Below are 115,343 nucleotides of genomic sequence, written 5' to 3' on the forward strand. Positions count from 1 at the left end.
CCGAAACGGACGACATGCGCGAAGCCCCGGCGCTGGTGCTGATCGACAAATTGGTCGCAGCCGGCTGCGCGGTGAAAGTCTACGACCCGATTTCGATGCCGGAGTGCAAACGCCGTATCGGAAACAAGGTAATTTACTGCAACGATATGTACGATGCCGCGGTCGATGCCAATACGCTGCTGCTGGTCACCGAATGGAAGGAATTCCGGATGCCGAGTTTCTCGGTGCTGAAGAAGGCCATGGCAGACAAGATCATTATTGACGGGCGCAACATCTACGACAAAGAAGAGGTTCTTGCTGAAGGATTCATCTATTCAGCAATCGGAAAATAATTTTAAATATTATCCGAATTGTTTAAGTATGATATTTATCATATGAAAGCATGTTTTATGAGCTTGGGATATATTGATTTCCACTGTTATTATCGCGGCTAATACTAAACGCGCTTTTCGATATCCAACTCGGACTACTTTCTCCAATCATCAATACAGGGCGTGATAAGGCGCGTTAAAACAAAGGGCGCAAGAATTACAAGAATTATATGTGACCGACACTTGAGAACGCAGCTGTTTTCTTCGGCAGCGAAATCATAAACGACAAAAAATATTTATGACACAAGCGGATGCCATCATAGCCAACCGCTACAACACATCGTTGAGCGATGCTGCTGAGAAAATTTACATTCGTGAGATTTCCCAAAGGGATTAAGCTATGAAAGTTATAGTTACCGGTGCTGCCGGATTTATCGGAGCAAACCTTGTGTTGCGCATCTTGAAGGACGAGCCCAAGGTAGAGATTCTTGGAATAGATAGCGTAAACGACTACTACAACGTGAGCATCAAAGAGTTCCGTTTGGCAGAGATAGAGAAGTCGACTGCCGAACATCCCGAATGCACATGGAAGTTTGTCAGAGGCAACATCGCCGACAAGGAGTTGATTGATACTCTCTTTACAGAATTTCAGCCCGATGTGGTTGTAAACCTTGCGGCGCAAGCCGGTGTCCGTTACTCGATAACCAATCCTGGAGCATATATCGAATCGAATCTTATTGGATTCTACAATATCTTGGAAGCATGCCGCCATTCCTATGACAATGGAGCTAACGGTGTTCAGCATTTGGTCTATGCATCAAGTTCATCTGTATACGGCTCAAATGAAAAAGTACCTTATAGTACAGATGACAAGGTGGACAACCCCGTGTCGCTCTATGCCGCAACCAAGAAGTCGAACGAGTTGATGGCGCATGCCTATTCGAAACTCTACAATATTCCATCCACTGGATTAAGATTTTTCACTGTCTATGGTCCGGCTGGACGTCCCGACATGGCATACTTCGGATTCACGAACAAACTCATTAAAGGCGAGATAATTGAGATTTTCAACTATGGCAACTGTAAGCGCGATTTTACGTACGTTGATGATATTGTTGAAGGCGTTCTTCGTGTGATGCGCAAAGTACCTGAAAAATCTATCGGTGAGGATGGGTTGCCCATACCGCCATACAAGATTTACAACATCGGCAACGGTAATCCTGAAAACTTACTTGACTTTATACAGGTTCTTCAAGAAGAGCTTATTAGAGCAGATGTGCTTCCTGCCGATTATGACTTTGAGGCGCATAAAAAACTCATACCAATGCAGGCGGGAGATGTACCTGTTACATTTGCAGATACTTCAGCATTAAAAAAGGATATGGGTTTTCAACCTTCAACTCCATTAAGGGATGGATTGAGGAAGTTTGCTGAGTGGTATAAAAAATTTTATCTATAAAATCATTCTTAGAATCTAACATTAATGAGAATAAACCCACTTATCCATCATCTAAGTTTGGTTATGTAGTACCAGTTGTTGAAGAAAAGCCTAAAGATTTATGAAGTATCTCGTTTTATTGAAGTACAATCTGGAGATCACCTCGTCGAAGAGGATATAGAGTTTGGATGGATGTGGCAAATGGTTACTTCCAAGTTGGGAATAAGAATATTACCATCAATTTATAGTGATTAAACCTTAGGAAATGCCCAGTGAATTTAATTTAAGGATCGCTCGCAATACTATTATTTTGTATGTAAGATTGTTTTTTACTTTAATTCTTTCTTTATATACATCTCGAATACTCTTGAATGCAATAGGTATTGAAGACTATGGCATTTACAATATTGTTGGTGGAGTTGTTGTATTATTTACATTCTTAAATAATTCAATGACAACCTCAACTCAACGATACCTCAACTATCACCTTGGGCTTAATGATAAAAAAGAAACGTTGCATATATTTTGCATTAGTTTGCAAGCTCATTATACTATAGCTCTGATAGTTTTATTATTTGTGGAGACTATAGGGTTATGGATTGTATATACGCAATTAAATATTCCTTTAGAAAAAATGCCTGCAGCAAAATGGGTATATCATATTTCAGCAGTAACATTATTTATTGATATAGTTAGAGTTCCATATAATGCTAGTGTAATTGCATATGAAAATATGTCATTTTATGCTTTATTTTCCATAATAGAATCAACTTTAAAATTAGGTATAGCTTATTTGTTATTGTTTTGTACAAATGATAAATTAATCATCTACTCTTTATTGCTCTTGCTTTTATCTATAACTTCATGGATTACTTATAGAACATATTGTCGCAGAAAATATGCAACCTGCAGATATCATCAAATAGTAGACAAGGCAAAATTTAAAGAGTTGATGTCATTTAGTGGATGGTATATGTTCGGAGGACTCGCAATGATGGGTTCCAAGCAAGGTATAAATATTGTGTTGAACATCTTCTTTAATGTTGCAGTAAATGCCGCTGTAGGTATTGCTAATCAAGTTAGAGGAGCAATTATGCAATTCGTGAATAGTTTGCAAACGGCGTTCAATCCACAGATAGTAAAATTATATGCGACACAAGATACAAACAACCTATTGCTGTTAATTAATAGGGCTACTAAATATTCGTTCTTGTTGATGTATATGTTAGCTCTTCCAATTGTGGTTTGTTGTAACGAAATATTAAATCTATGGTTGGTAAATGTTCCAGAATACGCAGTTGTATTTACTCAACTAATAATTATATCAGCTTTCTTTGAAGCAATATCTGCACCTCTTTGGACCGCAATTGGTGCTACTGGTTTTGTTCGTCGGTATCAAATTATAGTTAGTACGATTATTCTGCTTGATATCCCTGTATCTCTAGTAGTCCTTCGGTTAACAGCATTACCTAGCATTGTCTTTCTTATTGGTCTACTGATATCATTTGTCGCATATCTATTTAGGTTATTCTACATTAAAAAATGTATTGAGTTTAGAACAACGACTTATCTCAAAGAGGCAATATTACCTTGTCTGTATTCAATCGTACTTTCTGCGCCGATTACTTATTGGGTACATTCGATTTTAGATAGTTGGAATGGATTCATAATTACCATTATTGTGGCTTTACTTTCATCAGCTCTTTCAATTTATGCAATAAGTCTGTCTAAATCAGAACGTAGTTTCCTACTCTCCAGCATAAAGTCAAAAGTATCTAAATTTATATAATCATGGCTGCTTTTTTATCGAAATGGAAATCATCCCTTGGTTGGTTCTTCGTAAATTCGATTTTATCACATACCCCCTCCCGTCACATACGTCACTGGGGGTTAAAACTTATAGGCTGCGATTTGCCCGAAGATTACGCCTTGTTTAGTGGTTTTCATATTCGTAACCCTCATGGACTACATGTGGGGGGGGGCAGTTCTATCGGGCCAAAGGTCTTGCTGGATGCTCGCAATGGAATTAATATAGGTAAAAGCGTTACGATTGCATATGAAGCTATAATTTGGACAATGCACCATGATTATAATGATATCAATTTTAAAACGGTGGGAGGTCCAGTCGTAATCGAAGATTTTGCATGGATATGTAGTCGCAGTATAATACTGCCTGGTGTCATTGTAGGTAAGGGATCCGTTGTAGCATCAGGTGCTGTCGTTACAAAATCTGTCCCTCCATACACTATTGTAGGTGGAATTCCAGCTAAAGTTATAGGAACGCGTGAAGAAAAGAACTACTCATACGCTTCAAGCCTGTCATCAAATCACCTGATATAATAAATCAATGAAGCTTTTCAAAATATCAATAGTACACACATTAATACCATCCATATTTTTTAATCTATGGTACTTCCCGCTTAAAATAGCAATAAAACTGCCCATTTTATTATATAAGCCACATTTCAATTGCTTAAGGGGTAAGATAACTATTCAGAGTAATAAAATATACCCAGGTATGATAAGATTAGGTTTCCTTCAAGGGAATTGTTATCCTAATAGCGGAATTACTTGGTATAACAAAGGGCATATCATATTCAAAGGTCCATGTGCTATTGGGAACAATTCTCATATAGTAGTTATGCCTACAGGGTATGTTGAATTTGGTAATCATTTCCATGCGACAACTACATTTAAATTGCACTCATCTTATGCTATTATTTTTAATGAGTCGGTAAGTTTTGGATGGGACAACACGATCATGGATTCTAATCTTCATCCAATATGTGATAAAGAGAAAAAGGAATATGCTAAATCATATGGTAAAATTGAATTTGGAGCATATAATTGGATAACGACTCAATGTTTAATTCTACATAATGTATCCACCCCTTCCCATTGCATTTTTGCAGCTAAGAGTGTAATTACTCAAAAGAATTTTGAGCCTTATACATTATGGGGGGGGGTCCCGCTAAGAATTATACGCCAAGAAGTTATGCGCGACTTTGAAAATGACGTGATTAATTACGCCTCCTTTAACAAGTAAATACATGAATCAAATCATCCATAAATCCAATAGTGTGTTGACAATATTATCTGTTATTTTGATAGTGTTGATGACAAGATATATGTCTTATGCGATGTATAATATGTGGATGTTTTACGATGATAATCTTAGCGCGCAAATGTCTTCAAGAACCTTATCCATATGTTTAATTTTTCTAATGCTTGGCATTTGTATTTATGGAAGGAAATATTTGGGTTTGACACCAGTAGGTAGATCTGTATTGAGCTTTTTTATATATATATCCATTATAGCTTTTTTCTATTTATTGTTTTATAATTCATCCATTACAACTATAACAACGAGGGTTGGATTATTGATGCTACCCATTTTTTCATTTTTTTCATTTTATATTTTGTCTAAAAGTAAGGTAGATAAAAGAATTTTGAATATTCTGTTTGCATTCTTTTTCATCTCCGTGGTAGTAGATTACTTTAATCAATTATATTCGAATATTTTACTTTTAGATAGAAACATCAATGTTGTATATTACATTGTTATAGCATTCCCAATTATACTATTTTTGAATAAGAAACCCATTAGCATTGTTTCTTTTCTCATAGTTTCATATGCTGTTTTATTAAGTGGGAAACGTGGAGGCGTCGTAGCGCTGGCTTTGGGGCTTATTGCGTATATATTGTTTGCCCAAAAGAAAACTAAGTATTTATTTTATATCGCAGCAACAACGCTTATGGTTGTGTTCGCATTTAATAATATACAAATAAGCAATAGGACTCTTAATAGATTTGATACTGCAGATATAACTTCTGGCCGATCTAACATTTACAAAGATGTTCTTGAAAATTATATTGAGTCCAATGTTTTAGCTTTGATTGTTGGAAATGGATATGATGCTGTAGCCAAAACAACATCAGAGGGAATGACTGCCCATAATGATTTTTTAGAAATTTTATATGACTATGGATTAATCGGACTTATCTTGTTTATATCCCTCCATGTTGCGTTTATAAAGAAAATTCTTAGAATGCATAGGGCCGGCAACGATTATCTATCCGTGGCCATCTTCTTATACTCCATATTTGCGGTTTTTTCTATGGTAAGTCATGTTGTGATTTATCCGTATTGTTTCGTCTTGACAGCAATTCTAGGATATTTAGATGGTATTAACTCACAGCAGAACAGTACAGTTTTCATAAAGTAACGAGATATAGACTTAATTAATATAAATTAAGAATTAGAATGAAAATAGGCATTATTACTCACCATTTTGCATCAAATTTTGGTGCTAATATTCAAACGATGTCTACTATTGAATATATAAAGAAGGCTGGGCATACGCCGATTATTGTCAATTGGACAAATAACACGTTAGTTGCTGACTATAAGAAATCCATACCGAACAGTCAATATATAGAGCATAAAGTTTTTGCAGATAATTACTATCCTCTTTCAGAAATATGTGTCTCAAAAGAAGATATGGCACGTGTGATAGAAAAGGAAGGCATAGAAGCGATAATAATAGGAAGTGACGCCGTAGTTCAACATCATCCATTCATTACACGAATAGCTTTCCCGACAAGACGAGTGATATCGTTCCATAAATTTACAGAAGATCGGCTCTTTCCTAATTTCTTTTGGGGAGACTTTTTGCCTTACTTAAAGAAGAAAATACCTATGGCATACATGTCAGTTTCTTGTCAAAATTCGCCTTATCATTATATAGTAGGCAAGACAAGGAGATTAATGAGAGATGCATGCTCTAAATTCAATTTTATATCTGTTAGAGATTCGTGGACAAAAAAAATGTTTGTTCACCTAAATCCTGTATATGAATCTATACGTATTACACCTGACCCTGTTTTTGCATTGAATAATAATGCAGGCAAACTTCTTCATGATAGGGAGACTATCTTAAAAAAATTTAATCTCCCTGAGAAATATTTCTTAATATCCTTTTTCAAAGGAGATAAAGAATATACAAAATGGGTTCGAGATTTTGCTACACTTGTAAAGCAAGATGGCACAGAACCGTATATGTTTCCATTCCCCAACGGGACCTTTGATATGCCTGGTATTAAAAAGATAGATATCCCTTTATCTCCAATCGATTGGTATTGTCTTATAAAATATTCTTCAGGTTTTGTAGGCAGAAACATGCATCCTATCGTTGTTTGTCTTCACAATCAGGTTCCATTTTTCAGTTTTGATCAATATGGAACTAAAATATTAAATTCTATTTGTGTTCAATCCAGCAGTAAAATATATGACATTTTGTCTCGCGCTAATCTGTTAGAATACCGCGCCACATCTACTGGTCTGTTTCAACAACGTCCGACTCCCAATGAGGTGTATAAGAAAATTGGAACTTTTGATGTAGAACAATGTAAAGTATTCACAGAACGACAATACAACGCATATTTGGAAATGATGAAAGCTATTCTCGCATCATTCAGATAGGGTGTGTATGAAAAAAGTGTTATATATAGATATATTATCCCCATCTGGCCATAAGAACTACAATGAAGGTATTCTAAGAATACTATCTCGTTCTTATCAAGTGGATGTGTGCATGAGAAAAGATTTGCGCCAAAGAATCAATAACAATTATTATAATAACTGTTATGACCTGAATGAACGTCTGTTTCGCGATATAATTGCGTCTAAGATTTCTTCAAGGTTTTTTATTGGTGTTTTGTGGAGAATCAACTTATTCAAATGGATCTTATCTACATATCGTAAAATCATAAAATCATATGATATCATTTTCTTCAGTTCTGCTGAGCCATTGAGCATTTCTATAGCTTCCTTGATAACAACATCGCCGTTCTCATTTGTCGACCATGGAATATGCAAGGTAACCACATCTCGCTCTATAAGGTTTTATTACAAGTATCTATTGTCTTGTAGAGCAAATGTGTGCGTTATGGAACCTTTCATCAAAGAAAAACTATCAAGATATGGGATAAGCAATGTTTCTGTAGTTTATCATCCTTTACCAATTATAACTGTAGAGCAAAAAAAACAACGTGATATCCTTACAATTTTTGCTCCCTCTGGGGGAAATTGCCCAAACTTTATTAGTCAACTGATAACTGAATACCAAAAGATTCCAAATGGAGTTAAAATAGTGATTCGAAGTTCCTCTGTATCGTTTAACAACGACAGACTGGAGGTTTACAATAAGACGTTAGACGGTTCCTCTTATAAAAAAATCTTTAGTACATCGGATGTGATTTTATTACCTTATGGACCTATCTATAATTATAGGACCAGTGCACTTTTATTCGAGGCTCTATGCTATAAAAAGTTGGTTTTTATACTTGGCAATAATACACTGACTCATTATGCGTTTAAATACCCTTCGGTCGTTAAGAGTTTTAAAGCAATAGATGACTTAATGCTCTTAGCCTCTAATATAGAATATGTTGCAGATGATGAGTTTTCAAAAATTAAATCCGATTATTCAGACGATGTAATATTGCAACAACTTAATTGTATCTCGTCTTATGGGAAATAAAAAAGTAATCATAATTCATCCAGATAGGCAACACTCTTTACAAACGGCAAAGGCATTACAAGATGCAGGATATTTACATAAGTACATAACCGCTGTATATTTAAAGGAGCATTCGCTTTCGTCTTTATTCTCTTCTATTGCTCCATCTGGTATAAAAAGAAAATTTCTTAAACATAAGGTTGAAGGTCTTGATGATGATAAGGTAATTTTGGTCTGTGAACTCAGAATGCTCATTTTGTCAATTATCTCATTATTTTTGCCAACTTCTGTTACCTTCTTCATAAGAAAAAAATTGTTACATACTTTTAATAAAAAGTGTGCTAAAATATGCCACGAACAAGACTTTGACATATTATTTAGTTTCGATACTTTGAGTGGAGATTATTATAAAACCTTAAAAGAGAGAGGGGTCAAGCTTGTTTTAGATATGTCTGCACCTTGTTATAAAGCTATGTATGATTCGTACTTAAAGGATGTAAACAAACATCTAGAGCAGTCATTCGTTTTAAAACATTTCCTTCAAGGGCCAAAAGCGAAGATGTGTCTTGAAAATTGTGAGAAAGAATTGAGAACATATGATTATTTTGTAGTAGCCTCTACCTATACAAAGGACACACTGCTTATAAATGGTATTAATGAAGGCCAAATAATCATTGTTCCTTATGGTGTTATGCAACCAAAGAGTTTAGAAAAACGACCTAATGGCAATTTTACCTGCACATATGTAGGTAATGTTTCTCAACAAAAAGGATGTCATTATATCTTTAGAATCGCCAAAGAATATTCTAATATAACTTTTAACCTTATCGGTAATTTCGACAATAGTTACATAGAAATCCCATCTAACTGTATATTGCACGGATATTTAGGGTTTGATAATATCGGAAAAATATTAACCTCTTCAGATTTGTTCCTTTTCCTGTCTTTATCAGATGGTTTTGGTTTCGCAGCTGCTGAAGCTATGGCTTATGGTGTCCCTGTTGTTTGCTCACAAAATTCAGGTATTAGAGATGTTGTTAAAGATTGTGGATGGATTATTCCGCCTGATGATACGGATGCTTTAAGAAACATATTATGTTGGAGTTTAGAGCATCGAAATGAATTGACGAAAAAAGGGAAGGAATCACAACAAAGTTTGACAAACCTTACTTGGGGAAATTATAGAAATACGTTGATCTCTTTCTTTGACACGTTGTAATAAAAAATATGTTATGAAAGCAGTGCGCGAACTGGCTGAAATGAAGAATGATGACAGTATGATGCCGATAACTCCTCATATCAAAAAAATAATCGTAAACACCATATCAACAAAAAAATATGCTGGTGGTACATTTCAGATAGCGTATAATTTCATGTTGAAGACATTGGAAAATCCGGATGTGGAGTGGTATTACTTCGTTTCGAAGGATTTGGATGATATACTTGGAGATAAGTTTAAAGATCTACTTGGACAACATTACTTCTCGTTCCCAACGCAGCCTGATTTCAAGCATTCTTATATGATGGTAAAAAAGAAATTACGCGAACTTGAGAAAAAAATACAGGCAGACCTAGTATACTCTATATCAGCTCCATCATATTTCAAATTCAAAGCAATCGAGGTGATGCGTTTTACGAATCCGTGGGTAACACATCCAAACAAATACTCATGGAGCACGTTGTCACTAAAGAATAAAATATGCTATTACCTCTACGGACTAAACCAAAGAAGAATGATGAAGGCTGTTCATCACTTCATTACTCAAACTGAAACATGCAAAGCTGGAATAATGAGAGTAACTGGTGTGCCTGAAAAGAATGTAAAGGTGGTGAATAATGTGCTACCTGCGATATTCAAAACTATAGACAAAACACCCTATCCTGTTGATAGTAATTGGATAGATGTGGCATGTATTGGCAATGCAACTCCCCACAAAAATTTTGACATTATACCAGAAGTGCTTAAAGAACTGAAGAATTTGGGTATGGACAATGTGAGATTTCATACTACAATTCCTGTTAGCACCTTGTTATTTACGATAAAAAAAAAGATTGAGAAAGAGGAACTGGCGGCCAACTGGGTGAACCATGGTCGTGTCTCTCAGAAAGAACTAGCGGAGGTGTATAAGCATTGCCAATTTTGCTTCTTACCAACACTGCTTGAGGTGTTCTCAGCAAGTACGGTAGAAGCCATGTTCTTCAATCTACCTATCGTTGCAACACATTTCGAGTTTAACACCGAAGTTCTTGCAAATAGCTGTCTCTATTATGAACCCAAAAAGGCAAAGGATGCAGCCATGCAAATCGCAAAATTGGTAGGCAACAAGACTTTACAAGAAGATTTAAAATCAAAGATGCAGAAACGCCTTGAGGTGTATAGTAATTATGACACTCACTTCAAAACTATAAAGCAATTTCTAATTCAGGTAATAGATAACAATTTCAGATCTGATAATTGACAACATTATCGTCCCGAGAAAATTCACCATAGCAGTGCACTGCGATATAAACCAATCTGAGAACTTCTTGAACGCAAATGGAGCAATCCACTTAAGACTCTCTTGTCAGAAATAAGCCCGGCAGAGCTATCAACCTCTCTCGTTTCAATATCTTCATAGACCATATCCTCCGCTCTTGTTACAAAGAAGTCATTGTTAAGATTAAAGTAACTCTATGGCACTGCTGTCAAAAGCATAGACATTTCGTCGAGGCCAAGTATAAGTTTCTGTCCCTTATACAGTTACTTAGCCTTAAATATCAAGATCTACATAATATTTCCCCTTTGTTCATAGCTCGCTTGATAGACCCTATATGCCTAATTGCATAACTATGAGTTCTAATCGGAAACTCCATTACACTTACAATTAATTGCAAATCAAGCAGTTTAAACCCAATCAAAAAAAAAAGAATATTTATCCAGACAGCAATGAATTGATAATTAAATAATAAAAATACTATGTCAGTTTTTAAAGACAAAGTCCTGTTGATAACAGGTGGTACTGGCTCGTTTGGAAACGCAGTGCTTCGTCGCTTCCTTGACAGCGACATCAAAGAGATTCGTATTTTTTCGCGTGATGAGAAGAAGCAAGACGATATGCGTCATGCGTTGCAGAATCCAAAAGTAAAGTTCTACATCGGTAACGTGCGTAAGAAAACATCCGTAGATGTCGCGATGCGTGGTGTAGACTATGTTTTCGCAGCAGCAGCATTGAAGCAAGTGCCTTCATGTGAGTTCTTCCCAATGGAGGCAACAATGACCAACGTAATAGGTACTAGCAATGTTTTGACATCAGCAATTGAGCACGGGGTAAAGAACATAGTGGTACTCTCCACCGACAAAGCCGCATATCCTATCAACGCCATGGGGATCTCCAAGGCATTGATGGAAAAGGTGGCCATTGCCAAAGGACGTGAACTCAGCGAAGACTCACAAACCACTATTTGCTGCACTCGTTATGGCAACGTTATGGCATCGCGCGGTTCCGTAATTCCTCTCTGGGTGGAGCAAATGATGGAAGGCAGGCCCATCACTATCACAGACCCCAACATGACGCGCTTTATGATGACTTTGGACGATGCAGTAGACCTTGTAATCTATGCATTCACGCACGGACACAACGGAGACCTCTTTGTACAGAAAGCTCCGGCTGCAACACTTTCCACTCTCGCAGAGGCTTTGAAACAGATCTATTCGAAGATAGACCCCAAGTATGGGGACACCGAGGTAAAAGTTATCGGCACACGTCACGGCGAAAAGCTTTATGAAACGCTCGTAACACGCGAAGAGATGGCAAAAGCTATCGATATGGGTAACTATTATCGAATCCCCTGCGATAACCGTGATCTGAATTACGACAAGTTTTTTATTGAAGGAAATGAGGATGTATCTCGAATTGAGGACTACCATTCGCACAATACACACCGCCTTGATGTTGAGGGTATGAAGGAACAACTTTTACGCTTGCGCTTTGTACGCGAAGACCTCGGACTAGAACCACGTGCAAAGTCTAAAGAGATACGAAGCGAATAGACCATTCTTTTATTCATGCATAGAGTCTTATGCTCTGCTGAAACATCTTCTTTATTTCTGCAAAATATTAGAAAATAAACATAATGAAAATACTTGTAACCGGAGCCAAAGGTTTTGTCGGTCGTAATCTTGTTGCGCAGTTGTGTAACATAAAAGATGGCAAGGCAAAATTTTATGGCGATGTAACAGTATTCGAGGTATTTGAATACGACATCGATTCGACAACAGATGAATTGGATCGCTATTGTCGCGAAGCCGATTTTGTTTTCAACCTTGCAGGCGTAAATCGTCCTCAGAATCCGGAAGAGTTTATGCAAGGCAACTTTGGATTTGCTTCAACACTGCTTGCCTTTTTGAAGAAGCACGGCAACACTTGCCCCGTGATGATTTCTTCCTCTATTCAAGCAACGCTTGTCGGCAGATATGCCGAGAGCGATTACGGTAAGAGCAAGAAAGCTGGCGAGGAACTTTTCTTCGACTATGGAAAAGAGAGCGGAGCAAAAGTACTTGTCTATCGTTTCCCTAACCTTTTCGGCAAATGGTGCAGACCAAACTACAATTCGGCAGTTGCAACATTCTGCAACAATATAGCCAATGATTTACCCATACAAGTTAATGACCGCTCTACACAACTTGAACTTCTCTATATTGATGACCTTGTAGATGAGATGATAGCCGCACTTACCGGCAATGAGCATCACTGCGAATTTGACGGAGTGGATACCATACTGACAGCGGACGGACGCTACTGTGCCGTGCCGATTACTCATAAGGTTACACTGGGCGAAATCATTGACCTATTGGACGATTTTATAAGCCAGCCACAGACATTGCTTATTCCGAGCATTCCTGCAAACTCATTTGCAAAGAAACTCTATTCAACCTATTTATCATATCTCCCCAAAGAGAAGGTAATTTTCCCATTGAAGATGCATGTGGATGATCGAGGCTGTTTTGCTGAACTTGTGAAAACCTTAGACAAGGGACAGGTAAGCATTAATATCTCAAAGCCCGGAATTACGAAAGGACAACATTGGCACAACACAAAATGGGAGTTCTTCATAGTGGTTGCAGGCAAGGGTTTGATACAGCAACGCAAGGTGGGTACAAATGAGGTTCTCAACTTTGAGGTCAGCGGCGAGAGGATAGAGGCCGTACACACGCTTCCTGGATATACTCACAATATCATCAACCTCAGCGAAACCGAAAACCTCGTAACAGTGATGTACTGCAACGAATGCTTTAACCCTAATCATCCTGATACATTCTTTGAACCGGTAAAATAAAACTGAGATAAAAATGGATACAAAAATAAAAACCAATCACTCGGATGTAAAGTTTGCCGATAACGGTAAATTGAAACTTCTTATAATCGTTGGCACACGTCCTGAGATTATACGCCTTGCGGCAGTGATAACCAAATGTCGCAAGTATTTCGATACTATTCTCGCGCACACAGGTCAGAACTACGACTACAACCTAAACGGAGTGTTCTTCAAAGATCTCAAACTTGGCACCCCCGAAGTGTATATGGATGCTATGGGCGATGATTTGGGCGCAACTGTAGGTAATATCATAAATTGCTCATATAAGTTGATGACCCAGATTAAGCCCGATGCACTGCTTATTTTAGGCGATACCAACTCTTGTCTGAGCGCCATTGCGGCAAAGCGTCTCCATATTCCAATTTTCCATATGGAAGCTGGCAATCGTTGCAAGGACGAGTGTCTACCAGAGGAAACAAACCGTCGTATCGTGGACATCATATCAGATGTAAACCTTGCTTATAGTGAGCATGCCCGCCGCTATCTGGAAGAATGCGGACTGCCCAAAGAACGCACCTATGTTACAGGTTCACCGATGGCAGAAGTATTACACGCCAACCTTGCAGAGATTGAGGCAAGCGACATCCATGACCGTCTTGGATTGAAAAAAGGCAAGTATATTCTTCTTTCAGCACACCGCGAAGAGAACATAGACTGCGAAAAGAACTTTCTTTCGCTGTTTAACGCCATCAATGCCATGGCAGGGAAATACGACATGCCTATTCTTTATAGCTGCCACCCGAGAAGCCGCAAACGTTTGGCATCAAGCGGTTTTCAACTTGACAGACGAGTTATCCAACACGAACCTCTTGGTTTTCACGACTACAACTGTTTGCAAATGAATGCATATACTGTAATCTCAGACAGCGGTACATTGCCTGAGGAGAGTTCGTTCTTCATCAGTGTCGGTCATCCTTTCCCTGCCGTCTGTATTCGCACCTCAACCGAACGCCCCGAGGCTCTCGACAAAGCCTGCTTTGTACTCGCAGGCATTGACGAAAAATCCCTCTTGCAGGCAGTAGACACAGCTGTAGACCTCAACAATGACAACGCCCATGGCATCCCCGTCCCTAACTATACCGATGAGAATGTCAGCACTAAGGTTGTGAAACTCATTCAGAGTTATACCGGAGTAGTTAATAAAATGGTCTGGAGGAAGGAACTTTAATGTTGCTTTAAATGAATATCCTTTTTTTGACATTGTCTTGTTTACATGATTTGAATCAGCGGGGCATATATTCCGACTTAATGAGAAAGTTTATTAAGGACGGACATAACGTATATATCGTGGTTCCTTTTGAACGTCGCATGAAGCGTAAAACGGAACTCTTTGAGTCGGTCGGTGCTCATATTCTTGGCGTTAAAACTCTTAATATTCAAAAAACGAATGTTGTCGAGAAAGGAATAGGTACAATATTGTTGGAACAACAATATATGACAGCTATTCGGCGTCATTTGAAGGATATTCATTTTGATTTGGTCCTTTATTCTACTCCTCCAATCACCTTTAATAAAATAATCGGATGGGCTAAGAATAAGTATAATGCCATGACTTATCTGCTTTTAAAGGACATCTTTCCGCAGAATGCAGTGGACTTAGGAATGTTTTCAAAATCAAGCTTAATATATAAGTTATTCAGAGCAAAGGAACGTAAACTCTATGCGTTGTCTGACTATATCGGATGTATGTCTCCGGCCAATGTGGAATATGTCTTAAAACATAACCCTTCAGTTAATCCTGCATATGTTGAGGTTTGTCCAAATAGCGTGGAGCTATCTAATAAAACTGCATCTGTGGATGCAACGGAAATCAAAAATAAGTACGGAATACCGACTGACAAGAACATTTGTATTTACGGCGGAAATCTTGGCAAACCGCAGGGAATTGATTTCTTAATTGATACTATCAATAGTAATGAGAAAAGAAGCAATGCTTTCTTTTTGATTGCAGGTAATGGAACAGAATTTAATCGTTTAAAAAATTGGTTTACGCAGAATAAACCTTGTAATGCCAAATTAATCAAAACATTACCAAAACCGGAATATGATTGCTTAATGCGTTCCGCTGATGTGGGATTAATTTTCCTTGATAGACGTTTTACTATTCCCAACTATCCTTCCCGACTGCTTTCCTATTTAGAAAACAAGATTCCAATAATGATGGCTACGGATGCAAATACGGATATAGGCACAATAGCCGAAACTAACGGATATGGTCTTTGGACTGAGAGTGGTAATATTGAGGAATTTGATAAGAAACTGGATTCAATCCTTGCTAATCAAGCAATTCGAGTTGAAATGGGCAATCGTGGTTATAAATTCCTAACAGAGAATTATACCATAGATTATACATCAAATACCATAATGTCTCATTTTGAAAAATAGCATTCATTATGTACAAATATTTCGTCAAACGCCTACTCGATTTTATAATAGCATTTTGCACACTTGCTTTTATTTGGCCAATTCTACTAATTATTACAATCTGGCTTCATTTCGCCAATAAAAAATCTGGCGCATTTTTCTTCCAAGAACGTCCCGGCAAAGATGGTAAAATATTTAAGGTCATCAAGTTCAAGAGCATGACGGATGAATGTGATGCAGAAGGAAATTTGCTGCCGGATAGTGAAAGAATTACCACAGTAGGGAAGTTTGTACGCGCCACAAGCATTGACGAACTCCCTCAGCTCATCAATGTCTTGAAAGGCGATATGGCATTAATCGGGCCGAGACCATTGTTGGTAAAATATTTTCCCTATTACACGCAGAGGGAACAATTACGACATACCGTAAGACCCGGAATAACTGGTTGGGCGCAAGTGAACGGAAGGAACAATTTACGTTGGGATGATAGATTGGAGTGCGATGCATGGTATGTGGAACATTGCTCCTTTATGCTTGACCTAAAGATTGTCTATAAGACCATTATGAATGTAGTTACCCAGAAGGATATTGCTCTAGTGGTAACTACTCCCGATTTAGATGATATTCGTCGGAAAGAGGTAATGATCTATAATTTAAAAAATAGCAACGCTCCAATAATCATACAAAACATCATTATAGAAGATTTGCCTATCAAACTTGTTCGCGATGACCTTTTCCCGTCTGTCGGCGGCGGCAATAAAGGACGCAAGGCCGTGGAATACGAAAAGGAACTGAAGGAACTCGACTATAACGCCATTGTGACCACAGGTGGCATTCAGAGCAATCACAACCGTGCAATGGCTCTGCTTGCAGCGAAGAACGGTTGGAAGTGTCATTTGGTTTATCACGGCACGGAGGAACGCTTCAATGCAGAGAACGGCAATGCGCTGTTAGTGCGCTGCACCAAAGCCACGAAGGAATTTGTGGAAGCAAGTTGCATCTCGGAAGCGATGAACAATGCAATGGCAGCTTACAAAAAAGAAGGGCTGAAGCCATATTATGTTACAGGCGGTGGTCATGATATGTCGGGTGGCAGAGCCTACATGAAAGCCATTCAGCAAATGTATGCTTATGGAAAACTATATAACTACAAGCCCGACTACATTTTTCACGCTTCAGGCACAGGTTCTACACAAGCCGGCATTTTAGTGGGCTTGGAATCGGTTGGCTGGGGCGATGTTAAAGTGATCGGCATCTCTGTGGCGCGTCAGCAGGAAAGAGGCAAACAGGTGGTGACGGAATTTGCCAACAAATTGGCAGAGCACCAAGGAATCAATGCGGACTTTACAGACAGGGTTCACTTTGTGACAGACTACCTTTTCGGAGGCTATGAACAGTTCTCTCCCGAGATGAAGGATTTCTTGGATTATGCGATGCAGGAGACGGGCATTATCTTCGATACAACTTATTCGGGCAAGGCTTTCTACGGCATGTACGACTACGTGAAACGCAACGGTATTAAAGATAATATCTTGTTCTGGCATACTGGAGGATTAATGAATATCCAAAAATAACACAACAATAAAACAGACTCATATGAACATCCTTTTTACGTGCGCCGGACGTCGCACTTACCTATTGAAGTATTTCAAGGAGAATCTGTCTGCTGGAGATAAAATTTTAGCAACTGATATGCAACTGTCTGCGCCGGCATTGCAGGTGGCTGACATCAAGGTGCAGGTTCCCGCAGTCTACGCTCCCGACTATGTGAGTCGAACACTGAACATCTGCCGGGAATACAACGTGGATGTTCTGATTTCTCTAAATGACCTTGAACTGCCCATCTTGGCTGAGCGAAAAGCGGAATTTGAAGAACTCGGCGTGAAGGTAATTGTTTCAAGCCCGGAAGTGATTGACATCTGCTTTGACAAATACAAGACAGCTCAGTGGATTGAGGCCCTTGGATTATCATCTCCAAAAACATATGTTTGCCTTGCAGATGCAAAAGAAGCTCTCGCTAAAGGCGAAATATCATTCCCTATCTTCATGAAACCTCGTTGGGGCTCTGGTTCTATAGGATTGGAGACCATCGCTGATATAGACGAGTTAGATATTTATTACAATCTCTTAATGAAGAAGATTAAAAAGACAATTCTTGCTACGGCGTCAGTGGGTAATGAGTATATTATGATTCAGGAAAAACTTATAGGTTCAGAATTCGGTCTCGATGTAATGAATGATCTTGAGGGTAATAATGTAGCTGTATCTGTGAAACAAAAACTTGCAATGCGTGCAGGTGAAACCGATAAGGCAATGACCGTAAATCTTTCAGAAGTTAGAGAAATTGGTAAGAAAGTGGGTGAAAACCTTAAGCATATCGGTAATCTCGATGTAGATATAATGCAACGAGCTAATGGTGATTATTGTGTGCTGGAATTAAACCCTCGTTTTGGAGGTGGTTTTCCATTCTCCTATGAGGCTGGCGTGAATATGCCAAAGGCAATAATAGAGTGGGTTAAGGGTAATAATGTTGATCCTGCAATTCTGCAACCTATATATGGGAAAATGTTTTCAAAGAATGACTATTTAATGGAGATCAGTCTCTAAATATATGAGTAGAAATCGTATTTACCTCTGCCTGGCTCATATGTCGGGCAAGGAGCAACAATTTATCAAGGAGGCATTCGATACAAACTGGGTAGTTCCCTTGGGTCCGAATGTCAATGCTTTCGAGGAGGAATTGAAACAATTCGTTAGCGGCAACAAAGAGGTTGTCGCACTCGCATCCGGCACTGCCGCCGTGCATTTGGCTTTGCTGGCTTGCGGAGTAGGATCTGGCGATGAGGTAATCGTACAGAGCTTTACGTTCTGCGCTTCATCGCACCCTATTACTTATCTTAGAGCGACGCCCGTATTCATTGATTCTGAAAAGGATACTTGGAATATGGATCCACAACTGCTTGAAAAGGCTATCAAGGAACGTATTGTCAAGACCGGCAAGAAGCCTAAAGCTATCGTTCCCGTAGCACTTTACGGCATGCCTTACAAAATTGACGAGATAATGGAGATAGCCAATCGTTATGACATTCCCGTAATCGAAGATGCTGCCGAGGGCTTCGGTTCGAAATATGATGGCAAAGTACTTGGTACATTTGGCAAGTATGGAGTTTTGTCCTTCAATGGCAATAAGATGATTACTACCTCCGGTGGCGGAGCCCTCATTTGCTCAAATCCGGATGATAAGAACACTATCATGTGGTACGCTACCCAAGCGCGTGAAGCTTATCCATATTATCAACATGAGGTTATCGGTTACAATTATCGTATATCAAATATCTGTGCAGGTATTGGTCGTGGTCAAATGACTGTCGTCCAACAGCACATTGATCACCACAAGCATGTACAAGCGCTTTATGAGGATTTGTTGGCTGATGTTCCCGGCATAACTGTCAATAAAGCCCCGTCCGGAAAATTCGATAGCAACTATTGGCTCTGCACGATAACCATTGACGAAAACCTAAAGGTAAAAGGACAAGAGAAGGCATACGCAGTTGCTATTACCAATGCTGTCGGCGGCACCGCCGGAGTTATTCATACAGGTGGTGGTGTTCATACCGATTGCGAACCTAATGCCAATATTGAGGCTATGCGGATAGCACTTGATACTGCAGGTATCGAAGCTCGTCCCGTATGGAAACCTATGCATAAGCAACCTGTGTACAAGAATGCACCAGCTTATGTGAATGGCGTATCAGAGTCTATTTTCAAAGTCGGCATGTGTCTGCCGGCAGGTCCTTATGTAACAGATGATGATGTCAAGTATATTGTTGAGCAAATCAAAGCAAATATCATATAATATATTCCGTGCAGTTTGGGTATTTTCTATCATTCATCTTTGTGCCACAATGGTGTGTAAAGAATAATCACGAAACGAAGATAATATAGAAATTTATGTATGCATATACTTTACATTTTCTCCAATAACTTCTTTAAGTTTATGGATAATAAAGCCGATGGGAATAATCCTATCGGCTTTAACTTTTAGAATAATGGTACTATCAAAAACGCTTCCTTTGGGTGACAACAAATGCAAGTCGTTTTCAGCAGGGATCGTTCCTCATCCGTTCTAAAACGGGCAACTATTCGCGGTTTGCGACGCAAAAATACGCGTCGCTTCGACTATGGCAACTCTGTAAAGTAAAACTTACCTCACCAGTCGGCCAGCGTTTGTAAGCAAACCGTTCCGTTTTTTAACGTTCGTATTTCGAACTGCTCTCGTGCCACCTCTGGTGACACTTGGCTAAAGAATCCGATTTTCAACCAAATTCTTGATTATCACAAAGCATATTTTGCTTCAAAAAAGCCCGGCCCGGACGGACATAGCAATCTATCTCACGTTCGGACCGGGCAAAGTAAGGTGAAAGGAGTCTGCGAGAATCGAAAATCAGTGTTTGAAATGGCGTTCGCCCGTGAATACCATGGCGATACCTTTTTCATCGGCCTTTTTGATCGAGTCTTCGTCACGAACCGATCCACCGGGCTGCACGATTGCCGTCACGCCGTATTCAGCGGCCAGCGTCACGCAGTCGTCGAAGGGGAAGAACCCGTCCGACGCCAGAACGAGACCCTCGGTGACGCCAGCGGCATGGGCCTGCTTCAAAGCGATCTCGGCCGAACCGATGCGGTTCATCTGCCCGGCGCCGACGCCCAGCGTCCGGCCGTCCTTCACCGCCACGATGGCGTTCGACTTCACGTGTTTGACGATGTGCCAGCCGAAATTGAGATCCTCCATCTGCTCGGGAGCGGGCTTGGCCTTCGTGACGCACAGGTCGGCCGTAACGGGCTTCGTAGCCACGTCGAGGTCCTGCACCAAGAGGCCGCCGTTGACGCTCACATACTGTTTGGGGTCGACAGCGCCCTTGTCCATGCAGACTTCGAGCAGGCGCAGGTTCTTTTTCGTGCAGAGCACTTCCAATGCGCCTTCGTCGAATTTCGGAGCCATGATGATTTCGAGGAAGATCGGCTTCATCAGCTCGGCGGCCTCGCGTGTCACCGTGCAGTTCGTAGCCACGATACCGCCGAAGATCGAGACCTTATCGGCCTCGTAGGCCTTGGTCCACGCCTCGACAACGTCCTTGCCCACGGCGGCGCCGCAGGGATTCATGTGTTTGAGGCCCACGCAGAACGGTTTGTCGAACTCGCGCACGATGCACAGCGCAGCATTGGCATCCTGGATATTATTATACGACAACTCTTTGCCGTTCAACTGCTTGGCGAAAGCCAGCGAATAGGGGACCTCTTTTTCCTCGCGGTAGAACTTGGCCCCCTGGTGGGGATTCTCGCCGTAGCGCAGCGACTGCACGAGGTCGAATTCAAGGAACAGTTTTTCGTTCAGCCCGGCCTGTGCGCGCATGTAAGTCGCGATCATCGAATCGTATTCGGCGGTATGCGTATAAGCCTTGGCCGAAAGCCGGAGACGCGTAGCTTTTTCGGTATTGCCGCCGGCTTTGATCTCGCCGAGGATCTGCGCATAATCCGCGGGATCGCACACGACCGTCACGTCCGCCCAGTTCTTGGCGGCCGAACGCAGCATCGAAGGTCCGCCGATGTCGATGTTCTCGATAGCATCCTCCATCTTCACATCGGGCTTTGCGATCGTCTGGCGGAACGGATAGAGGTTCACACAGACCATGTCGATAAATTCGATCTTGTTCTCTTTCAGAGCCTTCAGGTGTTCGGGGTCGTCGCGGCGGGCCAGCAGGCCCCCGTGCACATTGGGATGCAGGGTCTTCACACGGCCGTCACAGATTTCGGGGAATCCCGTAACGTCGCTGATATTGATCACCTCGACACCGCTGTCCGAAAGCAGTTTCATCGTACCGCCCGTGGCGATCACCTCCCAGCCCAAGGCGCGCAGCCCTTTGGCGAACTCCACGACACCGGTTTTGTCACTTACACTAATTAAAGCGCGCATATGCTAATACCTATTTCTGTTTTAATAATTTGTCAATCGTTTCAATATAAAGCGGATACTCCACCGCATGAATCATCGGCTCCAGTTCTTCGATGTCATTGCCCTCGTAGGGAAAAGCCCGCTGGGAGATGATACGCCCGCCGTCCAGTTCGGCATCCACATAGTGGATCGTCACGCCGAAAACCTTGACGCCGTATTCCAGCGCCTGCTCGATGGCGTGCGCCCCGCGGAAAGCCGGCAGCAACGAGGGATGGATGTTGATGATCCGCCCTCCGTAAGCCCCCAGCAGTACGTCGCCCGCGATACGCATATATCCCGCCAGGCAGACCAGTTCCACGCCCGCGGCATCGAGCCGCGCGACGATCTCCCGTTCGTAATCGGCTTTCGAAGCATACTGCTTCGGAGCGAAAACAAACGCCTCGACCCCGTGCCCGGCAGCCCTTTCGACCACCTTCGCGCCGGGTTTGTCACAGACCATCAGCACGACCTCGGCATTGAGCACGCCCTGCTCGCAGGCCGTGACGATAGCTTCGAAATTCGTACCGCTGCCGCTGGCGAAGACTGCTAACCGATGCATCGGTCAGCGGATTACAACACCCTCGGTGTCCGTTACACGTCCGATGACCGTAGCCTTCTCGCCCTGTGCCGTGAGGATGTCGATGGCCTTCTGCGCCTCCTTTTCATCGAGGGCGATGACCATACCGATACCCATGTTGAAGATGTTGAACATCTCGCGGTGGGCCACCTTGCCGTACTTTTCCAGGAAGTGGAACACGGGCAGTATCTCCCACGAACCCTCCTCGATTTCGAGGCCCTGGCCGTCGTGCAGGATGCGGGGGATGTTTTCGTCGAAACCGCCGCCTGTGATGTGGCTGATGCCGTGTACGTCGCAGTTGCGAACCACTTCCAGCACCTGCTTCACGTAGATTTTGGTCGGCGCCAACAACACTTCGCCCAACAGTTTGTTCGACAATTCGGGATAGGACTCGCGCAGATTCAGGCAGTTGTCCGCAACGATCTTGCGCACGAGGCTGAAACCGTTGGAATGCACACCGCTCGACGCGATACCCACCAGTACGTCGCCCGCCTTGACCTTCGATCCGTCGATCAACTGCGATTTCTCCACGACGCCGACCGTAAATCCGGCGATGTCGTATTCGCCTTCGGCATACATGCCCGGCATCTCGGCGGTCTCGCCGCCCACCAGTGCACAGCCGGCCTGGCGGCAGCCGTCGGCGACACCCGCAACGATGGCTTCGATCTTCTGGGGTTCGTTGCGCCCCACAGCCACATAGTCGAGGAACACCAGCGGTTCTGCGCCCTGCGCCAGCACGTCGTTGACGCACATGGCCACGGCGTCGATACCGATTGTGTCGTGCTTGTCCATCTCGAAGGCCAGCTTGAGTTTGGTTCCCACGCCGTCGGTTCCGCTCACGAGGATCGGTTCCTTCACCCGAAGGGCCGAGAGGTCGAACATTCCGCCGAAAGCGCCGATGTTGCCCATTACGCCCAGACGCGAGGTCGACGCAACGTGTTTTTTGATGCGCCGCACCACTTCGTATCCGGCTTCGAGGTTCACGCCGGCTTTTTCATAACTTTGAGCCATAGTAATTTATGGTTTAAGGTTTTCTAACATTTAACGTCTTTGTTGGCCTCGTCGGGCGACTGGTACAGCATCGTGGGATAAACTCCCGTGAAGCAGGCCATGCAAAGCTCCTTGCGGTTGCCCGCCTCGAGCAGCGACTCCGGCGAAAGGAACACCAGCGAATCGGCGCCGATCTCCTCGCACACGCCCCTGAGGTCCTTGCGCGCCGAAATCAGTTCTTCCCGCGTCGAGGTATCCACTCCGTAAAAGCAGGGATTGGTCATCGGAGGGCTGGCGATGCGCACATGCACCTCGGTAGCTCCCGCCTCCTTGAGCATCGTGACGATACGCCGCGAAGTCGTGCCGCGCACGATCGAGTCGTCGACCAGCACCACGCGCTTGCCCCGAACGATCGAACGTACGGCCGAGAGTTTCATCCGCACACCCTTTTCGCGCAGTTCCTGCGAGGGCTGGATGAAGGTGCGACCGATGTATTTGTTCTTGATCAGTCCCATTTCATAAGGCAGTCCGCTCGCCTCGGCGTAACCCATCGCGGCGCTGAGGCTCGAATCGGGAACACCGACCACGATGTCCGCTTCGGCGGGCGCCTCCTTGTAGAGCAGGCGTCCCGACTCCTTGCGGTAGGCATGGACGTTGCAGCCGTCGATGTCGCTGTCCGGGCGTGCGAAATAGATGTACTCCATCGAGCACATCTGGCAGCGCTTGTACATCGAGTAGTCGCGGCTGCGGATGCCCTGTTTGTCGATCGTGACGATCTCGCCCGGCTCGACATCGCGCACGAACTCCGCACCCAGCACATCGAATGCACAGGTCTCGCTCGAAACGACATAACCGTCGCCCAGCTTTCCGATCGACAACGGACGCAGTCCGTATTTGTCGCGGCAGGCATAGATGCGGTTGGCCGTCATGATCAGGAAGGCAAAAGCGCCTTCGAGCATGTTCAGCGCGTCGATGATCGCGAAGATGCGCGGCCGGTCATGGTAGCGCGTCTCCTTTTTGATCAGGTGGGCCAGGATCTCGCTGTCGGAGGTCGACTGGAACAGGCTGCCCTTGTTTTCGAGGTGGCGGCGCAGCAAGGCCGAATTGACGATGTTGCCGTTATGCGCCAGCGCAAAATCGCCTGTATTGTGACGGAAAAGGAAAGGCTGCACATTCTCGATGCCGCCGCCCCCGGCCGTGGTATAACGCACATGCCCGATGGCCATGGAACCCTTCAGCGTGGCGAGTTTCGCCTCGTCGAAAACTTCAGTCACCAGTCCGCCGCCCTTGATGCGGCGGAACGTGCCGTCGTCGTCCACCGAGACGATACCGGCCCCCTCCTGTCCGCGGTGCTGCAACGCATGCAGCCCGTAGTAGGTCAGCGACGCGGCGCCCGGCACTCCATAGATGCCGAACACCCCGCACTCCTCGTGCAACTCGCGGTCGCTAATCACTTCCATCATATTATTCGACGATTTTCTTCAGGCGTGCCAGAATCTCCTCGTAAGCCTCGCGGACCTTGCCCAGATCGCGGCGGAAACGGTCCTTGTCGAGTTTTTCGTTGGTCGTAGCGTCCCACAGGCGGCAGGTGTCGGGCGACACCTCGTCGGCCAGCACGATTTCGCCGTCCGAGGTTCTGCCGAACTCGATCTTGAAATCCACGAGCTTGATGTTCATCTTCAGGAACATCTCCTTGAGCACCTCGTTGATTTTGGCCGTCATGGCGTACATCTCGTTGAGCTCCTCGTAAGTCGCGGCGCCGAGCGCCACGGCGTGGTGGTCGTTGATCAGCGGATCGCCCAGTTCGTCCTTCTTGTAGCAGATGTCGAAGATGACGTTCGAAGGCTGCGTACCCTCCTCGATGCCGAGGCGCTGGGCCATCGAACCGGCGATTACGTTGCGTACGATAACCTCCAGCGGAATGATCTCGACACGGCGGCAGATCTGGTCGCGGTCGTTGATGGTCTCGATATAGTGGGTCTTCACGCCGGCCTTCTGCAGCTCTTTGAAGATCAAGGTCGAAATAGCGTTGTTCAGCACTCCCTTGTTCTCGATCGTAGCCTTCTTGATGTTGTTGAAAGCCGTAGCCGCATCCTTATAGTGAATGATGATCTTATCGGGATCGTCCGTGCGGAAAACCTGTTTTGCCTTGCCCTCATAGAGCATTTCGAGCTGTTTCATGTTGTTTGGGTGTTTTTAATTATTTGATTTATTGCCTTATTTCAGATTGAAGTCGACGACGATCGGACGGTGGTCCGAAGGATGCCAGAAGTTCGAAAGATTGCCCGGATCGCGGACCGGAGTCGTATAGCCGTCCGTCACGACATCGGCATGCGTCACCAGTTCATAGAGCGCAGGCGTGCAGTAGACGAAGTCGATGCGCGATTTCCCGCCGGTCGTCGTCTTGAACTCGCCCGGGTATTTCTCGGCGATCACATCGACGTAGGGCGTGTTTTGAAGGATATAGTCGTGGACCAGAAAACGCGTGTCGTCCGCCGGGTACTTGTAGAACCAGTTGTCGCGCGACGAACGCGAATTGAAGTCGCCCATCATCATCCAAAGCTGCTCCTTAGCATCGGGAACCGTGCCGATCGTATGGTTGCAGATGTATTCCAACTCCATACGGCGGTATTTGTCGCCGCCGTGCTCCGCTTTGCTCGCGTCGCGGTCCTTTGCCTCGAAAGCATAAGCCTGGGGCCACGTGTGAAGCGTCACGATATTGATCGTCTTGCCGTTTTTCGCGATACGGGCCCAGCCGCAGCCGTGCGAAACAACGCTGTCGGGCCGGGAACCGATAATGCGGGCCACGTTTTCGATCGGGTATTTCGATGTGATGACCTGCGGGAAATTATCCCGGTGACCGCCTTTATACCAGTACTTGTGTCCGTAGCGGGCGGCCAGTTCTCCCCAGTTATCCGTCAAATAGCGATCTTCGGGCGCCATTTTCTCAGCCGAACCCGTTTTATAGTTCGATTGCGCTTCGCACCACACGCAAACATCCGGAGCCTGGGACGCAACCCATTCCACGAATTTATCGTAGTTATCGCCCTGGCCCGACCACATCCCGTTCTGGATGTTCCAGTACAAAAGACGAAGGTTGTCATCGGTCTGGGCGCTGCTGCGCCCCGGAAGTAAGATCGCGGTGAAGAGCAATGCTGCCCACAAGGTAAATAAGGAGGTTTTCATCAGCGTAGTAGTTTGGTTTATTACTTTTTGCGGAAATAGGCCACGGCGTTCACAAACAGCGATTGCTGCTTGTTGCCGGCGATATTTTTGAAAAGGTTCTCCTCGTAGCGCTCCGTGTGGCCCATCTTACCCAGAATCTGACCGTTCTGCGAGATGATGCCCTCGATGGCATACAACGAGCCGTTGGGGTTATACGGAGCCTCGGCGGCAGGCTTTCCTTCAGCATCGGCATACTGGAAAGCGACCTGTCCGTTGGCAAAGAGTTCCCTGGCGAGCGTTTCGCTCACGACGAACTTGCCTTCGCCGTGGCTGACGGCGATCGAATGCAACTCGCCGAGTTCAAAGCCCGCGAGCCACGGGGAAGCGGTCGTCGCTACGCGCGTCGTGACGATCTGCGAAATGTGGCGGTTGATGTCGTTGCGGAACAGCGTCGGCGAATCCTTGGTGACCATGCCCAGCCGGCCGTAGGGCAAAAGGCCCGATTTGACCAGCGCCTGGAAACCGTTGCAGATGCCCAGAATCAGACCGCCGCGGTCGATCAACGCATGTATTTCTTCGCGAATATCTTTGTTGTTCAATACGTTGACAATAAACTTCGCACTTCCGTCGGGTTCGTCGCCTGCGGAGAAACCGCCGCTCAGCACGAAGATATGCGCCTGGCGGATATGCTCCTTCATCTCGGCGATCGAACGCAGGATGTCGTCGCCTGCGATGTTGCACAACACGCTCATCCGCACCTCGGCTCCCGCCTTGCGGAATGCCTTGGCCGTATCGTAATCGCAGTTCGTGCCGGGGAACACCGGAATATAGACCACCGGGGTTTCGACTGCCGCACCGGGATAGGTGAAACTCTTCGGCGCCGGCTGCGAGGTCATTACCTCCGTCAACCGCAGGTCTTTGTCCGGGTAAACAGCCGCAAACTTCTCGGTATTGGCCTTATAGAGCTCGTCGAGCGGCATCCGGACACCATTGACCGTCAGCGCCTCCTCGGCCACCGTAAAGCCCAACTGCTCGGCATGGGGATATTCGAGCGTACCCTCGCACTCGACGAGAATCGAGCCGTAGGCATATTCGTAGAGTTTCTTTTCATCGAAGGTCACCTCCGCACCGATGCCGTTGCCGAAAGCCATCTTCGCAAGGCCCTCGGCGATGCCGCCGAAGCCCACGGACCAGGCCGAAAGGATTTTCCCGGACTCGATCTGTTCGCTGACGAACGAAAAGTTCTGTTTGAGCTGCGCCGTGTCGGGCATGTAGTTCTCGTGCGGGGTATGCCGTACGAGGTAGATGCGGTGTCCGGCCCCTTTCAGGTCGGTCGAAATGACCGTCGGAGCGGCGACCGTCGTGATGCCGAAAGCCATCAGCATCGGCGGAACGTTGATGTCCTGGAACGTTCCGGACATCGAGTCCTTGCCGCCGATCGAAGGCAGGCCCAGTTCGACCTGCATCTTCAGCGCGCCGAGCAGCGCACTGAGGGGCTTGCCCCACGACTCGGGGTTCTTGGTCATGCGTTCGAAATACTCCTGGTAGGAGTAGCGCATCCTGTCGTAACGGGCGCCCGCCGCCACGACCTTGGCCGCGGCTTCCACGACGGCATAGGCCGCACCGTGGTAGGGGCTCCACGAAGCTACATAGGGGTTGTAGCCGAAAGCCATGACGCTGGCCGTCTCGGTATAACCGTCGGTCGGGAGTTTCTGCACCGAGACCTGCGTCTCGCTGCGCTGCCTGCGGCCGCCGAAGGGCATCAGCACCGTGGAACGGCCGATCGTCGAGTCGAACATTTCGATCAGCCCCCGCTGCGAGACGACGTTGTTGTCTTTCAGGTTATTCGCAAAGCGCTCGGCAAGCGTCTCCCCCGCTACTTCGCGGACAAAAGGATTGCGGTTCTCCACCTCGCCGATCTTGGCTTCGGCATAGTGTTTGGCGCCGGCGCTGTCGATAAACTCGCGGCTCAGGTCCACGACCTTCCGCTCGCCGTTGAACATCCGCATGCGCGCCGTATCCGTCACATCGGCCACGTGCACCGCCTCGATATTCTCCTCGCGGCAGTAGTTCATAAACTCCTCGGCATCCTTCGCTTCGACGACCACCGACATGCGCTCCTGCGACTCGCTGATGGCGAGTTCCGTGGAGTTCAGGCCGCTGTATTTGGTCTTCACGCGGTCGAGGTAGATGTCCAGTCCGTCGGCCAGCTCGCCGATGGCGACGCTGACGCCGCCGGCCCCGAAGTCGTTGGACTTCTTAACCAGGCGCGTTACCTCGGGACGGCGGAACAGCCGTTCGAGTTTGCGCTCCTCGGGGGCGTTGCCCTTCTGAACCTCGCTGCCGCAGGTTTCGAGCGACTTCACGTCGTGCTCCTTCGACGAACCCGTAGCTCCGCCGATGCCGTCGCGGCCCGTACGACCGCCGAACATGATGATCTTGTCGCCGGGAGCAGGCCGCTCGCGGCGAACGTTTTCGGCCTTCACGGCTCCGACCACCGCGCCGACTTCGAGGCGTTTGGCCACATAGTCGTCGTGGTAAATCTCGCGCACGTGGGTCGTGGCCAGTCCGATCTGGTTGCCGTAGCTCGAATAACCCGCCGCGGCTTTTTTCGAAATGACACTCTGCGGCAGTTTTCCCGAGAGCGTATCACTGACTTTCTGGTAAATATTGCCGGCTCCCGTAACGCGCATCGCCTGGTAGACATAGCTGCGGCCCGACAGCGGGTCGCGGATGGCACCGCCCAGGCAGGTCGAAGCTCCGCCGAAGGGTTCGATCTCGGTCGGGTGGTTGTGGGTTTCGTTCTTGAATTGCAGCAGCCACTTTTCGGTCTTTCCGTCGACATCGATGTCGATATAGACCGAGCAGGCATTGTTCTCCTCGGAGACCTCCAAATCGTCCAACAGGCCCTTCTTGCGCAGGTAACGGGCTCCGATCGTCGCCATATCCATCAGGCAGAGGCTCTTGTGCTCGCGCCCCAGTTCGCGGCGGATGCGCAGGTACAGCGCCAGCGAGTCCTCGATCTCATCCTTGGCGAACGACTCCTCGACGGTGATGCCTTCGAGTTCGGTCGTAAAGGTCGTATGGCGGCAATGGTCGCTCCAATAGGTATCGAGGATGCGCAGTTCCGTTTCGTAGGGATCGCGACCCTCGGCGCGGAAATACTTCACCACCTCGCGCAGGTCGTCGGCGTTCATCGCCAGCCCCTGAGCCTTGCAGTAGGATTCGAATTCCGAATCGGCCATCTCCCGGAAACCCTCGAGCACCTCGACGGGTTTCACCTCGGCCTGCTCCAGGTCGGTCAGCACCGAAAGGTTCTTCTCGCGCGACTCAACGGCATTGATGTAGTAATGTTTGATTTTGTCCAGATCCCCGTCGGTCACCTTGTCGTCGAAAACGAGCAGTTTCGAGGAACGGATGTTGACCTGAGCTTCGGGGTCGATCAGCCGCACGCAGTCCGCTGCCGAAGCGGCGCGCTGGTCGAACTGGCCGGGCAGGTATTCCACGGCGATATACTTGCGGCCCGTGAGGTCGCAGGCGTCGGTCACGGAGTCGGTCACCACCTCGCCGAAGACCGTATAACGGCTCTTCTCCAACAGTTCCGCACTGAAGCCGAACAGGTCGTAAACACAGAGCAGGCGCACCTCGCCCAGTTCGAGATTCAGGTTTGCATTCAGCTCGCGGCGCAGGCTCTCGGCCTCGACACGGAAGCGGGGCAGTTTTTCTACAAAAATACGATAGTTGGTCGTGTTCATTTTATTTTGTTTGCACTTATTTTACAAATCTTTCGGCCCATTCCTCAGCGTAATTCCCGGCATCCATACCGACAAAAGTAATATGCCCCATCTTGCGCTTGAGACGACTTTCAGTCTTGCCGTAGAGATGGACATATACACCCGGCAGGTTCTCCGCAGCCACCTTTTTGGCTGCTTCGAGGTCTTGGCCCAGGATGTTTTTCATCACCGTGGGAGCCACCAGCCGCGGCTCCTGCAAGGGCTCCCCGGCAAGGTAGCGGACCAGTTCGCGAAACTGGTTCGTGGTCGCGCCCTCGATGGTGTAGTGGCCCGAATTATGCGGACGCGGAGCCATCTCGTTGAAATAAATCGCATCGCCCCGGATGAAATACTCGATGGCCAGGATGCCCTCATAACCGCAGTCGCGCATGAAACGTTCGCTTTCGGCCTTCATCCGCGCCAGCACCTGCGGATCGGCCCCGGAGGGAACGATACAGAGGTCGAGGATTCCGTCGCGGTGGATGTTGCGCCCCACGGGGAAACTCACGACTTTCCGACCGTCGGAAACCATCACGATGCTGGCTTCGGAATCGAACGGCACGAACTCCTCCAGGATGCAGGGAACCGCAAGCAGGGGCAGCGCCCGGGCAATGTCGGCTTCGGTCTTCAAGACCATCTGTCCGTGCCCGTCGTAACCCAGCGTACGGGTTTTCAGCACAGCGGGAAGCCCAAGCCGCTTCACGGCTTCGCGCAGCGACGCTTCGTCGCCGACAGCCTCGAAACCGGGCGTGCGCAGCCCGTGGTCGCGGGCGTTCGACTTTTCGCGCAGGCGGTCCTGCGAATCGTAAAGGGGTTTATACCCCTGCGGGATATTGTATTTCTCGCACAACGGAATCAGAATATCCCCCGGTACATTTTCGAATTCATAGGTCACGGCGTCGCTGCGACGGCAAAGTTCTTCGAGCGCCGCGGCATCGTCGTAGGCCGCAACGATATGTTCGTCGCAGACGTTGAATGCCGGAGCATCGGCCGCAGGATCGAGGCACACGGTGCGCACACCCAGTTCCCGGGCCTGTTCGGCGATCATCAGGCCCAACTGGCCGCCGCCTATGATACCGATGGTCTTCATTGATTCAGAGCTATGTTGTTCATTCTTCATCTTCTTTTTGCTTTTGACCGCTGTCATTCGCGGCGTGCCGCCGCGTTTACAAGTCCGCCCCACCCCAACCCCCTCCCTCGGGAGGGGCTTATCGCATGCGGTCGGAACTACCCAGCTATATTTCAGCCTTCAGCACATCCGCGGTTTGTTTCGAGCGGAAGGCGTCGAGTTTCGCAGCCAGTTCCGCATCCTGCAAAGCGAGGATCGACACGGCGATCAGCGCGGCGTTCTTCGCGCCGTTGATAGCCGTCGTAGCCACGGGAACGCCCGCGGGCATCTGCACGATCGAGAGCAGCGAGTCCAGCCCGTTCAGGGCACGCGACTTCACGGGAACACCCACGACGGGCAGCGGGGTCATCGAAGCCACCATGCCCGGCAGGTGCGCCGCGCCGCCGGCCACGGCGATGATCACGCCGATACCGCGGCCTTTGGCCGTCTTGGCATATTCGCACAGCAGATCGGGCGTGCGATGGGCGCTGACTACCCGTTTTTCGAAATCCACACCGAACGTTTCGAGCATGGCGACAGCCTCAGCCATCACCTCGTAATCGCTCACAGAGCCCATAATCACGCCGACCTTCATCGTTTATATATTGGTTTTAAGTTAATAATCTAAAAAAGCAAACCGCCACGACATCGCATGTCATGGCGGTCTGGTATCTATCCGAGCAGCCCACGAGCAGGTATCTGCTGCTCCCGGGACTGTGCACGTCGCATCTGTTGCCGACACATCCACGAATAGAAGGCAGCGGCCTGGCCCTGCTGTTTCTTTCGTTCGCGTTGGTCGATATTGCAGCCTGAAATCATCGGAATTAACCTAACAGTTGTAAAAACAACGTTACAAAAGTAGTGCTTTTCGGCATACTTTCAAAATTCCGGGACACATTCTATCGACAATTTATCGACAATCGTTCCGGCTCATCGAATACGGGGCGTCGCCGGGATTCACTCCGCGTCCTCGATTCGGTTCGGACTGCATGTCGAACCGGATACGAGCCCCCTTCACGAGGCCGGAATAATTCAGGAACGTCTTGTCATACGGCTTTCCGTCGATGGTCATTTTACCGACATAACGGTTCTCGGAGCTATTCTCCGGGGCGTCGATCTCGATCGTATTGCCGTTTTCGAGGTGGATGACGGCCTTGCGGAACAGCGGCGAGCCGACTGCGTATTCATCCGAACCGGGGCACACGGGATAGAACCCCAGCGCCGAGAAGACATACCACGCCGAAGTCTGTCCGTTGTCCTCGTCGCCGCAGTAGCCGTCGGGCTTGGCCGAGTAGAGGCGGTCCATCACCTCGCGCGTCCACCACTGCGCCTTCCACGGCTGGCCGACGTAGTCATACAGGTAAATCATGTGCTGTGCGGGCTGGTTGCCGTGGGCGTAGTTGCCCATGTTAGCCACCTGCATTTCAGTGATTTCGTGGATACGCACCCCGTAGTAACTGTCGTCGTAGATCGGCGGCACGACGAATACTGAATCGAGCATCTGCACGAAGCCCTCCTTGCCGCCCATCAACTCCGCAAGCCCTTCGACATCGTGGAACACCGACCAGGTGTAGTGCCACGAGTTGCCTTCGGTGAAAGCGTCGCCCCACTTGTAGGGGCTGAAAGGCGACTGGAACGTCCCGTCGGCATTGCGTCCCCGCATCAGGCGGGTCTCGGGATCGAACAGGTTTTTATAGTTCTGCGAAGCCTTTTCCAGCATCGCAGCGTCGTCGGTTTTTCCCAGTTTTTTCGCCACCTGCGCGATACACCAGTCGTCGTAGGCGTATTCGAGCGTGCGGGCCGCATTTTCGTTGATGCCGACATTATAGGGTACATACCCCAACGTGTTGTAATACGCGTGCCCGAGGCGGCCCGTGGAACTTACCGTGGGATGCACCGCCGTACGCCCGTGCAGCATCGCCTCGTAGAGCGTCGCAACGTCCCCCTCGGGAGTGATGCCTTTGAGAATGGCATCCGCCGCTACGGACGCCGAGTTGTTGCCCACCATGCAGCCGCGGTGTCCGGGCGAAGCCCATTCGGGCAGGAAGCCGCTCTCACGGTAGGTATTGGCCAGGCCCGCCTGGATTTCGGCGTTGACCGAAGGGTAAACGAGGTTCAACAGCGGGAACAGGCTCCGAAACGTATCCCAGAAACCCGTGTCGGTATACATGTAACCCGGCAGCACCTCGCCGTTGTAGGGGCTGTAATGGATTGGATTGCCCGCAGCGTCGATTTCGTAAAACTTGCGCGGGAAGAGCGTCGAACGGTAGAGGCACGAATAGAACGTGCGGTATTGTTCTTCGGAACCGCCCGAGACCTCGATCGCTCCCAGCACCTCGTCCCAGCGCGCCTGGGCCTTCTCCTTCACCGCGTCGAACGAATCGTCGCCCAGTTCTCCCAGGTTACGCACGGCCTGCTCTTCGGAGATAAACGACGAAGCCACACGGGCCGTGACCCGCTCGCCGCGGCGCGTGGTGAAATAGACGGCTGCCAGCGCATGACCGCCTTCGACCGACGAGCCGGCGATTTCCCGCTCCCCGTCGAACAGCTTGCTGCTCTCGATCGGTTTGTCGAAGCGGATGACGAAGTAATTGCGGAAATTGTCGGGGACGCCGCCGCTGTTGCGGGTCGTATAGCCCGCAACGGTCCGCTCGTCGAGCACCTTCACACAGGAACCGCGGTCGAAGGCGTCGATCACAACGCCGCTCTCGGCGCTTTCGGGAAAGGTGAAACGCAGGATCGCCGCACGCTCCGTCGGAGCCATTTCGGCCACAACGTCGTGGTCGGCGAGGTATACGCTGTAATAATACGGCCGGGCTGTTTCCGACTGATGCGAAAACCAGCTCTGGCGGGCGTTCTCGTCGATCTTGTCCTTCCCGCGTACGGGCATCAGCGAAAATTGTCCGTAGTCGTTGATCCACGGCGAGGGCTGGTGCGTCTGCTTCAGGCCCCGGATCGTGTGGGCCCCGTAGGTATAAGCCCAGCCGTTGCCCATCTTACCCGTCTGCGGGGTCCAGAAGTTCATACCCCACGGCAGGGCCACCGCCGGATAGGTGTTGCCCGTCGAAAGCGTATAGTCCGACTGCGTGCCGACAAGCGTCGAGACGTATTCCGAAGGCCGCAGAAGTTGCTCCTGCGGCGTGGTTTTGCAACAGGCGGAGGCAAGGACTGCGAGAGTCAGGATTGCGAGGTTTTTCATCGTATTGCGTTTAGTTTATGGAGTTCAGCAGGTCTGTTTTCCCTTCGTTCACGAGTTTGAGTATCAACTCCCCGAACAGCGTATTTTGCCACGCGAACCATGCACGGGTGAAGTTCGCGGCATCGTGGCGCGAGAAGGATTCGTGCATGAAGCCCGTCCCGGCATCGGTCGTCATCAGGGCCACGATACAATCGCGGATTTCAGCGTCGTCGTCCGACGTGAAGGCCCGCATCATGATGCTCATGGGCCAGATCATTTCGACCCCGATATGCGGACCGCCGATACCCTCGCCTGCCGCGCCGCGCCAAAAATAAGGATTATCTCCGCTCCAAACAAATTTTCGGGTATTTTCGTAAACCGGATCGCCGCGATCGACATCGCCCAGGTAGGGCATTGCCAACAGCGACGGCACGTTGGCGTCGTCCATCAACTGACGCGAACCGAAACCGTCGACCTCGAAGGCGTAGATTTTACCGTATTCGGGGTGCTCCACGACCGCATGTTTCTGCAACGCCTCTTCCACCTCGCCGGCCAGCGCCGTGCACTCCGCGGCAAGTTCCCGCTCGCCGTTCACCGCCGTCAGTATTTCGGCAGCCTTGCGCAGCGACGTGACGGCCATGAAGTTCGACGGCACGAGGAATCCGAAGGTCGTGGCGTCGTCCGAGGGACGGAACGCCGAGACGATCAGCCCCACGGGTTTCACCGGGTTGCCGCGCCCCACGTGACAGCGGGTATCCAACTGGCGGTCGGTCGTACGCAGAAAGATGTAATCGCCCGGCCCTTCCTTCATCTGCTGCTCTTTCAAAGTTTTCACGATGTTGCGCATCGCCTCGACCCATTCGGCATCGAAGACCGACGCGTCGCCCGTGGTTTTCCAGTAATGGTGCGCAAGGCGCAGAGGATAACAGTGCGAGTCGATCTCCCATTTGCGCTCGAAAACCCAGGGACTTTGATCGTTGCCCGGATAGCCGACATCCTCGCCGTCACCCGTAGGGCCGACGTTGAAGGCATTAGCGTAAGGGTCGATATTGATCAGTTTCAACTGGCGGCGGATTACGCCCGCGATCATCTTCTGTAAGGCCGGGTCCTCATTGCACAACTGCACATAGGGCCACACCTGCGCCCCCGAGTCGCGCAGCCACATGGCCGGAATGTCGCCTGTATAGACGTAGGTGTCGGGATTGCCCGCTTCGTCCTCGCCGTAATGCACCGTCGTGTCGAGCGTATTGGGAAAGCAGTTGGCGAACATCCACCGGAGGCGCTCGTTGGTCAGAAGACCGCATACGCGGGCGATCTCCCCTTCCACTGCTTCCGACTTAAAAAGCCGTTTTTCCTCCGCAGGACGCTGGTCGGCGTACGCCTCCGGTTCGTCGGGGCAGTACCATACCTTCTCTTCGGCCCCCATCTCGAAGCGCAACTCCCCGCCCTTCATCACGTCGGCATGACCGATCCAGGGCTTCGTGTAGGGTTGTCCGTTGAGCCAAACACGCTGGATATACTTGTTAACGGCGGAGTTGTTCCCGGCCGTGATCGTGAACACGCCGCCCGGAACGCGGATTTCGGCCCGGTCGAACAAGGGCGAGCCGAACCAGTAGCGCCCTCCCGCAGGTTCGACTTCGTACATGCCCAGCGACGAGAGCACATACCAGGCCGACATCTGCCCCACGTCCTCGTTGCCCGACAAACCGTCCGGCCGGTCGTGGTACAAGGTCGTGAGCACCTCGCGGACCTTGTCGGCCGTTTTCCACGGCTGGCCCAGCATCGTGTAGAGGTAGAGGATATGGTGGCTCGGTTCGTTGCCGTGGGCGTACTGGCCGATCAGGCCCGAGATGTCGGGCGAAGTCTCGCCGCCCTCGACGACCGAACTGACCGTAAAGAGCGAGTCCAGTTTTTCGAGCATTTTCTCCCGGCTTCCGAACAACCCTTCGAGCCCTCGGACATCGTGCGGCGCCAGCCATGTATACTGCCAGGCATTGCCTTCGCAGTAATCGTCGGCGCGGTGTGTCGAAGCGAACGCATTGAACGGCGTGCGCCAGCCTTTTTTCGAATCCCTGCCCCGCATAAATCCCGTCTGCGGGTCGAAATAGTTGCGGTAGGAATGGCTGCGGGTTGTGAAGAGCTTCGCATCGGCCTCTTTGCCCAGCGCTTCGGCGGCACGCGCCGCCGCACCGTCGGCCAGCGCATACTCCATATCATAGGCGACGGCCTCGTTGAACATCTCGCAAGGGATGTAACCGTACTCCATCCGCAGGCCGTTGCCGCGGTCGGGGTTCATGGCCGTCTTACGGATCGCCTCGAAAGCCTTTTCCCGGTCAAAACCCCCGATGCCCTTTACGATGGCGTCGGCAACGGCCACAATACCCGGGTTGCCTACCATGCAGTCGGTCTCGTTGCCCCACAAGTGCCACACCGGAAGGCGGCCCTGCTCGTCGGCGATATGCAGCATCGTCTGCACGATGTCGGGCATCTTTTCAGGATGCAGTACCGTCATCAGCGGCATTGCGGCCCGGTAGGTGTCCCACAGCGAGAAGGTCGTATAATTCGTGAACCCGGCGTTGCGGTGGATTTCATGGTCCGAGCCGTAGTAGTCGCCGTTCACGTCGCAGAAAACCGACGGGGCGATCATCGTATGGTAAAGGGCCGTGTAGAAAATGCGCCGGGCGGCATCGTCCGTGGTCGTGATCTTCACTTTCGACAACTCGGCGTTCCATTTCGCATCGGCAGCGGCGGCCGTAGCGTCGAAATTCCACCCGGGAAGCTCCGCGGCGAGGTTCGCTTTCGCGCCTTCGATACTCACGGGCGAAAGGGCCACCTTCAGCAGGATCGGCTCATTATCCGCCGTCTCGAGCTCCACACGCAGGTAGCGAGCCTTGACCGTAACGTCGTCGTCCTCCGGCCGGGCCTCTTCGGCATCGGGATAGGTGCAGTTTTTCACCGGCTTCGAGAACTCCGCCACGAAATAGACCCGCTGGTCTTTGGCCCAGCCCGTCGAATAACGGTAACCGCATATCTGCTGCGGATTGTCCCCGATGACAAAAGCCGTCTCGGTAGCTTTGTCCCAGCAGCCGCCGTTCTCCAGGTCGAAGACCACGGCGGCCTTTTCAGACGCGGGGAAGGTGTAGCGGTGAAATCCCACACGCTCCGTCGCAGTCATCTCGGCCGTAATTCCGTAGCGCGTCAGCGGAACCGAGTAATAACCGGGTTTCGTGATCTCCCGTGTACGGTCGGCGTAGGACCACAGGCCCGAGGCCGGGTCATTCTCCTCGCCGCGGGCATAGGTCACGTCCCCCGTAACGGGCATAACGGTAATGTCGAACAGGTCGCCGATACCCGTACCGGAGAGGTGTGTGTGCGAGAAGCCGATCACCGTCGAATCCGACACGTGGTAGCCCGAGCACCAGTCCCACGTCTGAGGAATGCTCGTCGGCCCCACCTGCACCAGGCCGAACGGCACGTTGGCCCCCACGAAGACGTGGCCGTGGCCGCCCGTACCGATCTTCGGGTCCACGAAGCGTGTTAAATCATTGTCCTCCGCAGACTGCGAGCAGGCTCCCAGCAGCAACGCAGCGGCGGTCAGTAGTTTTGTATGTTTCATCTATCTCTTGTTTTTAAGTTCGAAGGTCAGTTTGCCGCCGCGGAGCAGTTCGTCGTGGCTCAGGCGGTATTTTGTCAGGGGTTTTCCCCCGAGGGTCATTTTGTCGATATATCCCTCGCCGCTTTTTTCGATCACGAGCGTTCCCCGTTCCGTGTCGATCTCGGCCCGGTCGAACGTCGGGGCTGTCAGCGTATAGAACGGTTCGCCAGGGCAGTCGGGGTAGAGGCCCAGCATCGTGAACACCGCCCAAGCCGACATCGTCCCCGTGTCGTCGTTGCCCGGGATGCCGTCGGGCCGGATTGTGAAGTATTTCTCCAGCAAACGCCGCGTTTCCCGCTGCGTGCGCCACTCCTCGCCCCGGAAGCGGCTGAACAAATAGGCATAAGCGATGTCGGGTTCGTTCGCCGGGTCGTACAACCCCTCGTCGAAGACCATTTGAAGCTTCTCGACGAATTTGCGTCGCCCGCCCATCAGCCGCACGAGTCCCTCCACGTCGTGCGGGACGTAGAACGTATAGTTCCATGCCGAGCCTTCGTGGAAGCCCGGAGCGGCCGTAAAGTTCTCGCCCGCCTTCGGGTCGAAGGGCGCAAGGAACGTCCCGTCGGGATTGATCGGCCGCAGTGTCCCGCTCTCGGCGGAATAATAGTGTTTGTAACCCCTGGAACGATCGCGGAACAGCGCCGCGTCGTCCTTGTGTCCGAGCGAATCGGCCAGCAGCGACAGGGCTGCGTCGGCGACGTAGTATTCCAGCGCGTGCGAAACAGAGGTGTCGCCCGCAAGGTCCTTGGCATAGAATCCCAGCGGGATATAGCCCCGTTCGGCGTAGGGGTCGATGTCCGGACGCAGGCGGTTCTCCGCCCCGGGCGTCGTGGCCGACTTGCGCATCGCCTCGTAGGCCTTTGCCATGTCGAAATCCCGAAGGCCCTTCATCCAGCTGTCGACGATCACCGGGATCGACGGGTCGCCCTCCATCGTGAAGGTCTCGCGCCCGTAAAGCTCCCATTTCGGAAGCCATCCCCACTCTTCGTACATGCCTACCATCGAGCGCAACATCTCCGCCTGCCGTTCGGGATAAACCAGCGTCAGCAACTGATGCAGGTTGCGGTAGGTATCCCACAGCGAGAAGACCGTATAGCGGTCGCCGTCCGTGACGCCGACCTCGCCGCTCCGCTCCATCAGCGGGTATTCGCCGTTCACATCGCTCACAAGGTTCGGGTGGATCAGCGCGTGGTACAGCGCCGTATAGAACACTGTCTGCTGCTCCGCTGTGCCGCCTTCGACACGAATACGTCCCAGCACATCGTTCCAGCCCTTGCGCGTCTGTTCCCGGATCGCGTCGAACGTCGTGCCCGCGGGCTGTTCCGCATCGAGGTTCTTACGGGCGTTCTCCGTCGAGATATACGAAATGCCGATCCGCACCTCTACCTGCCCGCCCTCCCCGAGGTCGCCGAATGTGAACCAGTAACCCACGTCGTCGCCCGACAGTTCGCGGCCGTATTCCGTATAGAGTTTATAGCGGCCGTTGTCGGGGGTCCACTCCGCCTCCACGCCCGTCATCGCACGCTGTTTCTTCCAGTAGCCCGAAGCCGTCGGCGTCTTCGAAACGCGCAGCACGAAATAGACCGGGAACACCGCCTGCGGGTTGTAGCAGAACGTACCCAGCAGTTTCGTGCCCTCGATCTCCGTGGCGCTCACGCGGCGCACCATCGCGCCGCTTTCGTTCGTAAGGCCCTCGCCCAGATTCAGCAGGATATGCCCTTCTCCCCCGGGGAATGTGTAGCGTTCCAGCGAGGTCCGCGCCGTGGCCGTGGCTTCGGCAAGGATGCCGTACTTCGTCAGCGTCGCGGAATAGTAGCCCGGCGAAGCCTTTTCGTCCTTATACGCCGTGCCGTACTTCCGGTAATCCACCTCCAGCGGTCCGGTCGTGGCCATAGTCAGCAGAGAACCCATCTCGGGGCATCCCACACCGCTCAGCGCACCGTGCGCAAAGCCCGTGAAGAACCGGTTGTGGTATTCGTAGGGCGTGGACCACCAGCGCGCATCCTTGTCGTAGACGTTCGTATCGGACCCCATCACGTTGAACGGAACCACCGACATCATCCCGTGCGGCGTGACGGCCCCGGGATTCGTCGTCCCGAAGTTCGTCGTCCCGATAAACGGATCGACCCGATCGGCAGGTGTTTGGGCCCCGCACGGAGATGCGAACCCGGTTACGGCGAGCGCAGCAACCAGGAGCGTTCGTCGCAAGGCCATCACAGGATGTTGTTTTTCTTCGTGAACTCGATAATTTCAGGGATATAGCCGAACGCAAGGCCCGTAACCGTATCCGCGCAGCCGTAGTAGACCGCAACGCGCCCCGTCGCGGGGTCGTGCAGCGCGGCGCACGGGAACGTAACGTTCGGAACGTCCCCCGTCAGTTCGTAAATCTCCCGCGGAGAGATCAGGTAGGGACCGCTCCGTGCCAGGACCTTCCAAGGCTCGTCGAGGTCGAGCAACGCCGAGCCGAAAGCATAGACGTAACCGTTACACGAGCGAAGCACCCCGTGGTAGAACAGCAGCCAGCCCTCCGAGGTCTCGATAGGAACCGGACCCGCGCCGACCTTCATGCACTGCCACGCCGACACCTCGAAAGCCGCCGGAGACATCACATGCCGGTGGCGGCCCCAGAACTCCATATCCGGGCTCTCCGAGTAGAAGATGTCCCCGAAAGCCGTATGGCCGTTGTCGCTCGGGCGCGAAAGCATCGCGAACTTACCGCCGATCTTACGCGGGAACAACACCCCGTTGCGGTTGAACGGAATAAAGGCGTTCTCGAGCTGGTGGAAGGTCTCGAAATCATCCGTCCATGCGATGCCTATCGTCGGGCCGTGGTAGCCGTTGCACCACGTGACGTAATACTTGTCCTCGATCTTCGCAACGCGCGGATCGTAACCATAGACCCATTCCCCGATCTCGGCGTCTGCGCCCGTCAGGCGGAAATCAGCCTCCTCGATGTCCCACGCGATGCCGTCCACCGAGAAGCCCACATGGATACGCATGCGGCGATTGGTGTCGTCGCAGCGGAAAACTCCCGCATAGTTGTATTTCCCCTTCCGAAACGGCACGACCGCCGAGTTGAAAACCGAGTTCGAGGTCGCAAGTGCGTCCCGACCGATGATCGGGTTCGCAGAATAGCGCCACAGCACCTCTTTGGAGCCTGCGGGACGCTCTTCCCAAGGCATATCGGGCAGATTCGCGCCCGTAATTTTCAGATTGTTCATAGTTTTATTTTTTAATTGATTCTGATTTCATCGGTAAAAAGCCAGCCGCCCGGCCGGCCGTTCGAAACGGCATGGTAACGGATATAACGCGCCTTATCCGCGCCCTGCCAACCAAAAGTGCGGTATTCGGGACGCTGCGCCTCCGCCGGGTAGTCGTTTTCAACGGCGCACAACGGCCGGAAAACCGCACCGTCGTCCGACACCGCGATTTCGACCCGTACGGGCAGACATATCCATGCGGAATACCACTGGATAAAATCGGCAGCCACCTCCCGAATCGGCTTCACTGCGCCCAGATCGACCGTCACGACCACATCGCTGTCCAGGAAACCCTGCCAGCGGGAGCCGTAGCTCCACGGGCCGCGCAGGCCGTCGGTCAGCGTTGCGGCGCCTTCGGCGGGATAACGGTCGCTCCACGGCGTGGCATAGGAAACCGGACACCCGACAGCCAGGTGGCCGCCAGGTTCCGCGGCCTCACGCCGCTCCCCATATTCGGCCACCAGGTCGAAAACTGCGTATCCCTGCGCCAAGACCGCCGCATTGCGCAACAGCGCCCGGCGGTGGAAATCGGCATAGTCCTTGACTTCAGAGGGACTCCATGCCACTTCCGAGAGTGCAAACAGCCGCGGATAGAGCATATACTCCGCCTGTCGGGGCGTAGGAATCTGTTCGGTCCAGAGGTTCGCCTGCACACCCAGCACCCGCTCGCACCCCGGCATCCCGGCAGGAGCGGGGTCGTAGGCGTAAACCTTAGCCAACGGCAGGTAACCCGACATGGCCTGCGGCTCGGTGGTCGGATTGTCCTGATAGCTGTCAAAATAGCACCACGCATTCGGCGTCATCACCACATCGTGTCCCGCAGCGGCGGCCCTGCGGCCGCCCTCTTCGCCGCGCCACGACATGACAACGGCTCCGGGGGCCAGTCCGCCGTCGAGAATTTCATCCCAGCCGATCAGTTTGCGGCCACGGGCGCCGAGGAAGCGTTCGATGCGGTGCACGGCGTAGCTTTGCAGTTCGTCGAGCGACTGCAAATTCTCCCGTTTCATGCGGGCGCGGCATTTCGGACACCCGGCCCACGCCGCCTTCGACGCCTCGTCGCCCCCGATATGGATATACTCCGAGGGGAAAAGTTCCATTACCTCGGCCAGCACGTTTTCCAGGAACCCGAACGTCGCGTCGTTGCCGATGCAGAAATCGCCGTCCGTATAGGGTTTGCCCGAACAGGAAAGTTCGGGATAAACCGCCAGCACCTCGTCCGAATGGCCGGGCAGTTCGATCTCGGGAATCACCGTGATATGGAGCGAGTCGGCGAAGGCCACGACCTCGCGGATGTCGGCCTTCGTATAATAGCCGCCCGAGGCCCCGGGTTCGTCGAAGCGGCAGTAACGCCGTCCTCCGGCCTGCCACTCCTGCCACGTCGCACCCCGGCGCCAGGCCGCAACGGAGGTCAGCAGCGGGTAGCGGTCGATTTCGATGCGCCATCCCGCGCCGTCGGTCAGATGCCAGTGCAGGCGGTTGAGTTTCAGCGACGCCATCATGCGCAACTGTTTTTTAACGAACTCCTTGTCGAAAAAGTGGCGTGACACGTCCAGGTGCAGCCCCCGGTACGCAAACCGCGGGGCGTCGGCAATTTCCCGGGCTGGAATCCGGGTCCCGTACTGCGCATGCAGTTGCAGGAAGGTCTGCAACCCGTAAAACAACCCCGCTGTACCGCGCGAACGGACGGTAACACCCTCCGGACGCACCGACAGGCAATAACCCTCGCCGGAGGCAGGCAGCGCGGCAGCATCCGAGAGTTCTAAATGCAGGTAATTCACGGCGGCCTCCGGCCGGTCCGTACGGCAGGGAACCTGCGCCGCACGCAGGCAGGCCGCGAGCTTCCCCGCAACCTCCTGCGGCGCATCGAACGCCAGCGGGCCGCGTATCTTGAAACTGCCGGAGCCCTGTCGCACCGACACGGGCCGCGGAATCACGGCATCGCGTTCGGGGCCGGCGACGCAGGCGCAACAGCATAGGAATACCGTCAGCAAAAGCGTATATCGTTTCAGGTTCATAGCGGCCGTCGTTTTTTTTATTTGAATAACTTGTCGAGCAGAGCCGCCCGCGAACCGGTCAGCGTACGGATACGTTCGATCTCCAGCGGATAGGTCTTGGCCGGCATCTTGGCTTCGCCGCTGTATTGGTAGTAAAAAGGCCACACCTCGAAATTCGCTGCGATGGCCTTCGCCATCCGGACAGGCATCTCGTCGAGTTCCTTCGTCACCGTAGCGAGAAGCTGCGCTTTTTTGCGGGCCCAGCGGGCAGCGACGAACGTCCGGAAGGTTTCATCCGCCCAGAAGCGGTGGAACCAGTCGGGATCGACGGAATCGGGCATGTAGAAACCGGCATAGATCATCAGGTTGGTCAGGGGATCCGAATGCGGGAGGCGTTTTTCGTTGTCCCAGCCTTTATCCACATCCCAAACGGGGCCGAAGAAGAGTTTGTCGACTCCCCGGCGCTTGTAGAAATAGGTGCTCGTATAGCCGTCCATGTCGCCGCAAAGTTCCTTGACGATGATAAAATCGGCAAGCGTCTTCTCGTCGAAATACCGACGCCAGCCGTTGACGGGGTCCTTGAAATTGCTTCCATAGAGCACCGCTTCGGCTTCGTTGATGAATTTTTCGATGTAGGCATACTGCGCCGGCGTACAGTCGTCGTCCTTGGGATATTTGTGGCTCATCTTCACGCCGCGACCCGAATAAAACGTGCCCTCGTGAATGTCGGTCTCCATGATATGCCCGCCGGAAATCGTCGCCGGGTCGTCGCCGTCAGCCTCCTCCAGTTTATCGACCGCAATGCGGCCCTTGGCGCGTTCCATCTGGTCGCTCATCTGGTACAGGCCGAGATAATCATCGTTCTTGTAAACGTTGACATACTGCGAGCAGGGCGTGAACAAGACAGCAGAAGCATCGTGGTAACCGTCCGATTTATTGAAAAGGTCGCGCGAGATGGCGAAACCCAGGTGGTCGCGGAGCAGCGATTTGTCCATGTCGTTGGCCAACAGCACCCAACTTTTCTCCATAGCATGATTCAACCCGACCGGGCTGAATTTCGAAGGGAATTTCATGCGGTAAGGCTTTTTCGGAAGGCCCCAGGTCGAATTGCCGCGGCCGCGCATCTGGATTTTGCCGTCGGCAGCACTGTCCCACCACCCCTCGGCCGTATGCGGGCTGTAAAGTTTGATCGCAGTATCCACATAGTCATCCTTGCTGGTGATCTCGCGGTCGGGCTGCATGCGCAGCACCGGCAGTTCGGTGTTGATCTGCGGGCAGTTGAGCGAAACCGTATAGGTCCGTGTATCGCCGTTTTCGGCCACGACCACAAGGGATACATCCCCGGCGAAGGAGATTTTAGTTTCGCCCGACACTACCGAAACGTCGTTCACCAGCACCTGTGCGCCGTTGGTCGTGAACGTCGGGACAAGCATCGCAGGCTCTGCGTTGTCGATCCATTTCAGGTACATCGCCGAGAGAGTCCGTTTTTCCTTGTCGAAATCGAATACGATGTCGTTCGCCAGGTTGTTTTTCGAGCGGCCGATGCCGAAGGTCAGCAGGTCGCACCGGCCCTGGAATCTCCCCTGGGCCACGCTAATTTCGATATCGTTGCAGCCGGATGCGGACAAAAGGACGACCGCCGTGCGCTCCGCGCCGTCGTTGGGCTCAACAACGAGTTTCAGGTTGTGCTCTCCTTCAGCGGACAGCAGCTCCGCCCCGCACCACGACGCCTTCGGGTGCAGGGTGATCTCCCTGTTGGAAGACACCGTTGCGAAAAATTCGCCGCCGTCGGCTCCGGGCGTGAATTCCCTCCCGTCGACAGTCAGGTAAGGTTCCGTATCGTCGGCCTCGTCGCCTCCGGAACAGGAGACAACCAAAAGTCCGGAAAGCAGGCAGAGCCACGCGGATAAATAACGAATGTTTTTCATTTTCATGGCGGCGGGTTATTTCTCCGCAGCGCTGCCGCCGTCGGAATAGGTGAAAGGCACGAACCTCGTCACGAGGAACGCCGGGATCGTAGCCAGCATAACTACGATAAAGAACACGCCATAGCCCAGTGCGTCGCTCAGGTAGCCCGAAACAGCCCCGGTGAGCATCACCGAAAGGTTCATGATTCCCGAGGCGAAGGCGTAGTGCGCCATCTGGTGTCGGCCGGGGGCCACCTGCTGCATCATAAAAAGCGTCAGCCCCACGAAACCGAATCCGTAGCCGAAGTACTCCATGACGATGCCTCCGCCCACGAGCCACATCGACTGCGGCTGAAACCACGCCAAGAGGGCGTAGACGGCGAACGGGAGGTTGAAAATACAGCAAAGGGTAAAAAGCGTACGTTTCAGGCCCCGATGTGCGATATAGTAGCCCGCCAACAGCGAACCTAGAAGGAATGCCCCGGCGCCGCACGTACCATAATAAAGACCGATCTTCTGGTTCGTAAGGCCCAGGCCGCCCGAAACAACGTCGGCTTTGAGGAACAGCGGCACGATTTTCATCACGAAACCTTCGCCCAAGCGATAGAGGATGATGAACGCGATGTAATACCAGATGTGTTTCTTCGCGAAGAACGTCACGACAACCTCTTTCAGACTCCGGAGTCCCTCTCGCAGCGAATGTTCGTCGGCTGCACTACCGCCTGCGGGAAGCACACGGCCGTGATAGATGCCCAGCAGGACGAGAAAGCAGCATAAGATTATCAGCACGACTGTCCACGACCGGACATAAGCGTCGAAAGTCGCGGCGCCCGAGGCGCTGAAGCCCTCGTAGAGGCAGCCTGCGAGCCAGACCAGACCGCCCGAAGCTACCAACTTCGCCAGGTTATAGAACGCTCCCTGCCAGCCGATGTATTTCGCCTGGTCTTCTGTGGAGAGTTCCGACATGTAGACGCCGTCAGCAGCGATATCATGCGTCGCGCCGCTGAAAGCGACGACCGCAAAGACCGCAATCGTAACTGCAAAAAACGACGGCAGGTGCAGCGCCAGCGCCGCAAGGCCGAACAGCACGCCGCTCAGGAGCTGCGTCGCAACGACGAAGAATTTTTTGGTCCGGAAAATTTCCAGGAAAGGGCTCCACAGGAACTTGATCGTCCAGGGCCACATGATCAGCGAGGTCCAGAACGCGATCTGTGCGTCCGAGATGCCAAGATCCTTGAACATCACGGCCGAAACCATGTTCAGTACCACAAACGGCAGGCCCATCGCAAAATAGAGCGAGGGAACCCAGTTGAGCGGCCCGGAGAAGTGGGAATTCATTCGGTTCATTCGGATTAGCGATTACAAAAATAACAATTTTCCGTCTGACGGGATAAAAAACCGCGCGGTCTGAAAGGATTATACCTCCGAAACCGCGCGGCCGTCAATTCATTCGAATGCCGTTTACGGCAGGTTGCACCTTATTTTTTGCCGTAGAACCGCATGATCGAAATATCGTGGTAGTACCCGCTCGTCTCCAACGACGTAATTTTCACATGACGGGCTTCGATCGGTTTCACGAATTTGAAGAAATGAGCGATAGTCATCGGCAAACCCTCTTTCGTACCTTGTTCCATCCAGGTTATGCCGTCGCTCGAGGTCTCAATACGAATTGTCTTCGACGCATAGGAAGCCGAATAGTAGTAGACCTGAATGCCTGCCAGCATCTTCTGTTCTTTCATGTCAATGGCAATCCAGAGCTGTTTCCCGCTGCCATAATAGTCGTTGTACCTGCTGTCATCGAGGACGTTCGAAGGGCTGCCGCTGCCGCCTTCACCGGTGGCCGTAAAGCCCGTACGGCTGTATTCCTCCCAATCAGCCTGTACAGCGTCAACCATCTCAACAATATCGAAAACCTTGGAGATATTAAAAGTCAACACATTGGCATCTTTTACCGGTTTCACGGTGGGGTCAGCGCTCTCGAAGGCCGCCGTCAGGGTAACCGTAAAGTTACCGGGATCGGCATTGGTCAGCAGGAAATCGTCGGTCAGCGTCCAATGCACTTCGTCCGATTCGAGAGAACCGGCCGGAACAGTTACCTCCGCAGGCGTGAGTGTTACGTCGCCGGCAAATTCCGGAGCAAGTCCCTCCGAGGAGAAAGTCACTTTGACATCGGCGTCGGCCGGTCTGTCGAGTTTGATCTTGAACGTATACTCCATCTTGTCCTCGTTGAGGATCGCGCCATCGAGGTAAGCGCGGCGGAAACTTACCGTATTGCCGTTTGTGCCGACAACCGAGCAACCGACCACATAGGCCTCCTTTTCAACGACAACCTTCGCCGTACCTTCGCCGACCAGCGCCACGTTATAACCGTCGGCGTCGGCAACCTTCACACCCAGTTCATAGGTGCAGGCCGCTTTTTCGGGTTCCGCAAAACTGAAATCAGGATCGAGATAAGTGACCGTAACAGGCTCGGCAGATTTCGAACCGGCAGGAATGCGGAGTTCGCGTTTGTCGATCTCCACCTTGTCTTCGGGGATATTGACGATCAGCGGATCGACATGCAGGATGAGGTCCTCGGGACTCGGCGTCGCGAGTTGGAAGGTATAGGTACGTGTCAACTCCCCGTTGACGGAGAGTTTGCCCGCACCGTCGTAAACCGCTTTCAGGGGAACGGAAACCACTCCGCTCTCCGCTCCTTCGATCCCGAGGCTGACGTTAGTATCGGGATAACCCGCCAGGTCGAGCTTCTCATCCTCCCGGCAGGAAGTCAGTGCGGCTGCTCCCAGCACGGCAAGAAGAGCTATTTTTCGAATATTTTTCATAGTTCTGTTTTTTTTCGGTTAGTATCGCCCGCAGGGGCCGGGCAAAAGTTTCAAATCAGCCGTTCTATTTCGTATCGGGAAGATCTTCGGGATAACGGTACAACGTGAGATCGTCTTTCTTGTAGAAAACCGTCGGGTCCTTAAGCTGCGAACCGTAAAGCGTCTCGGCTCCCTTCAGGCGGTTGAAGATTCCCTGCCAATGGCTCTTATTGATCACATTCGAATTCGAATAGGTCTGCATCGGGTTGGGAGCAAATCCCATGAACCAGCCGTAACCTTCGCTGATGAGGCGCTGCGCCGAGGATGCGGTCAGGTCGCTGCCGCCGCCGTTGTACTCGGACGAAATGCCGGAGCACTTTTTCTTGGTCATATTCCCGATCGGGCCGGCGCTCGATCCATAGTTCGCCACAGCAACATCGATCCATTCGTCCGCATCCACGCCGTCCACAGATGCCGTACCATACATATTACCCCAGATGAACACAGTTACCAGTTTGTCAGGCATCGCTTTCTTCGTCTCGTAGCAGAGGCGCGCAGCAGCAGCAGAACTCGAATTCGTATAAGCCGGGTGGCTCAGGTCGGGATAGTCGGAATACTCGTCGTCGTAATTCACGCCGTCGAGGTTATACGCCTCGCAGTAATAGGCCACTTCCGCGGCAAAATCCTTCGCGCCCTTATCGGAGAGCTGCGCCAAACCGGCCTGGTCGTGGTTGCCCAGCAGGCCGAGCAGTACCTTGATACCGCGTTTGCGCAACGGCTGCAGGTATTTCTCGTTGTTGTCGAGCAGGAACTGCACATTGGGGTTGCACTGGATATAGGGGCGGTCTTCATCGACATTGTGATTGATGTTGGCGGCGAAAAGCACCACGACATCCCACAACAGGCGGCCGTCCTCCAGTTCGAAGGTCAGTGCGTTAAGCGGATTCACATCGTTCACCTCGAAAAAGAGGAAGCCTTTGGGCAGGTCCTCCCCCTTATTGCAGGAAGGAAGTTCTTTTTCGGCTTTGACCAGGTAGATGCAATGACTGGCTTCATCCTTGACGGTCAGTCCGTCGGCCTTCACGGTAACGGCCACAGGAACCGCATAGACTTTACCTTCCACCAGATCGTCGGCGGCGGCGATAGTCATACCGACCGAAACATCGTGGGCACGAGCAGCCCCGAGCGTGATGGAACCTTCATTTTCGAAGGATACCAATTGTTCGGGATAAGGCAGGTAATCGGTTCCGTTCTTTTTGTTGTACTCGGTCAGGTAACCCGGGTCGATACCCAGTTTCACCTCGGCAGGAACCGAAAGCGTCTGCGTAAGGCTCAGCTTGACACTGGACTGAAAACTGCCTTCGAAGAATACAACATCGACAACCGATTTGCTGGTGTTGGCGTCCTTCAAGACGATGGTGTTTTCATGAACGCCCTGATAAGCGCCTTCATCGATCGATTTTCCAACGACGATATCGTCGGCGCAGGAGACCACCGATACGGCGCACAGCAGCGCAGCGGCTGCCGCGAGCACTCCGGATTTGAAATATCTTGTCTTCATGATTGGTTATCAGATTTAAATTCCACAATTAGTTGAGGGCAGGAATCTGCACGGGAACCCATGTCGGATCGTCGCTCTCGGTTTGGCCCGTATTACGTACGAAAGTAATATCCGAGCCGTAGGAGGTCTGGTCTTTGATCGTGCGGCCCGTACCCTCGTTGAACTTCCAGTAGGCGATCAGGCCCGGCGTAGCGGGATCGACGCGGTAGGGATTATCGGCGATCTGCTGCTGCGTACGAACGATGTTCCAGATACGCATCTCGGACATCTGGCCCGGGAACCAGCGTTCATTGTCCCAAGCGTAGCCGATCCAGCAGCCCGATGAGACATCCACGCTCGACGAAGAACCGTTGGTCGAAGAAGCGACCTCTTCGCCGTTGATATAGTAATGCAGTTCCCGGTTCACACCGTCGTATACCACGGCGAGGTGCACCCACTCTTCGACAGGCAGAGCCGGAGACTGCGCCTTAGAAGGCCAGCTACCCGCAGGCGACACCAACTGCAACTGGTTGGGATTACGATCCGCATCGCCGATACGGATGAGGAATTTGCCCTCGATACCGAAAACCGTACTCAACCCGTAGCCGTTACGACCACTCTGCCAGTCCTTCGTGCGAACCAGCACCTCGATGGTAACCTGTTTCATGTTGCTGACGATCGGTCGGGCTGTTGCGGACCAATTGATCGGAGCCTTCAATTTGGAGATATCGGCGACCATATTGATCAGGGCGGCGCCGCGGACAATGAAGTAGACCGTGCGGCGGCTATCGAGCAGAGTTGCGCCGTCCACCTCCGAAATCGTTACGGGAAGGACGTAGCGCGTCTTCACGTCGAGCGTGTTGATATCCTTGAAGTTGATGGGGATGTCGGCGGCGAAAACATTGCCGGCCTCAATCTCGGTCGTATTTTCGGGAATACTCCAGTAGTCTTCGGGCAGCGCGAATGCGTTGTCGAGATAAATCTGGTTGTACTGTGCGGCCAGGTCGGGACGCGCCTCCAGCCGCACCGTGACATTCTTATCGGCAGGCTGGGCCAGGCGGATGCTGACCGTACGCGAACTCTCCGTTACGGCGGGATCGATCAGCAAATCGTCGGTCATGATCGCCGAAGAGATGTAAAGTTTGTTGTCGAAGTGGTGCTTGTCGACATCCTCGTTCTTGCAACCCGTAAAAGCGGCCGCTGCGAGGACGAAAAGCGCCAGTAAACATTTATTGAGTTTCATAACCGGTTAGTTTTTAGGTGAGGGATTCATGATGGAAATAGCCTCGCGCAGGTGGGGATAGATCAGGGTACGGTTGTAGTAATCGTTTTCCGAGTCCTTGACCAGGATGCCGGCGCGCGTGAAGGTAGGCGACGGAAGCGTAGCCCAGACAGCCGTAGCATAAAGCGCACGCACCTTCTCACCGTTCTCGTCCTTGGTTCCGAAATACCCGAACACCTTGTCCTTATCGTCGGGACGAATCTCCAGGGCTGTAACGATAACTCGGTCAGCAGGAACTCCGGCGGCCTTGACCACAGTCAGTGCCTTGAGCGAAAGATCGTCCTCATTCTGCACGCCGTCAGTCGGGACGACGATGTAATTACATTCGCCGAGAACGGTGCGGTTCTCTTCCAGCAAGTTGTCGGCACGCCCCGAGAAGATGCAGACATGCTGCTTATGGGCGGCCTTCCATGCTGTAACGGGATTGAGGAAAGCCTGCTGCCGTGCATTGTAAGCCGGCAGTTCCTCGTCCCGGATGCTGACCAGCGCCCGGCCCGTATAGCCGAAAATCAGGCCGTCGTAGCCATACTTGTCACAGAGCGCAAGGTCCTTTTCGGCACATGCGGAGAAGTAGGCCAATGCCTCGTCCTCGGTGAGTTCGGGATTTTCCTTCACCATTTTGCCCCACGCCGCCTCATAGGTGTCGAAGCTCATCGAATAGAGCACGCGGGTCCCTTTCTTGCGGACCTCGGTCATCTCCTTGACCAGGTCGGGATGCAGGTTGTCGGGATTGTTGAGGACAATGAAATCCACGCTGTCGGGCAGCGTTGTCAGGTGCTGGGGACGAATCGCGGGAGCCGCATTCACGGGGTTGTCCATCGTAACGAAGACCACCTTGTGATCGCCCGCCTTGTATGCCCGTAGCGCTTCCATGTACTGCGCGTAAAGCGCCGGATTCTGCTCTTCGAGCGACGGATTCTTGATGTCGAGACTTTCAGGCTCTACCCAGTCGCCGCACGCCGCAAACAAAAGGGCTGCGACAACCGCGACCGGCAACAGAAGGTTCTTGATATTGCGTTTCATAATGATTTGTCGTTCAAGGTTGGTAATTAGTTGATCCGGGGATTGCAGTCCCACCACAACCGGGTGGACATCTTATCCGCACCGCCAAGGAATTCGTTCACGGCAGCCTGAATCGTTTCGCTGTTGGTCTCGTACTCTTTGAGCGGATAGGTCAGGCGACGGGCGCCCAGCGACGGTTTCACGTCGGCATTGCGGTTCACGACGACTTCGGCCAGGCGCGGATAGCCCGTACGGCGGTAATCAGCCCACGCCTCGGTTCCCAGCGGGAAGTTGGCGATCCATTTCTGGGTGATGATCCGCTCCAGGTTCTCCTCGAAAGCGCCGTCATTGGCGGGATTCCATGCGATCTGCACTGTCGACTGCGCCGGGAAAGCGTATCCCAGGCCGCCCAGGTCTTCATAAGAAGCCGGCTTAGCCGTGCTCTCAGCATAGGCGGATGCGTTCGAAATATTGAAACGTGCGAACGACAGTTCAATACCGTTCTTGTAGAAAGTCTCGGCAGTGCCGCCCATCGCCCAGCCGCGCAACGCGCCTTCGGCACGCAGGAAGGCTACCTCCGAAGCATTCATCCACATCAGCGAACTGGCGGCCGATACCAGGTACGAGGAATACTGGTCGACAGCTTCGCTCGTAGGAACCGTAATGCCGTTACGCAGACCCACATAGCCGTTGGTTACGCCCGAAGCCGTAAACTGCGACTGGGTGAAGTAAGCCTCGCGGCGGGGATCGTTGTAGCCGTTCATATAGGAGGTGATGTCGGCAGCCACTTTGTGGTCGCCCTTACCGCTCTTATACGAATAGAAGCAGATGTAGAAGGGGTTGCCGTCCTTGCCGAAACCGGTGTACATCGCATTGTCGGTGTTATCGGTCATGACGCCCACTTCCGAACCGACAGCTTCTTCGGCCATCTCCTGGGCCAGTCCCGCATTGGCATAGACCACGCGCATCGCAAGGCGCAGCTTGAGCGAATTGGCCAGTTTGCACCACTTCTCCAGGTTGCCGCCGTAGAGACGGTCGGCGTCCGAAACGATGGAGTTGGTCCGGTTGACCGTCAGCGTCGCAATGGCGTCGTTCAAGTCCTTGAACATAGCTTCGTAAACCTTTTCTTCCGAATCCAGGGCGACGGCTCCGGAACCGGAACCCAGCGCCGTGTAAGGAATCGGGCCGTAGGTGTCGACCACGCGGCTCAGACCCATCACCTTGACCACCTTGGCCACAGCGATGGCATTCTGATCGTTGGTGATATTCTCCAACTCGAAGTAGTTGGCGATGATTTTCTGGTAGACTGTTTCGTAGAACACCTCCGACCAGTTCGAAGCGGGTTGGTAAGTTGCGAACGAATTGGCATTGAAACCGGCGTTGGCATCGACGAAATAACCGCCGTAAACACCTCCCAGCAGGATATCGGTAAACTGACACTGGTTGACATCGGTCGGGATCACCCAGCTCTGCATCGTAGTGAGGTAGGAGCGCATGGCATAGCCGTCGCGGTCCATCTCACCCGGCGTTACCTCGTAAGGATTCTTGTTTATTTCTTCATAATTGGCCGTACAGGCAACCGAAAGCGTGAGCATCCCGAGGACGGCCTTCATGAATATATTGATTCTCATGACGTTTTTCATTTTAGAATTTGAGACGTACATTGAAGCCGACGCTTCGCATCGAAGGCATCATGAAGTTATCGATACCCTGGTAGTAGTTGCTCGTGGTAGCCACGGCTTCGGGATCGAACGGCGCTTTGTTGTAGATCATCCAGAGATTACGTCCCACCAGCGAAATGGTCATTTCGAGCAGGCCGCCCAGCTTCTTGCGCGGAATGGTGTAACCGATCGACGCCTCCTGCAGGCGCAGGTTCGTAGCCGAATAGGTGTAATACTGCGGAATCAGGTCGCCGCTGCCGATAGTGCGATACCACGTCTGGGCATTGATCTGGTCGTTGCCGTTGATCACGACACCGCCTGCATCGCGCGCATCGGCCGAGTCGCCGGAAACGCCGTAAAAGTCGAGCATGGCCTGCGTGCGCGAGAAGACCACGCCGCCCAGGCGGGCGGTAACCAGGAAGCCGAAGTTGAACTGCCCCCAGCGGAAATCGTTGCGCCAGGCAAGGTTTGCATCGGGCAATACCGATCCGAGCTTGATATAGCTGGCCGAACTGGTCTTATTGTCGATGCCCACGCCGCCGTCACGGTCGACGTAAATATCGCCGTTGGAGTCGCGAAGCAGGTCGGCGCGCGAGTAAAGATCGCCCAGCGAACCGCCCTCGCGGAGGACGAATTTCGCATTGTTCAGTCCGCCGACAACCAGGTCGCCGATAGCCCAGGGCTTACCTGTGTTGGGGTCGATGACATTGTCGGCCAGTTCCATGATCTTGTTGCTGTTGGAACTTGCAGTAAAGTTGGAGCTCCACGAGAACTTGCGCCACGTGTTCGAATAGCCCAGCGCGAGTTCGACACCGCGGTTGCGGACATCGCCCGACTGCACGTAAACCTTGCTGTATTTCGAACTGGCGGGAATACCCGTATTGAAGGTCTGGTTGATAGTACGCGTGCTGTAGTACGTAGCGTCGAAGTTGAAATGACGCAGGAAACGCATCGTCAGACCGATTTCGAACGACTTCGTGCGCTCGGGTTTCAGGTTGTAGAGCGGATTCTGCGACGAGAGGCTCCAACTGCTGGAGGAGTTGCTCCATTCACGGGTCGGATTGGCGTAGAAACGCGAGAAGGCCAGACCCACCGAAGCGTACGACGTACGCAGCTTGATGTAGGAGAGGTTTTCGGGCATGTTGGGGATGATCTCCGACAGCAACACCGAAAGGCCGACCGAAGGATAGAAGAACGACGAATTCTTCGAATTGGGACCCGCCAACTGCGACGGCCAGTCGTTACGGCCCGTAACAGTCAGGTAATAAGTGCCTTTGTAACCTACTTCGGCCGAAGCGAAGACCGACTGAGCCTGTTCGCGATAACCGATCTGCTCGCGTACGGTCCCCGAATTGGAAAGGTTGTAAACGTTGAATACGTTGGGAATGTTGTTCGGCTCCTTGATCTCGTTGCCGTCCTTGTCGTAACCGATCACCTTACCGTAGGCGATCGGACCGCGCACCTTCACCGCGTCGGACTGCATGTCCGAAATAGAGGCGCCGGCGTTGACCTGCAGCGTCCAGTTGTCGCCGAACGACTTGTTGATGTTGACCATCACGTCGCCGTAGGTCTGCTTGTCGTTCTGTTTGGTGATGCCGTACATACCGTTGGGCGAGTTTTCGGCCAGCAGCAGGTTGGTCGAAGCCGAATACTTCTCGGTGAACGTGCTGTTGGAATTGTCGATCTGGATGCGTCCCGACACCGAAAGCCAGTCGAGAATCTGGTAAGAGAGCGAGGCGTTGAGCTTATAGCGGTCCTTGCGCGTCTCGCGCAGGTTGCGGTAGCTGCTCCAGTAGGGGTTCTGCATCTGGAGTTCGTCCTGGCCCATCGTCGGCCAGTACTGCTCCGAGATCTGGCGTGCGGGATTCCAGCGCTCGTACATCTTGATGTCCGACCAGTCGTCGCCGCGCGGGAAGAGATAAGCCGCCACGACGGGATTGGCGTAGAGGCCCTGATTGATCATGTTCCGGTCCTTCTGGATGATGTAATTCGCACCTACGTCGAGCGTCAGTTTATCCTTGAGGAACGACGTGGTGTTGCGGAACGTAAAGTTGTAACGGTCGTAGCCGTTGTTGGGAACGACGCCGCGCGAATTGACGGCTCCGGCCGACAGGTAGGTCTGGTTCTTCTCCGTACCGGTCGAGAAGGTTACGGTCTCGGTTCCCACGACGCCCGTCTGGAAATAATCGTCCGCAGGGTCATAACCGCGGTAATTCGATTTGTTGAGTTTCTCACCCCACGAAAGGATGTTGTTGGCCTTGCCCGAGAGCACGTCGCCCGTGCCGTAGCGGGTTTGGAAAACGGGCATCACGAAGGGCGAGAGTACCTCGGTATTGCTCGATACGGTTACGGTAGTCTGTCCGACGCGGCCTTTTTTCGTGGTGATCAGGATGGCGCCGTTGGCGGCATCCGAACCGTAAAGGGCGGCGGCAGCAGCGCCCGAGAGGACGGTCATCGTCTCGATATCCTCGGGATTGAGGTCGGCGATAGCCTCAGAAGAGCCCTGCGAAGCGTTCTCCTCACTGCCGTCGCTGCGGAAGTTGCTCATCGGAATACCGTCGATGACATAGAGGGCGTTGGACGACTGTTCGATCGACTTGGCGCCTCGCATAATGACTTTCGATGCGCCGCCGACGCCCGACGACGAAGCGTTGATGTTCAGACCGGCGACCTTGCCGTTCAGCGCGTTGATGAAGTTGGCATCCTTGACCGTGGTAAGTTCTTCGGCCTTGACCTGCTGTGCGTTGTACGACAGCGCCTTCTCCGAACGCTTGATACCCAGGGCCGTTACCACGACCGCATCCACGCTCACGGCTGACTCGGTCAGCGTGATATCGATGTTAGTGCGCGTGCCTACGGGAACTTCGACGGGTTCATAACCCAGGTAATTTACGGTCAGTACAGCCGACGTTGCGGGGGGGGGAATTTGCAGTGAATAACTTCCGTCGAAACCGGTACTCGTTCCGATGGTCGTACCTTTTACCAGCACAGCAGCGCCGATAATCGGACCGTTCTTGTCGACGACCTTACCGGTTACCGTCACGGGTTTCTGCGGATCGGCAACAGCGGGTTTCTGCGAAAGGACGACGGAGGTGTTCTCGACGGCATAGTTGACGTTAGCCAACCGGGCAATCCGGTCGAGCACGCCTTTCAGCGATTCGTCTTTTACGTCGAGCGAGATCTTTCGTGCGACATCGACATTCTTGTCGTACACGAAAAGATAAGTGGTTTGTTTTTCGATTGCATTGAGCACCTGCTCCAGGGGAGCGTCCGAAACCTTCAGGGTTACCGGTACGGACTGTGCACGCGTTTGTCCGGCCGCGAGGCAGAACGCAAGCGTCAAAAGAGGCAAGAGCAGTTTTGCCCTTACGTGATCTTTCATTTTCATACGTTGGTAGTTAATTTAGGTTAGGCATCCCGTTTCGGGGACTTCCGGATAACCGCCATCCGGCAGGGGATTGAGATTTTCAGCTGGTCAAACATGAAAATCAGGTTTGAAGTCGGGCTAAAATTCTTCGCTCATATGAATTGGTTTTAGGTTAATGATAGCAGTGGTTTTCGGTCAGGAAATTATTGTATATAGATGGTATCTTTGGCTTCGTTCCGCGTATATTTGAAATCGGCGCTTTGCTGCAGAACCCAGAGAGCATGGTCTACACCCTCTGCGATACGGATCTTGCCCGTAAAGCGGTTGGGAACCATCAGACGCTGCACCTCGATTTTCACCCCGTAATATTTTTCGAACTCTTCGATCAGCTCCATAAAGGTCGCATCCCGGAAAGCGATCAGGCCTTCGCGCCACTGGAACTGCTCGTATTCGGGAATCCGGTCGACGACCAACCGTCCGTTGATATGGCTCACCTGTTCGTCGGGCCTGAGCAGCACCTGGTTTCGAGGGTCGTTTCGGTCGGTTACGCGGACTTTTCCGTCGACGAGAGCCGTAACGAACTCGTTTCGTTCGGAATCCGCCAGCACGTCGAACTTCGTACCGAGCACCTCCACATCACAGGCGTAGGTCTCGACGATAAACGGATGTTCTTCGTCGTGCGACACTTCGAAGAAGGCTTCGCCGCTCAACTGCACCTTACGGTATTTGCCGGCAAAAAAGCCCGGATATTTCAACTCGGAAAGCGCATTCATGCAAACCTTCGTGCCGTCGGGCAGCACCACGTCGACACGCTGGCCCGCGGGTACGGAAATCGTATTGCCGGCATAAAGCAGCCTGTCGTAAACGCGGTGTACATAGCCGCCGCCGACAATGGCGGCAACCAGAACCGCAGCGGCATATCCGACAGCCTGGCGCGCCCAACGGGGCAGCGTGAACGTTTTCCGCTTCACCTGCTGCTCCGGGCTTACGAGCATCAGCATCGCGTCGAACAGACGCCGCTCGGAAAGCATTTCCTCCCGGTGCGCCGGGCTCTCGTCGAGCCAGTCGAGAATAAGCCGTTCTTCCTCTTCTGTAGTACGGCCTTCAAAAAATCGAACCAATAATTCCTTTTCCATGACATATTAATAACACGCAACCCGGAGATATCCCTGAAAAAAAATCGTTTTTTTTCGAAGGATCTTCGGGCAACGCTGGTAAATAAAACAGAACTAATTGATATAAAACCAGAAAGCAAGTATGGCAAGATAATCTTTCAGAGCGATGCGTAGCATCTTCGTAGCCTTCGACACCTCGAATTCCACACTTTTGACCGTCGTATCCATTTCCGCGGCAATCTCTTTGTAACTCTGGTCGTGAAAACGGCTGCGCGTAAAGATTTCGCGCGTCCGGGCAGGCAACGATTCGAGGGCGCGCTCCACTAGGCGGCGCGCCTCCTCGCTGAAAAGCTCTTCGGGATCACAGGCCTGAAGCGTCGCGATGCGCGTATGGAGAACCCGCGTGTCATGCGTGTGGATGTTCTCCGCAGCACGGGTGCGCACTTCCTGCCCGCGCAGGTAGTTCAGGCATTTATTTTTGACGATGGTAAGCGTATAAGGCGGGAAAGAGGCTTCGGTAAGCATTTCACGGCGTTCCCACGCCGCCACAAAACTCTCCATGACGATGTCCTCGGCGGCTCCCAGGTTCAGGGTGTACCCCGCGGCAAAACGGATAAACCGCATCTGATACTCCTTGAACAGGCGGTTAAATGCAGTAAGATCCAGAACAGCACCTGATTGAGAGGTCTCCAATTTCATCATAGCTTTTCTTAGCCTAAACAAATTTAGCAAAAAAAACGGAACAGTCAAGGAATTACACGTAAAAAGCGCGCGCCCGGTACAGCATATGCGGTATCGGGCGCGCGCTGAAACGGTAAAAAAGCTACCTGGCTTTCGCTTCGCAGTAGGCGCAGCGGCAGGTTCCGTCCGCCTGGCGGTGAAAAAGCAGGTCCACATCCTCCGAAGCGGAGATGCAACGGCGGTTGGGGCATTCGTATTCGTTGACGACATACTGTTCGCCGAAGACCGGGGTATGCTCGAAGGGTTTGTTCTCGTCGGCCCAGCGCAGCAGCGTGTAGATCAGCGCCATCCGGACGAACTTACCGTTCTCGACCTGGCGGAAATAAGCGGCACGGGGGTCGTTGTCCACGGCGCGCGTGATTTCGTTGACGCGCGGCAGCGGATGGAGGATGATCATATCCTCTTTGGCAGTCGTCAGTTTCTCGGGATCGAGCACGAAGCTGTTTTTCACGCGGTCGAACTCCTCTTCGTCGAGGAAGCGCTCCTTCTGGACACGCGTCATGTAGAGAATATCCAGCTCGGGCATCACCTCCTCCATCGTCTCGACCTCGCGGAACTCCAGTTTCGAGTTCTCGGCCATCTCGGTGAGCATGTAGTCCGGCAGGCGCAGCTCCTGGGGAGCGATCAGGATCACCTTAATATTCGAATAACGCGACAGCGCCTTGATCAGCGAGTGGACCGTGCGGCCGAATTTCAGGTCGCCGCAGAACCCGATCGTCATGTTGTCGAAGCGGCCTTTTTCGCGCTTGATCGTCAGCAAGTCCGTAAGGGTCTGCGTCGGATGGGCATGGCTGCCGTCACCGGCGTTGATAACCGGAATGCCCGCATACTGCGAAGCTACGAGCGGCGCGCCCTCCTTGAAGTGGCGCATGGCGATGATGTCGGCGAAGCAACGGATCACACGTACCGTGTCGGCCACCGTCTCGCCCTTGGACACCGACGAAGAGTTGGCGTCGGAGAAGCCGATGACCTGTCCCCCGAGTTCGAGCATCGCCGAAGTAAAGCTCAGGCGCGTACGGGTCGAAGGTTCGTAAAAGAGCGTAGCCAGCTTCTTGCCCTTGCACGCCTCGCTGTATTTGGCGCGGTTGGCGATGATATCCTCCGCCAGGGCTACGATCTGCTCGGTTTCCTGTACCGTGAGGTCGGTGGGATCAATTAAGTGTCGCATAGGTTTTCATTCTAAAGTTTCGGGTTTTCACCTAATTCTGCTTTCAGAGCCTCGGTGTTTGTCGTCAGCGTGCGGCAGATTCCGCAGATCGAGAAGCGGGATGCGGACGGGATATACAAGGCGTATCTCCCGTTCGCGGCACGCAAAGGATCTACGGAAGATGCCGTGAGATCACGGCAAACGATTATCTCATCCAGCTTTCGTCCGACGGATTGTTTCGGAATGCAATCAACCGGGCCTTGTCCTCGGGCTTGATATACCCCTCCTCGGCGGCCACTTCCACAAGCGCGTCGAGGTTCGAAAGGCTGTAATTGATCACATTCGCCTCCTTCATGCGGTCGAGACCCTTTTTCATGCCGTAGGTGAAGATCGACGCCACACCGAGCACTTCGGCTCCGGCTTCGCGCAGGGCGTTGACCACCTCGATACACGAACCTCCTGTCGAAATGAGGTCCTCGATCACCACGACCTTCTGGCCCTTTTCGAGTTTACCCTCGATCTGGTTGCCGCGGCCGTGGTCCTTCGAACCCGAACGCACATAGCCCATCGGCATGTCGAGGATGGTGGCCGTGATGGCCGCATGGGCGATTCCGGCGGTCGAAGTTCCCATCAGCACCTCGGCTTCGGGGAATTTCGTGCGGACGATTTCGGCAAGGCCCGCCTCGACATGTTTACGTACCACAGGAGCCGTAAGTGTCAGGCGGTTGTCGCAGTAGATCGGACTTTTAATACCGCTCGCCCAGGTGAAAGGCTGTTCGGGACGCAGGAATACCGCACCGATCGACAGCAGGTCTTTTGCAATAGACTTCTCCATATTATTTTTTCAGTTTTTGGTTTTCAAATCTTCAGCCACCCAACGTACCCATTCGTCGACGTTGTCGGTCAGCGTTTCGGGCAGCGGCAGCATAATCCGCACGTCGGGAGCGATGCCCGCGGAGTCGATCCCGCGGCCTTCCGAAACCCGGCAGGAACGAGTCGTGGGGAGCATCATCCAGCGCGTCGTGTCCTGCGGGAAATAAAGAATCTCGCAGTTCGAGTAATCGAGGCATCCCAGCGTGTTGTCCTGCCCGTAAACAGTCGTCCGGCTGCTGCCGGCCCGGACTTCAAGCACCAACTGCTCACCTGACGAGCCGACCGAACCGTCGATCAGCAGCGCCGCCCGGCGGGGCCGCGGCGACACGGAATCGTAACGAATCCGGTAGGTCTTCGCCCCGCCCGTCAGAAACTCCCCGGCCGGAGTCCGCTCCATCCGTGCGATCTTCGCACGTCCCCGCTCCGTATCCCCGGCGAACTCCCTCACATGGGCGATGGCCAGATCCGAAACGCGGTATTCCATGGCATCCTCCACTCCTTCGTGGTCGTAGAGCAGTTTGAGCAACGGTTCATAGGCACTGTCGCTCCCGCCGCCGTTGCCGCGAATGTCGAGGACCAGATTCTCACAGCCCGAAGCCAGATAAGCCTCGACCGCCGCCTGCACACCGACTGTTTCAGCGTCGGTCAGATCGCACGACGGAAAACGGATCAGATACGTGTCGGCATCCACCCGGCAGTGGGTGAACTGCGGGGCATAGCACTTCATCTGCCCGGCGTAATCCGGATTGCGGCGGATCGATTTGGGGCGATAGGTCCGCACGCCGGCTGTTCCGAGGTGCGAATCGTCGAACCAGCCGAGATATTCGGCAATGGCGTCATACGTGTCGCGCCCCGAAGCGATCCCGCGTTGCAGCCGCTCTTTCAGCGCCCCGTATTCCGCCCTGCGGCCTGCGGTCTTGTCCGGATAGCCCGCATAGGCACGCTCCACGACATCGACGGCGTAGTCGAAATCCCCCGCAGCCGGAGTTTGCGCCCCGGCAGACAGCAGGCCGACGAGGGCCGCGACAAACGACAGAACACGCAGCAAGGGCTTCATCTACTCCAGTGCCGAGCGTAAAATCTTCTCCACCTCCTCGGGATAGATGCCGCCCTCGTGGACCTTCACGCCGTCCACATAGAACGTGGGCACATAATAGTAGTCGAACGTATCGGCCACGTCGGGCTGCTCCGACTCCTCGATCATCTCGATATTGACGGCTGCCAGTTCCGGATGGGCGGCTTTGGCCTCCTCGATGTAGCGCAGCGCCTTCTTGCAGAAGGGGCACGATTGCAGGTAGAAAAGTTTTACCGGTTTCATATCTTCCTTGTTTTAAAAGGTTTGTCCGTTATCCGACGAACTCGGCGACGCACCGGCGGTAGGCCGCCACAGGGTCCCCGGCAGCCGTGATCGGGCGGCCCACGACGATGAAGTCGGAACCGATCTCACGGGCGCGGGCGGGCGTCGTGACGCGCACCTGGTCCGCTACGTCCCCATCTGCAAAACGCACGCCGGGAGTGATCGTGAAGAACTCTTTTCCACACGCCTCGTGCACCATGCCGGCTTCGAGCGGCGAGCAGACTACGCCGTCCAGCCCTGCGGCCTTGGTGTTCTGCGCATATTTCACAATCGTGTCGTTGATCGAAGCGTCGATCAGCAGTTCGCTGCGCATGCGCTCCTCGCTCGTCGAGGTAAGCTGCGTCACGGCGATCAGCAGGGGCCGCGTGCCGTCCTCGCGCGTAAGGCCTTCGAGCGCGGCTTTCATCATCTCGATCGTTCCGGCAGCATGGACGTTGCACATGTCCACATCCAGCCGCGACAGCACGGACATCGCTTTCTTCACCGTGTTGGGAATGTCGTGGAGCTTCAGGTCGAGGAAAATTTTATGTCCCCGGCGCTTGATCTCGCGCACGATCGAAGGTCCTTCGGCGTAGAAGAGTTCCATGCCGATTTTCAGAAAAGGTTTACGCTCCTCGTCCTTGAAAAGATCGAGAAACCGGAAAGTATCTTCCGCCGACTTGAAGTCGCAGGCTATAATTACGTCGCGTTGCATGTTTATTCGATTATTCCGATTATGTCACTCAGTTTTTCGATGCCCAGTTTCCGCATTTCGCCGGGCAGGGCCTCGACGATCTCCTTCGAGGCATAGGGGTTTACCAGGTTTGCAGCCCCGACCTGCACGGCCGTAGCACCGGCCATCATCATTTCGATCACGTCGCGGGCTGTCGTCACGCCGCCGCACCCCATGACCGGAATCCGGCAGGCCTTGGCGACCTGATAGACCATTCGCAGGGCGACGGGGAAGACCGCAGTGCCCGAAAATCCGCCCATCGTGTTGGCGACGACCGGACGGCGGCGGGCAACGTCGATGCGCATGCCCAGCAGCGTATTGATCAGGCAGATGCCGTCGGCCCCGGCCTCTTCGCACGCCCGGGCGATCGACACGATGTCCGTAACGTTGGGCGAGAGTTTGATGAAGACGGGTTTGGTCGTCACCGCCTTGACAGCCCTCGTCACTTCGGCCGCGGCGTCGGGACAGGTCCCGAACGACATGCCGCCGTGCCGCACGTTAGGACACGAGACGTTGACTTCGATGATGCCCACCTGCTCCTGTTTGTCGATCCGCTCGCAGCAATAGGCATACTCTTCGACCGAGAAACCCGAAATATTGGCAATGACGGGTTTTCGGAAAAAAGTCTTCAGCCGCGGCAGCTCCTCGCGGATGACGGCGTCGATACCGGGATTTTGCAGACCCACGGCATTGATCATGCCCGCACCGCACTCGGCGATGCGCGGCGTAGGATTGCCGAAGCGCGCGTCGCGCGTCGTACCCTTGAACGAGAACGACCCGAGGACGTTGATGTCGTAAAATTCACGGAACTCGTTGCCGTAGCCGAAGGTTCCGCTGGCCGGCACGACCGGATTATCCAGTCTGAGGCCGCACAGTTCGACCGATGTGTCTACCATATGATCTCTCCTTTCTCCAGAACAGGCCCCTCCTTGCAGATGCGTTTGTAGCCGTATTTGGTTTTACACGAACAGCCCATGCAGGCGCCGAATCCGCACCCCATGCGCTCCTCGAACGACAATTGGCCGTCCTGCTCCGTCGCGTTGTAAAGCGCGTGGAGCATCGGCAGCGGCCCGCAGGCATAGAAATAGTCGAAGTCGAGTTCCTTTTCGGCAATGGCCGTGGTGACGAAACCTTCGACGCCCTGCGAACCATCGACCGTAGCGACGGTGACTTCACAGCCCAACGAGCGGAACTCCTCTTCGTAGAAGACCTCCGAGGCCGTATTGAACCCCAGCACCACCTGCACGGGTTTACCCGCGGCGAGCAACACCTTGGCCAGGTTGTAGAGCGGCGGCACGCCCACGCCGCCCCCGACCAACAGAGGCCGCCGGGCGTCGTTGCCGGTCGAAAATCCGTTGCCCAGGCCCGTCAGCAGGTCGAGCTGCATGCCCGGAGCCATGCGGCTCATCTGTTCGGTTCCACCGCCTACGACCTTGTAGATCAGCGTAATCGAGCTGTCATCGTAATCGCAGACTGAAATAGGACGGCGCAAGTACTTGCCTTCCAATGCAATATTGACGAACTGCCCCGGCGCAGCGATCCATTGAGTATCGCCCGCCAGGGTCATCCGCCAGACCGCGTCGGTCAGCGGCTCGTTCGTGAGAATTTTGTAAGTATCCTTTTTATACATAATTTTCATCGACACTTTTGATCCGGCAAAAGTGCCAAAACCATCCGCATGTCGGTCTCCGCGGGGTCGCCGTCGGAATTTTATTTTGAATCAATGGTCGAAACCCGCAGCGTAATCTCTTCGAGCACGTCGAGCAGCACCTTCACCGTTTCGAGCGCCGTGAACACCGTCACGTTGTTCTCGACGGCCGTGCGGCGGATTTCGTAACCGTCGAGGCGCGTGTTGTGCTGATTGATGTCGATCGTATTGATCACGTAGCTTACATGGCCCTGGCGCAGCGCTTCGATGATCTCGTTGCTGCCCTCGTTGAGCTTGCGGCGCGTACGGGTACGGATACCGTGTGCACGCAGGAACTCGGCGGTCCCGGTCGTCGCCTCGATGTTGAAGCCCAGGTCGTAGAACCGCTTCACCTGCGGCAGCGCCTGCTCCTTGTCGTGGTCGGCGATGGTCACGAAGATCGTTCCGTAGTTCGAAACGTGCATGCCCGTAGCCTGCAATGCCTTGTAGAGCGCACGCGTCAGTTTGTCGTCGTAGCCGATCGCCTCGCCCGTCGATTTCATCTCGGGCGAGAGGTAGGAGTCCATGCCGCGGATTTTGGCGAACGAGAAGGCCGGGGCTTTGACATACCAGCGCTCCTTCTCCTTGCCGTAGACCTCGGTGATGCCCTGCTCGCGCAGCGACTTGCCCAGAATCACCTGCGTGGCGATATGGGCCATCGGCACACCCGTCGACTTCGAGAGGAAGGGCACGGTGCGCGACGAACGCGGGTTGACCTCGATGACATAGACATCGTCCTCGCCGGCAACGATGAACTGGATGTTATACAGGCCGACGATGCCGATCCTCAGACCCAATTTCACCGTATAATCGAGAATCTTGTCCTTGGCTTTCTGGCTCACGCTGAAAGTCGGGTAAACGCTGATCGAGTCGCCCGAGTGGATACCCGTGTGCTCGACATGCTCCATGATGCCGGGGATGAAGACATCCTTTCCGTCGCAGATGGCGTCCACCTCCAACTCCTTGCCCATGATGTAGCGGTCGACCAGCACCGGCTGGTCCACGTCGATCTCCACGGCGGTCTGGAGGTAGTGGCGCAGGCGTTCCTCGTTCGATACGATCTGCATGGCGCGTCCGCCCAGCACGTAGCTCGGACGCACCAGCACCGGATAACCGATACGTGCAGCCGCCTTCACGCCCGACTCGATGTCGGTCACGGCCTCGGCCTCGGGCTGGGGAATGCCCAGTTCCTCCATAATCTTCTCGAAGCAGCCGCGGTCCTCGGCGTTCTTGATCGCCTGGGTGTCGGTTCCGATGATGGGCACACCCAGCGCGGAGAGCGGCTCGGCGAGGTTGATGGCCGTCTGTCCGCCGAGCGACACCACGATGGCCTTCGGTTTTTCGAGGTGAATGACATTCATCACGTCCTCCACCATCAGCGGCTCGAAGTAGAGTTTGTCGCTGGTGGTATAGTCGGTCGAGACGGTCTCGGGATTGTTGTTGATGATGATGGCCTCGTAGCCCGCGGCGCGGATCGACCAGATGGCATGCACGGTCGAGTAGTCGAATTCGACGCCCTGACCGATACGGATCGGACCCGAACCGAGCACGATGATCTTCTCCTTGTTGCTGACGATCGACTCGTTCTCCTCTTCGTAGGTCGAGTAGAAATAAGGCACGTAGGAGGCGAACTCGCTGGCGCAGGTGTCAATCATCTTGTAGACCGGGAAGATGTTGTTTTTCTCACGCAGGAGATACATGTCGCGCTGCGAAAGGCCCCACAACTGGCCGATAAACTTGTCGCTGAAGCCCATGCGCTTGGCGGCGCGGAGCGTCTCGACATCCATCGGATTCGCGCGGACGACGTTCTCGAACTCGACGATGTTCTTGAACTTCTCGAGGAAGAACATGTCGATTTTGGTGTTGTTGTAGATCAGTGCCAGGTCGACGCCGTTGCGGATCAACTGGGAAATGGCGTAAAGACGGTCGTCCGTGCCCTCCTTGATATAGGCCAGCAGGTCGTCGTTCGACCATTTGTCGAATTTCTTGTGGTAGATGTGGCAGACGCCCGTTTCGAGCGAACGCATGGCTTTCAGAAGCGACTCTTCCATCGTGCGGCCGATCGACATCACCTCGCCCGTGGCCTTCATCTGCGTGCCGAGTTTGTTCGACGCGTCGGAGAACTTGTCGAAGGGGAAGCGGGCGACCTTCGTTACGATGTAGTCCAGCGTGGGCTCGAACGAGGCCGGGGTGTTGGCGATCCGGATTTCGTCGAGCGTGAGGCCTACGGCGATCTTCGCGCTGACACGGGCGATGGGATAGCCCGAAGCCTTCGACGCCAGGGCCGAGGAGCGCGACACACGGGGGTTGACCTCGATCAGGTAGTATTTGAACGAGAGGGGGTCCAGCGCGAACTGCACGTTGCAGCCGCCTTCGATCTTCAGTTCGCGGATGATCTTCAGCGCCGAGTCGCGCAGCATCTGGAACTCCTTGTTGGTGAGCGTCTGGCTCGGGGCAACGACGATCGAATCGCCGGTGTGGATGCCTACCGGGTCGATGTTCTCCATGCAGCAGATCGAGATGGCCGTATCGTTGTGGTCGCGCATCACCTCGTACTCGATCTCCTTATAGCCTTTGATGCTCTTTTCGATGAGCACCTGATGTACGGGCGAGAGCGAAAGGGCGTTGCGCATCATCTCGCGCAGTTCGGCCTCGTCGTCGGCAAAACCGCCGCCCGTACCGCCGAGGGTATAGGCCGGACGCAGCACCACGGGATAGCCGATCTGCTCGGCGACCGAAACGGCCTCCTCGATCGACATGGCGATATGCGAAGGAAGCACCGGTTCGCCCAGCGATTCGCACAGCTCCTTGAACAGTTCACGGTCCTCAGCGCGCTCGATCGACTCGAACGAAGTGCCCAGGATTTCGACCTGACACTCTTTCAGGATGCCTTTCTTGGCAAGTTGAACCGCCAGGTTCAGACCCGTTTGGCCGCCCAGTCCCGGGACAATGGCGTCGGGACGTTCGAAACGGATGATCTTAGCAACGTATTCCAGCGTCAGCGGCTCCATGTAGACCTTGTCCGCGATATGGGTGTCGGTCATGATAGTAGCGGGGTTCGAGTTGGCGAGGATCACCTCGTAGCCCTCTTCCTTGAGCGCGAGGCACGCCTGCGTACCCGCATAGTCGAACTCGGCGGCCTGTCCGATGACGATGGGACCCGAACCGATGACCAGAACCTTCTTGATATCTTTTCTCCTAGGCATTTTTGTACTCCTCCATGATATTAGTGAACTTCTTGAACAAATAAGCGCTGTCCTGCGGACCCGAAGCGCTCTCGGGGTGATACTGCATCGAGAAAACCCGGTCGGCAACACACTCTACGCCCTCGGCCGTGCCGTCGAGCAGGTTGACGTGCGTCAGCGTAAGCCCCGTGCCGGACAGCGAATCGACATCCACGGCATAGCTGTGGTTCTGGCTCGTGATTTCGATCTTGTTGGTCACGAGATTCTTCACGGGATGATTGGCGCCGCGGTGGCCGAACTTCATCTTGAAAGTCTTCGCGCCGTAGGCGAGCGAAATCAACTGGTGGCCCATGCAGATGCCGAAGATAGGCAGTTTGCCGCGAAGCCGCTTCACCAGTTCGATCACCGGCGTCACGTCCTCGGGGTTGCCGGGGCCGTTCGAAAGCACCAGACCGTCGGGATGGAAGGCCATGATCTCCTCCACGGTGGAGTCGTACGGCATGACGGTCACGTTACAGCCTACGCGGTTCAGCAGGCGGATGATATTGTTCTTGATACCGCAGTCGATAGCCACAACGTCGTACTGGTGGTTGGGAACGCGCGACATCCACCGTTTGCGGCAGCTTACACGCGAAACCATGTCGTGCGGGGTGACGTATTCGCCCAGTTTGCGCATAGCCTCCCCGTGGGGCGTCGCAGCATCGGTGATGAGCACCTTCTGGCTCCCCTCGTCGCGGATGATGCGCGTCAGGGCGCGGGTGTCCACGCCCCAGATAGCCGGAATGTCGTGCTCTTCGAAAACCTCGTTGAGCGTCTTCGTGTAGCGGAAATTCGACGGCGAGTCGTTGTACTCGCGCACGATCATACCGCCGATGGTCGGCGTTTTGGTCTCGTAGTCCTCGTCGGTCATACCGTAGTTGCCGATCAGCGGGTAGGTCATCACGACCATCTGATCCGTGTACGACGGATCGGACATGATCTCCTGATACCCCACCATCGAGGTATTGAAGACGATCTCGTTGATAGCCTCGCGATCGGCTCCGAAACCGTATCCGTAGAACTCACGACCGTTCTCCAAGACAATTTTTTTCGTAAATGCTTTCATCCTTATCTGTTTGATTCGTAGTTATCCGTTATAAACTTCCCTGCCGCCGACCACCGTCAGCGCGGCGCGTCCTTGGACATCCCATCCGGCAAAAGGCGTGGCGCGCCCTTTCGAAAGGAACGTTTCGGGGTCTATCGCATACTCCGTCCCGAGGTCCAGCACCGTAAAGTCGGCAGCGTCGCCCATTTCCACACCCCCTTCGAGCGAGAAGATCCGCCGGGGATTCACCGACATCAGGGCAATGAGTTTTTCGAGGGTTATCACCCCTTCCAGCACCAGGTATTTATAGAGCAGCGGGAAGGCAGTCTCCAGCCCCACGATGCCCATGGCGCTCCCGGCCAGCCCGCGCGACTTCTCTTCGGCGGTGTGGGGCGCATGATCCGTGGCTACGACCTCGATCGTGCCGTCCTGGATGCCTGCAACGAGCGCCTCCCGGTCGGCACGGCTTCTGAGCGGCGGGTTCATCTTGAAACGCCCTTCCTCCTGCAAATCCTCGTCGCACAACAGCAGGTAGTGCGGCGCAGTCTCGCAGCTTACACGCAGTCCGCGGGCCTTGGCCTGCCGCACCAGCCCGACGCTCTCTTTGGTCGAAACGTGACAGACATGGTACTGACAGCCGGTCTTTTCCGCGAGCGCGATGTCGCGTTCGACCTGCTGCCACTCGCTTTCGGAGCAGATACCCTTATGTCTGTGTTCGCGGCAGTAAACGCCATCGTGAATATACCCCCCGCGCAGCAGGGAGTCGACCTCGCAGTGGGCCACGACCGGCTTACTGACGGCTGCGGCCCGGCGCATCGCCTCCTCCATCAATTCCGCCGACTGCACGCCGCGGCCGTCGTCGGAGAATCCGACGACCTCCGGGGCCAAGGCTGCGAAATCGACCAGTTCGCCGCATCCGCGCTGGCCCATCGTAATGGTCCCGTAGGGTTTCACGCGCACCACGGCGTCGCGGCGGATGATCTCCAACTGCTTTTCGAGCGTCTCGGGCGTATCGGGAGCCGGATTCAGGTTAGGCATCGAGCAGACCGTGGTATACCCTCCGCGGGCGGCGGCGGCAGTACCCGTCGCAATGGTCTCCTTCTGCGAAAAACCCGGCTCGCGCAGGTGTACATGCACGTCGACGAGACCCGGCACGAGGTGCTTGCCCCCGAGGTCCACCACCCGGTCGCCCGGCTGCGGTTCCCCGGCGGCCACGATGCGGCCCCCCTCGACGGCGAACTGCCCCGGCTCGAAACGGCTGTTGCGGAAAATCTTCGCGTTGGTATAAAATGTCTTCATTCGTCGCTGGACACAAAAAAATAGGGCAACTAAAACAGTTACCCTAATAAAACAATAATACCTAAATCTTTCGGAGACTGGAAACCCGACCAGTAATCCTGCTGCCAGAACGCTTGCGCCGATGCTATGTTGGGTTTACAATTCATAGGATTTAGGTGTCGCTATAATTGTGCACAAAGATAGGGCATTTTCGCCGGGCATGCAAAACTTTTCCGGAAATTTTTTTCAACAATTCATACACACCCCACCGCCCGCACCCTGCATACGGCGGTCCGAAAGCATTATCCCATCGCCTCCCGGCAGGCAATCCAGCCGACGCGCCTGCATTCGGGCTCAAGGCCCGCAAACGCATCGGGACGCAGCGACAAGCGCGATCCCCGGCACAACTTCCGATCAAACAGGCCTGAGCCAGCCCTATTTGACAATGACCAGGTCGACGCCCGCCTCTTCAATGATCGAAACCATCGGCTCGGGAATCCGGTCGTCGGTGACGATCACGTCGATGTCCTCCAGAGCACAGATGCGGCCGAAACCGCGCTGTCCGAATTTCGACGAATCGGCCAGCACGATCACCTGCGAAGCGGCATGCATCATCCGGCGCGTGAGTTTGGCTTCGTCGATCGTCGAGGTCGTGATGCCGTGTTCGGGGTCGATGCCGTCCACGCCGAAGAAGACCTTCGAGCAGATACAGTCATCGAGTTCACGGGCCGCCTCCTCGCCCAGCACCGACAGCGATTTCTTGTGCACCGTGCCTCCCAGCTGCACGACGTTGACGTTCTCCGATTCGTTGAGCAGTACACCCAGCCGCAGGAACGGCGTGACGATGTTCAGGTGATGCCACATGCGCATCTTGATCTCCTCGGCGAAGGCGTAGACCGTCGAACCCGAAGCCACGATGATCGAGTCGGTCTCGTTGAGCATCTCTGCGGCCCGCTGGGCGATACGCCGCTTGGAGTCGCGGTTGATATTGTCCTTCACATGCACGTCGAGGTCGGCGACATGGGGGTTTGCGGGGCGCGCGCTGCCGTGTACCTTATATAATAGACCTTTGCTTTCGAGGATTTTGATGTCCTTGCGGATAGTCACCTTCGTAACACCCAGTTCGTTGGCGACATCGGTAATCCGGACAAAGCCGTGTTTGTTCAGGCTGTCGAGGATGTATTTGTGCCGTTCGGCAATGCTCAGCATATCGATTGGAAATTTAAACAGTTATAAAAACAAAGATAAGAAAAGATTCGGACTTCGCAAAAAAAGGGTCCGAAACCCATCACGGGCCGGACCCTCCCGGACCGAAGTCCGTATCATCATCTAAAATGGAACTTTCGTTATTCCATCTCGGCTTCGTAGCCGTCGGCCTTGGCGCCCCACATCAGCAGGAAGACCAGCATACCCACAACGGCCATACCGAGGATGCCGATGTAAGCCCAGTTCCAGCCGTAGTGCTGGGCCACGAAGCCCAGTCCCACGCCCGAAACGAGCGTCGAAGCGTAACCGAACAAGCCCGTAAGGCCGTTTGCCGTAGCGGCGGCTTTCTTCGTAGCCTGGTTGGCGGCGGCAATGCCGATCAGCGCCTGCGGGCCGTAGATGCAGAATCCGGCGGCGCAGAGCGTAGTGAACAGCAGCCAGATCGGAGCGTCGGCAGGGAGTTGCCAGAAGAGGAAGACGAACAATGCGGCCCCCGCCATGCAGAAGACGCAGGTGCGGTGTGCACGGCCTTTGAGCCATTTGTCCGTCGCCCAGCCGGCGAAGAGCATGCCGAGGATTCCGGCGATCTCGAACATCGCCACGAGCCATCCGGCGTGCGACATCGAGACACCCTTCGACTGACTCAGCAGCGAGGGTCCCCAGTCGAGCACCGAGAAACGGACGATATAAACGAAGAAATTGGCGAAGCCCAGAATCCAGATCAGCGGATTCTTGAAGACGTATTTCATCAGGAAGGCCTTGTGCTCGGCGCCCTTCTTTTCGGTTTTCACCTGTTTGGTCTCGGTTCCCTCCAACTCGGGAAGCCCCACCGAAGTCGGGGTGTCGCGCAGGAAGACGACCAGGCCGATGGCTCCCGCGAAAGCGATCGCCGAAGGGATCCAGAAACACCATTTCCACGCCCCGACGTGCGCCGCAGACTCCATCACGCGCTCCATGCCCTCGGCGTCGCCGGGCTGAACGCCCAGATTGGCGGCAATCGAAGCCACAGCATCGGGATCGCCCGTCATGTTAGTACCCAGCGTACCCATGATATAACCGCAGAGAATCACCACCAGACCCGCACCGATCGAGTGCGAAGTATTCCAGACTGACATCTTCGTCGCCAGTTCCGTGGGCGGAATCCAATGGGTCAGCAGGCGCGCACAGGGAGGAAATCCCGTGCCCTGCAACAGGCCGTTGATGACCCACATGACACCCATGAAGAGAATCATCGTATTGCCGAACTGACTGCCGTCGTGCTGGCCCGTGATCCAATAGGACACGTCCTCGCCGAAACCGAACGCAAAGTTGGCCAGCGCACACAACGCCAGGCCGATGGCCATGTACCAGCGGGCGTTCATGCGGTCGGCCAGAATACCGTTGGCAAAACGTGAAAAACCGTAGATCAGGCCGTTAAGGGTGAGGAAAATACCGAGGCTCGTCTTCGAAATACCGAGATCGGCTTCCAGACCGGGCATGGCCAGCGAAAAGTTTTTGCGCACGAAATAGAAGAGCGCATAACCGACCATCGTTGCGATGATCGTGCGCATCTGCCAATACTTGAAGCGCTTGGTTTGTTCAGATGTCATTTCGAAATGAAAGTTAGTAGTTTCAGAAGCCAAATATACAACTTTCGGTGCGATAATCTAAATTATTTCTGCGTTTTTTCCGATTTACTACCCAAAGTTTACGGACCGGACTACTTGCGGGAAGCCGCAAGGGCCGGCTCTTCGTGACCTTGCCCGGGGCTTTCGACCGCCCAGATACCGCCTTTGCCGAACAGACGGTCGAGCCACTCCTCCATCCATCCGCAGCGGAAAGCCGTGTCGATGACCGTATAGCGGCTGCGCATGTAGGGAATTTTCTCGAATGCTCCGCGGAACCGGGCGCGTGAAACGCCGATGTGCTCGGGTTCGTAGGGAGCGCCGACCAATTCCAGGCGGCGGCGCACCTCGTCGAAGGGGATAATCTGACGGCGAATGCGTTCGCGCAGCGCGGGCCATGCCTGCTTCAATCGCGTGAGTTGGTCGCGCAAACCCTCCTTATCCACATATTTGTCGCGCGTCTCCTTCAGGCCGCGGGCCACGAACTCAGGATCGTTGTCGAAGATGGCGCGGATATCCTTTTCGGTCTCGTCCCACGATTTCCATGCGGCGACGCACTTCTCAATGTCCAGTTGTTCCACAGGAGCGTCGAGCAGCATTTCGAGAAACGCCGTCGAGGCAAGCGTACCGATGCCGACCTTGAAACCATGCGATACCGAAGCGCCGTTGAAACGCAGGTGTTCCATATCCCAGAGGTGGCTGAACTGGTGTTCTGCCCCCGAAGCCGGGCGGCTCGACTGCGTCGCCTGCATGGCGAAACCGCTCAGCAGCAGCCCTTCGGCCAACTGTTCGACCTTTTCTACATTGCCTGCATGCACGCCTGCGGGATCGCTCAGGGCCTCTTTCAGTCCATCCTGTACCAGCCCGAAAGCGAAGTCGTCCATCGCCTCGGAACCTACCGCGTCGGAGAGCATCCAGTCGGCCCCGGCGGGAATCTTGGCGATCAGGTCGGCATAGCCCGAAGCGGACATTTTGGCGGGCGCAGCGGCCGAGATCGAGGGGTCGAGAACCATGCCCAGCGGAGCCGGGCAGTCGAACGTCTGTTTGTTGCCGTCTTTCGTAATCGAAGCGCCATAGGCCGTGTAACCGTCCATCGAAGCGGCCGTGCCGACCACCATATACCGGCGGCCGTTGTGGTGGGAACAGAGCTTCGTCAGGTCGTTGATCACACCCGAACCGACAGCCACGGGAATGGCGCCGGTCTTTGCCAGCACACCGTCCAGCTCCTCGACGAACGACCATTCGGCATAAAGTTTCGGATCGGTGAAAACATGCGGTTCGTCCTGCGCGATACCCGCATCGGCGAGGATGCGGTGCACCTCACTGCCGGCGACACGCCATGTATTGGTATCGGCAACCACAACGGCGCGGCAGCCGGGAAACAACTCGTTGAACATCTCCGCCGTACGAGGAAGAGTGCCGACACCGATTACCAGTGCCTTGGTGTCGGTCGTGCGCTGAAGGGCACTTTCTACCTTATTCATATTACTATCTGTTTTGTTTTAATGTTTTCACAAACGAAACCCCGCAGGGTGATTTCAGTTTCCCCAAAGTAAAGGCAAATATAGACATTATTTTCCTTTTACCAATCATAAACAACGCAAAATTTTTCTTTTTATATGCTATTTGATTTCCATTTGAATTATCAAAACGAAAAATTGGATAAAAGAAAATAAAAACATACCTTTGGAACTCCAATCGATAAAACTTTCACCATGAAACGACTTACCCTACTGCTGGGCGCGTTCCTGCTGACAGCCGCCTCCTTCGCCCAGCCCGCCATGCCGCCTACGGCACGCATCGCCAACGGACCTTATGTATTAAACGTCACCGAAGACGGTTTCACGGTCGTCTGGAATTCGAAGGCCGACGCCATGGGATGGGTCGAAGTAGCCCCGATGGACGGCTCGCACTTCTACTCGACAGACCGACCGAAATATTACAATTCACACCTCGGACGCCACGTCGTGGGACGTATGCACCAGGTGCGTGTGAGCGGCCTTCAGCCCGGCACGACCTATCGCTACCGCATCATGCAGCGGGGAATCTTCGTAGATGAAGGCAACAAGAGGACCATTTTGGACGACGGGGACGGCAGCGAAGTATACAGACAGAAGCCATACACCATCAAGACGCTTGATCCGGCGCAGCAGCGCGTCGATTTCTGGATGGTCAACGACATCCACTCGCGCGATTCCGTTTTCCAACTCCTGATCAAGGACGCTCCCAAGGCGCAGCCGGATTTCGTCTGCCTGAACGGCGACCTGGCCAGCCAAACCGAAAACGAACAGACGCTCTGGGATGCCTGTCTTTCGTCGGCATCGAAGATTCTCACCCCTGCGGGCATTCCGCTCGTCGTGACGCACGGAAACCACGAACACCGCGGCTCCTATGCCGGTCACTGGCTCGACTACTTCCCCACGCCGACCGGAGAGACCTACTACACGTTCCGGCGCGGACCGGCCTTTTTCATCGTACTCGACGGCTGCGAGGACAAACCCGACAACGATCTCCGATACTACGGACTGGGCGACTGGGACGCTTACCGCCAGCAGCAGGCCGAATGGCTCAAGGGCGTCGTGGCGAGCGATGAATTCCGGACGGCTCCGGTACGCATCGTGCTGATCCACATGATCCCGGGCAAGGAAGACAGTTGGTACGGCGAACAGCAGATCCGCAAACTCTTCGTGCCGGAGCTCGTCGGCAAAGGCATCGACCTGATGCTCTGCGGCCACTACCACCGTTACTTCTGGATCGACGACGACAGCCGCGGAGTGGACTTCCCGATCCTCGTCAATTCGAACAACGACTGTCTCCGCGTGTCGGCCGGCCCGAAAGGCATCGACCTGAAGGTGGTCGACACCGCGGGCGCTGTGATCAAGCAACACCACATCGACAAAAAAACCAGATAACAACATGGAAAACAAGCCCTTTCACAAATACCGCTCCGTCTGGGAGCACGACGAACTGACGGAACGCCTGCGCCGCATCCGCCACGTGGCGCTCGATATGGACGGCACGATCTACATGGGGATGTCGCTGTTTCCCTACACGCAGGCTTTCCTGCACGGGCTCAAGGAGCAGGGAATCGGCTATTCGTTCCTGACGAACAACCCTTCGAAATGCATCGCCGACTACCTCCACAAGCTCGAAACGCTGGGTATCAAGGCCTCGCGCGACGAGATGTACACCACGGCGCTGGCCACCATCGATTACATCAAGACCCATTACCCCGCGGCCAAGCGGCTGTTCCTGCTCGGCACGCCGTCGATGATCTCGGAGTTCGAGGCTGCGGGCTTCGAATCGTGCGCCGATTCGGCCGACGACGTACCCGACGTGATCGTGGCGGCGTTCGACATGACGCTCTGCTACGAACGGCTGTGCCGCGCAGCGTGGTGGATCAAGCAGGGCGTACCCTACATTGCCACCAACCCCGACCGGGTATGCCCCACCGACCTGCCGACGGTGCTGGTCGACTGCGGTTCGATCTGCGCGTGCCTCGAACACGCCACGGGACGCCGCCCGGACATTACGCTGGGTAAACCCGACCCGAATATGCTCTCGGGCATCCTCACCCGCCACGGGTTGCAGCCCTACGAAATCGCCATGGTCGGCGACCGCATCTACACCGATGTCCAGATGGCCCACAATGCCGGGGCGATGGGCGTGCTGGTGCTCTCGGGCGAGACGACGCTCGACGTGGCCGACCAGGCCGAACCGCAGCCCCACATCACGGCCGACAGCATCGAGGTATTGGGCGAACTGATCCGCGAGGCGCATAAATAGCCCGACGGCGGAACGAAATGCCCCGGCAAACGCCGGAAGAGGGCATCCAATAAAGTCCAATAAGTTATAACAATAGCTCTATCAGAAAAAACCGGGTCTTTCGAGGCCCGGTTTTTCGCATCCTTTGCTATCTTTGCCTGAAGCAAACCCGGACATGTCCGGCTGTTTGTACTGTTTTTGCAAAACAAACCGAAACGATCCGCATGGAAGAACACAACATACTTATTCCCCTGCTGCTGACGCTCGGCGCGGGCCTCGCAACGGGCATCGGCAGCGCCATCGCCTTCTTCGCCAAACGCACCAACAAGCGGCTGCTGTCGTTCTCGCTGGGCTTGTCGGGCGGCGTGATGATTTACGTCTCGTTCGTGGAGCTGTTCCAGCAGGCGAATACGACCCTCTCGGCCGAATGGGGCGGACATACGGGCACGATCGTCACCGTGGCGAGTTTCTTCGCAGGCATCCTGCTGATCGGCATTATCGACCGGCTGGTTCCCTCGTTCGAAAATCCCCACGAAGCCCACCGCGTCGAGGAGATGGATCATCAGCCCCGCAACCCGAAACTGATGCGCATGGGCGTGATGACGGCGCTGGCCATCGGCATCCACAACTTCCCGGAAGGCATCGCCACCTTCACGGCGGCGGTGGACAACATGACCCTGGGCGTCGCGATCGCCGTAGCCATTGCCATCCACAACATCCCCGAAGGCATCGCCGTCTCGATCCCGATTTACTACGCCACGGGCGACCGCAAGAAGGCTTTCCGGCTGTCGCTGCTCTCGGGCCTCGCCGAGCCGGTCGGGGCCGTGCTGGCATGGCTGGTGCTGACTCCCTTCATGTCGCCGACGCTGATGGGCTGCATCCTGGCCGGGGTAGCGGGCATCATGGTCTTCATCTCGATCGACGAACTGCTGCCCGCAGCCCGTGAATACGGCGAAGCACACATCTCTATCTACGGCGTAGTGGCCGGAATGGCGCTGATGGCCGTAAGTCTGATTATGCTGGCATAATCAGACAATTAAGAATTAAGAATGAAAAATTAAAAATTACGTTCTTGGATATTTTTTTACTCATCGTCGGCCTGGGGCTGATTCTCGCGGGAGCGAATTTTCTGACGGACGGTTCCGCGGCACTGGCCCAGCGGTTCCGCGTCCCGGAGTTCATCATCGGACTCACGGTGGTCGCCGTCGGGACCTCGACGCCCGAACTGGTCGTATCGGTCCTGTCAGCCATCGCGGGCAAGAGCGACGTGGCAATCGGCAACGTCGTGGGATCGAACATCTTCAACGTCTTCGTGATCCTGGGCGTCTGCGCCCTGATCCGCCCCCTGCCGCTCACGGCAGGCAACATCCGCCGCGACATCCCGTTCGGGGTGATTACGTCGCTGTTGCTGCTGGCGCTGGCCTCGGATTCGTTTTTCCGCACGGGGGCAGCGGACCGCATCGGCCGCATCGACGGCGCGGCGATGCTCCTGCTCTACATGGCGCTGATGTGGTATACGATCCGCTCGACGAAACGCCCCGAAACACCGCCGGCAGAAGAGGCGAAGCCGGGAATGGCCGGATGGCTCATGGCGGCGATGATCGTCGGAGGCCTCGCGGGACTGGTTTTCGGCGGTGAGATGTTCCTCCGCAGCGCTACGTCGATTGCCCGAAGCCTCGGAATCAGCGAATCGGTGATCGCCATCACGCTGGTGGCCGGCGGCACGTCGCTGCCCGAACTGGCCTCGTCGCTCGTGTCGCTGTTCAAGGGCAAGGCCGACATGGCGCTGGGCAACGTCATCGGATCGAACATCGCCAACATCCTGCTGATCCTGGGCGTGAGCGCGACGATCCATCCGCTCTCGATGGGCGGAATCACAGTCTGGGACCTGCTGATGGTGGTATTGAGTTCGGTGTTGTTGTTCTTTGCGGCCTTCACGTTCAAACGCAGGGCCATCGACCGCTGGGAGGGAGCGATCTTCCTGGCGATTTACATCGCCTACATCGGATATTTGATCAGGTAGCGGTCGACGAGCCGAGGTACGGCATAATCGCCCAATGCGGAGGCCGGGACGGCCATGGCGGCGGCGAAAGGGGTAAACAGGGGCGTTTCGATGCGGTGGAAGACCGCATGGAGCGTCTGGTGGGAAAGCTGGTGTTTCGGCATCGGAACGCTGCGCACCAACCGCCACGGAGCGTCGCCCAACAACTCGCGGAACTGCGGCAGGTCCAGGAGTCCGGCCAGGTCGACGGAAACGCCGGTCTCGATCAGCGGAAATTCGTAAAGCCCCTGCCAGATGTCGCGCCCTTCGCGGCGGTGCAGCAGAACTTTGTCGCCCGAAGAGATGTGCAGGTAGTTGAACCAACGGTCGCGAACCCGGGTTTTGCCCTGCTTCACAGGGCGGTCGGCAACGGTTCCGGCGGCCAGGGCAAGGCACTGTTCCGCAAGCGGACACACCTCGCAGCGGGGCGAAGCCGGGGTGCATTGGATAGCTCCGAAGTCCATGATCGCCTGGTTGTAACGGCCCGGCTGCGCAGTGTCCAGTTGCGACTGGGCCAGGCTGGCGAAAGCCCGCTTTCCGGCCGTGGTGTCGATCGGCTCATCGAGGTCGAAGAGCCGGGAGAGCACCCGGTAGACGTTGCCGTCCACGACGGCGCACGGAGCGTCGTAGGCCGCCGAACAGATGGCCGCAGCGGTATAATCGCCCACGCCGCGCAGCGAACGTACGTCGTCCGGCGACACGGGGAACACCCCGCCGAAGCGTTCGACGACCTGCCGGGCAGCGGCACGGAGGTTACGGGCACGGCTGTAATAACCCAGTCCCTGCCAAAGTTTCAGCACCTCGTCCTCGGGAGCGGCTGCCAGCGATGCGACATCGGGAAAACGCTCCGTGAAACGGAGGTAGTACTCCAATCCCTGCGCCACGCGGGTCTGCTGAAGGATCACCTCCGAGAGCCAGATACGGTAAGGATCGTGCGTACGGCGCCACGGCAGGTCACGGCCTTCGCGGGCATACCAGTCGAGCAGTATTTCGGCAATGCGATTCATAACGGAAGACAAAAATACGACATCGGAACCGAATTTGAAGCATTCCAACCTAATTAAAACGATATGCATATGGAAAAGAAACACACTTTAGTAGACAACGCCGCTGAAAAGCGCTATGAACTCGACCTGGGAGACGACATGGCTCTTATCGAATACGTATTGGGCCGCGGGCTGATCGTGCTGACGCACACCGAAGTTCCCGAGCAGTACGAAGGCCAGGGTATCGGCAAGGAACTGGTGCAGGCCGTACTGGAAGACATCCGCACAAAAGAAATCAAGGTCGTCCCGCAATGCCCGTTCGTCGCGGCCTATATCCGCCGCCATCCCGAATGGATGGATCTCGTATTGACCGCCGAGAACAAGTAAACAGGCCCCTACATTCCGGGATCAGGCCGCAAAGGCCGTCCCGCCGCAAAGCCGGACTCTTCGAAAGGGTCCGGTTTTGCGTATCCATACGGGCACGTTTCGCTTATAAACATATGTATTCACTTTTTTGAAAAATTTCCGGCTTGAAATTTGGTTTATTTTATAAACTACTTTATATTTGCAATAGATTTACAAACCGAGCCTTAGCTCACAACCGGAAAAAACCATGGAAATCAATTCTGCACACACCGACAAACGCCGCCTTTTCGCGCGCTGGTTCTGCCGCCGCCTGACCACCTACACCGTCATCTGCGCCTTCCTTGCCTTCGTCAACTGGCAAACCTCGCCCCACTACTGGTGGGTGCTGTGGGTCATCGCCGGATGGGGGCTGAACATCGTGCTGTCGCTGGTCTATTACCTGTTCGACTGCGACGACGAACGCAATTACCGCAACTACTAAAAAAACACGCCATGAAAACGTTACTCGCAATGCTCGCCGCCCTTGCCCTGGGCAGTGCCGCCGCAACGGCAAAGACGCTCGAAATCACGGTCGAAGATGTCCGCAGCGACAAAGGACAGATTCTCGTAATGGCCGCCGCTGCCGGACAGGAACAGCCCGTTTACGGCAAAGCCGACGCTAAAAAAGGTTCGGTCGTCGTGACTCTCACGGGCCTCGAAGCCGACACGGTCGAAGTCTCGCTCTTCCACGACGAAGACGGCGACTTCAAGATGAAGACGGGCAGTCGCGGCCCGCAGGAGGGCTACGCCGCCAGAAAATGCAAACTCCCGGCCGACACGAACGCCGCAAAACTGCGCCTCTACTACCCCGCACCTGAAAACGAATAGCCCCATGCGCCGCCTCGCATACCTGCTCCTGCTCACGCCGAGCCTTGCCACCGCACAGCGTCCCGTCGTCACGGGGCGTGCGGTCGACACCGATTGTGCCGTAGCCTGCGCCACGGTCACGCTCATGCGCGAAGGCCGGCAGACCACAGGCGGCACGACCGACGCCGAAGGACGGTTCTGCCTCCCGGCCGACACGGGCAGCTACATGCTCTCGCTGCGCCATGTGGGATATGAGCCGTTTGAAAAACCGCTCTACCTGGGTCCGCAGGGGATCGACCTCGGGGAAATCCGCCTCACAGCCGCAGGAATCGGGTCCGTGACCGTCACAGCGGAAGCGGTGATCCGCGAAAACGACCGTTTTGTGGTCAATGTCGGCGACGGTCCCGCCTTCGCGGGGCGCGACGGGGAGGAGTTGCTGCGGCTGGCGCCGGGAGTCCGGATCGGAGACGACGACATTTCGATCAACGGCGCTTCGGGAACGCAGGTCTACATCGACGGCCGGAAGTTGAAAGGCTCCGCCGGGCAGACGGCCGCTTATCTCCGGAGTCTCACGGCCGCCGCCATTGCCCGCATCGAGGTAGTGCCGCAGACCGGGGCGGAATTTGCAGCGGACGCCCGCGGCGGCGTAATCCTGATTACCCTGCGGCGGCGCAGGGCTGACGGCATGGACGGCAACCTGCAGACGGCTACGATACAGAGCCCCCGCCTGAGCGCCTACGCCCCTTCGGGCCGCCTCGGCATCCGCACGGGTCGCTGGACCACCAGCGCCTCGGCAGCCGGAACCTTCACGCCCCGGGCCGAAAGCCGTTTTACGGAGAGCCGCAATTATCCCTTCCGCGGCAAGAGCGCAACCGACGGCCGCAGCAACTACGGCCGCGGGGAGCTAGCCGTCGTTTCCGACCCTTCGCCGCGCCACACCGTAGGCCTTTCGGCCGAATACACCGCCAACAGCCTCCGCATGCCGACCTCGGCACAGACCGAACTGAACGGCACGACGGCCGACAGCCGCTACCGCCAGCACACGGACGACGGGACGCTGGCCCTCACGGCCAACTACGTCTGGCGTATCGACACGCTGGGGTCCGAACTCAAATTCATCGCCGACTACACCCGCTATTCCTCCGACGGCGACAACGACTACCGGACCCGCTACGCCCAGGCCACGAAAACCCGCGATTCGCTCTACCGCTCCGCCGCCCGGTCGCGTTATGACATCCTGACCGCCGACCTCGGACTGACACACCGCCTATCCCATGGCCTGACCCTGCGTGCCGGGGCCCGCTATACGCGCAACGACATGGACGACCGCAGCCGCTACGAAGCCCGGCAGGACGGCGTATGGCAAGGTCTCACGGACTACGGTTACACGCGGCACTACACCGAGCTGACCGGAGCAGCATACGCTTCGCTGGCGCTCAAACAAGGGCGCTGGGACCTTGCAGCAGGATTGCGGGGCGAGTACACCGCCATCGGGTCGGAAGGCCTCGACCGCGACTATTTCGGACTTTTCCCGAACCTCTCGGCCAACTACGCCCTCAACGAACTGCGGACCTGGATGCTGGCGGCGCAATGGAGCCGCAATATCGAACGGCCCTCGTTTCCGGCATTGAACCCGGCGCGCATCCAGCTTTCGGATTACAGCTACCAGACGGGCAACCCCGCGCTGCGTCCGACTTACATTCACCGCGTGTCGCTAACACTGATCTGGCGTTACCGTTACGTGCTCTCACTCGGCGGCAACCTCCACCACGACCTGATCCGCGAGGTAGCTTCGGCCGACGCGGCGAATCCCGATGCAATCCGCATCCGGCCCGAGAACCACTACACCGAGAACCACTGGTTCGCGTTCCTGAACCTGCCGCTGAAGATCACCCGCTGGTGGGAACTCAAACTCAACGCCGTGGGTGTGGCCCAGCGCATCCGCCTCTCCCGCCGTGACGCGCCTGCAACCCACGGACTGCTGTTCGCCGACGCCACAGCGGCCTTCACGCTTCCTGCTGAATTTTACGTCGAGGCGGTATACCGCTGCCAAAGCCGCCTCTATTCGGGCAACAGCGAGATAGGTCCCCGCCATACGCTCGGGGCGACGATTAAAAAACGCCTCTGCCAAAAGCGACTGACGCTCTTCCTGACGGCGCAAAACCTTACGGACTGCGGCTGGGAGTTCGTCTCCCGGACCGACGGCTTGCGCCGCACGGTGAGGGGCCGCCAGCCGTGGTCGGGACGCACGTGGAAGGTCGGAGTATCGTGGAATTTCCGTTCCGGAAAAAATTTCCGGACCCGGCAGGTCGAAAGCGCCGCAGCTTCCGAACGCAGCCGCCTCGCCAAAACGGACGGACAATCGAAATAAATTCGTAACTTTAACCCCCAAATAACACCTCATGGACGACAAAAACCTCAAAGCCGACCAAAGCATCGAACTCATCCGGCAGATGATCCGCGACACACGCCGCCGCCTCTCGCCGGGGAGCAGCAACCTGTTCCTCGTATGGGGATACCTCATCGCGGCGACCGCCGTCGGGATTTTCTTCCTGCTGACCTTCACCGGCTGCCGCGCCTGGCAATGGCTATGGCTGCCGGCACTGGCCGCCGGAGGTATTTTCACGTGGTGGTACAACCGTCGCCACGCCGCACAGGTCAAAAGCTACACCGACCGCCTGCTGGAACAAATCTGGGGTTGCGTGGGAGGCCTCATCGCCTTTTCGACCTTCGTGATATGCATGGAAACCGAATGGCCCGTCGACCCGCTGTTCCCCGCTCTGCTGCTGATCAGCGCAGGACTTTTCATCTCGGGAACCGTGATTCGCAACAAATACATGTATTACGCTTCGTGCCTGCTGCTGCCGGTGAGCTTCGGCATCATCCGCGAATCGTGGATCAACACCGACTCCGAGGGCAACCTCATCCAGTTCGCCGCGGCAGTCCTCATCGGACTTGCAGGCTCGGGATACGCACTCAAACGACAGGTCAAACGCGACGCCGCAAAGACGCCGGAAAACGAACAATAAGATGGAAGAGCGTAAATTGGAAGCCGCCGAAAGCCTTGCGCTGATCGGCCGCATGATCGAAAACACCCGCAGCCGCATGGTCCGCAACTCGGGCCGTCCACTGCTGGCATGGGGTTACGCCACCGTCCTGACGACGCTCGTCGTCTGGGGTGCGGTCGCCTACTTCCGGGATGCACGCTGGAACTACCTCTGGATGCTGCTGCCCCTGTTAGGATGGCTGCTGATGTGGCTTACGCGCGGAAAAAAGCCCGAAGGCGAAGTACGGACGTTCGTCGACCGCGTGATCGGAAACGTCTGGCTGGTAATGGGTCTCACGGCTTGGTTTGTCAGCATGCTCTCGCTTTTCTCGCCGATGCGGCTCCCCATCCTGTTCATCATCCTGCTGACGATGGGCATGGGAACGGCCATAACGGGACTGATTATCCGTTTCATGCCGGTCACCGCGGGCGGCATTGCGGCAATCGTCATCGCACCCTTCTCGATGATCGCACCCAACATGTGGCAGCCGCTCCTTTTCATCGCCGGCTTCACGGTGATGATGATCATCCCGGGCCACATCCTCAACTACAAGTCGAACCACCCTGCCCGATAACACAATGTTCAAAGAACTGAATCCACTGCTACACTCCGAACTGAGGCTGGCCGTCGTTTCGATCCTCATCGGGGTCGAAAGCGCCGACTTCGTCTTCATCCGGCAGCAGACCGGAGCTACGGCGGGCAACCTTTCGGTGCAGTTGGACAAGCTTTCGAAGGCAGGTTACATCGAAATGGAAAAGACTTTCCGGGGCAAGATACCCTGCACGATATGCCGCATTACCGACGCCGGGCGGGACGCCTTCGCCGAGTATGTCGAGGCATTGCAAAGCTATATAAAACGATAAGTCCGCGCAATCCACGGCGTTCCGCCGTGTTTACAAATCCGCCCTGCCCCTGACTCCCCGCCTCAGCGGGGATTTCCGGACACGCATTACAGCGAACAGAAGAACGTCACCAGAAACGGGACGCTGAAATCGAGCACACAGCCATGGAAAATCGAAACCACGGCATAAGGCCGTCCGGCAGACTGCGTGATGATCGGCAGCGTCGTATCGAAAGTCGTCGCGCCGCCGATCGACACCGCAGCGAGGGGACCGCACCAGCGCGCCACGAGCGGCGCGGCCAGCAGGGTGAATATTTCGCGCATGACATTGCACAGCAGGGCGATCGTAGCCAGTTCCGGCCCCCGGAAATCGGCAATGAAGATGCTCGACAGCGAATAGTAACCGAATCCCGCCCCTACGGCCAGCGAGTCGGTCAGCGACCATCCGCCGAGCAGCGGCGCAGCTACGGCGGCTCCGGCCAGTGTGCCGACCGCCGTAGCGACCGGCAGCAGCGCCAGCCGCGGATCGAGGCGCCGGACACGCCCGGCTAACGTGCGGTCGTTGCCCAGTGTCATGCCGACGCAGAACATCAGGGCATACAACACATAAGTGCTGACCCGCGACCCGGCCACGTCGAGCGGCGTCAAAAGGCCTGCAGCGCATCCCGCCACAAAGAAAGCCACGATCACCAGGCTGCCTTTCAGGGCCGCCCAGGTGGAAACCGGTTCTTCCGACGCAACCCCGCTTTCGTCCGCAGGCATGGCGCGGCCCCGAAGGCGCCGCCACAGCAGCCACGCCGCAAAGATGCTCCCCGCAACGGACAAAACAAAGATCGCAAAGGCCGCCGCCCCCAGCGTCGCCAGTCCGCCGACGACCGCGGGATCGGAGCCGGCCTCGACACCCAGCAGGAACAACAGTGCCCAGATAATAACGGTGATAAGGCGCTGTACAAAGGCGAGGCGCCGACCGATAAGCAGGCGCCCCGTCACAATGCCTCCGATGATGACGGCGAATATTACAAACATCCCGGTTATTCCTTTTTCGCCGTGAGTTTTTCGATCTGCCGCTCGGTCTCGGCTTCGAGGTTGGCAGCCTGCTTCTCAGCCTCCTGCACCAGTTTATCCCCGGCCTTCTCGGCGGCAATCTTAGCCAAAGCCCCCTTCGAGGATGCACCCTCGATGAGTTTCGTGCGCTGCGCCTGTGCCGCTTCGACGAGTTTCGCACCGCCCCGCTTCGCCTCCGCGCGGAGGTTCTCGATCTGTTTGGCGACCTCCTCGGAAAGCGACTCGCTGCCCGTAAGTTTCTGGATCTGCTCGTTGACGACGTTCTTCACCGCCTCCTCGGCAGCCTCCTTCACCCCGAGGGTGATCTTCGGCGAAGAGAACGTGCCTCCGATGTTCACACCGACCGACTGGAGCGCCTTCCCGCCCGGAATAGCCACCTTGGCCTTATAGTCGATAGTCTGGTCGAGGCCCGTCGAACCCGCGAGGTTGATATTGACGCCGCCCATCTTCAGGTCGAAGGGCTGCGTGGTGATGCGTCCGTCCTTGATTGCAAAGCGGATCGCTACATCCTTAGCCTCGATTTTCCGCAGGTCGTCGTTGCCCAGCGCCTTGGCCAGGGCATCGAACGCTTCGATATTCTGGATATGGATGTTGGCCGACTTGATCTCGCCCGTAGCGTTGAGCGAATGCAGGTCGGGGGACATTTCGGCGTCGAGCGACGTACGCAGGTCCAACGCCAGCGAATAATCGCCGCCCGTCTTGGCAAAAATCGGCACGAGTTTCTGCACCATCTCCAACTCCTCGAAGGTCTTCTGGAACGAAGCGCCCGAAATATCGGCATTGAGTTTCAGGGCCGGATGCGCGGGATCGGCAGCCGTCGAATAGCTGCCCGAAGCAGTGGCTTTGCCGCCGAAGACACCCAACCGGAGCCGTTCGAGCGACAGCGCACCGTCGGCGATGCGCATTTCACCCGTTATTTCATGGATCGTCATCTGCCCGAACAGGACTTTACGCAGGTCGGTGTTGAGCGAAAGGTTCAGGTTGCGCGGGACCACGACTGCCTGCATCGGCTCAGCCGGAGCCTCCTCGACGGCAGTATCCTCCTCCGCAGCGGGGAGCGCGTCCATAATTTCATTCACATCGAGCAGTTCCGACTTCACATAGAGTCGGCCCGAAAGCATGTCGCCGCGCAGCAGGTAACCGATGTAGTTGGCCAGTTGGCCGTTAGCCGCAAGATCGCTCTTGCCGATCGTCACGCCGAATTCGCCGAGCGTCATCGCGGCCGGGGTAATGGTGGCCGCAGCACGGCGGATATGGACCGCCGGCAGGTCGGGAAGCGTCAGACCCAGGCCCTCGACGACGAAAGTCCCCTGTGCACCGAGTTGCTCATACCGGTTTTTCTCGATGTCGGACATGCGGCCCGAAAGTTTCAGGTCCACGGTGAACAGGCCGCCCAGTTCGACGCCCTTTTCCAGCGGGTAAACCTCCTTGACGGCCCCCAGGTCGACGCGCCCGTCGGCCGAAACACGAAAAACGGGGTCGCTGATGAGGCTGGTGGCGTAGAAAGTCGCCGCAACGGAGTTCCCGGCCATTTGAAGACCGAACTTCGAGAGGTCGATGACGGTTTTGTCCATCACGCCCCCGGGATTCGAAACCTTGGCGGCGATGTTGATATCGGTCACGGCCTTGGGCAGCGACGAGTATTGAAAACTGCCGTTGCGGACCTCGGTTTTCAGTTCGAAGGCCGGAAGCGCTGCTCCGCGCATCTCGCCCTTGGCCCAAAGCCCCATCGACAACTCACCGCCCGCCGCGAGATTTTTGAATTCACGGGTGTAGAAAGCCGGAATCAGCGACAGTACATCCTTGAACTGCACCTTGTCGCAACCGGCCTTGAGGTCGAGGGCCAGCGCATCGTCACGCATCTCGACCCAGCCGTCGAGGCCGACCGAGACGGCGTTCAGGCGCAGCGTATTGTGCGAGAAGGTAAAGCGGTTATTTTTCAGGTCGGCATCGATCACGGCGACAAGTTCCGCCTCGGCGTCGCTCAGCAGCGGAATGCCGCCCGACACGAAGCGCAGGCCTGCGGCTGTCAACCGCAGGTCGAGGTCGGTACGGTCGGCCGACATGTTGCCCTGCAGGCGCAGCGAAAGAGGCGTCGCCGAAAAACGCATATTCGTCGAATCGTCCTCGTAACGGATCGCAGCATCGGAAATGCGGAAATCGCGGACCGAAAGCCGGAACGACGAAGGTCCGGCATCCTCCGCCGGTTCTTCCGCCCCGGGTTCGTCCGACGGTTTCATCACGTCCCAGTTAACGGCTCCGTCGGCAAGTTTGTGCGCATGCACCGCCGGCGATGCGAGGATGACTTTGGTCACCTCGAATCCGCTGTCTCCGAAAAGCGACATCAGGTTGACTACCACAGAGATACGTCGTGCTACGACGATCGTGTCGCCCTCGAAACGGTCAACGCCAACCAGCGTCAGCCCCTTCAGCTCCAGCGAAGCGTTGGGGAAGTGGCGCAAAAGGCTGATATCGAGTTTCTCGAAATCCAGCTTTGCCGCGAGCATCGCATTGGCCTCGCGTTTCACGATGTCGGCGATCTTACCCTTCAGCGCGATCGGCGCGATCAGGGCGATTGCCAGAATAACGGCCACCACGATGGCCGCGATCTTCACGAATTTTTTCATTCCACATCTATTTTACAGGCGAAAAGCGTAGTTTCCGCCTCCTTGAATCCGAGTTTTCCATACAATCCGTGCGCCGCCCTGCGGGCAGGATTGGAGGTAAGCATCACTTTCCCGGCTCCGACGGCAACCGCATGCCCCAGCGCCGCGCGCACGAGCGCTTCGCCTGCGCCCACTCCCCGGACCGCGGCGTCGACCACCACGTCCTCGATCCACGCCTTGCGCCCCGAAGGTACGTCATACCACACCAGGGTCAGGACCCCGACGACAGTTCCGCCGGCCTCGGCCGTGAAAAGCGCAGCCGACGAACTTCCCGCCACCGCCTGCAACCGCTCCGCCGAAGGAGCGGCAAGCCGCGGCGAAAGCTGCGGCATCAGCCGCGCAAACGCTTCTGTCAGAGAATCGGTAACTTCGGTCACCCGGCGCACGTTAAGTTCCATCGTCAGCATATTTAGTACAAAGATAGCCTTTTTAGCCGAAACGTTATGGCTATCTGCGGAAAAAAGCGTACTTTTGCCCCGCAACGGTTCCATCGGCGCCCCGGAAGGGCGCATGGGATTAAAAGGGAATGCCGTGAAAACCGGCAACAGTTCCCGCTGCTGTGAGTTACGCCATGCGTTCCGGCACTCTTTGGCCACTGTCCCAACGGACGGGAAGGCGCCGGAACGGTAACGAGTCAGAAGACCTGCCGCTGCAATTCGAAATACGGATCAACCCTGCGGAGAATGGGGGCGGCAAGCGATCACGAGGAGTCATCCTTCAGGCACTTAACCTCCCGGAAACGCACTTTAGTTTACGACGATGAAACGCTTCGTGCGAAATACGGCGGCATGCGCCCTCGCAATGCTCTGCTGCGCCTGCATGGACTACGGACCGCTCCCCGAAGAGCCGTTCAGCCAGACCGCGCGCGGCGTGTTCATCACCTGCGAAGGCAATTTCATGTGGGACAACGCTTCGCTTTCGTTCTACAACCCGGCGACGCGGACGGTCGAAAACGAAATCTTCCTGCGCGCCAACGGCATGAAACTCGGCGACGTAGCCCAGTCGATGGCCATCCGCGACGGACGGGGTTACGTCGTGGTCAACAATTCGGGTGTGGTTTACGTGATCGACACCGACACGTACCGCGTCACGGGATTGATCGAGGGCATCGTATCGCCGCGTTACATCCACTTTCCCAACGACACTACGGCCTACATTACGGACCTTTACGATCCGCGCATCACCGTCGTGGATACGCGCAACAACCGCATCCGGGGCCGGATCGGCATGAACGGCCACAAATCGACCGAACAGATGGTCCAATGGAATGACAAAGTGTTCGTCAACTGCTGGTCGTACGATAACAAAATCCTCGTAGTCGACGCCGCACGCGACATGCTGATCGATTCGATCGAAGTGGGCTGGCAACCCTCGTCGCTGGTCCTCGACCGCCACGGAAAACTCTGGACCGCAACCGACGGACGCAACGGGGAAGCCCCCGCCCTGTGGCGCATCGACGCCCAAACGCAACAGGTCGAACAACGTTTCGGCCTTCCGGAAGAACTCCGGCCTTCGGAACTGACGCTCAACGGCGCGCGTGACACGCTTTATTACATCGGCCGCGACATCTGGCGCATGCCCGTCATCGCGGAATCACTGCCCGCAACTCCGTTCCTGCCCTATTCCGAAACGATCTACTACGGAGTGGCGGTCGACCCCGACACCTCGGAAGTCTACGTCGCCGACGCCATCGACTACGTGCAGCATGCCGTGGTTTACCGCTTCACGCCGCGCGGCGTACCTGTGGACACCATCCGGGTCGGCATCACCCCCGGGGCATTCTGTTTCAAACGATAAATTCAACCGCACCATGAAAAAATACGCATTCCTCCTGCTTTTGGCCACCGCCTGCAACTCGGGCGAAACGATCACGAAAACCGAGATCGAAGAACCGGCGTCCACAGTCATCGAATACACTCCCGCACCGGGACAGTTTATCAATAGTCCGACCGCAGGATTCGACACGCAGGCCATCACGACGGCCGCAGACGCCGTCGCCTACGCCGAACGCCGCCTGGCCATGGGCGGCGACCCCGATCCCGACAGTCCGACAGCCGATTACGGCTTCGTATCGCTCGGAGGCTGGGGCGGTTACCTCGTCGTCGGGTTCGACACCCCGGTGGCCAGCACGGGCGGCTACGACCTCTACGTTACAGGCAACTCGTTCAACGGCTCTTCGGAACCGGGAATCGTCTGGGTGGCCCAGGATGCCAACGGCGACGGATCGCCCGCCGGCGAAACCTGGTATGAACTCAAAGGCAGCGAATACGGTAACGGCAAAACGATTTTCAATTACGAAGTCACCTACACCGAACAGGCCGACGGCAGCATTGCATGGACCGACAACCAGACTCCCGCCGGCAGCGGCACGATCGACCGCATCGGCGCGCACGCACAGGCCAGCTACGCCCCGGCGTGGGTCAAAACCCGGACTTACACCGGCACGCGCCTGCCTGACAACGTTCGCTACGACGAAGCGACGAACCGCTACGTCATGACGGCCTTCGCATGGGGCTACGCCGACAACAGCTCGAAGATCGACGGCATAGGCGCAAAGAACCGCTTCAAAATCTCGGACGCCGTTGACAAGGACGGCCATCCCGCCAACCTCACGCAGATCGACTTCATGAAGGTTCAGACGGGCGTGAACTGCAAAGCCGAAAACAACGTGGGCGAAATCTCGACCGAGGTCTGCGGCATCGGCTGTTACCGCATCGTCACCAAAACCGAATAACGCGGCGTGTTACGGAATGCAACCCTGCTTCTCTGCCTCGTCTGCGCAGCTCCCGCGGCAGCGCAGCGGGATTCGGCGGCCCGCACGGTCGCGATCGAACGCGTGGAGATTGCCGGGCAGCGGCCGATGAAGGAGATCGGCGTACAGCGCACGCCGCTCGACAGCGCCGTCCTGCGCGACAACATCAGCGCCTCGCTGGCCGACGCACTGAGTTCGGGATCGACCATCTTCATCAAATCCTACGGCCGGGCGACGCTCTCGACCGCCTCGTTCCGCGGCACGGCCCCTTCGCACACGCAGGTGACATGGAACGGCATGAAGGTCAACTCCCCGATGCTGGGGCAGGTCGATTTCTCGCTGATCCCCTCCTATTTCATCGACGACGCCTCGATCTACCACGGAGCCAGTTCGGTAGGCATCACCGGCGGCGGGCTGGGCGGCGCCATCACGCTGGCGACCAAAGCCCCGGAGGAGCCGGGATTGGGACTGCGCTACGTGCAGGGCATCGGCTCGTTTACGACCTTCGACGAATTCCTGCGCCTGAGCTACCACGGCGAGCGGTGGAGTTCGTCGACACGCGTGTTGGTGAGTACCTCGGAGAACGACTTCCGCTACCGCAACTACGACAGCAAAAACTTCGTCACGGACGAAAACGGGCAGGTCATCGACAACTACTATCCCCTCCAACGCAACCGCAACGGCGCATTCCGCGATATACACGTCATGCAGGAGGTTTATCACACCACGCGCGGCGGCGACCGGCTGTCGCTGGCGGCATGGTACATGGATTCGCACCGCGGGCTGGCTCTGCTGACCTCCGACCGCAACTCGACGCGCGAAAAGCGCAATTCACAGGACGAGCGCACGCTGCGCGCCGTCGCGGGATGGGACCGGCTGCGCGGAGGGCTTAAACTGAGCGCGAAAGCCGGTTATACCTATTCCGACCTGCGCTACCTGATGGAATCCGACCCCGACGGGCAGGGAAATTTCTCGCCGATAACCGATGCGCGCAGCCGCATACACACCTTCTTCGCCAAAGCCGAAGCGGAGTATGCACCGGGTGAAAAATGGCTCTTCACTGCCAACGCCGCCGCGCACCAGCACCGCGTACACAGCGGCGATTTGTCGGTCATCGACGCCACCTCGGGCCGCCGCGCCGACACGCTCTACCGGCAGCAACGGTTCGAACTCTCGGCCTTCGCGGCGGTCAAATGGCGTCCCGTACCCCGGCTGGGCCTGGCGGCAGACCTGCGCTGGGAACTCTACGGCAACCGTTCGACGCCCATCATCCCGGCGCTGTTCGCCGACTGGCTCCTGTCGCGGCGCGGCAACGTCGTGGTGAAAGCATCGGCGGCCCGCAACTACCGCTTCCCCACACTCAACGACCTCTATTTCCAGCCCGGGGGTAATCCCGACCTGAAACCCGAACGCGGATGGACTTATGACGCAGGAGCCGAAACGTCGCTCAAAGGCAGTGGGAAATCGCTGCACGCGTCGGTCACGGCATTCGATTCGCGCATCGACGACTGGATTCTCTGGATCGAAACCACGAAGCAGGGAGTTTACACTCCGATCAACGTCCGCCGCGTGCACAGCTACGGCATCGAGGCGAAACTCTCGGCCCACGCCACGACTGCCGGGGGCTGGCGGCTGGTCTTCGACGGAAACTGTGCTTGGACCCGCTCGGTCAACCGCGGCGACAAATTCTCCCCGGCGGACGAATCGGTCGGCAAACAGTTGGTCTACATCCCGGTCTGGTCGGCGGCCTTCACCGCACGCGTAGCATGGCGGCACTGGGAACTGAGCTACAAATGGAACTGGTACAGCGAACGCTTCACCATGTCGAGCAACAACCTCGGGGTCCTGGGGCGCGTGAAGCCCTATTTCATGAGCGACATCTCGCTCGAAAAGGGATTTGAATTCCGCTGGGCGTCGCTCTCGCTCAAAGGCGTCGTCTACAACCTGCTGAACGAAGAGTACCAGTCGGTGCTCTCACGGCCGATGCCGCGGCTCAACGCTTCATTTTTCATCGGCATAACCCCTAAATTCCGCAAACGATGACCATTCGCGAACAACTCCTCGAAATGGCCGAACCCGGTTATCGCGATTTCCACGCCTCGCTGCTGCCGGGCGTCACAAATATCATCGGCATCCGCCTGCCGTTGCTGCGCGGGATCGCCCGCGAGATCGCCCGCGGCGACTGGCGCGCCTTTCTCGCCTCGGACGACATACTCTACTACGAAGAACGGATGCTGCGGGGACTGGTGATCGGATATGCCAAATGCTCGCCCGAAGAGAAGCTCGGACACGTCGCGCGTTTCGTTCCGAAGATCGACAACTGGGCCGTCTGCGACTGCTTCTGCTGGAAACTCAAAGCCGCCGAACGCGAACCGATGTGGCGGTTTATCCAGCCCTATTTCCGCTCCGAAGCCGAATACGACCAGCGTTTTGCGGTGGTGATGGCGTTAAGCAATTTCGTGGATGCGGAGCACCTGGAAGCGCTGCTGAAACACTTCGAAGCCTTCCGCCACGAAGGTTATTACGCCCGCATGGGCGTCGCATGGGCCGTATCGCTCTGCTTCATCCGTTTTCCGGAACGGACGATGCGCTGGCTCGCGGCGCAATGCCCGCTCGACGACTGGACCTACAACAAGTCGTTACAGAAGATCGTCGAATCATACCGCGTCACGGACACCGACAAGACCGCCGTCCGGGCCCTGAAGCGGCGTGCAAAATAACCGGGGCCGGCGAAAAGGATTCGGAAAATAATATTATCTTTGTATTACAAAAAGATACGACACCCGCCATGCGCAAACTGGTAATCATTCCGACCTATAACGAAAAAGAGAACATTTCGGCGATGATCGACAAGGTCTTCTCGCTGTCCGAACCCTTTGAGATGCTCGTCATCGACGACGGTTCGCCCGACGGCACGGCCTCGATCGTCAAGGATCGCCAGAAAGAGTTCCCGGGGACGCTCCACCTCGTGGAGCGCGCGGGAAAACAGGGCCTGGGCACAGCCTACCTCACGGGATTCCGCTGGGGACTGGAGAACGGATTCGACTATATCTGCGAAATGGACTGCGATTTTTCGCATAATCCCGACGATCTCGTGCGCCTCTACCGGGCTGCAGCCGAAGGCAACGACGTGGTGGTGGGCTCGCGTTACATACAGGGCGTCAACGTCGTCAACTGGCCCATGTCGCGCCTGTTGATGTCCTATTTCGCCTCGATGTACGTGCGCATCGTCACGCGCATGCCGCTGCGCGACGCCACCGCCGGATTCGTCTGCTACTCGCGCCGGGCGCTGGAGACGATCGACCTCGACGCAATCCGCATGAAGGGCTACGGCTTCCAGATCGAGATGAAATATTCGGCCTGGCGGCTGGGGATGAAACTCAAGGAGGTGTCGATCATCTTCGTCGAACGCCGCGAGGGAACGTCGAAAATGAGCGGCGGCATCTTCGGGGAAGCTTTCTTCGGGGTGCTGAAACTCCCCTTCCGCCGAATTCGCAAACGTCAGTAGGAAACCGGGAACAGCGCGGCCCGGCTAAAAGGTAAAGAAATAATTCATAAAGAAATTCCAGAACGTCACCACGCCGATGGCAAAGAGTTTCGCCAGGTAGAAATTCAGGTGGAACCGGTCGTGCAGGACGTAGATGGTGGCGTTGTTGATCACCAGCCCGACAGCCGCGATGCCCAGGAACCGAAAGTACTGGCCCGTGATGTCGGGATTTTCGTTCTGGAACGTCCAGATGCGGTTGAGAACGTAATTCGAGGTCGAAGCACAGAGAAATCCCAGTGAATTGGCCACGTATTTATTCAGCCGCAGCCACTCCTTCGAGAGGTAGGTGATGCCGAAATCGACGAAGACGCCCGAGCCGCCGACAACGCAAAATTTAATAAACTGTTCGATCATATTTTTCCGACCTCCGTCGGGACGGATTTTCCGTTAAACCAATTCGTATAGCCTTCGCGGCGCAGCGCAAATCCCACATCGAAAGTCTCGCCGGCCAACTGCGGCGGGACCGTGAACGTAACGGTGCGCATCAGCGTATCGCCGGCCGGAATCCGGAAGGATTCCCCGGTCGGGAACTCGTCGACCCGGAAACGGCCGTGCTTCCACAGGATCACCAACTGCGTATCGCCCCTTCCCACCTCGATCGGATAGGGATAGGGATTCGAGATGCGCAGTTCGAGGTGCAGCGTATCGCCCGCAGCCACCTTTTCGGGCAGGCCCGTAAAGGCTACGTCCACCAGGCGCACGGGATGAAACTTCGGGTCGACGAACCAGGTGAAATGTTTCCCGTTAGCCATTCGGATGGTCCGCACCTGCCGGGTGCTGTCCGAAACCGTTCCGTCGGGGCACTCGATGAGCACCTCGCGGTCGATGAAACGCGTATCGTCGTCGCGGAACTGCCATTGATGGGTACGGTAGCGGATGTTGGGCTGGCAGTAGGCCTCGCCGCCCGTGTAAAAGGCGTATTTGGCCGCAACGGCGTAACCGTAGCGAAAAATCACCGGGCGGCCGTCGGCCTCCTCGGCAATGGCGGCGTAACTCTCCGGATTGTTGAATACTTCGAAGCGGATGCCCAGCGGGTTGAAAATCATCACCAGACGCACCAGCACGATCAGCCCGATGGTCACGCCTCCGGCCCGCATCAGGTAACGGCGCGTGCGGGGATGCCGCCGTGCATAGGTGAAAAGCACATATACCAACCCGAAGCAGGCGACGATAACCCACTGGGGCTGGACGTATCCGCGCAGCGACGAAAGCACGAAGAAGGCGATGAAGGCGACGGGCAGGAGTTTCAGCGCCCGGCCGACAGGGGTCTGCGGCTTCACCTTCCGCCACGCCTGCACGTAAAGCGGCAGGAAGAAGGGATTGAAGACCACCAGCATGTTGGCCAGGAATTCGAAGACGTAGTTGGGTTTGAAGACCGAATTGCGGCCCGAAAGGTGGTAGGCGAACGACGCCCAGTCGTGATCGTACTGCCACATGAGGTGCGGAACGAGCAGCAGCAGCGCAACGGCCCCGCTCAGGTAGAGCGCCGGGCGCAGCAGTTGGCGCGGATTGGCGGCCAGTGCGAAAAGGACCACCAGTGCACCGTGGTATTTGCTGTATGCCATCAGCGCCATGGCGGCGCCCATCCACAGCCACGCCCAGCGGCGGCCTTCGGAAAACCATCTGAAAGTCAGCAGGAACAGCGCCGTGGTAAACATCAGCGGCCCGTCGGGCACGGCGATAAAACCGTAGAGCTGGAGCATCAGCGTCGCAGCCGACAGCACGACGAACAACCCGGCATCGCGGCGGTCGGCATCCGCCGGACGAATCAGGCGCCACAGGATCCAGAGGTAGAGGGGTTGCAGCACGGTGAAGAAAAACCGCACGCCCAGTTCCCCGCCGAAGAGATGTTCCCCGGCCCAGACCAGCAACGCCGTCACGGGCGGATGGTCGAAATACCCCCACGCGAGCCGCTCGGCGAACATGTGGTAATAGGCCTCATCGTTGGCGAGCTGGGTAAATCCGGCCTGCACGAGGTTAGCGACCCACCACACCCCGAGCCACAGGAGGACCAGTTTGTCGGCTCCCAGCGAGGCATATGACTTTTTGAAAGATGCTTCCATACCGGGAAGCAAAGGTAGAAAAATTTCTCCGTTCCGCCTAAAAATGCCCCGGATTGTCCCCGAAAAGCAAGACGCATCCCCGCCGCGCACATCCAGGCTCGGATTTGCCGGGCCGACCGGAGCGGGAACACGGTGCAAATTATTTTTTCAGGCCGGGACAGGGGCGGTCTGGTAAAAATGAATTACTTTTGCAATCGCTATGAAAACCAGACAAGAACTGACCGAAATCCTCGATTTCATTGCCGATTATTCGACCTACCTGCTCGCGTCCGGCGTCCACACCTCGCGTGTGATCCGCAACTCGCAACGCATCGGCGCATCGCAGGGAATCGACATCCAGTTATCGAGTTTCCAGAAAAGCACGATCCTCACCGTCCGCGACGAAGAGACGGGCGAAGCCATCACCCGCGTGGTACGGATTCCGGCCCTCCCGATCAGTTTCGAACGTAATTCCGACCTCAGCGCCCTGAGTTGGGACGCCGTCGACGAACAGCTCCCGCTGGATGAAATCCGCCGGCGTTACGGAGAACTGATCGAAAAGCCGCGCATCGATCCGATTTTCGTACTGGTGACCGTCGGGTTGGCCAACGCCTCGTTCTGCCGGCTCTTCGGCGGCGACTGGACAGCCGTGGGGATCGTATTTACCGCAACGCTCGTAGGCTTTGCGGCCCGGCAGCGGATGCAGGCGCACGGCGTCAACCATTTCCTGATTTTCATCATCTCGGCCTTCATGGCGTCGCTGTGCGCATCGTCGGCCCTGCGCTTCGACTGTACGGCTGAAACGGCCCTCGCCACGAGCGTCCTGTACCTCGTACCGGGCGTACCGCTGATCAACGGCGTGATCGACATCGTCGAAGGCCACATCCTGATCGGGTTCAGCCGCCTGATCAACGCCCTGCTGCTGATCATCTGCATCGCCATCGGGCTTTCGGCCACGTTGTTAATGGTTAAAAACAGCCTGCTATGATTGTTGCCGACATCCTTCTCGACGGGCTTTTCGCGGCCGTGGCGGCCGTCGGCTTCGGCGCCATCTCCGACCCTCCGATGCGGGCTTTCCCGCGCATCGCCCTGCTGGCCGCCGTGGGACACGCCCTGCGTTTCTGCCTGATGAATTACACCGGAACGGACATCGCCACCTCGTCGCTCTGCGCAGCGATGGTCATCGGATTCGGCAGCCTCTGGCTGGGCCGGGGCATTCGCTGCCCGATGACGGCGCTCTACATCCCGGCGCTGCTGCCGATGGTTCCGGGCATCTACGCCTACAAGACGGTCTTTTCGCTCATCATGTTCCTCCAGTCGCTCAACGACCCGGGACAGGGCATGCAGTACATGCAGTTGTTCTTCCTCAACGCGACCGTATCGCTGAGCGTGATCGCCCTGCTGGCCGCAGGAGCCACCCTGCCGATTTTCGTCTTCAACCGTCGGGCCTTCTCGCTCACGCGGCGTACAAAAAACGACAAATAAACGCCCTGCATGGAAACATTCTGGAATACCATCGCCTCTTACAACGCCGCAACCTGGCCCACGCAGATCGTACTGACCCTGACAGCAGTCGTACTGACCCTGCTGCTCTACTTCCGCCCCTCGCCCGGCGTGCGCATCGCAATGAAGGTGTTCATGGCGCTGCTCAATTTCTGGATCGCCGGGGTCTATTACCTCGTCTATTGCGAACCGCGCGAATACAACGACCTGCTGGCGCTCTTCTGGGCCATCATGGGGTCCATCTGGGTCTACGACCTCGTGGTCAAACACGCCTCGCTGGAACGCACGGGCAACCATACGGCGTTCGCGGTGCTGTTGTTCGCCATGCCGCTCATCTACCCGCTGTTCTCGCTGGCGCTGGGCCGCACGTTCCCGATGATCACCTCGCCGGTGATGCCCTGTTCGGTGGCGGTCTTCACGATCGGGCTGATGCTGGCGTTTTCGGAACGCGTCAACATCGTGCTGGCGATGTTCCTCTGCCACTGGGCGCTGATCGGGCTTTCGAAAGTCTACTTCTTCGGCATCCCGGAAGATTACCTGCTCGCTTGCAGCATCGTCCCGGCGCTCTACCTCTTTTTCCGCGAATACATCCGCAGCAACGCCGGGCGGCCGATGAAGCCTTCGCCCAAGGTGCTCAATGCGCTGCTGGTCGTACTGTGCCTGATCATCGGATGCTTCTTCGCCTTTACGATGCTGCACCAGCTCAACCTGTTCACCGACATTTAACGACGCATACCGCAAAAAAGAAGCACCCGGCAATCGGGTGCTTCTTTTTTTTGCGGACCGGCGACAATTACTCGTTGCGGCGCAGGTCCCATTTGTTATTGACGTTGATGACGGCCTTCACCAGATCGTCGCCGTAAACCGCCACGTTCGAATGGGTCTGTCCGTAAGTCATCGTAGCGTTCGCGGCTCCGGCGAAATCCATCAGGACGATGCCGGCGTTTCCGCGGAAATCGAACCGGTTCAGCTTGTCCGCCGTATAGCGGTTATAGAGGTTGGCGCAGTAGTCGTAGTCGCCCACAGCTCCGAAAATACTGATCCCCGACACACTGCAATGGGCCGTATCGTAACAGCTCACGTAGTTCATGCACCAACGCGCAGGATCGGTCGCATTGTAGGCGTAGGCGATGCAGTCGTCGATGGCGGAATACTTGCTCACACCGTCCGAAGAGCCGTTCTTGATGTTGTAGAGGTCATTGACCTTGATCTGTGCCACCTCGCCCGTGTTGCCGTGGAGCGTGGTTTCGAAGACGACCTTGTCGTGCGTCCAGTTCAGGTAAGCGCCGAAATACGCCCCGTTGTTCGAAGACTTGTAATCCTCGCGGACGACGAAGAGAATTTTGCCCCGGGCGTCGGCCAGCGTCATCCGGGGGCTGAAATCGGCGACGTATCCGTTGCAGTGGGTTTTGATAAGATTCACCACACTCTTGTCCCAGCCCGTTTTGCCCGAGCCGCTGGTGTTCTCGTATTTCATGTGCACGAGGACCGTCTCACCCGGATGCTCGTCGAGGAAGCGCACGAAACGGTCGAGCAGGTGCGAGAGCATAAAGGGCGACAACTCCTGCCGTCCCTCGGCGCCGGGCGTGAAGCCGCCGAGCGTCGGGTCGCCCAGCAGGGCGATGCCGTGCTGGATCGGAAGGTCCTGCACCGAAGAACCCGATGCGCTGGGGCGCAGGTCGAACATTCGGACCCCGGCGGCAAGCTGCTCCTCGATGGAGAGCTCCTGCGCCTTGATTATCTTGGTCACGTTCATATAGCCGAATACGACATTCTGCAACCATTTGAGATGATAACGGTCGCCGGGCATGCCGGCCTTGTACTCGTAGTGCGAACCGTACATCGTGCAGGCGTCGTGCGAACCGGGCATGGATACCTGCGACAGGTAGGCGTTGTCGGGCAGGTATTTCATCCAGTCAGAGTAGTCCTCGGTTATGCGCTGCGCCTGTGCCGGCATGTCGCCGATCGTAAACGAATAGCGGTGTCCGGCCTTGAGCGTGGCCGGCGTCGTGTAACTGTAAGTCTTCCCTTCCGTGGTTACGGCCGACAGCGTCAGGCCATGAATGTCCTGCGGCAGCATGAATGCCGTAACCAGTATTTTCGAACCGGCGTTCAACTCGATATAAGGCGTACTCCCGGTCGTCATGTGCAGCGCCAGCACTTTGGAACTCCGCTCCGGATCGACCGTACTGCTGTTCGTCGCGATGTCGTGCGTAAACGTTCCGGCCACCGCGTCGTTCTCGCTCGACAGGACGAGCTTCTGAACTTCGACGGTCTCGGAGAATCCCACCTGGACCGTCACCGTAGTCATCAGCGGGCGGAAGGTAAACGGAACCTCCTCGCCGCGCGCAACGCCTTCGGCACAGGCCGACATATAGGCATACTGCATGTTGCACTCCCCGTTGTTGTAGGTCTGTACGGCCGGAATCGCCGTCAGGACGATCGAGCCACTGTTGGCCTTGATCGCTTCCGAGGGGTAGAACGCATAAAAATCGTGGTGCGTTCCCGAGCCCCAGGACATCCCGGTATCGCTCAGGTCGGCTTCGCTTTCGGTCGGCCCGGACACACGGACTTCGACCGAAGCCTGCTGCGGGGCGGCCAGGGGACAGATGATCTCTACCCGGTCGCCGGTGCGCCAGTAGATCGGATAGGAACCGCTCGTAAGCGGGCCATAAGCTGTACGGGTTTCGGACTCCGGCGAAGGATCGTCGTTGTCGATCGAAAGGCGGTATGCGATGGGATCGCCCGCTGCCGCAGGTTCTTCGGGCTGGGGCCGCGCCGTTGTTTCGACATCGTCCTTCCCGCATCCCGCCAGCAGAAGCGCCAGTATCGACAACCGGAAAACAGAGGTATACTTCATACTTTTATCGATTATCAATAGGTTAAACTTCCGTCGTCCGAATAGTCTACCGAGGCCGGCCCGAGCTCGCCCCCATTGGGCTGAGAGATCGCGAACCCTGCCTCCACCGCAACAGCGAATACCTCCAATTCCGGCCTTATGTAAGTTGCTTTCATCAGGTATATACTTTAATATATAAATCGGGACGGCTGTCACCCGTCCCGATAGTATAGAATTTGTCTTCCCGGAATTACTCGATCGTGTAGGTGAAATTCGCAAACTCTACGTGGTAAGAACCGGCGGTACTCATAATCTTGATCATGATGCGCTGTCCGTTCGAAACCGTGAACGTGTGGGTCTGCGTGCCGGAGCGGCATTCGTTGTCGTTTCCGGCAATGATGTTGTTACGGTCTCGGAGCCAAGCCTCGGTAATCGGACCGTTGCCCGTCACGCCGATACGGTACTTGATATTCACCAAGGCCCGGTTGGTCGCAACCTCGAAGGAGATTTTCACGGTCTTCTGGCCGTCGCACTGAATCGGAGCCGTCACGAACGCACCGTTATTGCTACTGTTGGTTCCGGCGGGAACCTGCAACTGGATACGGTTCTTCTTGAGTTTGTCGTCGCCGTTCTTGTCGCTCTTGATCTCGGCGCGGTAGAAATACCAGCCGTCGAAAAGGCCTGCCGGATCGTACTGCGGATCGACATAGTAGAAACCGTTGTCCTTCCAGGTATCCGAACCGTATTTTTTGTCGATTTCATCGGGAACCGTGATCGTAACGGTCTTCTTGTTGCAGGGAACGCTCATCGTATAGTGATGGTTGCGCTTCAGACCGGCCAGCGTAAACGACTTGTCCGAATAAGTCAGGCCGTCGGTGGTCGTAACCTGCACGTTCATCGTCGAATGGATGCTTACCGGCAGCATACCGATCACGAACTCTTTCTGGCTGGTGGGAATGACGATCTTGTTGCATACGCTCGATGCGATGAAAGCGCCGTCCGAACCGACCGAACCGGCCGTCGGCATCACGTTGGCGCTGGTGGTGATCGTAACCAGCTTGGGGGTTTCGTTGGCGCCCAGCCCGAGGGTCATCTTGATACGGGCCATCAACGGCTTGAAAGTCAACTGGACGGGCAGGATAGTAGTATCTTCGTCGATCACGAACGGCTCCTCCCACACGTTCGAATACATATAGTCGTAATCGGCCAGGTTCGCCGTGCAGTAGGCGTCGCCCCACGTATGCTTGAACGTTTTGTTGACAGCGTCGAACGTAGCGCCGCAACTGTACGGATAGTGAGCCGCAGCGAGCATATAGCTGCCGACGGGAACATCGCCCGAGAACGTCGTGGTAGCACCCGATTTGTCGGCCGTGAATTCGAACTTCTGCGTCGTGGCGCCATTGTAGAGGAACACGGCGACTTTGTCGCCTGCAACCCACGAGGTCGTCGTTCCGTCCACCGAGGTGCGGGTTTCGGAAACCGCATCTTCGGGAATCGTCACCTGGACGTATTTCTGCATGTCTGCGGGAGCGGATACACCGTCGTCCTTGCTACATGCGCTCATGCCGACTGCGGCAAGCATGGCTATAACTACTAATTTTTTCATAGTGCATTCTGTTGTTTTGAGGGTTGATTTTCGGAAACTCGGTCGTTATTCGTAGTCATCGTAGGACATCGATCGCGTGCCTCCGAGCTCACCGCCGCCGGTTCCCGGCTCGATGTCGCTGCTTGCAGCAAATCCTTTTTCGACACGTACGGAGATCTGGAACAACTCCGGGGCCTCATAGGGCATTAACATTTTTTTCATAACTTTCTTCGTTGAATGTGACGTTGCGTTTAATTTATTTTTGAATTCTGTGGTTCAGGTTCTTACGCAGAGCACCCTGACGCTGCGCGTTTCTTCGTGTCCGAAAAGGCGTATCTCCACGACGGCCGTCCGCTCATTGGTGCGGTGCAGTTCATGCAACTGCGCTTCGACCCTCAGTTCCTCCTCCTCCGGAAGCCGTTGCACGGACCACTGGTCCTGCAGGCGGGGAGCATACACACAGACCCTCCCCTCCTCCAGATAAGCCAGCAGATAGCGCATCGCCGGATTCGGCGTCTCCTTTGCCGCGAATGTTACAGACCGGGACATACAATAGATCATTCCCGGATTATTCGACAATGACTGCACGGTTCAGTTCCGGTTCGGCAAAACGGTTGTTCGTATCGCCCTCGGCCTTCTTGACCAGACGTTCGGGAGCTACACCGTACTTATTCTTCAGCAGGTTGTAGACATACTCCATCCGCTGCTCGCTCAGGCGCTGGTTCAGCTCCTTGCTGCCGGTAGCCTTGTCGGCCGAACCGATCAGCGTAAAAGTCTTGTCCTTGTCGGCCTTGATGGCGTTCTTGACATAAAATTCGAGGTTCGTAAGCTCCTTGCTGTCGAGCGTAGCCTTGCCGATCTTGAAGAAGAGTACCACGGGCGATGCGGAAACCTTCTGCTCGACAACGACCTTGGCCGGCGCGTTGCGCAGTTTCTCGTTCTCGTCGCTCAAGGCCGAGTTCTTCGACGAAAGGTCGTCGTTGTTCGCCTCGAGGCGCTGGATGCGGTTGAGATAGGGTGTAACATCCACCGGCTGCACGCTCGATACGCGCGAGAAACCACGGCGGTTGAATTTGTAAGCCAGACCAGCCGTTACCGAAAGCATGCCCTCGCCGATACGTCCGCCGGTTACACCGTCGAAGCGCTGGTTGACAAGCAGGCAGCGGGCCTCGAGCGTCAGGTCGAGCGACTTGCAGAGGCGCACGACATTCAGCAGGCCGATATCGAAGCCGATTTCGTTGTCATGAGTATCGTTGCCGTAAGAGCGCGCCCAGCCGACACCGGCATAGGGTACGAAGTTCCACGTACGGTCCTCCTTGTAGCCGCTCACGGCATTCGAGAAGTTCCACATAGCGTCGGCATGCAGATACATTACGCCGAATTTCTCCTGGAACAGGCCGCCGTCGGCGCCCTTGGCATAGATCGTTCCGGCGGTCGTCCAGCCTTTGGCCTGAAGGCCCGCGTATCCGACACGCGCACCGATCGACGGCGTGAACCATTTACCGACATGGATGTCCAGCGCCGGGGCCAGGCGTTTACCGAATTTACCTTCGGAATCGTTCTCGCCGAAATAGAGGTTTACACCACCGGCGACTCCGACGAAAATATTATCGAAAAAGCGATTGGTTTCATAAGGACCGCGTACAATGCGGTTTTGCGCATCCCGGTTGCCATTCTCCTGAGCCGAAGCGACTCCGCTGGCGAAGACAAATAATGCAATGATGTAGAGACGTTTCATTTTGTTGTTTATTAAATGGTTAATTGTGTTGTTCTGCATGTTCTGTTGTTTGTAAGTTAATATGTGGTAATTTGGCCCTGCTTCGCTCCGACAATGCAGGGGAATCGAGTTCATCGATGTAGATGTTCGAAAGGTATTCGCGCGTCAGCGCATCGTACTGTCTGTTCACCTTGTACAAAGGCTGCATGGTGTAGGTGTTCTCGTACGACCAGAACCCGTTTGAAATTTCATGCATGCCGCCTTCCAGCCGTACGACCAGATCGTACAGGCTCGGCCGGACATTGGGATTCCATTCGTAGGTAGTGCGGCTCGACTGGATGTCGCAGGTCACGAAGTCGGTCCTGGCGACCAGTTCCCGCAGGGCCCGGCGATACATATAGGTATCCGCATTCGGGGTCAGGCATGCCGTCAGCAACTCGGGACTCTTCATAGGAGGAACCCCGGCTTCCGCAGCTTTGCGCAATGTGAGCAGAATCTTGACTGCCCATAAAACCTTAGGAGAGAGTGTCAATTTGTAAGTTGTTTTATTTCAAATAGTTACACTATCTTCCCGAGTCCCATTACTATAAATAATGGGTCTTGTTTACCTAAAGCGCTGACAGTCAGCTAAAAAATAGCAGATTTGGACACGATGAAAAGAAAAAAAACCGAATGTTATGCCCGTCCACCGGTTTCGAAGATCAGATAACGATACAAAATGCAGATAATCAACAGATTAAATGATAATATGCATTTTTTTCTTATAAAATATTTGGTTATAATTATAAATAACCTTACTTTTGCAGATGACGGGAATTGTTTAAATAGCAATCATTTATATCCTGAAGACACATTATTTATAGTAATGGGNTACCGACATGGATGTCCAGCGCCGGGGCCAGGCGTTTACCGAATTTACCTTCGGAATCGTTCTCGCCGAAATAGAGGTTTACACCACCGGCGACTCCGACGAAAATATTATCGAAAAAGCGATTGGTTTCATAAGGACCGCGTACAATGCGGTTTTGCGCATCCCGGTTGCCATTCTCCTGAGCCGAAGCGACTCCGCTGGCGAAGACAAATAATGCAATGATGTAGAGACGTTTCATTTTGTTGTTTATTAAATGGTTAATTGTGTTGTTCTGCATGTTCTGTTGTTTGTAAGTTAATATGTGGTAATTTGGCCCTGCTTCGCTCCGACAATGCAGGGGAATCGAGTTCATCGATGTAGATGTTCGAAAGGTATTCGCGCGTCAGCGCATCGTACTGTCTGTTCACCTTGTACAAAGGCTGCATGGTGTAGGTGTTCTCGTACGACCAGAACCCGTTTGAAATTTCATGCATGCCGCCTTCCAGCCGTACGACCAGATCGTACAGGCTCGGCCGGACATTGGGATTCCATTCGTAGGTAGTGCGGCTCGACTGGATGTCGCAGGTCACGAAGTCGGTCCTGGCGACCAGTTCCCGCAGGGCCCGGCGATACATATAGGTATCCGCATTCGGGGTCAGGCATGCCGTCAGCAACTCGGGACTCTTCATAGGAGGAACCCCGGCTTCCGCAGCTTTGCGCAATGTGAGCAGAATCTTGACTGCCCATAAAACCTTAGGAGAGAGTGTCAATTTGTAAGTTGTTTTATTTCAAATAGTTACACTATCTTCCCGAGTCCCATTACTATAAATAATGGGTCTTGTTTACCTAAAGCGCTGACAGTCAGCTAAAAAATAGCAGATTTGGACACGATGAAAAGAAAAAAAACCGAATGTTATGCCCGTCCACCGGTTTCGAAGATCAGATAACGATACAAAATGCAGATAATCAACAGATTAAATGATAATATGCATTTTTTTCTTATAAAATATTTGGTTATAATTATAAATAACCTTACTTTTGCAGATGACGGGAATTGTTTAAATAGCAATCATTTATATCCTGAAGACACATTATTTATAGTAATGGGCCTTGTTTCTTACATCTGCAAAGATTTTCCCTTTCATTTATTTAGTCCGAATGTCGCCAAAGTTGGCCTGAACGTCACAGATTAATGATTTTCCGATTGGCTCTGTCGATGACGTTGTGATCGAGTTGCGCAAGATAGACGCGCGTCGTTCGTTCGGAGGTATGACCCATGCCGGCGCTGATGATCGTAAGCGGAGTTCCGCAGTCGCGAGCCAGCGTCGCCCATGAATGCCGGGCCACATAAAATGTCAGCGGTTCGGAGATTTCCAGCAGTTCGCCGATTTTACGGATAAACTTGTTCAGTTCGCGCTGTTGCTGGCGGTAGGCGCGGTAACTGTCGTCCCCGTTCAGCACGGGCAGCACATACAAAGAGTCGCTATCGTATCGGTCGATGATCTCCTGCAGGGGCGCCTCGATGCGCAGGGAGAGCATCTGTCCGGTTTTCTTGCGTTTATAGGTCAGCACACCGTCGCTGATGTCGCATTTCCGCAGGTAGATCATGTCCACGAACGACATTCCCCGGGTGTAAAAACTGAACATGAAAAGGTCGCGGGCCAACGCATATTTGGGGTGCATGGCCGACAGGTCGGCATCGTAGATTCGCCGGAGGGTCTCACGCGGCAGGGCGCGCTTGCGGGTGGCCACCTGCTTGATGCGTTTTCGGTAAAAGGGATTGCCGGAAGTCGCGGGGAAAAGCCCGCTTTCGATCGCCCGGTTGTAAACGGCGCGCAGGTATCTCAGGTGAAATACAATGGTATTGGTCCCCAAGCCCCGGGCCAGGAGCCATCGTTCGTAACGTTCGAGCCATTCGGCCGTGAATTGCTCGGGATACAATTTACTGCCACCCAGATACCGGGTAAGCATGCGGTATGCCATTTGGTAATTTGCAGTAGAACCGATCCGTCCCGTTCGCTCATACTCCGCGATGTGGAGCGCGAAACAGGACATGAAATCAGGGCCTGTCTTGTTGCGGGATCGCCCCGCGAATAGAGTTTGTCCCATGTAGGTACGGCGGGACGTGCCGACTAAATCTGGAGAGTGCGTCATAGAATAAAATTTAGTGAAATTGCGTTGCAAGATATAAAACCACAAATCAAAGACCGCTTAAAGTCTTGTAAATATTTGCAGTAACGGAGGGACGTTCGACCTCCGGGCACAGTTTCGAGAACCGAAAAGACCATGGGCAGGCCTAACTGTACACTGATATGGGAAACAAGGAATGCAAAACAGCGAGAATTATCTTTCTGTCGCTATACTAACGCAACAAAATATAATAATATTGCCGGGCCAACACGCCCAAACAGCGTATTTACCATGCTGACAACATGCTATTTAGGAGAGAAACCCTGTTATTTCGAAACATGATCGACCACAATCACGAAGCAAAGTAAACGGCCAAAAACGTCCGGCAGCCGATCCCCCAAAAACGGCTGTTACATACTTACGGCCTCGTTTTTATAATTTTTTTAAAAACTCCCGAACGGAATTGTCCGGGAAGTGATTCTGGGTTCTTCTTTTTTCCATTTGCCAAAGTTGCTTCGGCATAAAACAAACAGTCTCTTTCTTTCAATTTTTTTTGCATTTTTCTTCATTTCCGGTGTTTTTCAGATCTCCGACACCCGGGATTTCAGTGAAATTCCACCGGGTTTTTACCCGGTCCAAATCACTTTTGAATCGTTTAAGCAGCCTGATCGAATCGAGATACCACCCCAAAACAAAAAAAACGATCCCTCTCAGGATCGTTTTCCGCACCGGCCTCAAAACTTGGAAGAAACCGTCAATAAGATATTTGATTATTTCAGTAAAACAGTTACCCGTATTACCCGGCTTTTCGCAGCAGATTTATTCGTCAGATGTTCACCAGCTAAACCCTGACAAAAGCAAAACGGCGCTTAATCAGTTGATTAAGCGCCGTTTTCCGTACCCGGAGCCGGGGTCGAACCGGCACGACATTGCTGTCATTGGTGTTTGAGACCAACGCGTCTACCGATTCCGCCATCCGGGCAAGTCTGCTTACGCAGCGAATCGGGTGGACAAAGATAGGAGATTTTCGTAACTTTTCAAAAAATACGGCTATTTTTCGAAGAAAGCCCTGATTTTTTTCGCTTTGGCCGCACCGACGAGCGCTGACAACTCCTCGATATTGGCGGCACGGACTTTCTCCACCGTACGGAAATGTTGCAGCAGGGTCTGGATCGTCTTGCCGCCAACACCCTCGATCTGCTCCAGTTCGCTGTGGATAAACGCCTTACTGCGTTTCTGGCGGTGGAAGCTGATCGCAAAACGGTGTACCTCTTCCTGAATATGCGACAAAAAATGGAAAAGAGGCGAAGTGGGACGGACGCCGACCAGGAGGGGCGGAAAACCATAGAGCAATTCGGAGGTGCGGTGACGGTCGTTTTTGGCCAGTCCGGCAATGGGTATATCCAACCCGAGATACTCCAGCACTTCGTGAATCACGCCCATCTGCCCTTTTCCGCCATCGGCGATAATGAGATCGGGCAATTCAGCCCCTTCTTCCTGCAGACGGCTGTAACGGCGGTAGACGACCTCACGCATCGAAGCGTAGTCGTCGGCGCCCACCACGGTCTTGATGTTAAAATGGCGATACTCCTTACGCGACGGCTTTCCATCACGGAACACCACGCACGAGGCCACCGGATGGGCGCCCTGCAGGTTGGAGTTATCGAAACATTCGATATGCCGCGGTTGTTTATCGAGGCACAACGCTTTTTGGACGGCATCCATCAGCCGCTCGGTATACCGTTCGGGATTCTTGATTTCGAGGTTTTTCAACTGTTCGGCGCGGTAGATGCGGGCGCTCTTCTGCGAAAATTCCAGCAGTTCGAGTTTTTCGCCGCGCTTCGGGACCGTAAAGGTAACGCCGTCGAACAACAGCGTTGTCGAAGGCAGGAACGGAACGATCACCTCCCGGGCCAATTCGCCCCCGGCGATATGTTCGACGATATGCTGGATGGCCAGCGTCAGCATGTCCCGCTCGTCGCCCCCGATACCGGTCGAGAGTTTCACCGTCGAGACGCCCACGATCGAACCGTGGCGGATGCGCACGAAATTGCAATAGGCCACATCGTCATCAGGCAGCAGCGAAAAAACATCGACATCGACGATCTTCGCACTGACGATCACCGACTTGCCCGCATAGTTGTCCAGCGCGTCGATACGTTGTTTATACCGCTGCGCCAGTTCGAATTTCAGCCCGGCGGCAGCGCGTTCCATCTCTGCTTCGAGGTACTGGCGCACGGGGCGCAGGTCGCCTTTCAGCACCGAAACGACCATATCGACGAGTTGCGCATACTCCTCCCCGGACTGCAGCCCGACACACGGTCCCTTGCAGTTGCCCAGGTGATACTGGAGGCAGACCGTATACTTACCCTTAGCGATCAGGTCCGGCGCGAGATTGAGTTTGCAGGTACGCAGGGGAACCACCTCGCGGATGAAGTCGAGCACGCTGTGCTGCATCATCACCGAGCCGTAGGGGCCGAAATACTGCGAGCCGTCGCGCGTCAGGATGCGCGTGGACTGCACGCGGGGAAAATGTTCCTTCCGCACGACGATCCATGGATAGGTTTTATCGTCTTTGAGCAGGATGTTGTAACGCGGCTGAAGGCTTTTGATCAGCGAGTTCTCCAACAGCAGCGCATCGGTCTCGCTCCCCACGACGATATGGCGGATTTCGGCGATCTGCTTCACCAGCACGCGCACCTTCGCGCTGTGCTCCTTCGACTGCACGAAATACGACGACACGCGCTTGCGCAGGCTCTTGGCCTTACCCACATAGATAATCGTCCCCGAGCGGTCCACGAATTGGTAGACGCCGGGCGACAGCGGCAATAAGGCCACCTGTTCCTTCAGATTCGGTTTTTCCGTTTCAGCCATACGACCTGCAAATTTAACAAATATATTGCAAAACAGAAGGATTGTAAAAAGGTTCTCATTTTTTGTTATATTCGTCGAAAGCAGTATATTTGTGGCTCACTATCAGACCCAAGCCCATGAGAAAACTTTTCCTCCTGCTCCTCGCCGGGACACTCTCCACAGCGTGTATCGACAAGGATTACGATTTAGAAGACATCGACACCGACAACGTCACCATCGGCGGCGATGAATCCAAGTTCACGATTCCGCTGGCCAAAGTGCTCGTTTCGATGAACGAACTCGCCGACGGCGGCGTCAACATCGAGGCCATTTTCCGGGAAGCCGACATCTGGCTTCCGTCGCCGCTTCCCGAAAACAAACAATCGGTCGACCTGCAACTGTTGCAGACCAGCCAGAGCGAAGTCGACAAGCTGCTCGAAGCGCTGACGGCGCAGATGCTCGCCGACGACAATAAACTGAATGCCGTCGCCGACCTGCTGTGCGAAGACAAATACATCGGAACGTTCCTGCCCCTGCTGCCCGCAGGTACGACCGTCGACCAGTTCAAACCGGTCTTCATCACGGTCTTCAAGAACGATGCTACACTGCGCGAAACGCTCAGCGACGCAGTGAAAGCCGAGGCCCGCAGCTACCTGACCACGCTCCGCATCGAACCGCTCGACTATGAGGTCGGCCACATCGACATCGGCAGCGACATCGTGGACATGCTCGCCGACAACCTCGACCCGGCGACTGTGACCAACCCCAAGAATACGCTCTACCTGAAAGGCTCGATCGCCAACGAACTTCCGGTTTCCCTGCATATCGCCCCGCTCTTCGACCCGACGGAAATTTCATTCAACGTCGACGTAGTCGCCAACACGCAGGCGAACCCGATTCCCGACACGCGGCTTTTCGCCGAAGACCTGCGGACGATCGTCGAGGGCATCACGATCCGGATTCCCGTGACGCTTAAAACCTATTTCCCCGGCAAAGGATTCCAGGGAAATATCCAGCACCAGATCTCCATCGACCTGAGCCTCCTCAAAACGGGAGGACTGAAACTCGACATCTAACCCGCATTCCACCATGAGAAAGATAATCACCCTTATAGCAGCTGCATTCCTGGCGACCGGCACCGCAGCCCAAAATCCCACGGCCTACTTTATGGAGGGTTCGACCCTCCGCAGCCAGTTCAACCCCGCCTTCGCTCCGCTGCGCGGCTACGTAAACATCCCCGGCCTGGGCGGACTGGACATCAACGCCAGCGGCAACCTGGCCCTCGACAACATCCTCTATCCGCGCAACGGCAAGCTGGTGACGCTGCTCGACAGTTCCGTATCGTCGGCCGATGCGTTGGCCAACCTCAAGAACAAGAACCTGCTGGGCTCCGACTCGAGGATCAACATCATCGGCTTCGGCGCTTTCACCCGGAACCACAAGAATTTCTGGTCGTTCGACCTCAACGCCCGCGTAAATGCCGATGTCAACCTCCCCTACTCGCTCTTCGAGTTCCTCAAGCGCGGCCAGGACGGCGACATCCGCGATATCGGCGTCACGACCCACAACTACCTCGAAGCGGGCTTCAACTACTCGTTCCCGCTGATGAACGACCGGCTCTACGTCGGTGTACGCGCCAAGTTCCTGATGGGTATCGCCCGCGGGAAACTCAACTACGACCATTTCCGGGTATCGCTTGCCGACGACGCCTGGAAGATCGACGCCATCGGTCAACTGGACGTTACCGGCGCCGGAGCCGCACCCGAAGACATCAACTACGCTGAAGACGGGACCTACAAACTGGGGGACTTCGACAACTTCAAACCCACCAAACCCGCCGGCTACGGTTTCGCCGTCGACCTGGGCGCCACGTACGACATCCTCGACAACCTGCAGGCGTCGCTGGCAGTCACCGACCTCGGATTCATCAGTTGGAGCAAGAAGTACAACAGCATCGGCCTTTCGTCCAAGTCAATGGAGTTCTCGGGCGTGATCGTCGACGAGAACGGACAGAGCGAACAGCCCGATTTCGACCTCAACATCCTGGAATTCACCCCCAACGGCTCGAAGAGCGTTTCGAAGATGCTCCGCGCATCGATCAACGCCGGACTCGAATACGAGGTATGGCGCCATAAAATCGGCATCGGCCTCCTGTACACGGCCCGCGTCTGGGAGTACAAGACCCTGCACAACATCACCGGATCGGTCAACTTCCACCCCATACGCTGGTTCACGGTTTCGGGAAGCTACTCGGTGATCGACAACCGTGGCGGAGCCATCGGCCTGGCGCTGAACCTCTGCCCGAGCTGGATCAACTTCTTCCTCGCAACCGACATCGTAACGGCCAAGCACACGCCCCAATGGATTCCCATCAAGCAAAGCACGATGAACGTGACGCTCGGTCTGGGCGTACCCATCGGCAAGCGCAGCCACCGCATCGCGGCGTATGTCCGCGAAAGCGACAAGCGGTAAAAACCCGCCCCGCAACCAAAACAAATCCCGGCTTGACAGCCGGGATTTGTTTTGCACGACCGGACTAAAAAAGGCCGGCACAGACACCTCGGTGCGAAAAAAAAACGGATTGACCGGGTAAAAAGGCCCTGCCGCTTCGATTTTTTGGGCGCACCCATATCACTTTCAGGCAAAGAGGTTGTAAATTCAGAAACTTTCTTTATCTTTGTCGCGTAAGGAAGCCGGAAATGTCTTTCGACACTCCCGGTTCTCGAATACATTGCGGCGGCCCTAAAATCTGTGTGAAGTTGCGTCACTATTTTTGAATTCTTCAAAAACGGGCCGTCGCAATCTTTTCTTCACTTTCAGCAAGAACCATACCGTTTTTATCCCCCGTCCAACGCTCCAGCGCTGCACGCGTCGCTTCGCGTCCGGCTTCGATAATCTCGTCCGAATGGTAAAATTCGAACATGCCGAAACTGTCAGCCGGCATTTCGACCATGATGTCGGGCTTGTAAAGCCGGCTCATCAGTTGCGTAATACGCTGCTGCATGATCTGCGACGAGGCGATCAGCACTTTATAATAATTCAGCGAGGCATTGGCCCGCTGAGCAGGGTTGGCCCCGAACCGGGCACTGACATCCACAGCGATCAGCAGGTCGCCCTCCGCACGCTTCACACGGTTCAGCGGTAGCGGGTTGACTGTGCCGCCGTCGACCAACACCTGTCCTTCGCGATGCACGGGCCTGAAAACCGAGGGGATCGAGATCGACGCACGAATGGCGTCGTACAGACCGCCCCTGTCGAGCACGACCTCGCTTCCCGTCAGCAGGTCGGCCGCCACAGCCGTAAACGGCACGGGCATCTGCTCGATTTCCATGTCCGGAACCAACTCCTTCATGGCCTCCATCACCCGGTCGCCCTTGACCAGCCCTTCGGTGCTCAGCGCAAAATCGACCAGGCTGAAGACCTTGTACTTATCGAGTGCACGCATCCACTCCTTGAACGGTTCGAGATGTCCCGAAGCATATACGCCCCCGACCAACGCCCCCATCGAGGTCCCGGCAACGGACGTTATTTCAAATCCCTGGCTCTCCAACTCTTCAATGGCCCCGATATGGGCCACGCCCCGCGCGCCGCCGCCTGCAAGCACCAGCGCCGCTTTTCTCTTTTTCATATATTCTTCTTATTAATACGGTCCCGAACCTTATTCCATGCGTGGGTCCCGAAAAGACAGCTTGCACGCATCGTGCCGCACATCTCCCGCAAACGCGACATCGGCGCGACAAAACTCAGCACCGACTCCCCGACCCACGGACGCACCGAAGGGTCGAACAACCCCAGGAAGACGCTGCGCCCGCCCCGGCGGTTCTCCTGCACGGCCTGCGTCACGACGGCGCTGCACCCCGATCCGAACGGCGCACGCACGGCGTCGTCGGCATTGTTGTCGTAAACGGCCCACGACACCAGTCCGGACAGCACGTCCGGCGTAGCCAGAAAAAGCATGCCATCTGCCATACCGAACGCTTCCACAGCCTGCAGCGTGTCGATACGCGCAAAATTGAGCCATGCCCCCGAAGCCTCCGGCACGCCGAGCCGTCCGATAAAATCCAACACCATTTCGGGCGTCTGCTTATAGTGTTCCTTCTGCGACACGAAAGTCGGCACGAACGGCGGCATCGGGGTAAAGCCGGTATAGAACTTTCCGCCTCCGCAACCGATATTCCCGGCATTGAGACTCACCGGAAGTCCTTCGCAGGCCTCTCCCAGCGCCTTGAAAAAGCACCCTTCGATTTTGGGAACAGTACGCACCGGCTCCGGCGAATACCAGAACAGCAACGGCAGTCCCGCTGCCGGGCCGAACGCCTCCGCATAGGCGGCGGCAAACTCTTTTGCATCCATAATCAATCCGTTATTACATAATCCATTGCCACGTCGTGCGGCTCTGCAGGCAGTTCCCCGATCAACTGGCAGGCAAAACACACGCCGACCTTCACGGCCTTCACTCCCGGCTGCGAGAGGTATTTGTCATAGTAACCCCGCCCACGGCCGCAGCGAACGCCCGAGGTCGTGAACGCCGTACCGGGAACGATCATGAGGTCGATCTCCGAGGGGCCGCACAACCGCGCTGCCGGCCCCGGCTCGGCGATACCGAAAGCGCCCGGGCGCAATGTCTGCGGATCGTACTCATAAAACCGCATCACGTCGCCTTCGACGCGCG

92 protein-coding genes, 1 tRNA gene, 2 pseudogenes and 1 riboswitch (1 of these 96 running past the window's edge) are annotated in these 115,343 nt (G+C 54.8%); of the genes and pseudogenes, 39 read left to right on the plus strand and 56 right to left on the minus strand.

Going from position 1 to position 115,343, the window contains the following annotated elements; genetic code table 11:
- The 18 genes and pseudogenes from KG007_RS10775 to KG007_RS10855 form a co-directional block, all read left to right on the plus strand.
- Positions 1-332: UDP-glucose/GDP-mannose dehydrogenase family protein (locus KG007_RS10775; RefSeq protein WP_249413323.1), on the plus strand; the 332-nt coding region annotated here is incomplete at its 5' end.
- Positions 333-711: 379 nt separating this feature from the next.
- Entirely contained in the window at positions 712-1,770 is a 1,059-nt protein-coding gene (locus KG007_RS10780) for an NAD-dependent epimerase/dehydratase family protein (RefSeq protein WP_213348802.1), read from the plus strand.
- A 244-nt stretch (positions 1,771-2,014) separates the two neighbouring features.
- Entirely contained in the window at positions 2,015-3,538 is a 1,524-nt protein-coding gene (locus tag KG007_RS10785) for a lipopolysaccharide biosynthesis protein (protein ID WP_213348804.1), read from the plus strand.
- 2 nt (positions 3,539-3,540) lie between these two features.
- Positions 3,541-4,089, plus strand: coding sequence for an acyltransferase (locus KG007_RS10790; protein WP_213348806.1), 549 nt, complete (start codon positions 3,541-3,543; stop codon positions 4,087-4,089).
- A gap of 178 nt (positions 4,090-4,267) precedes the next feature.
- Entirely contained in the window at positions 4,268-4,795 is a 528-nt protein-coding gene (locus KG007_RS10795) for an acyltransferase (protein ID WP_213348808.1), read from the plus strand.
- A 4-nt stretch (positions 4,796-4,799) separates the two neighbouring features.
- Positions 4,800-5,975 (plus strand): O-antigen ligase family protein, encoded by a 1,176-nt coding sequence (locus KG007_RS10800; RefSeq protein ID WP_213348810.1) that lies wholly within the window; start codon positions 4,800-4,802, stop codon positions 5,973-5,975.
- A 38-nt stretch (positions 5,976-6,013) separates the two neighbouring features.
- Entirely contained in the window at positions 6,014-7,231 is a 1,218-nt protein-coding gene (locus KG007_RS10805) for a polysaccharide pyruvyl transferase family protein (RefSeq protein ID WP_213348812.1), read from the plus strand.
- A gap of 466 nt (positions 7,232-7,697) precedes the next feature.
- Complete coding sequence (locus tag KG007_RS10810) at positions 7,698-8,291, plus strand: hypothetical protein (protein WP_213348814.1); 594 nt, start codon at positions 7,698-7,700, stop codon at positions 8,289-8,291.
- Positions 8,281-9,489, plus strand: a complete 1,209-nt coding sequence (locus KG007_RS10815; protein WP_213348816.1) for a glycosyltransferase family 4 protein — start codon at positions 8,281-8,283, stop codon at positions 9,487-9,489. The genes KG007_RS10810 and KG007_RS10815 overlap by 11 nt, the downstream gene beginning before the upstream one ends.
- A 13-nt stretch (positions 9,490-9,502) precedes the next feature.
- Positions 9,503-10,729, plus strand: coding sequence for a glycosyltransferase (locus tag KG007_RS10820; RefSeq protein ID WP_213348818.1), 1,227 nt, complete (start codon positions 9,503-9,505; stop codon positions 10,727-10,729).
- 497 nt (positions 10,730-11,226) lie between these two features.
- Positions 11,227-12,300: a polysaccharide biosynthesis protein gene (locus KG007_RS10825; RefSeq protein WP_213348820.1), complete on the plus strand. Its 1,074-nt coding sequence runs from the start codon at positions 11,227-11,229 to the stop codon at positions 12,298-12,300.
- Between the two features lie 83 nt (positions 12,301-12,383).
- Complete coding sequence (locus KG007_RS10830) at positions 12,384-13,586, plus strand: polysaccharide biosynthesis C-terminal domain-containing protein (protein ID WP_213348822.1); 1,203 nt, start codon at positions 12,384-12,386, stop codon at positions 13,584-13,586.
- A gap of 13 nt (positions 13,587-13,599) precedes the next feature.
- Positions 13,600-14,793: a non-hydrolyzing UDP-N-acetylglucosamine 2-epimerase gene (gene wecB, locus KG007_RS10835; protein WP_213348824.1), complete on the plus strand. Its 1,194-nt coding sequence runs from the start codon at positions 13,600-13,602 to the stop codon at positions 14,791-14,793.
- Between the two features lie 11 nt (positions 14,794-14,804).
- Positions 14,805-16,010, plus strand: a complete 1,206-nt coding sequence (locus KG007_RS10840; RefSeq protein WP_213348826.1) for a glycosyltransferase family 4 protein — start codon at positions 14,805-14,807, stop codon at positions 16,008-16,010.
- Between the two features lie 8 nt (positions 16,011-16,018).
- Positions 16,019-16,582: pseudogene (locus KG007_RS13970) on the plus strand (sugar transferase); the annotation flags it as partial.
- Positions 16,583-16,723: 141 nt separating this feature from the next.
- A pseudogene (locus KG007_RS13975) lies at positions 16,724-17,563 on the plus strand (1-aminocyclopropane-1-carboxylate deaminase/D-cysteine desulfhydrase); the annotation flags it as partial.
- Between the two features lie 22 nt (positions 17,564-17,585).
- Positions 17,586-18,596 carry an ATP-grasp domain-containing protein gene (locus tag KG007_RS10850; RefSeq protein WP_213348831.1) on the plus strand — a complete coding sequence of 337 codons (1,011 nt, stop codon included), beginning with the start codon at positions 17,586-17,588 and terminating at the stop codon, positions 18,594-18,596.
- A gap of 4 nt (positions 18,597-18,600) precedes the next feature.
- Positions 18,601-19,845, plus strand: coding sequence for a DegT/DnrJ/EryC1/StrS family aminotransferase (locus KG007_RS10855; RefSeq protein ID WP_213348833.1), 1,245 nt, complete (start codon positions 18,601-18,603; stop codon positions 19,843-19,845).
- A 588-nt stretch (positions 19,846-20,433) separates the two neighbouring features.
- On the opposite strand, the gene purH is transcribed toward KG007_RS10855, so the two are convergent.
- The 37 genes from purH to KG007_RS11040 form a co-directional block, all read right to left on the minus strand.
- Entirely contained in the window at positions 20,434-21,963 is a 1,530-nt protein-coding gene (purH, locus tag KG007_RS10860; RefSeq protein WP_213348835.1) for a bifunctional phosphoribosylaminoimidazolecarboxamide formyltransferase/IMP cyclohydrolase, read from the minus strand.
- 10 nt (positions 21,964-21,973) lie between these two features.
- Positions 21,974-22,540, minus strand: a complete 567-nt coding sequence (gene purN / locus KG007_RS10865; RefSeq protein WP_195458572.1) for a phosphoribosylglycinamide formyltransferase — start codon at positions 22,538-22,540, stop codon at positions 21,974-21,976.
- 3 nt (positions 22,541-22,543) lie between these two features.
- A complete protein-coding gene (gene purM / locus KG007_RS10870; protein ID WP_213348837.1) occupies positions 22,544-23,569 on the minus strand; it encodes a phosphoribosylformylglycinamidine cyclo-ligase in 1,026 nt (341 codons plus the stop codon).
- A gap of 23 nt (positions 23,570-23,592) precedes the next feature.
- Positions 23,593-25,011 (minus strand): amidophosphoribosyltransferase, encoded by a 1,419-nt coding sequence (gene purF, locus KG007_RS10875; RefSeq protein WP_195458574.1) that lies wholly within the window; start codon positions 25,009-25,011, stop codon positions 23,593-23,595.
- A 1-nt stretch (position 25,012) separates the two neighbouring features.
- Entirely contained in the window at positions 25,013-25,729 is a 717-nt protein-coding gene (gene purC / locus KG007_RS10880; protein ID WP_195458575.1) for a phosphoribosylaminoimidazolesuccinocarboxamide synthase, read from the minus strand.
- A gap of 36 nt (positions 25,730-25,765) precedes the next feature.
- The gene (locus tag KG007_RS10885; protein WP_213348839.1) at positions 25,766-26,734 is read right to left on the minus strand and encodes an endonuclease/exonuclease/phosphatase family protein; all 969 of its coding nucleotides are present in this window, start codon (positions 26,732-26,734) and stop codon (positions 25,766-25,768) included.
- A 20-nt stretch (positions 26,735-26,754) separates the two neighbouring features.
- Positions 26,755-30,468 (minus strand): phosphoribosylformylglycinamidine synthase, encoded by a 3,714-nt coding sequence (locus KG007_RS10890; RefSeq protein ID WP_213348841.1) that lies wholly within the window; start codon positions 30,466-30,468, stop codon positions 26,755-26,757.
- 16 nt (positions 30,469-30,484) lie between these two features.
- Entirely contained in the window at positions 30,485-31,633 is a 1,149-nt protein-coding gene (purK, locus tag KG007_RS10895; protein WP_262897750.1) for a 5-(carboxyamino)imidazole ribonucleotide synthase, read from the minus strand.
- Positions 31,634-31,721: 88 nt separating this feature from the next.
- The gene (gene purE, locus KG007_RS10900) at positions 31,722-32,189 is read right to left on the minus strand and encodes a 5-(carboxyamino)imidazole ribonucleotide mutase (protein WP_213348845.1); all 468 of its coding nucleotides are present in this window, start codon (positions 32,187-32,189) and stop codon (positions 31,722-31,724) included.
- A 315-nt stretch (positions 32,190-32,504) separates the two neighbouring features.
- Entirely contained in the window at positions 32,505-34,793 is a 2,289-nt protein-coding gene (locus tag KG007_RS10905) for a GH92 family glycosyl hydrolase (protein ID WP_213348847.1), read from the minus strand.
- A gap of 10 nt (positions 34,794-34,803) precedes the next feature.
- A complete protein-coding gene (locus KG007_RS14080; protein WP_213348849.1) occupies positions 34,804-38,388 on the minus strand; it encodes a GH92 family glycosyl hydrolase in 3,585 nt (1,194 codons plus the stop codon).
- Positions 38,389-40,641, minus strand: a complete 2,253-nt coding sequence (locus KG007_RS10915; protein ID WP_213348851.1) for a GH92 family glycosyl hydrolase — start codon at positions 40,639-40,641, stop codon at positions 38,389-38,391.
- Entirely contained in the window at positions 40,641-41,648 is a 1,008-nt protein-coding gene (locus KG007_RS10920; protein ID WP_213348853.1) for a glycoside hydrolase family 130 protein, read from the minus strand. Before KG007_RS10920 ends, KG007_RS10915 begins: the two co-directional genes overlap by 1 nt.
- Positions 41,649-41,659: 11 nt before the next feature.
- The gene (locus KG007_RS10925) at positions 41,660-43,702 is read right to left on the minus strand and encodes a glycoside hydrolase family 20 protein (RefSeq protein ID WP_213348855.1); all 2,043 of its coding nucleotides are present in this window, start codon (positions 43,700-43,702) and stop codon (positions 41,660-41,662) included.
- Positions 43,703-43,719: 17 nt separating this feature from the next.
- A complete protein-coding gene (locus KG007_RS10930) occupies positions 43,720-45,615 on the minus strand; it encodes a CotH kinase family protein (protein WP_213348857.1) in 1,896 nt (631 codons plus the stop codon).
- 9 nt (positions 45,616-45,624) lie between these two features.
- On the minus strand, positions 45,625-46,926 hold the full coding sequence (locus KG007_RS10935) for an MFS transporter (protein ID WP_394369671.1): 1,302 nt from the start codon (positions 46,924-46,926) through the stop codon (positions 45,625-45,627).
- A gap of 140 nt (positions 46,927-47,066) precedes the next feature.
- Positions 47,067-48,410 (minus strand): DUF4989 domain-containing protein, encoded by a 1,344-nt coding sequence (locus KG007_RS10940; RefSeq protein WP_213348861.1) that lies wholly within the window; start codon positions 48,408-48,410, stop codon positions 47,067-47,069.
- Between the two features lie 64 nt (positions 48,411-48,474).
- Positions 48,475-49,950 carry a BT_3987 domain-containing protein gene (locus KG007_RS10945; RefSeq protein WP_213348863.1) on the minus strand — a complete coding sequence of 492 codons (1,476 nt, stop codon included), beginning with the start codon at positions 49,948-49,950 and terminating at the stop codon, positions 48,475-48,477.
- A 28-nt stretch (positions 49,951-49,978) separates the two neighbouring features.
- Positions 49,979-51,172, minus strand: a complete 1,194-nt coding sequence (locus KG007_RS10950) for a DUF1735 and LamG domain-containing protein (RefSeq protein WP_213348865.1) — start codon at positions 51,170-51,172, stop codon at positions 49,979-49,981.
- A gap of 6 nt (positions 51,173-51,178) precedes the next feature.
- The gene (locus tag KG007_RS10955) at positions 51,179-52,234 is read right to left on the minus strand and encodes a glycoside hydrolase family 18 (protein WP_213348867.1); all 1,056 of its coding nucleotides are present in this window, start codon (positions 52,232-52,234) and stop codon (positions 51,179-51,181) included.
- 26 nt (positions 52,235-52,260) lie between these two features.
- Entirely contained in the window at positions 52,261-53,844 is a 1,584-nt protein-coding gene (locus KG007_RS10960; RefSeq protein WP_249413325.1) for a SusD/RagB family nutrient-binding outer membrane lipoprotein, read from the minus strand.
- Positions 53,845-53,857: 13 nt separating this feature from the next.
- On the minus strand, positions 53,858-57,262 hold the full coding sequence (locus tag KG007_RS10965; RefSeq protein ID WP_213348870.1) for a SusC/RagA family TonB-linked outer membrane protein: 3,405 nt from the start codon (positions 57,260-57,262) through the stop codon (positions 53,858-53,860).
- A 182-nt stretch (positions 57,263-57,444) separates the two neighbouring features.
- Complete coding sequence (locus KG007_RS10970; RefSeq protein WP_213348872.1) at positions 57,445-58,377, minus strand: FecR family protein; 933 nt, start codon at positions 58,375-58,377, stop codon at positions 57,445-57,447.
- Between the two features lie 93 nt (positions 58,378-58,470).
- Complete coding sequence (locus tag KG007_RS10975; protein ID WP_317194938.1) at positions 58,471-59,058, minus strand: RNA polymerase sigma-70 factor; 588 nt, start codon at positions 59,056-59,058, stop codon at positions 58,471-58,473.
- A gap of 121 nt (positions 59,059-59,179) precedes the next feature.
- A complete protein-coding gene (gene pyrB / locus KG007_RS10980) occupies positions 59,180-60,265 on the minus strand; it encodes an aspartate carbamoyltransferase (RefSeq protein ID WP_213348874.1) in 1,086 nt (361 codons plus the stop codon).
- 184 nt (positions 60,266-60,449) lie between these two features.
- Complete coding sequence (pyrE, locus tag KG007_RS10985) at positions 60,450-61,079, minus strand: orotate phosphoribosyltransferase (protein WP_213348876.1); 630 nt, start codon at positions 61,077-61,079, stop codon at positions 60,450-60,452.
- A 9-nt stretch (positions 61,080-61,088) separates the two neighbouring features.
- Complete coding sequence (locus tag KG007_RS10990) at positions 61,089-62,174, minus strand: S41 family peptidase (protein WP_213348877.1); 1,086 nt, start codon at positions 62,172-62,174, stop codon at positions 61,089-61,091.
- Positions 62,175-62,435 carry a thioredoxin family protein gene (locus KG007_RS10995; RefSeq protein WP_213348879.1) on the minus strand — a complete coding sequence of 87 codons (261 nt, stop codon included), beginning with the start codon at positions 62,433-62,435 and terminating at the stop codon, positions 62,175-62,177.
- A 28-nt stretch (positions 62,436-62,463) separates the two neighbouring features.
- On the minus strand, positions 62,464-63,168 hold the full coding sequence (gene pyrF, locus KG007_RS11000) for an orotidine-5'-phosphate decarboxylase (protein WP_213348881.1): 705 nt from the start codon (positions 63,166-63,168) through the stop codon (positions 62,464-62,466).
- Between the two features lie 2 nt (positions 63,169-63,170).
- Positions 63,171-64,082 (minus strand): dihydroorotate dehydrogenase, encoded by a 912-nt coding sequence (locus KG007_RS11005; protein WP_195458607.1) that lies wholly within the window; start codon positions 64,080-64,082, stop codon positions 63,171-63,173.
- Positions 64,076-64,816, minus strand: a complete 741-nt coding sequence (locus tag KG007_RS11010; protein WP_195458608.1) for a dihydroorotate dehydrogenase electron transfer subunit — start codon at positions 64,814-64,816, stop codon at positions 64,076-64,078. The genes KG007_RS11005 and KG007_RS11010 overlap by 7 nt, the downstream gene beginning before the upstream one ends.
- Positions 64,817-64,896: 80 nt before the next feature.
- Positions 64,897-68,079, minus strand: a complete 3,183-nt coding sequence (gene carB / locus KG007_RS11015) for a carbamoyl-phosphate synthase large subunit (RefSeq protein ID WP_213348883.1) — start codon at positions 68,077-68,079, stop codon at positions 64,897-64,899.
- Positions 68,072-69,163: a glutamine-hydrolyzing carbamoyl-phosphate synthase small subunit gene (carA, locus tag KG007_RS11020; RefSeq protein ID WP_195458610.1), complete on the minus strand. Its 1,092-nt coding sequence runs from the start codon at positions 69,161-69,163 to the stop codon at positions 68,072-68,074. Before carA ends, carB begins: the two co-directional genes overlap by 8 nt.
- Before the next feature lie 21 nt (positions 69,164-69,184).
- Positions 69,185-70,441 carry a dihydroorotase gene (locus tag KG007_RS11025; RefSeq protein WP_213348885.1) on the minus strand — a complete coding sequence of 419 codons (1,257 nt, stop codon included), beginning with the start codon at positions 70,439-70,441 and terminating at the stop codon, positions 69,185-69,187.
- A 414-nt stretch (positions 70,442-70,855) separates the two neighbouring features.
- Complete coding sequence (locus KG007_RS11030; protein WP_195458612.1) at positions 70,856-71,629, minus strand: DeoR/GlpR family DNA-binding transcription regulator; 774 nt, start codon at positions 71,627-71,629, stop codon at positions 70,856-70,858.
- 137 nt (positions 71,630-71,766) lie between these two features.
- Positions 71,767-73,215, minus strand: coding sequence for an MFS transporter (locus tag KG007_RS11035; RefSeq protein ID WP_213348887.1), 1,449 nt, complete (start codon positions 73,213-73,215; stop codon positions 71,767-71,769).
- A 110-nt stretch (positions 73,216-73,325) separates the two neighbouring features.
- Complete coding sequence (locus KG007_RS11040) at positions 73,326-74,714, minus strand: sn-glycerol-1-phosphate dehydrogenase (protein ID WP_213348889.1); 1,389 nt, start codon at positions 74,712-74,714, stop codon at positions 73,326-73,328.
- 231 nt (positions 74,715-74,945) lie between these two features.
- Here KG007_RS11040 and KG007_RS11045 point away from each other — a divergent pair, with 231 nt between their 5' ends.
- From KG007_RS11045 to KG007_RS11060, 4 genes are all read left to right on the plus strand, one after another.
- Positions 74,946-76,142 carry an FN3 domain-containing metallophosphoesterase family protein gene (locus tag KG007_RS11045; RefSeq protein ID WP_213348891.1) on the plus strand — a complete coding sequence of 399 codons (1,197 nt, stop codon included), beginning with the start codon at positions 74,946-74,948 and terminating at the stop codon, positions 76,140-76,142.
- 4 nt (positions 76,143-76,146) lie between these two features.
- Positions 76,147-77,016 (plus strand): HAD-IIA family hydrolase, encoded by an 870-nt coding sequence (locus KG007_RS11050; RefSeq protein ID WP_213348893.1) that lies wholly within the window; start codon positions 76,147-76,149, stop codon positions 77,014-77,016.
- 203 nt (positions 77,017-77,219) lie between these two features.
- A complete protein-coding gene (gene zupT, locus KG007_RS11055) occupies positions 77,220-78,023 on the plus strand; it encodes a zinc transporter ZupT (RefSeq protein WP_195458617.1) in 804 nt (267 codons plus the stop codon).
- Between the two features lie 44 nt (positions 78,024-78,067).
- The gene (locus KG007_RS11060; RefSeq protein ID WP_213348894.1) at positions 78,068-79,018 is read left to right on the plus strand and encodes a calcium/sodium antiporter; all 951 of its coding nucleotides are present in this window, start codon (positions 78,068-78,070) and stop codon (positions 79,016-79,018) included.
- On the opposite strand, the gene mutY is transcribed toward KG007_RS11060, so the two are convergent.
- Positions 78,994-80,043 (minus strand): A/G-specific adenine glycosylase, encoded by a 1,050-nt coding sequence (mutY, locus tag KG007_RS11065; RefSeq protein WP_195458619.1) that lies wholly within the window; start codon positions 80,041-80,043, stop codon positions 78,994-78,996. The genes KG007_RS11060 and mutY overlap by 25 nt on opposite strands.
- A 69-nt stretch (positions 80,044-80,112) precedes the next feature.
- On the opposite strand from mutY, the gene KG007_RS11070 reads away from it, so the two are divergent.
- The 7 genes from KG007_RS11070 (at position 80,113) to KG007_RS11100 (ending at position 85,144) form a co-directional block, all read left to right on the plus strand.
- Positions 80,113-80,409, plus strand: a complete 297-nt coding sequence (locus KG007_RS11070; RefSeq protein WP_213348895.1) for a GNAT family N-acetyltransferase — start codon at positions 80,113-80,115, stop codon at positions 80,407-80,409.
- Positions 80,410-80,635: 226 nt separating this feature from the next.
- Positions 80,636-80,869, plus strand: a complete 234-nt coding sequence (locus KG007_RS11075; protein WP_195458621.1) for a 2TM domain-containing protein — start codon at positions 80,636-80,638, stop codon at positions 80,867-80,869.
- A gap of 11 nt (positions 80,870-80,880) precedes the next feature.
- Entirely contained in the window at positions 80,881-81,255 is a 375-nt protein-coding gene (locus KG007_RS11080; protein WP_195458622.1) for a DUF2141 domain-containing protein, read from the plus strand.
- Positions 81,256-81,259: 4 nt separating this feature from the next.
- Positions 81,260-83,605 carry an outer membrane beta-barrel protein gene (locus KG007_RS11085; protein WP_213348896.1) on the plus strand — a complete coding sequence of 782 codons (2,346 nt, stop codon included), beginning with the start codon at positions 81,260-81,262 and terminating at the stop codon, positions 83,603-83,605.
- A 31-nt stretch (positions 83,606-83,636) separates the two neighbouring features.
- Complete coding sequence (locus KG007_RS11090; protein WP_213348897.1) at positions 83,637-84,263, plus strand: hypothetical protein; 627 nt, start codon at positions 83,637-83,639, stop codon at positions 84,261-84,263.
- 1 nt (position 84,264) lies between these two features.
- Positions 84,265-84,855 (plus strand): hypothetical protein, encoded by a 591-nt coding sequence (locus KG007_RS11095; protein ID WP_213348898.1) that lies wholly within the window; start codon positions 84,265-84,267, stop codon positions 84,853-84,855.
- Between the two features lie 4 nt (positions 84,856-84,859).
- Positions 84,860-85,144 (plus strand): winged helix-turn-helix domain-containing protein, encoded by a 285-nt coding sequence (locus KG007_RS11100; RefSeq protein ID WP_195458625.1) that lies wholly within the window; start codon positions 84,860-84,862, stop codon positions 85,142-85,144.
- An 86-nt stretch (positions 85,145-85,230) separates the two neighbouring features.
- On the opposite strand, the gene KG007_RS11105 is transcribed toward KG007_RS11100, so the two are convergent.
- From KG007_RS11105 to KG007_RS11115, 3 genes are read right to left on the minus strand one after another with little or no spacing between them, the layout of a single operon-like run.
- Positions 85,231-86,148 (minus strand): lysine exporter LysO family protein, encoded by a 918-nt coding sequence (locus KG007_RS11105; protein WP_213348900.1) that lies wholly within the window; start codon positions 86,146-86,148, stop codon positions 85,231-85,233.
- 5 nt (positions 86,149-86,153) lie between these two features.
- On the minus strand, positions 86,154-88,814 hold the full coding sequence (locus KG007_RS11110) for an AsmA-like C-terminal region-containing protein (protein WP_213348902.1): 2,661 nt from the start codon (positions 88,812-88,814) through the stop codon (positions 86,154-86,156).
- Positions 88,811-89,251 carry a GNAT family N-acetyltransferase gene (locus tag KG007_RS11115; protein ID WP_213348904.1) on the minus strand — a complete coding sequence of 147 codons (441 nt, stop codon included), beginning with the start codon at positions 89,249-89,251 and terminating at the stop codon, positions 88,811-88,813. The genes KG007_RS11110 and KG007_RS11115 overlap by 4 nt, the downstream gene beginning before the upstream one ends.
- A 67-nt stretch (positions 89,252-89,318) precedes the next feature.
- Positions 89,319-89,518: riboswitch (cobalamin riboswitch) on the plus strand.
- A 94-nt stretch (positions 89,519-89,612) separates the two neighbouring features.
- On the opposite strand from KG007_RS11115, the gene KG007_RS11120 reads away from it, so the two are divergent.
- The 5 genes from KG007_RS11120 to KG007_RS11140 all read left to right on the plus strand — a co-directional run bounded on the left by KG007_RS11120 (position 89,613) and on the right by KG007_RS11140 (position 95,113).
- The gene (locus KG007_RS11120) at positions 89,613-90,650 is read left to right on the plus strand and encodes a YncE family protein (RefSeq protein WP_213348906.1); all 1,038 of its coding nucleotides are present in this window, start codon (positions 89,613-89,615) and stop codon (positions 90,648-90,650) included.
- Positions 90,651-90,663: 13 nt separating this feature from the next.
- The gene (locus KG007_RS11125; protein WP_213348908.1) at positions 90,664-91,587 is read left to right on the plus strand and encodes a hypothetical protein; all 924 of its coding nucleotides are present in this window, start codon (positions 90,664-90,666) and stop codon (positions 91,585-91,587) included.
- 6 nt (positions 91,588-91,593) lie between these two features.
- Positions 91,594-93,648 (plus strand): TonB-dependent receptor plug domain-containing protein, encoded by a 2,055-nt coding sequence (locus tag KG007_RS11130; protein ID WP_213348910.1) that lies wholly within the window; start codon positions 91,594-91,596, stop codon positions 93,646-93,648.
- Positions 93,645-94,325: a DNA alkylation repair protein gene (locus KG007_RS11135; RefSeq protein ID WP_213348912.1), complete on the plus strand. Its 681-nt coding sequence runs from the start codon at positions 93,645-93,647 to the stop codon at positions 94,323-94,325. The genes KG007_RS11130 and KG007_RS11135 overlap by 4 nt, the downstream gene beginning before the upstream one ends.
- 68 nt (positions 94,326-94,393) lie before the next feature.
- A complete protein-coding gene (locus tag KG007_RS11140; RefSeq protein WP_195458633.1) occupies positions 94,394-95,113 on the plus strand; it encodes a polyprenol monophosphomannose synthase in 720 nt (239 codons plus the stop codon).
- A 24-nt stretch (positions 95,114-95,137) separates the two neighbouring features.
- On the opposite strand, the gene KG007_RS11145 is transcribed toward KG007_RS11140, so the two are convergent.
- Both KG007_RS11145 and KG007_RS11150 read right to left on the minus strand, forming a co-directional pair.
- The gene (locus KG007_RS11145; protein WP_195458634.1) at positions 95,138-95,506 is read right to left on the minus strand and encodes a GtrA family protein; all 369 of its coding nucleotides are present in this window, start codon (positions 95,504-95,506) and stop codon (positions 95,138-95,140) included.
- Positions 95,503-97,215: an ArnT family glycosyltransferase gene (locus KG007_RS11150; RefSeq protein ID WP_213348914.1), complete on the minus strand. Its 1,713-nt coding sequence runs from the start codon at positions 97,213-97,215 to the stop codon at positions 95,503-95,505. Before KG007_RS11150 ends, KG007_RS11145 begins: the two co-directional genes overlap by 4 nt.
- 199 nt (positions 97,216-97,414) lie before the next feature.
- On the opposite strand from KG007_RS11150, the gene KG007_RS11155 reads away from it, so the two are divergent.
- From KG007_RS11155 to KG007_RS11165, 3 genes are read left to right on the plus strand one after another with little or no spacing between them, the layout of a single operon-like run.
- Positions 97,415-98,182: a threonine/serine exporter family protein gene (locus tag KG007_RS11155; protein ID WP_195458636.1), complete on the plus strand. Its 768-nt coding sequence runs from the start codon at positions 97,415-97,417 to the stop codon at positions 98,180-98,182.
- Positions 98,179-98,679 carry a threonine/serine exporter family protein gene (locus KG007_RS11160; RefSeq protein ID WP_213348916.1) on the plus strand — a complete coding sequence of 167 codons (501 nt, stop codon included), beginning with the start codon at positions 98,179-98,181 and terminating at the stop codon, positions 98,677-98,679. Before KG007_RS11155 ends, KG007_RS11160 begins: the two co-directional genes overlap by 4 nt.
- Before the next feature lie 9 nt (positions 98,680-98,688).
- Entirely contained in the window at positions 98,689-99,423 is a 735-nt protein-coding gene (locus tag KG007_RS11165) for a DUF6064 family protein (protein ID WP_213348918.1), read from the plus strand.
- A gap of 67 nt (positions 99,424-99,490) precedes the next feature.
- Here the strand turns inward: KG007_RS11165 and KG007_RS11170 are convergent, their stop codons facing one another.
- The 10 genes from KG007_RS11170 to uvrC all read right to left on the minus strand — a co-directional run bounded on the left by KG007_RS11170 (position 99,491) and on the right by uvrC (position 110,692).
- A complete protein-coding gene (locus KG007_RS11170; protein ID WP_213348920.1) occupies positions 99,491-101,557 on the minus strand; it encodes a fimbrillin family protein in 2,067 nt (688 codons plus the stop codon).
- Between the two features lie 229 nt (positions 101,558-101,786).
- Complete coding sequence (locus KG007_RS11175; protein WP_195458640.1) at positions 101,787-103,142, minus strand: fimbrillin family protein; 1,356 nt, start codon at positions 103,140-103,142, stop codon at positions 101,787-101,789.
- A gap of 45 nt (positions 103,143-103,187) precedes the next feature.
- Positions 103,188-103,343, minus strand: coding sequence for a hypothetical protein (locus tag KG007_RS11180; RefSeq protein WP_195458641.1), 156 nt, complete (start codon positions 103,341-103,343; stop codon positions 103,188-103,190).
- 54 nt (positions 103,344-103,397) lie between these two features.
- Positions 103,398-103,682, minus strand: coding sequence for a hypothetical protein (locus KG007_RS11185; RefSeq protein ID WP_249413326.1), 285 nt, complete (start codon positions 103,680-103,682; stop codon positions 103,398-103,400).
- 7 nt (positions 103,683-103,689) lie between these two features.
- Positions 103,690-104,859 carry an OmpA family protein gene (locus KG007_RS11190; RefSeq protein ID WP_213348922.1) on the minus strand — a complete coding sequence of 390 codons (1,170 nt, stop codon included), beginning with the start codon at positions 104,857-104,859 and terminating at the stop codon, positions 103,690-103,692.
- A gap of 19 nt (positions 104,860-104,878) precedes the next feature.
- On the minus strand, positions 104,879-105,289 hold the full coding sequence (locus KG007_RS11195) for a hypothetical protein (protein ID WP_229095341.1): 411 nt from the start codon (positions 105,287-105,289) through the stop codon (positions 104,879-104,881).
- Between the two features lie 677 nt (positions 105,290-105,966).
- Positions 105,967-106,377, minus strand: a complete 411-nt coding sequence (locus KG007_RS11205) for a hypothetical protein (RefSeq protein ID WP_229095341.1) — start codon at positions 106,375-106,377, stop codon at positions 105,967-105,969.
- 493 nt (positions 106,378-106,870) lie between these two features.
- Positions 106,871-107,842 carry a tyrosine-type recombinase/integrase gene (locus tag KG007_RS11210; RefSeq protein ID WP_195458644.1) on the minus strand — a complete coding sequence of 324 codons (972 nt, stop codon included), beginning with the start codon at positions 107,840-107,842 and terminating at the stop codon, positions 106,871-106,873.
- An 874-nt stretch (positions 107,843-108,716) separates the two neighbouring features.
- Positions 108,717-108,800 (minus strand) — tRNA-Leu (locus KG007_RS11215).
- Positions 108,801-108,868: 68 nt separating this feature from the next.
- Positions 108,869-110,692, minus strand: coding sequence for an excinuclease ABC subunit UvrC (gene uvrC, locus KG007_RS11220; protein WP_213348924.1), 1,824 nt, complete (start codon positions 110,690-110,692; stop codon positions 108,869-108,871).
- Between the two features lie 116 nt (positions 110,693-110,808).
- On the opposite strand from uvrC, the gene KG007_RS11225 reads away from it, so the two are divergent.
- Both KG007_RS11225 and KG007_RS11230 read left to right on the plus strand, forming a co-directional pair.
- The gene (locus KG007_RS11225) at positions 110,809-111,747 is read left to right on the plus strand and encodes a hypothetical protein (protein WP_213348926.1); all 939 of its coding nucleotides are present in this window, start codon (positions 110,809-110,811) and stop codon (positions 111,745-111,747) included.
- A gap of 13 nt (positions 111,748-111,760) precedes the next feature.
- The gene (locus tag KG007_RS11230; RefSeq protein WP_213348928.1) at positions 111,761-113,143 is read left to right on the plus strand and encodes a DUF5723 family protein; all 1,383 of its coding nucleotides are present in this window, start codon (positions 111,761-111,763) and stop codon (positions 113,141-113,143) included.
- A 310-nt stretch (positions 113,144-113,453) separates the two neighbouring features.
- Here the strand turns inward: KG007_RS11230 and KG007_RS11235 are convergent, their stop codons facing one another.
- The 3 genes in view from KG007_RS11235 to KG007_RS11245 are tightly spaced (at most 2 nt apart) and all read right to left on the minus strand, a layout consistent with a single transcriptional unit that may run on beyond the window.
- Positions 113,454-114,299: a patatin-like phospholipase family protein gene (locus KG007_RS11235; RefSeq protein ID WP_213348930.1), complete on the minus strand. Its 846-nt coding sequence runs from the start codon at positions 114,297-114,299 to the stop codon at positions 113,454-113,456.
- Entirely contained in the window at positions 114,296-115,024 is a 729-nt protein-coding gene (locus KG007_RS11240; RefSeq protein ID WP_213348932.1) for a DUF169 domain-containing protein, read from the minus strand. Before KG007_RS11240 ends, KG007_RS11235 begins: the two co-directional genes overlap by 4 nt.
- A 2-nt stretch (positions 115,025-115,026) precedes the next feature.
- On the minus strand, positions 115,027-115,343 hold the 3' portion of the coding sequence (locus KG007_RS11245; RefSeq protein WP_213348934.1) for a 5-formyltetrahydrofolate cyclo-ligase. It continues 217 nt past the right edge of the window; only the last 317 of its 534 coding nucleotides appear in the window; the start codon falls outside the window, past its right edge; it ends in the stop codon at positions 115,027-115,029.

Source organism: Alistipes montrealensis, assembly GCF_018362775.1.
GTDB lineage: Bacteria > Bacteroidota > Bacteroidia > Bacteroidales > Rikenellaceae > Alistipes > Alistipes montrealensis.

Excerpts from the sequence above, each read along its gene's own strand:
- KG007_RS10780 (WP_213348802.1), top strand. The coding sequence starts at position 712 with ATGAAAGTTATAGTTACCGGTGCTGCCGGATTTATCGGAGCAAACCTT.
- KG007_RS10785 (WP_213348804.1), top strand. The coding sequence starts at position 2,015 with ATGCCCAGTGAATTTAATTTAAGGATCGCTCGCAATACTATTATTTTG.
- KG007_RS10790 (WP_213348806.1), top strand. The coding sequence starts at position 3,541 with ATGGCTGCTTTTTTATCGAAATGGAAATCATCCCTTGGTTGGTTCTTC.
- KG007_RS10795 (WP_213348808.1), top strand. The coding sequence starts at position 4,268 with ATGATAAGATTAGGTTTCCTTCAAGGGAATTGTTATCCTAATAGCGGA.
- KG007_RS10800 (WP_213348810.1), top strand. The coding sequence starts at position 4,800 with ATGAATCAAATCATCCATAAATCCAATAGTGTGTTGACAATATTATCT.
- KG007_RS10805 (WP_213348812.1), top strand. The coding sequence starts at position 6,014 with ATGAAAATAGGCATTATTACTCACCATTTTGCATCAAATTTTGGTGCT.
- KG007_RS10810 (WP_213348814.1), top strand. The coding sequence starts at position 7,698 with ATGGAACCTTTCATCAAAGAAAAACTATCAAGATATGGGATAAGCAAT.
- KG007_RS10815 (WP_213348816.1), top strand. The coding sequence starts at position 8,281 with ATGGGAAATAAAAAAGTAATCATAATTCATCCAGATAGGCAACACTCT.
- KG007_RS10820 (WP_213348818.1), top strand. The coding sequence starts at position 9,503 with ATGAAAGCAGTGCGCGAACTGGCTGAAATGAAGAATGATGACAGTATG.
- KG007_RS10825 (WP_213348820.1), top strand. The coding sequence starts at position 11,227 with ATGTCAGTTTTTAAAGACAAAGTCCTGTTGATAACAGGTGGTACTGGC.
- KG007_RS10830 (WP_213348822.1), top strand. The coding sequence starts at position 12,384 with ATGAAAATACTTGTAACCGGAGCCAAAGGTTTTGTCGGTCGTAATCTT.
- wecB (WP_213348824.1), top strand. The coding sequence starts at position 13,600 with ATGGATACAAAAATAAAAACCAATCACTCGGATGTAAAGTTTGCCGAT.
- KG007_RS10840 (WP_213348826.1), top strand. The coding sequence starts at position 14,805 with ATGAATATCCTTTTTTTGACATTGTCTTGTTTACATGATTTGAATCAG.
- KG007_RS10850 (WP_213348831.1), top strand. The coding sequence starts at position 17,586 with ATGAACATCCTTTTTACGTGCGCCGGACGTCGCACTTACCTATTGAAG.
- KG007_RS10855 (WP_213348833.1), top strand. The coding sequence starts at position 18,601 with ATGAGTAGAAATCGTATTTACCTCTGCCTGGCTCATATGTCGGGCAAG.
- purH (WP_213348835.1), bottom strand. The coding sequence starts at position 21,963 with ATGCGCGCTTTAATTAGTGTAAGTGACAAAACCGGTGTCGTGGAGTTC.
- purN (WP_195458572.1), bottom strand. The coding sequence starts at position 22,540 with ATGCATCGGTTAGCAGTCTTCGCCAGCGGCAGCGGTACGAATTTCGAA.
- purM (WP_213348837.1), bottom strand. The coding sequence starts at position 23,569 with ATGGCTCAAAGTTATGAAAAAGCCGGCGTGAACCTCGAAGCCGGATAC.
- purF (WP_195458574.1), bottom strand. The coding sequence starts at position 25,011 with ATGATGGAAGTGATTAGCGACCGCGAGTTGCACGAGGAGTGCGGGGTG.
- purC (WP_195458575.1), bottom strand. The coding sequence starts at position 25,729 with ATGAAACAGCTCGAAATGCTCTATGAGGGCAAGGCAAAACAGGTTTTC.
- KG007_RS10885 (WP_213348839.1), bottom strand. The coding sequence starts at position 26,734 with ATGAAAACCTCCTTATTTACCTTGTGGGCAGCATTGCTCTTCACCGCG.
- KG007_RS10890 (WP_213348841.1), bottom strand. The coding sequence starts at position 30,468 with ATGAACACGACCAACTATCGTATTTTTGTAGAAAAACTGCCCCGCTTC.
- purK (WP_262897750.1), bottom strand. The coding sequence starts at position 31,633 with ATGACAGCGGTCAAAAGCAAAAAGAAGATGAAGAATGAACAACATAGC.
- purE (WP_213348845.1), bottom strand. The coding sequence starts at position 32,189 with ATGAAGGTCGGCGTGATTATGGGCTCTGTGAGCGATTACGAGGTGATG.
- KG007_RS10905 (WP_213348847.1), bottom strand. The coding sequence starts at position 34,793 with ATGAAAAACCTCGCAATCCTGACTCTCGCAGTCCTTGCCTCCGCCTGT.
- KG007_RS14080 (WP_213348849.1), bottom strand. The coding sequence starts at position 38,388 with ATGAAACATACAAAACTACTGACCGCCGCTGCGTTGCTGCTGGGAGCC.
- KG007_RS10915 (WP_213348851.1), bottom strand. The coding sequence starts at position 40,641 with ATGGCCTTGCGACGAACGCTCCTGGTTGCTGCGCTCGCCGTAACCGGG.
- KG007_RS10920 (WP_213348853.1), bottom strand. The coding sequence starts at position 41,648 with ATGAACAATCTGAAAATTACGGGCGCGAATCTGCCCGATATGCCTTGG.
- KG007_RS10925 (WP_213348855.1), bottom strand. The coding sequence starts at position 43,702 with ATGAACCTGAAACGATATACGCTTTTGCTGACGGTATTCCTATGCTGT.
- KG007_RS10930 (WP_213348857.1), bottom strand. The coding sequence starts at position 45,615 with ATGAAAATGAAAAACATTCGTTATTTATCCGCGTGGCTCTGCCTGCTT.
- KG007_RS10935 (WP_394369671.1), bottom strand. The coding sequence starts at position 46,926 with ATGAATTCCCACTTCTCCGGGCCGCTCAACTGGGTTCCCTCGCTCTAT.
- KG007_RS10940 (WP_213348861.1), bottom strand. The coding sequence starts at position 48,410 with ATGAAAAATATTCGAAAAATAGCTCTTCTTGCCGTGCTGGGAGCAGCC.
- KG007_RS10945 (WP_213348863.1), bottom strand. The coding sequence starts at position 49,950 with ATGAAGACAAGATATTTCAAATCCGGAGTGCTCGCGGCAGCCGCTGCG.
- KG007_RS10950 (WP_213348865.1), bottom strand. The coding sequence starts at position 51,172 with ATGAAACTCAATAAATGTTTACTGGCGCTTTTCGTCCTCGCAGCGGCC.
- KG007_RS10955 (WP_213348867.1), bottom strand. The coding sequence starts at position 52,234 with ATGAAACGCAATATCAAGAACCTTCTGTTGCCGGTCGCGGTTGTCGCA.
- KG007_RS10960 (WP_249413325.1), bottom strand. The coding sequence starts at position 53,844 with ATGAGAATCAATATATTCATGAAGGCCGTCCTCGGGATGCTCACGCTT.
- KG007_RS10965 (WP_213348870.1), bottom strand. The coding sequence starts at position 57,262 with ATGAAAATGAAAGATCACGTAAGGGCAAAACTGCTCTTGCCTCTTTTG.
- KG007_RS10970 (WP_213348872.1), bottom strand. The coding sequence starts at position 58,377 with ATGGAAAAGGAATTATTGGTTCGATTTTTTGAAGGCCGTACTACAGAA.
- KG007_RS10975 (WP_317194938.1), bottom strand. The coding sequence starts at position 59,058 with ATGATGAAATTGGAGACCTCTCAATCAGGTGCTGTTCTGGATCTTACT.
- pyrB (WP_213348874.1), bottom strand. The coding sequence starts at position 60,265 with ATGCGACACTTAATTGATCCCACCGACCTCACGGTACAGGAAACCGAG.
- pyrE (WP_213348876.1), bottom strand. The coding sequence starts at position 61,079 with ATGGAGAAGTCTATTGCAAAAGACCTGCTGTCGATCGGTGCGGTATTC.
- KG007_RS10990 (WP_213348877.1), bottom strand. The coding sequence starts at position 62,174 with ATGAAGCCCTTGCTGCGTGTTCTGTCGTTTGTCGCGGCCCTCGTCGGC.
- KG007_RS10995 (WP_213348879.1), bottom strand. The coding sequence starts at position 62,435 with ATGAAACCGGTAAAACTTTTCTACCTGCAATCGTGCCCCTTCTGCAAG.
- pyrF (WP_213348881.1), bottom strand. The coding sequence starts at position 63,168 with ATGCAACGCGACGTAATTATAGCCTGCGACTTCAAGTCGGCGGAAGAT.
- KG007_RS11005 (WP_195458607.1), bottom strand. The coding sequence starts at position 64,082 with ATGGTAGACACATCGGTCGAACTGTGCGGCCTCAGACTGGATAATCCG.
- KG007_RS11010 (WP_195458608.1), bottom strand. The coding sequence starts at position 64,816 with ATGTATAAAAAGGATACTTACAAAATTCTCACGAACGAGCCGCTGACC.
- carB (WP_213348883.1), bottom strand. The coding sequence starts at position 68,079 with ATGCCTAGGAGAAAAGATATCAAGAAGGTTCTGGTCATCGGTTCGGGT.
- carA (WP_195458610.1), bottom strand. The coding sequence starts at position 69,163 with ATGAAAGCATTTACGAAAAAAATTGTCTTGGAGAACGGTCGTGAGTTC.
- KG007_RS11025 (WP_213348885.1), bottom strand. The coding sequence starts at position 70,441 with ATGAAGACATTTTATACCAACGCGAAGATTTTCCGCAACAGCCGTTTC.
- KG007_RS11030 (WP_195458612.1), bottom strand. The coding sequence starts at position 71,629 with ATGCTGAGCATTGCCGAACGGCACAAATACATCCTCGACAGCCTGAAC.
- KG007_RS11035 (WP_213348887.1), bottom strand. The coding sequence starts at position 73,215 with ATGACATCTGAACAAACCAAGCGCTTCAAGTATTGGCAGATGCGCACG.
- KG007_RS11040 (WP_213348889.1), bottom strand. The coding sequence starts at position 74,714 with ATGAATAAGGTAGAAAGTGCCCTTCAGCGCACGACCGACACCAAGGCA.
- KG007_RS11045 (WP_213348891.1), top strand. The coding sequence starts at position 74,946 with ATGAAACGACTTACCCTACTGCTGGGCGCGTTCCTGCTGACAGCCGCC.
- KG007_RS11050 (WP_213348893.1), top strand. The coding sequence starts at position 76,147 with ATGGAAAACAAGCCCTTTCACAAATACCGCTCCGTCTGGGAGCACGAC.
- zupT (WP_195458617.1), top strand. The coding sequence starts at position 77,220 with ATGGAAGAACACAACATACTTATTCCCCTGCTGCTGACGCTCGGCGCG.
- mutY (WP_195458619.1), bottom strand. The coding sequence starts at position 80,043 with ATGAATCGCATTGCCGAAATACTGCTCGACTGGTATGCCCGCGAAGGC.
- KG007_RS11070 (WP_213348895.1), top strand. The coding sequence starts at position 80,113 with ATGGAAAAGAAACACACTTTAGTAGACAACGCCGCTGAAAAGCGCTAT.
- KG007_RS11075 (WP_195458621.1), top strand. The coding sequence starts at position 80,636 with ATGGAAATCAATTCTGCACACACCGACAAACGCCGCCTTTTCGCGCGC.
- KG007_RS11080 (WP_195458622.1), top strand. The coding sequence starts at position 80,881 with ATGAAAACGTTACTCGCAATGCTCGCCGCCCTTGCCCTGGGCAGTGCC.
- KG007_RS11085 (WP_213348896.1), top strand. The coding sequence starts at position 81,260 with ATGCGCCGCCTCGCATACCTGCTCCTGCTCACGCCGAGCCTTGCCACC.
- KG007_RS11090 (WP_213348897.1), top strand. The coding sequence starts at position 83,637 with ATGGACGACAAAAACCTCAAAGCCGACCAAAGCATCGAACTCATCCGG.
- KG007_RS11095 (WP_213348898.1), top strand. The coding sequence starts at position 84,265 with ATGGAAGAGCGTAAATTGGAAGCCGCCGAAAGCCTTGCGCTGATCGGC.
- KG007_RS11100 (WP_195458625.1), top strand. The coding sequence starts at position 84,860 with ATGTTCAAAGAACTGAATCCACTGCTACACTCCGAACTGAGGCTGGCC.
- KG007_RS11105 (WP_213348900.1), bottom strand. The coding sequence starts at position 86,148 with ATGTTTGTAATATTCGCCGTCATCATCGGAGGCATTGTGACGGGGCGC.
- KG007_RS11110 (WP_213348902.1), bottom strand. The coding sequence starts at position 88,814 with ATGAAAAAATTCGTGAAGATCGCGGCCATCGTGGTGGCCGTTATTCTG.
- KG007_RS11115 (WP_213348904.1), bottom strand. The coding sequence starts at position 89,251 with ATGGAACTTAACGTGCGCCGGGTGACCGAAGTTACCGATTCTCTGACA.
- KG007_RS11120 (WP_213348906.1), top strand. The coding sequence starts at position 89,613 with ATGAAACGCTTCGTGCGAAATACGGCGGCATGCGCCCTCGCAATGCTC.
- KG007_RS11125 (WP_213348908.1), top strand. The coding sequence starts at position 90,664 with ATGAAAAAATACGCATTCCTCCTGCTTTTGGCCACCGCCTGCAACTCG.
- KG007_RS11135 (WP_213348912.1), top strand. The coding sequence starts at position 93,645 with ATGACCATTCGCGAACAACTCCTCGAAATGGCCGAACCCGGTTATCGC.
- KG007_RS11140 (WP_195458633.1), top strand. The coding sequence starts at position 94,394 with ATGCGCAAACTGGTAATCATTCCGACCTATAACGAAAAAGAGAACATT.
- KG007_RS11145 (WP_195458634.1), bottom strand. The coding sequence starts at position 95,506 with ATGATCGAACAGTTTATTAAATTTTGCGTTGTCGGCGGCTCGGGCGTC.
- KG007_RS11150 (WP_213348914.1), bottom strand. The coding sequence starts at position 97,215 with ATGGAAGCATCTTTCAAAAAGTCATATGCCTCGCTGGGAGCCGACAAA.
- KG007_RS11155 (WP_195458636.1), top strand. The coding sequence starts at position 97,415 with ATGAAAACCAGACAAGAACTGACCGAAATCCTCGATTTCATTGCCGAT.
- KG007_RS11160 (WP_213348916.1), top strand. The coding sequence starts at position 98,179 with ATGATTGTTGCCGACATCCTTCTCGACGGGCTTTTCGCGGCCGTGGCG.
- KG007_RS11165 (WP_213348918.1), top strand. The coding sequence starts at position 98,689 with ATGGAAACATTCTGGAATACCATCGCCTCTTACAACGCCGCAACCTGG.
- KG007_RS11170 (WP_213348920.1), bottom strand. The coding sequence starts at position 101,557 with ATGAAGTATACCTCTGTTTTCCGGTTGTCGATACTGGCGCTTCTGCTG.
- KG007_RS11175 (WP_195458640.1), bottom strand. The coding sequence starts at position 103,142 with ATGAAAAAATTAGTAGTTATAGCCATGCTTGCCGCAGTCGGCATGAGC.
- KG007_RS11180 (WP_195458641.1), bottom strand. The coding sequence starts at position 103,343 with ATGAAAAAAATGTTAATGCCCTATGAGGCCCCGGAGTTGTTCCAGATC.
- KG007_RS11185 (WP_249413326.1), bottom strand. The coding sequence starts at position 103,682 with ATGATCTATTGTATGTCCCGGTCTGTAACATTCGCGGCAAAGGAGACG.
- KG007_RS11190 (WP_213348922.1), bottom strand. The coding sequence starts at position 104,859 with ATGAAACGTCTCTACATCATTGCATTATTTGTCTTCGCCAGCGGAGTC.
- KG007_RS11195 (WP_229095341.1), bottom strand. The coding sequence starts at position 105,289 with ATGAAGAGTCCCGAGTTGCTGACGGCATGCCTGACCCCGAATGCGGAT.
- KG007_RS11205 (WP_229095341.1), bottom strand. The coding sequence starts at position 106,377 with ATGAAGAGTCCCGAGTTGCTGACGGCATGCCTGACCCCGAATGCGGAT.
- KG007_RS11210 (WP_195458644.1), bottom strand. The coding sequence starts at position 107,842 with ATGACGCACTCTCCAGATTTAGTCGGCACGTCCCGCCGTACCTACATG.
- uvrC (WP_213348924.1), bottom strand. The coding sequence starts at position 110,692 with ATGGCTGAAACGGAAAAACCGAATCTGAAGGAACAGGTGGCCTTATTG.
- KG007_RS11225 (WP_213348926.1), top strand. The coding sequence starts at position 110,809 with ATGAGAAAACTTTTCCTCCTGCTCCTCGCCGGGACACTCTCCACAGCG.
- KG007_RS11230 (WP_213348928.1), top strand. The coding sequence starts at position 111,761 with ATGAGAAAGATAATCACCCTTATAGCAGCTGCATTCCTGGCGACCGGC.
- KG007_RS11235 (WP_213348930.1), bottom strand. The coding sequence starts at position 114,299 with ATGAAAAAGAGAAAAGCGGCGCTGGTGCTTGCAGGCGGCGGCGCGCGG.
- KG007_RS11240 (WP_213348932.1), bottom strand. The coding sequence starts at position 115,024 with ATGGATGCAAAAGAGTTTGCCGCCGCCTATGCGGAGGCGTTCGGCCCG.